Origin of the sequence: Ralstonia sp. 22111, assembly GCF_052045895.1 — a bacterium.
GTDB lineage: Bacteria > Pseudomonadota > Gammaproteobacteria > Burkholderiales > Burkholderiaceae > Ralstonia > Ralstonia wenshanensis.
Map to the genome: position 1 here is coordinate 230,077 of NZ_JBQEPR010000006.1, position 114,945 is coordinate 345,021.

The 114,945-nt window shown below is 61.6% G+C and carries 104 protein-coding genes and 1 pseudogene (2 of these 105 cut by a window edge); 38 read left to right on the forward strand and 67 right to left on the reverse strand.

Features of this window, described 5'->3' with window-relative positions:
* From ACTJK4_RS16990 to ACTJK4_RS17015, 6 genes are all read right to left on the reverse strand, one after another.
* Positions 1-1,327, reverse strand: partial view of an aldehyde dehydrogenase family protein gene (locus tag ACTJK4_RS16990; RefSeq protein WP_440818462.1) — the 5' portion only. 65 nt of this gene lie to the left of the window's left edge; 1,327 of the gene's 1,392 nt are visible here — the first part of the coding sequence; it begins with the start codon at positions 1,325-1,327; the stop codon falls past the left edge of the window.
* A gap of 78 nt (positions 1,328-1,405) precedes the next feature.
* Entirely contained in the window at positions 1,406-1,708 is a 303-nt protein-coding gene (locus tag ACTJK4_RS16995) for a putative quinol monooxygenase (RefSeq protein ID WP_440818463.1), read from the reverse strand.
* 16 nt (positions 1,709-1,724) lie between these two features.
* A complete protein-coding gene (locus ACTJK4_RS17000) occupies positions 1,725-2,780 on the reverse strand; it encodes an Ldh family oxidoreductase (protein ID WP_440818464.1) in 1,056 nt (351 codons plus the stop codon).
* Between the two features lie 14 nt (positions 2,781-2,794).
* On the reverse strand, positions 2,795-3,214 hold the full coding sequence (locus ACTJK4_RS17005) for a cupin domain-containing protein (RefSeq protein ID WP_440818465.1): 420 nt from the start codon (positions 3,212-3,214) through the stop codon (positions 2,795-2,797).
* 47 nt (positions 3,215-3,261) lie between these two features.
* Positions 3,262-4,551 (reverse strand): MFS transporter, encoded by a 1,290-nt coding sequence (locus ACTJK4_RS17010; RefSeq protein ID WP_440818466.1) that lies wholly within the window; start codon positions 4,549-4,551, stop codon positions 3,262-3,264.
* Positions 4,552-4,661: 110 nt separating this feature from the next.
* A complete protein-coding gene (locus ACTJK4_RS17015) occupies positions 4,662-5,597 on the reverse strand; it encodes a GntR family transcriptional regulator (RefSeq protein ID WP_440818467.1) in 936 nt (311 codons plus the stop codon).
* A 327-nt stretch (positions 5,598-5,924) separates the two neighbouring features.
* On the opposite strand from ACTJK4_RS17015, the gene ACTJK4_RS17020 reads away from it, so the two are divergent.
* Positions 5,925-7,091: a lactonase family protein gene (locus tag ACTJK4_RS17020; protein ID WP_221745000.1), complete on the forward strand. Its 1,167-nt coding sequence runs from the start codon at positions 5,925-5,927 to the stop codon at positions 7,089-7,091.
* Positions 7,092-7,229: 138 nt separating this feature from the next.
* Entirely contained in the window at positions 7,230-8,294 is a 1,065-nt protein-coding gene (locus ACTJK4_RS17025) for an ABC transporter substrate-binding protein (RefSeq protein ID WP_440818468.1), read from the forward strand.
* 510 nt (positions 8,295-8,804) lie between these two features.
* Here the strand turns inward: ACTJK4_RS17025 and ttdB are convergent.
* The 7 genes from ttdB to ACTJK4_RS17060 form a co-directional block, all read right to left on the reverse strand.
* Complete coding sequence (gene ttdB, locus ACTJK4_RS17030) at positions 8,805-9,413, reverse strand: L(+)-tartrate dehydratase subunit beta (protein WP_221745002.1); 609 nt, start codon at positions 9,411-9,413, stop codon at positions 8,805-8,807.
* Positions 9,410-10,309, reverse strand: coding sequence for a L(+)-tartrate dehydratase subunit alpha (gene ttdA, locus ACTJK4_RS17035; protein ID WP_440818469.1), 900 nt, complete (start codon positions 10,307-10,309; stop codon positions 9,410-9,412). Before ttdA ends, ttdB begins: the two co-directional genes overlap by 4 nt.
* Positions 10,310-10,355: 46 nt before the next feature.
* Positions 10,356-11,657: an MFS transporter gene (locus ACTJK4_RS17040; RefSeq protein WP_440818470.1), complete on the reverse strand. Its 1,302-nt coding sequence runs from the start codon at positions 11,655-11,657 to the stop codon at positions 10,356-10,358.
* A 166-nt stretch (positions 11,658-11,823) separates the two neighbouring features.
* The gene (gene eno, locus ACTJK4_RS17045; RefSeq protein WP_440818471.1) at positions 11,824-13,143 is read right to left on the reverse strand and encodes a phosphopyruvate hydratase; all 1,320 of its coding nucleotides are present in this window, start codon (positions 13,141-13,143) and stop codon (positions 11,824-11,826) included.
* Positions 13,144-13,153: 10 nt separating this feature from the next.
* Positions 13,154-14,572 (reverse strand): pyruvate kinase, encoded by a 1,419-nt coding sequence (pyk, locus tag ACTJK4_RS17050; protein ID WP_440818472.1) that lies wholly within the window; start codon positions 14,570-14,572, stop codon positions 13,154-13,156.
* A gap of 15 nt (positions 14,573-14,587) precedes the next feature.
* Positions 14,588-15,856, reverse strand: coding sequence for a glycerate kinase type-2 family protein (locus ACTJK4_RS17055; RefSeq protein WP_440818473.1), 1,269 nt, complete (start codon positions 15,854-15,856; stop codon positions 14,588-14,590).
* A gap of 267 nt (positions 15,857-16,123) precedes the next feature.
* Positions 16,124-17,212, reverse strand: coding sequence for a tartrate dehydrogenase (locus ACTJK4_RS17060; RefSeq protein ID WP_440818474.1), 1,089 nt, complete (start codon positions 17,210-17,212; stop codon positions 16,124-16,126).
* Positions 17,213-17,337: 125 nt separating this feature from the next.
* Here ACTJK4_RS17060 and ACTJK4_RS17065 point away from each other — a divergent pair, with 125 nt between their 5' ends.
* Positions 17,338-18,273, forward strand: coding sequence for a LysR family transcriptional regulator (locus ACTJK4_RS17065; RefSeq protein ID WP_440818475.1), 936 nt, complete (start codon positions 17,338-17,340; stop codon positions 18,271-18,273).
* Between the two features lie 217 nt (positions 18,274-18,490).
* Here ACTJK4_RS17065 and ACTJK4_RS17070 read toward each other — a convergent pair whose 3' ends face one another.
* The 3 genes from ACTJK4_RS17070 to ACTJK4_RS17080 all read right to left on the reverse strand — a co-directional run bounded on the left by ACTJK4_RS17070 (position 18,491) and on the right by ACTJK4_RS17080 (position 22,248).
* Positions 18,491-19,579: a porin gene (locus ACTJK4_RS17070; RefSeq protein WP_440818476.1), complete on the reverse strand. Its 1,089-nt coding sequence runs from the start codon at positions 19,577-19,579 to the stop codon at positions 18,491-18,493.
* Between the two features lie 108 nt (positions 19,580-19,687).
* Entirely contained in the window at positions 19,688-20,986 is a 1,299-nt protein-coding gene (locus tag ACTJK4_RS17075; RefSeq protein ID WP_440818571.1) for an MFS transporter, read from the reverse strand.
* 50 nt (positions 20,987-21,036) lie between these two features.
* Positions 21,037-22,248 (reverse strand): lactonase family protein, encoded by a 1,212-nt coding sequence (locus ACTJK4_RS17080; protein WP_440818477.1) that lies wholly within the window; start codon positions 22,246-22,248, stop codon positions 21,037-21,039.
* A 79-nt stretch (positions 22,249-22,327) separates the two neighbouring features.
* On the opposite strand from ACTJK4_RS17080, the gene acnA reads away from it, so the two are divergent.
* Genes acnA through ACTJK4_RS17095 form a run of 3 tightly spaced genes read left to right on the forward strand, consistent with a single transcriptional unit; the run spans position 22,328 to position 26,644 of the window.
* Positions 22,328-24,961, forward strand: coding sequence for an aconitate hydratase AcnA (gene acnA, locus ACTJK4_RS17085; protein ID WP_440818478.1), 2,634 nt, complete (start codon positions 22,328-22,330; stop codon positions 24,959-24,961).
* Positions 24,962-24,995: 34 nt separating this feature from the next.
* A complete protein-coding gene (locus tag ACTJK4_RS17090; RefSeq protein ID WP_440818572.1) occupies positions 24,996-25,892 on the forward strand; it encodes a GntR family transcriptional regulator in 897 nt (298 codons plus the stop codon).
* Positions 25,893-25,906: 14 nt separating this feature from the next.
* Positions 25,907-26,644 (forward strand): ABC transporter substrate-binding protein, encoded by a 738-nt coding sequence (locus tag ACTJK4_RS17095; RefSeq protein WP_440818479.1) that lies wholly within the window; start codon positions 25,907-25,909, stop codon positions 26,642-26,644.
* Between the two features lie 431 nt (positions 26,645-27,075).
* On the opposite strand, the gene ACTJK4_RS17100 is transcribed toward ACTJK4_RS17095, so the two are convergent.
* The 4 genes from ACTJK4_RS17100 to ACTJK4_RS17115 all read right to left on the reverse strand — a co-directional run bounded on the left by ACTJK4_RS17100 (position 27,076) and on the right by ACTJK4_RS17115 (position 30,422).
* Positions 27,076-27,360 carry a hypothetical protein gene (locus ACTJK4_RS17100; RefSeq protein ID WP_440818480.1) on the reverse strand — a complete coding sequence of 95 codons (285 nt, stop codon included), beginning with the start codon at positions 27,358-27,360 and terminating at the stop codon, positions 27,076-27,078.
* A 237-nt stretch (positions 27,361-27,597) separates the two neighbouring features.
* Complete coding sequence (locus tag ACTJK4_RS17105) at positions 27,598-28,380, reverse strand: class I SAM-dependent methyltransferase (RefSeq protein ID WP_440818481.1); 783 nt, start codon at positions 28,378-28,380, stop codon at positions 27,598-27,600.
* 12 nt (positions 28,381-28,392) lie between these two features.
* The gene (locus ACTJK4_RS17110) at positions 28,393-29,553 is read right to left on the reverse strand and encodes an acyl-CoA dehydrogenase family protein (RefSeq protein ID WP_440818482.1); all 1,161 of its coding nucleotides are present in this window, start codon (positions 29,551-29,553) and stop codon (positions 28,393-28,395) included.
* Between the two features lie 20 nt (positions 29,554-29,573).
* Complete coding sequence (locus tag ACTJK4_RS17115) at positions 29,574-30,422, reverse strand: FAS1-like dehydratase domain-containing protein (RefSeq protein ID WP_440818483.1); 849 nt, start codon at positions 30,420-30,422, stop codon at positions 29,574-29,576.
* Positions 30,423-30,629: 207 nt separating this feature from the next.
* Here ACTJK4_RS17115 and ACTJK4_RS17120 point away from each other — a divergent pair, with 207 nt between their 5' ends.
* A complete protein-coding gene (locus tag ACTJK4_RS17120) occupies positions 30,630-31,217 on the forward strand; it encodes a hypothetical protein (RefSeq protein ID WP_440818484.1) in 588 nt (195 codons plus the stop codon).
* Between the two features lie 120 nt (positions 31,218-31,337).
* Here ACTJK4_RS17120 and ACTJK4_RS17125 read toward each other — a convergent pair whose 3' ends face one another.
* A complete protein-coding gene (locus ACTJK4_RS17125) occupies positions 31,338-32,231 on the reverse strand; it encodes an HpcH/HpaI aldolase/citrate lyase family protein (RefSeq protein ID WP_440818485.1) in 894 nt (297 codons plus the stop codon).
* Entirely contained in the window at positions 32,200-33,378 is a 1,179-nt protein-coding gene (locus ACTJK4_RS17130) for a CaiB/BaiF CoA transferase family protein (RefSeq protein WP_440818486.1), read from the reverse strand. The genes ACTJK4_RS17125 and ACTJK4_RS17130 overlap by 32 nt, the downstream gene beginning before the upstream one ends.
* 201 nt (positions 33,379-33,579) lie before the next feature.
* Here ACTJK4_RS17130 and ACTJK4_RS17135 point away from each other — a divergent pair, with 201 nt between their 5' ends.
* Positions 33,580-34,518, forward strand: coding sequence for a LysR family transcriptional regulator (locus tag ACTJK4_RS17135; RefSeq protein WP_440818487.1), 939 nt, complete (start codon positions 33,580-33,582; stop codon positions 34,516-34,518).
* A 31-nt stretch (positions 34,519-34,549) separates the two neighbouring features.
* Here ACTJK4_RS17135 and ACTJK4_RS17140 read toward each other — a convergent pair whose 3' ends face one another.
* The 6 genes from ACTJK4_RS17140 to ACTJK4_RS17165 all read right to left on the reverse strand — a co-directional run bounded on the left by ACTJK4_RS17140 (position 34,550) and on the right by ACTJK4_RS17165 (position 40,360).
* Positions 34,550-35,443, reverse strand: a complete 894-nt coding sequence (locus ACTJK4_RS17140) for an HpcH/HpaI aldolase/citrate lyase family protein (protein WP_440818488.1) — start codon at positions 35,441-35,443, stop codon at positions 34,550-34,552.
* Positions 35,444-35,611: 168 nt separating this feature from the next.
* Positions 35,612-37,030 (reverse strand): MFS transporter, encoded by a 1,419-nt coding sequence (locus ACTJK4_RS17145; RefSeq protein ID WP_440818489.1) that lies wholly within the window; start codon positions 37,028-37,030, stop codon positions 35,612-35,614.
* 9 nt (positions 37,031-37,039) lie between these two features.
* Complete coding sequence (locus ACTJK4_RS17150) at positions 37,040-37,693, reverse strand: alpha/beta hydrolase (RefSeq protein WP_440818490.1); 654 nt, start codon at positions 37,691-37,693, stop codon at positions 37,040-37,042.
* Positions 37,694-37,724: 31 nt separating this feature from the next.
* Positions 37,725-39,194: an aldehyde dehydrogenase gene (locus ACTJK4_RS17155; RefSeq protein ID WP_440818491.1), complete on the reverse strand. Its 1,470-nt coding sequence runs from the start codon at positions 39,192-39,194 to the stop codon at positions 37,725-37,727.
* A gap of 30 nt (positions 39,195-39,224) precedes the next feature.
* Positions 39,225-39,821, reverse strand: a complete 597-nt coding sequence (locus ACTJK4_RS17160; RefSeq protein ID WP_440818492.1) for a thiamine pyrophosphate-dependent enzyme — start codon at positions 39,819-39,821, stop codon at positions 39,225-39,227.
* Positions 39,822-39,826: 5 nt separating this feature from the next.
* Complete coding sequence (locus tag ACTJK4_RS17165) at positions 39,827-40,360, reverse strand: phosphonopyruvate decarboxylase (RefSeq protein ID WP_440818493.1); 534 nt, start codon at positions 40,358-40,360, stop codon at positions 39,827-39,829.
* Between ACTJK4_RS17165 and ACTJK4_RS17170 the strand changes: the two genes are divergently transcribed.
* Positions 40,359-41,414, forward strand: coding sequence for a LysR family transcriptional regulator (locus tag ACTJK4_RS17170; protein WP_440818494.1), 1,056 nt, complete (start codon positions 40,359-40,361; stop codon positions 41,412-41,414). The two genes, ACTJK4_RS17165 and ACTJK4_RS17170, sit on opposite strands and share 2 nt — an antisense overlap.
* 37 nt (positions 41,415-41,451) lie before the next feature.
* On the opposite strand, the gene ACTJK4_RS17175 is transcribed toward ACTJK4_RS17170, so the two are convergent.
* The 4 genes and pseudogenes from ACTJK4_RS17175 to ACTJK4_RS17190 form a co-directional block, all read right to left on the reverse strand.
* Positions 41,452-42,810, reverse strand: a complete 1,359-nt coding sequence (locus tag ACTJK4_RS17175) for an MFS family transporter (protein WP_440818495.1) — start codon at positions 42,808-42,810, stop codon at positions 41,452-41,454.
* 192 nt (positions 42,811-43,002) lie between these two features.
* On the reverse strand, positions 43,003-43,899 hold the full coding sequence (locus ACTJK4_RS17180) for a glutamate/aspartate ABC transporter substrate-binding protein (RefSeq protein WP_440818496.1): 897 nt from the start codon (positions 43,897-43,899) through the stop codon (positions 43,003-43,005).
* A 317-nt stretch (positions 43,900-44,216) separates the two neighbouring features.
* A pseudogene (locus tag ACTJK4_RS17185) lies at positions 44,217-44,675 on the reverse strand (LysR substrate-binding domain-containing protein); the annotation flags it as partial.
* Positions 44,676-44,954: 279 nt separating this feature from the next.
* A complete protein-coding gene (locus tag ACTJK4_RS17190) occupies positions 44,955-45,863 on the reverse strand; it encodes a LysR family transcriptional regulator (RefSeq protein WP_440818497.1) in 909 nt (302 codons plus the stop codon).
* Positions 45,864-46,348: 485 nt separating this feature from the next.
* Here ACTJK4_RS17190 and ACTJK4_RS17195 point away from each other — a divergent pair, with 485 nt between their 5' ends.
* The 5 genes from ACTJK4_RS17195 (at position 46,349) to ACTJK4_RS17215 (ending at position 50,909) form a co-directional block, all read left to right on the forward strand.
* On the forward strand, positions 46,349-47,002 hold the full coding sequence (locus tag ACTJK4_RS17195) for a hypothetical protein (protein ID WP_440818498.1): 654 nt from the start codon (positions 46,349-46,351) through the stop codon (positions 47,000-47,002).
* The gene (locus ACTJK4_RS17200) at positions 46,999-48,342 is read left to right on the forward strand and encodes an MFS transporter (protein WP_440818499.1); all 1,344 of its coding nucleotides are present in this window, start codon (positions 46,999-47,001) and stop codon (positions 48,340-48,342) included. The genes ACTJK4_RS17195 and ACTJK4_RS17200 overlap by 4 nt, the downstream gene beginning before the upstream one ends.
* A 76-nt stretch (positions 48,343-48,418) precedes the next feature.
* Complete coding sequence (gene pxpB / locus ACTJK4_RS17205) at positions 48,419-49,126, forward strand: 5-oxoprolinase subunit PxpB (RefSeq protein ID WP_440818500.1); 708 nt, start codon at positions 48,419-48,421, stop codon at positions 49,124-49,126.
* Positions 49,123-50,091, forward strand: coding sequence for a biotin-dependent carboxyltransferase family protein (locus tag ACTJK4_RS17210; RefSeq protein ID WP_440818501.1), 969 nt, complete (start codon positions 49,123-49,125; stop codon positions 50,089-50,091). The genes pxpB and ACTJK4_RS17210 overlap by 4 nt, the downstream gene beginning before the upstream one ends.
* 44 nt (positions 50,092-50,135) lie before the next feature.
* Complete coding sequence (locus ACTJK4_RS17215; protein ID WP_440818502.1) at positions 50,136-50,909, forward strand: LamB/YcsF family protein; 774 nt, start codon at positions 50,136-50,138, stop codon at positions 50,907-50,909.
* A 460-nt stretch (positions 50,910-51,369) separates the two neighbouring features.
* Here the strand turns inward: ACTJK4_RS17215 and ACTJK4_RS17220 are convergent, their stop codons facing one another.
* Positions 51,370-51,537: a hypothetical protein gene (locus tag ACTJK4_RS17220; protein ID WP_440818503.1), complete on the reverse strand. Its 168-nt coding sequence runs from the start codon at positions 51,535-51,537 to the stop codon at positions 51,370-51,372.
* Positions 51,538-51,689: 152 nt separating this feature from the next.
* Here ACTJK4_RS17220 and ACTJK4_RS17225 point away from each other — a divergent pair, with 152 nt between their 5' ends.
* The gene (locus tag ACTJK4_RS17225) at positions 51,690-52,088 is read left to right on the forward strand and encodes a hypothetical protein (RefSeq protein ID WP_440818504.1); all 399 of its coding nucleotides are present in this window, start codon (positions 51,690-51,692) and stop codon (positions 52,086-52,088) included.
* A gap of 26 nt (positions 52,089-52,114) precedes the next feature.
* On the opposite strand, the gene ACTJK4_RS17230 is transcribed toward ACTJK4_RS17225, so the two are convergent.
* From ACTJK4_RS17230 to ACTJK4_RS17260, 7 genes are all read right to left on the reverse strand, one after another.
* A complete protein-coding gene (locus ACTJK4_RS17230; RefSeq protein WP_440818505.1) occupies positions 52,115-52,393 on the reverse strand; it encodes an antibiotic biosynthesis monooxygenase family protein in 279 nt (92 codons plus the stop codon).
* Positions 52,394-52,431: 38 nt separating this feature from the next.
* A complete protein-coding gene (locus tag ACTJK4_RS17235; protein ID WP_440818506.1) occupies positions 52,432-53,472 on the reverse strand; it encodes a porin in 1,041 nt (346 codons plus the stop codon).
* A 181-nt stretch (positions 53,473-53,653) separates the two neighbouring features.
* Complete coding sequence (locus ACTJK4_RS17240; RefSeq protein ID WP_440818507.1) at positions 53,654-54,967, reverse strand: MFS transporter; 1,314 nt, start codon at positions 54,965-54,967, stop codon at positions 53,654-53,656.
* Positions 54,968-55,227: 260 nt separating this feature from the next.
* Positions 55,228-56,292 carry an isocitrate/isopropylmalate dehydrogenase family protein gene (locus tag ACTJK4_RS17245; RefSeq protein WP_440818508.1) on the reverse strand — a complete coding sequence of 355 codons (1,065 nt, stop codon included), beginning with the start codon at positions 56,290-56,292 and terminating at the stop codon, positions 55,228-55,230.
* A gap of 19 nt (positions 56,293-56,311) precedes the next feature.
* Positions 56,312-56,737 carry a cupin domain-containing protein gene (locus tag ACTJK4_RS17250; RefSeq protein ID WP_440818509.1) on the reverse strand — a complete coding sequence of 142 codons (426 nt, stop codon included), beginning with the start codon at positions 56,735-56,737 and terminating at the stop codon, positions 56,312-56,314.
* Between the two features lie 33 nt (positions 56,738-56,770).
* A complete protein-coding gene (locus ACTJK4_RS17255; RefSeq protein WP_440818510.1) occupies positions 56,771-58,141 on the reverse strand; it encodes an NAD-dependent succinate-semialdehyde dehydrogenase in 1,371 nt (456 codons plus the stop codon).
* A 28-nt stretch (positions 58,142-58,169) separates the two neighbouring features.
* On the reverse strand, positions 58,170-59,090 hold the full coding sequence (locus ACTJK4_RS17260) for an amidohydrolase family protein (RefSeq protein ID WP_440818511.1): 921 nt from the start codon (positions 59,088-59,090) through the stop codon (positions 58,170-58,172).
* Positions 59,091-59,511: 421 nt separating this feature from the next.
* Between ACTJK4_RS17260 and ACTJK4_RS17265 the strand changes: the two genes are divergently transcribed.
* Positions 59,512-60,396, forward strand: coding sequence for a GntR family transcriptional regulator (locus ACTJK4_RS17265; protein WP_440818512.1), 885 nt, complete (start codon positions 59,512-59,514; stop codon positions 60,394-60,396).
* A 65-nt stretch (positions 60,397-60,461) separates the two neighbouring features.
* Here the strand turns inward: ACTJK4_RS17265 and ACTJK4_RS17270 are convergent, their stop codons facing one another.
* Both ACTJK4_RS17270 and gltP read right to left on the reverse strand, forming a co-directional pair.
* The gene (locus ACTJK4_RS17270) at positions 60,462-61,736 is read right to left on the reverse strand and encodes an aminotransferase class V-fold PLP-dependent enzyme (RefSeq protein WP_440818513.1); all 1,275 of its coding nucleotides are present in this window, start codon (positions 61,734-61,736) and stop codon (positions 60,462-60,464) included.
* Between the two features lie 62 nt (positions 61,737-61,798).
* The gene (gene gltP / locus ACTJK4_RS17275) at positions 61,799-63,124 is read right to left on the reverse strand and encodes a glutamate/aspartate:proton symporter GltP (RefSeq protein ID WP_440818514.1); all 1,326 of its coding nucleotides are present in this window, start codon (positions 63,122-63,124) and stop codon (positions 61,799-61,801) included.
* A gap of 136 nt (positions 63,125-63,260) precedes the next feature.
* On the opposite strand from gltP, the gene ACTJK4_RS17280 reads away from it, so the two are divergent.
* Positions 63,261-64,172 carry a LysR family transcriptional regulator gene (locus ACTJK4_RS17280; RefSeq protein ID WP_440818515.1) on the forward strand — a complete coding sequence of 304 codons (912 nt, stop codon included), beginning with the start codon at positions 63,261-63,263 and terminating at the stop codon, positions 64,170-64,172.
* A gap of 19 nt (positions 64,173-64,191) precedes the next feature.
* On the opposite strand, the gene ACTJK4_RS17285 is transcribed toward ACTJK4_RS17280, so the two are convergent.
* The 5 genes from ACTJK4_RS17285 to ACTJK4_RS17305 are packed head-to-tail and all read right to left on the reverse strand — an operon-like array spanning position 64,192 to position 68,269.
* The gene (locus tag ACTJK4_RS17285) at positions 64,192-64,998 is read right to left on the reverse strand and encodes an alpha/beta fold hydrolase (RefSeq protein ID WP_440818573.1); all 807 of its coding nucleotides are present in this window, start codon (positions 64,996-64,998) and stop codon (positions 64,192-64,194) included.
* A 23-nt stretch (positions 64,999-65,021) separates the two neighbouring features.
* Complete coding sequence (locus tag ACTJK4_RS17290; RefSeq protein ID WP_440818516.1) at positions 65,022-66,239, reverse strand: pyridoxal phosphate-dependent aminotransferase; 1,218 nt, start codon at positions 66,237-66,239, stop codon at positions 65,022-65,024.
* Positions 66,239-66,889 (reverse strand): RraA family protein, encoded by a 651-nt coding sequence (locus ACTJK4_RS17295; RefSeq protein ID WP_440818517.1) that lies wholly within the window; start codon positions 66,887-66,889, stop codon positions 66,239-66,241. The genes ACTJK4_RS17290 and ACTJK4_RS17295 overlap by 1 nt, the downstream gene beginning before the upstream one ends.
* Before the next feature lie 3 nt (positions 66,890-66,892).
* Positions 66,893-67,573, reverse strand: coding sequence for an RraA family protein (locus ACTJK4_RS17300; protein ID WP_440818518.1), 681 nt, complete (start codon positions 67,571-67,573; stop codon positions 66,893-66,895).
* A gap of 36 nt (positions 67,574-67,609) precedes the next feature.
* Positions 67,610-68,269 carry an RraA family protein gene (locus ACTJK4_RS17305; protein WP_440818519.1) on the reverse strand — a complete coding sequence of 220 codons (660 nt, stop codon included), beginning with the start codon at positions 68,267-68,269 and terminating at the stop codon, positions 67,610-67,612.
* A gap of 117 nt (positions 68,270-68,386) precedes the next feature.
* Here ACTJK4_RS17305 and ACTJK4_RS17310 point away from each other — a divergent pair, with 117 nt between their 5' ends.
* Entirely contained in the window at positions 68,387-69,295 is a 909-nt protein-coding gene (locus tag ACTJK4_RS17310) for a LysR substrate-binding domain-containing protein (protein ID WP_440818520.1), read from the forward strand.
* 50 nt (positions 69,296-69,345) lie between these two features.
* Here the strand turns inward: ACTJK4_RS17310 and ACTJK4_RS17315 are convergent, their stop codons facing one another.
* A complete protein-coding gene (locus ACTJK4_RS17315) occupies positions 69,346-70,077 on the reverse strand; it encodes a GntR family transcriptional regulator (RefSeq protein WP_440818521.1) in 732 nt (243 codons plus the stop codon).
* A gap of 378 nt (positions 70,078-70,455) precedes the next feature.
* On the opposite strand from ACTJK4_RS17315, the gene ACTJK4_RS17320 reads away from it, so the two are divergent.
* From ACTJK4_RS17320 to ACTJK4_RS17345, 6 genes are all read left to right on the forward strand, one after another.
* Positions 70,456-71,775 (forward strand): NAD(P)/FAD-dependent oxidoreductase, encoded by a 1,320-nt coding sequence (locus ACTJK4_RS17320; protein ID WP_440818522.1) that lies wholly within the window; start codon positions 70,456-70,458, stop codon positions 71,773-71,775.
* 111 nt (positions 71,776-71,886) lie between these two features.
* Entirely contained in the window at positions 71,887-73,215 is a 1,329-nt protein-coding gene (locus ACTJK4_RS17325) for an MFS transporter (protein WP_440818523.1), read from the forward strand.
* 59 nt (positions 73,216-73,274) lie between these two features.
* Entirely contained in the window at positions 73,275-74,186 is a 912-nt protein-coding gene (locus tag ACTJK4_RS17330) for a dihydrodipicolinate synthase family protein (protein WP_440818524.1), read from the forward strand.
* Positions 74,183-75,691 (forward strand): aldehyde dehydrogenase, encoded by a 1,509-nt coding sequence (locus tag ACTJK4_RS17335; protein WP_440818525.1) that lies wholly within the window; start codon positions 74,183-74,185, stop codon positions 75,689-75,691. Before ACTJK4_RS17330 ends, ACTJK4_RS17335 begins: the two co-directional genes overlap by 4 nt.
* 93 nt (positions 75,692-75,784) lie before the next feature.
* A complete protein-coding gene (yddG, locus tag ACTJK4_RS17340; protein ID WP_440818526.1) occupies positions 75,785-76,729 on the forward strand; it encodes an aromatic amino acid DMT transporter YddG in 945 nt (314 codons plus the stop codon).
* Between the two features lie 192 nt (positions 76,730-76,921).
* Complete coding sequence (locus tag ACTJK4_RS17345; RefSeq protein ID WP_440818527.1) at positions 76,922-78,067, forward strand: porin; 1,146 nt, start codon at positions 76,922-76,924, stop codon at positions 78,065-78,067.
* 432 nt (positions 78,068-78,499) lie between these two features.
* On the opposite strand, the gene ACTJK4_RS17350 is transcribed toward ACTJK4_RS17345, so the two are convergent.
* The 4 genes from ACTJK4_RS17350 to ACTJK4_RS17365 form a co-directional block, all read right to left on the reverse strand.
* A complete protein-coding gene (locus tag ACTJK4_RS17350) occupies positions 78,500-78,973 on the reverse strand; it encodes a hypothetical protein (RefSeq protein WP_440818528.1) in 474 nt (157 codons plus the stop codon).
* Between the two features lie 1,762 nt (positions 78,974-80,735).
* Positions 80,736-81,743, reverse strand: a complete 1,008-nt coding sequence (locus ACTJK4_RS17355; protein ID WP_440818529.1) for an ATP-binding protein — start codon at positions 81,741-81,743, stop codon at positions 80,736-80,738.
* 2 nt (positions 81,744-81,745) lie between these two features.
* Complete coding sequence (locus ACTJK4_RS17360) at positions 81,746-83,767, reverse strand: hypothetical protein (protein ID WP_440818530.1); 2,022 nt, start codon at positions 83,765-83,767, stop codon at positions 81,746-81,748.
* Entirely contained in the window at positions 83,736-84,389 is a 654-nt protein-coding gene (locus ACTJK4_RS17365) for a hypothetical protein (protein ID WP_440818531.1), read from the reverse strand. The genes ACTJK4_RS17360 and ACTJK4_RS17365 overlap by 32 nt, the downstream gene beginning before the upstream one ends.
* A 1,062-nt stretch (positions 84,390-85,451) precedes the next feature.
* On the opposite strand from ACTJK4_RS17365, the gene ACTJK4_RS17370 reads away from it, so the two are divergent.
* Complete coding sequence (locus ACTJK4_RS17370; RefSeq protein ID WP_440818532.1) at positions 85,452-86,093, forward strand: hypothetical protein; 642 nt, start codon at positions 85,452-85,454, stop codon at positions 86,091-86,093.
* A 920-nt stretch (positions 86,094-87,013) separates the two neighbouring features.
* Here the strand turns inward: ACTJK4_RS17370 and ACTJK4_RS17375 are convergent.
* Together ACTJK4_RS17375 and ACTJK4_RS17380 are read right to left on the reverse strand one after the other, a co-directional pair.
* Complete coding sequence (locus ACTJK4_RS17375) at positions 87,014-87,352, reverse strand: zinc ribbon domain-containing protein YjdM (RefSeq protein WP_440818533.1); 339 nt, start codon at positions 87,350-87,352, stop codon at positions 87,014-87,016.
* 191 nt (positions 87,353-87,543) lie between these two features.
* Positions 87,544-88,530, reverse strand: coding sequence for a hypothetical protein (locus tag ACTJK4_RS17380; protein WP_440075930.1), 987 nt, complete (start codon positions 88,528-88,530; stop codon positions 87,544-87,546).
* A 357-nt stretch (positions 88,531-88,887) separates the two neighbouring features.
* Between ACTJK4_RS17380 and ACTJK4_RS17385 the strand changes: the two genes are divergently transcribed.
* Both ACTJK4_RS17385 and ACTJK4_RS17390 read left to right on the forward strand, forming a co-directional pair.
* Positions 88,888-89,235, forward strand: coding sequence for a hypothetical protein (locus ACTJK4_RS17385; RefSeq protein WP_232042814.1), 348 nt, complete (start codon positions 88,888-88,890; stop codon positions 89,233-89,235).
* 7 nt (positions 89,236-89,242) lie between these two features.
* Positions 89,243-89,452: a DUF1653 domain-containing protein gene (locus ACTJK4_RS17390; RefSeq protein ID WP_232042813.1), complete on the forward strand. Its 210-nt coding sequence runs from the start codon at positions 89,243-89,245 to the stop codon at positions 89,450-89,452.
* Between the two features lie 42 nt (positions 89,453-89,494).
* Here ACTJK4_RS17390 and ACTJK4_RS17395 read toward each other — a convergent pair whose 3' ends face one another.
* The 5 genes from ACTJK4_RS17395 to bioA all read right to left on the reverse strand — a co-directional run bounded on the left by ACTJK4_RS17395 (position 89,495) and on the right by bioA (position 94,090).
* Positions 89,495-90,019, reverse strand: coding sequence for a hypothetical protein (locus tag ACTJK4_RS17395; RefSeq protein ID WP_440818534.1), 525 nt, complete (start codon positions 90,017-90,019; stop codon positions 89,495-89,497).
* 165 nt (positions 90,020-90,184) lie between these two features.
* A complete protein-coding gene (locus ACTJK4_RS17400; protein WP_232042811.1) occupies positions 90,185-90,703 on the reverse strand; it encodes a hypothetical protein in 519 nt (172 codons plus the stop codon).
* Between the two features lie 55 nt (positions 90,704-90,758).
* Positions 90,759-91,448: a dethiobiotin synthase gene (gene bioD / locus ACTJK4_RS17405; RefSeq protein WP_440818535.1), complete on the reverse strand. Its 690-nt coding sequence runs from the start codon at positions 91,446-91,448 to the stop codon at positions 90,759-90,761.
* A gap of 1 nt (position 91,449) precedes the next feature.
* Positions 91,450-92,697, reverse strand: coding sequence for an 8-amino-7-oxononanoate synthase (gene bioF / locus ACTJK4_RS17410; RefSeq protein WP_232042809.1), 1,248 nt, complete (start codon positions 92,695-92,697; stop codon positions 91,450-91,452).
* Entirely contained in the window at positions 92,684-94,090 is a 1,407-nt protein-coding gene (gene bioA / locus ACTJK4_RS17415) for an adenosylmethionine--8-amino-7-oxononanoate transaminase (RefSeq protein ID WP_260802484.1), read from the reverse strand. The genes bioF and bioA overlap by 14 nt, the downstream gene beginning before the upstream one ends.
* 392 nt (positions 94,091-94,482) lie before the next feature.
* Between bioA and ACTJK4_RS17420 the strand changes: the two genes are divergently transcribed.
* Positions 94,483-94,650, forward strand: coding sequence for a hypothetical protein (locus ACTJK4_RS17420; protein WP_440818536.1), 168 nt, complete (start codon positions 94,483-94,485; stop codon positions 94,648-94,650).
* Positions 94,651-94,743: 93 nt separating this feature from the next.
* Here the strand turns inward: ACTJK4_RS17420 and ACTJK4_RS17425 are convergent, their stop codons facing one another.
* The 7 genes from ACTJK4_RS17425 to ACTJK4_RS17455 are packed head-to-tail and all read right to left on the reverse strand — an operon-like array spanning position 94,744 to position 100,900.
* Positions 94,744-95,526 carry a 1,6-dihydroxycyclohexa-2,4-diene-1-carboxylate dehydrogenase gene (locus ACTJK4_RS17425; protein WP_260802485.1) on the reverse strand — a complete coding sequence of 261 codons (783 nt, stop codon included), beginning with the start codon at positions 95,524-95,526 and terminating at the stop codon, positions 94,744-94,746.
* Positions 95,523-96,551: a benzoate 1,2-dioxygenase electron transfer component BenC gene (gene benC, locus ACTJK4_RS17430; RefSeq protein ID WP_440818537.1), complete on the reverse strand. Its 1,029-nt coding sequence runs from the start codon at positions 96,549-96,551 to the stop codon at positions 95,523-95,525. The genes ACTJK4_RS17425 and benC overlap by 4 nt, the downstream gene beginning before the upstream one ends.
* A 47-nt stretch (positions 96,552-96,598) precedes the next feature.
* Complete coding sequence (benB, locus tag ACTJK4_RS17435; RefSeq protein WP_440818538.1) at positions 96,599-97,087, reverse strand: benzoate 1,2-dioxygenase small subunit; 489 nt, start codon at positions 97,085-97,087, stop codon at positions 96,599-96,601.
* The gene (locus tag ACTJK4_RS17440; protein WP_440818539.1) at positions 97,084-98,442 is read right to left on the reverse strand and encodes a Rieske 2Fe-2S domain-containing protein; all 1,359 of its coding nucleotides are present in this window, start codon (positions 98,440-98,442) and stop codon (positions 97,084-97,086) included. Before ACTJK4_RS17440 ends, benB begins: the two co-directional genes overlap by 4 nt.
* Before the next feature lie 28 nt (positions 98,443-98,470).
* The gene (catA, locus tag ACTJK4_RS17445; RefSeq protein WP_440075922.1) at positions 98,471-99,406 is read right to left on the reverse strand and encodes a catechol 1,2-dioxygenase; all 936 of its coding nucleotides are present in this window, start codon (positions 99,404-99,406) and stop codon (positions 98,471-98,473) included.
* 55 nt (positions 99,407-99,461) lie between these two features.
* Entirely contained in the window at positions 99,462-99,752 is a 291-nt protein-coding gene (catC, locus tag ACTJK4_RS17450) for a muconolactone Delta-isomerase (RefSeq protein WP_232042801.1), read from the reverse strand.
* 38 nt (positions 99,753-99,790) lie between these two features.
* A complete protein-coding gene (locus ACTJK4_RS17455) occupies positions 99,791-100,900 on the reverse strand; it encodes a muconate/chloromuconate family cycloisomerase (protein ID WP_440818540.1) in 1,110 nt (369 codons plus the stop codon).
* A gap of 111 nt (positions 100,901-101,011) precedes the next feature.
* Here ACTJK4_RS17455 and ACTJK4_RS17460 point away from each other — a divergent pair, with 111 nt between their 5' ends.
* Together ACTJK4_RS17460 and ACTJK4_RS17465 are read left to right on the forward strand one after the other, a co-directional pair.
* Positions 101,012-101,923 carry a LysR family transcriptional regulator gene (locus ACTJK4_RS17460; RefSeq protein WP_232042799.1) on the forward strand — a complete coding sequence of 304 codons (912 nt, stop codon included), beginning with the start codon at positions 101,012-101,014 and terminating at the stop codon, positions 101,921-101,923.
* A 103-nt stretch (positions 101,924-102,026) separates the two neighbouring features.
* The gene (locus ACTJK4_RS17465) at positions 102,027-105,062 is read left to right on the forward strand and encodes a transglycosylase domain-containing protein (protein ID WP_440818541.1); all 3,036 of its coding nucleotides are present in this window, start codon (positions 102,027-102,029) and stop codon (positions 105,060-105,062) included.
* Positions 105,063-105,333: 271 nt separating this feature from the next.
* Here ACTJK4_RS17465 and ACTJK4_RS17470 read toward each other — a convergent pair whose 3' ends face one another.
* On the reverse strand, positions 105,334-106,887 hold the full coding sequence (locus tag ACTJK4_RS17470; RefSeq protein ID WP_440818542.1) for an MFS transporter: 1,554 nt from the start codon (positions 106,885-106,887) through the stop codon (positions 105,334-105,336).
* A gap of 64 nt (positions 106,888-106,951) precedes the next feature.
* Between ACTJK4_RS17470 and ACTJK4_RS17475 the strand changes: the two genes are divergently transcribed.
* From ACTJK4_RS17475 to ACTJK4_RS17510, 8 genes are all read left to right on the forward strand, one after another.
* Positions 106,952-107,917, forward strand: a complete 966-nt coding sequence (locus ACTJK4_RS17475) for a LysR family transcriptional regulator (RefSeq protein WP_433867326.1) — start codon at positions 106,952-106,954, stop codon at positions 107,915-107,917.
* A 33-nt stretch (positions 107,918-107,950) separates the two neighbouring features.
* A complete protein-coding gene (locus ACTJK4_RS17480; RefSeq protein ID WP_440818543.1) occupies positions 107,951-108,430 on the forward strand; it encodes a CreA family protein in 480 nt (159 codons plus the stop codon).
* 181 nt (positions 108,431-108,611) lie between these two features.
* Positions 108,612-108,788: a hypothetical protein gene (locus ACTJK4_RS17485; RefSeq protein ID WP_009238172.1), complete on the forward strand. Its 177-nt coding sequence runs from the start codon at positions 108,612-108,614 to the stop codon at positions 108,786-108,788.
* Positions 108,789-109,157: 369 nt separating this feature from the next.
* Positions 109,158-109,685: a (2Fe-2S)-binding protein gene (locus ACTJK4_RS17490; protein ID WP_260802494.1), complete on the forward strand. Its 528-nt coding sequence runs from the start codon at positions 109,158-109,160 to the stop codon at positions 109,683-109,685.
* 19 nt (positions 109,686-109,704) lie between these two features.
* Positions 109,705-112,083 carry a xanthine dehydrogenase family protein molybdopterin-binding subunit gene (locus tag ACTJK4_RS17495; RefSeq protein WP_440818544.1) on the forward strand — a complete coding sequence of 793 codons (2,379 nt, stop codon included), beginning with the start codon at positions 109,705-109,707 and terminating at the stop codon, positions 112,081-112,083.
* Positions 112,084-112,097: 14 nt separating this feature from the next.
* Complete coding sequence (locus ACTJK4_RS17500; RefSeq protein ID WP_440818545.1) at positions 112,098-112,904, forward strand: FAD binding domain-containing protein; 807 nt, start codon at positions 112,098-112,100, stop codon at positions 112,902-112,904.
* 20 nt (positions 112,905-112,924) lie between these two features.
* Positions 112,925-113,821: an AAA family ATPase gene (locus ACTJK4_RS17505; RefSeq protein ID WP_440818546.1), complete on the forward strand. Its 897-nt coding sequence runs from the start codon at positions 112,925-112,927 to the stop codon at positions 113,819-113,821.
* Positions 113,822-113,824: 3 nt separating this feature from the next.
* Positions 113,825-114,945, forward strand: the 5' portion of a protein-coding gene (locus tag ACTJK4_RS17510; RefSeq protein ID WP_440818547.1) for a vWA domain-containing protein. The gene runs 112 nt beyond the window's last position; only the first 1,121 of its 1,233 coding nucleotides appear in the window; it begins with the start codon at positions 113,825-113,827; the stop codon falls past the right edge of the window.

Consider the following 114,945-nt stretch of genomic DNA (forward strand, 5'->3'; position numbering starts at 1 on the left):
GTTCCCGCCCATAGCCTGACTTCTTTGTGCCGCCGAAGGGAACACGTGCATCCGACGCCGTGATGGCATTGATGAAGGCGGCGCCGCTCGTCACGCCTTTCGCAACGGTAAGGGCTCGTTCTGTTGATGACGACCACACGCTCACCGAGAGCCCAAAAGGCGTCGCATTTGCCAGCCGGATAGCATCTGCGTCGTCCTTCGCGATCGCGATGGCAGCAAGCGGGCCGAACGTCTCCTCATCAAACACCGCCATACCGGGACCGGTATTGCCAAGAACAGTCGGCTCGTAGAAGTTCCCAGGGCCATCGACAGCCTGACCACCTGCCAGAAGCACAGCACCGGCCTCGAGCGAACGCCTGACTTGGCGATCCAGCGCGTCCCGAAGGTCGCCACGTGCGAGCGGCCCCATCTGTGTGCCAGCTTCGCTCGGATCACCAACGACGAGTGCGCGTGCGCCATTAACGAAGCGCTCGGTGAACTCCTTCGCGATGGCTTCGGAGACGATGAACCGCTTGGCACAGACGCAGCTCTGCCCCGCATTGTGGAAGCGCGCCTTCACTGCAGCCGCCGCCGCAGCCGGCACATCCGCATCATCGAGAACGATGAAGGCATCCGAACCACCGAGCTCAAGCACCGACTTCTTTGACGCGTGTCCAGCAGCGGCGCCCACTGCGGCCCCTGCGCGGTTCGACCCCGTCAACGTTACTGCAGCGATGCGATCGTCCTGGATCAGTTGATCGATGACTCTCGGCACATCCGGCTCTGCCACCACCATGGTCGTCACCACGCCCTTGGGCAGGCCAGCATCAACGAACAATTGCTCCAGCGCCAACGCGCAGCCCGTCACATTGGGCGAGTGCTTCAGCAGCACGCCATTGCCCGCGGTAATGGCGGGAATCGCAAACCGCATGACCTGCCAGACAGGGAAATTCCAAGGCATGACCGCCAGCACCAAGCCAATCGGCTCATAGCTCACCCATGCATCGACCCCGTCGATGCTGGCCTTCTCGTCGGCCAGAATTCGAGCTGCGTTGTCTGCGTAGTACGTTGCCGTGACGGCGGACTTCTCGAGCTCGCCGGCTGCTTCGGCCTTGACCTTCCCCATTTCGGTCGTGATCAGATCCGCAAACGCGGCGCTTTGACGGCGAAGCTCGTGTGCCAATCGACGGACGACTTCAACGCGCACGGACAGCGGTTGCTTTCCCCATGCCTTGGCTGCGGCGTAGCCATCGTCGACAGCTTGCTCGATCTGGTCGGCGGACCAGGATTCGTAGGTTTGCAGCGGTGTGCCGGTTGTCGGATTAAAGGTAGTGATGGATGTCGTCATGGCTCTGCGTCCTGCCAAGTCTTGGGGTGATGAAATGCTCGCGAGCTGCGCACCTGCAGCACGGAGAGCAATGAGTGGTCACGCGTGGTGAAAGAGCTGAGTGCAAAGCGTGTTGACCTGGCTGCCCTTCACAACGCATCGGTCCGCAGCTTCGCGCCACTTGGCGAAGTGCGGTGCGGCCCGATGGGCGTCGACAGCCGCCTGGTCCTCGTACAGCTCGTAGAACATGAAGTGCAGCGGGTTCTTGGTGTCCTGCGTCACGTCAAAATACGTGCAGCCCGGCTCGTCGTTGAACGTCCGCTCGGCGTTCTCCTTGATCGCCGCGAGGAACTCGTCCAGGCGTTCCGGATGGACGTCCAGCGAAACGATAAGCGCGATCATGTTGCGGTCCTCTGGGTTAAGCGGTTAGGAGTTCCGGCAGTGCCGTGCCGGTTTCGGTGCCGAGCTTGGCCAGGCTTCCCCACGTCGTGTCCGCGAGCGAGATGCCGGTCTCAAGTAGTCGAGACGTATTGCGATCCTCAAGCTCGCCTGGGAAGAAGATCTCGTCGATTCCCTGCGCCGTCGGAACAGCTTTCACTTCATCGATCAACGCTTCCATTCGCTGTTCGAACTCGGCAAGCGGCATCATCGATTTCACGTCGATGGTGATCAGAAGGTGACCACAGCCGCTGGTCTTCTTCGCCTCGTACGGGCCAGCGACATTCGAGCCGAAGTGGCTGCCCGTCAGGACGCCGGCGAGCACATCCATCATAAAAGAGATGACGTAGCCCTTATGTCCCGCCATGGGCAGAATCAGCCCGTGGATTGCATCCTTGGCGTTGGTCGTTGGAACGCCGTTCTCGTCCGCGGCCCAGGTATTCGGGATATCGACGCCGCGCTCGGCTGCGAGGTAAATCTTCCCGCGCGCCACAGCGGTGTTGGCGATGTCCATGACAGCCACACCGCCACGACCGCCTGGAGCTGCAATCGACCACGGATTCGTGCCGATGCTCTTGGCACGCCCGCCCCACGGCGCCATGGCAGGACTCGCATTGGTAGCGAGCAGCGCAACGCATCCTTCTTTCGCCGCCATGCGCGTGAAGTAGGCTGCCGTGCCGAAGTGGTTGGAGTTTCGAACGCCAACCGCACTGATACCGTGCTCACGTGCACGCTGGATGCCAAGGTCAACCGCCTTCGCCGTCAATACTTGGCCAATTCCGTGGTGGCCGTCTACGACTGTGATGGCTCCTCCGTCCATGACGACCTCCGGTTTGGAGACCGAGGTCATGACACCGCTGCGCAGGCGGTCGACATACCAGGGCAGACGAAGCATGCCGTGCGATGAATGGCCCCAGAGCTCCGCGACGACTAGGCTGTCCGCCAGCAGGTGCGCATCGGCGGAGGGCACGCCCAAGGACTCGAGAACAGCGGTTCCAAACTGGGTGAGCTGTTCCGCTTGAACGGTGTGTGGCATTTGAGTCTCCTAAGTCAGCTCTTGCCGTGCTCTGCCGCGACAGCATTGGTGACGCCCGTCTCAGTCAACGTACGCGTCGCGTCGACCGTCGCGTAGATCCACAGGATCTTCATGGGCTTGGCCTTCGAGAGGTTGCGGAAGCGGTGATTCACGTTCGGCGGAATGAACGTCACGTCGTGCGGCTTGAGTTCGTACTCCAGGCCGTCGATGTCCAGAATCGCCTCACCCTCCATCAGCACAACGCTTTCCTGACAGTTATGGCTGTGGAAAGGGATCTCCACGCTTGCGTCGAATGACGTGTAGCCGGTGATGAAGCTGGTCGTTCCCAGCTCACGCGAAACCAGAGGCGTGGTCCGCGCACCGCCACCACGCTCGTGCGTCGGCAGGGCTTCGGGCTTCAGCAGGACTGCGCCGGATGGGGTCTTGTTGGTCATGAGTAACTCCAATCAGAATTTGGGTGTACGGGGAGAACCAAGTCGCCTCAGGCGCTGGAAGCCGCCGTTTGGGGTGTCTGGACGTGAATCATTGGCCGACGCGTCATGGTCAACGTGATCGCTGCGCCAACAACGAGCAACATGCCCGCGATGCCGAAGGCCCAGTCGTAACTGCCGGTGGCCGCAATCACGTAGCCCGTGGCAATCGGCGCAATCAAGCCGAAGATGTTGCCGCCCACCACCACGAACGCCATGGCCTTGCCGACATCACGCGAGCTCGGAAGCAGGTCGTTCAGGAGGGCGAAGTTCAGCGACGTGGTGGACGCGATGCCCGTCAGCGTGATCGAGAAGACCACGAGCAGCGCGGTCAGGTTGGTCATGAACGGAACCGCAAGAATCACCGCGCCCGTCAACATAGCGAGCGCCACTGCGTTGCGGCGACGGCCAGTAGCAACGCCGCCACGCTTGACGTAGACGTCGCTCAGTCGGCCCGCCAGCACACACAGGATCACGGAAACCGCGTAGGGCACAGCGGCGAACATGCCCGTCTTGGAAATCGAAAGGTGCCGGGTCGCCTGCAGGTAGCTGGGCAGCCACGTCAGGAACAGGTACTGCGTGTAGACGTTGCAACCTTGCGTCAGCGCGAGGCCCCACAGGGTCGGCGTCTTCATCAACGCGCGAAGTCCATGTGCCTCCTGACCGGCCGGCACCGCAGATTTGACCTCGCGCTCACGCACGATCTTGTCGCGCTCTTCCTGGCTAAGCCAGGACGCCTTCTCCGGTGCATCAAAGAACATGAGCCAAGCAGCGAGCCATACGAAACCAATGCCACCCGCAATCAGGAAGGAAATGCGCCAGCCAAAGTGGGCGACAAGGTAGGCAAGCAAGACAGAGCAGATGGCTGGTCCCGCATACGAACCGCTGTTGAAGAGTGCCGTTACGACACCACGTTCACCAGCAGGAACCCATTGGCGAATGACCTTGGCGCCCACCGGATTGCTGCAGGACTCACCTCCGCCCATCACGAGGCGTGCCGCCAGCAACGCTCCGAAGCTCGTTGCCGCGCCAGTCAGTGCAGTTGCCGCGGACCACACGAAGATGCCGAAACCGGCAATCCGCTTCGTTCCAAAACGGTCCAGCAGTAACCCCATAGGCAGCAGGAACAGTGCATAGCTCCAGATGAACGACGAAAACAGATAGCCCATGCTGACCGTCGAGAGCTTGAACTCAGCGGCGATGGGCGCGGCCGCAATGGACAGTGCGATACGGTCCATGTAGTTGATCATGGCCAGCGTGAAAAGGAAGACGGCGATCCAGCCGCGGCGATAAGACATCATGGTCTCCTGTTGGGCATCTGAAAGTGCCTTAAAGTGTTTTGTGACTACAAAACGCAGTTAGGGTTAAAAAAAAGGCGACGGAGTCGCCGTGGCTTGGAACATCATCAACATCAGGTCGGTGCCGCTGCTGCCGCTGCTGCCTCAGCTGTGAATACGTTACCGGCGTGCACTTTCGACCGCCGGGCACCTTCGATGTGCTCGCGCAGCAGCGTTGCCGCCTTCAGCAGGTCTTGCTGGCCAATGGCGTCCAGAATGGCCAGGTGCTCCATGGACTGGATCTGCCGTGGCTTGCGTGCTCTGGCTTGCCGATATTCGACGAGTCGCCGCAGCCGGTCCATCCGCCGCACCGATTGGAGGATGAAGCGGTTGCCCGACCACTTTGCGATGGTCTCGTGCAACTCGCTGTTTGCCTCAAACAGTTCGACAGAGGTCATGGTCAGATAACCCCCGTCCACGATGACTTGTTGCCGCCGCCGCAACTCGGCCAACTCCACCGGATCGCAGCGGAACGACGGGGACAAAACGCCCGTCGGCTCAATCGCGGCGCGGAACAGATAGCTTTCCTCGTAGGCCTCGACCGAGTCGATCATGGGCAGAAACTGCCAACCTTGGCCCACCTGCCGTTCCAACCAACCTTCTTCCTGCATTACAGACAGGACCTTGCGCAGGACGCTGCGCGCCACGCCGTACTGGCGCATCAGGTCTGCCTCCGACACCACGTCGGGCAACCGACGAGCTAGGCGGTCTTCCGCGATCTGCAGATACAGCGGCTCATCCGGTTCTTCGAAGAATTGCGATGCAAGCTCGTTCAGCTCACGTGCGGCCTTCGCCATGAAGAAGCCACGGTTGTGGTCATAAAACACCGCACCAAGCTCCGCAAGGTGCCGCAACGCCACATTGACAGGCGTGCGAGACGTCCCGATTCGCTCCGCCAAAACGGACTCGGCGAGGCGTTCGCCTTCCGCCAGATCATCTCGTCTGGCCAAAGCAAGGATTTCTCGGGTGACTCGGATCTGAAGCGGCGTCAACGGCATGGAATGGGACAAGTGCAGAGGCTCGACATGAGGCATGGAGTCGAGCGCGCTGGCTGCAGCCGCGCGAGAACCCGCTCCTCCTGATGTCGATTGTGCCATTCCCACAGCCGTCTCCTTAATGTGCCGAAGCCTACGCATTGCAGCCCCGGGTTTACGCCGAGGTAATGCCTCTTTGCATATCGCGTTTTATGATCATAGAATGCATTTCGTCGGAACGCAAGACGGAACATCTGCAGCCAATGGACATGTCGTCCGCTCGATGGCCCGCCCTTGGTGCATGCCGGTGCACAGTGCGTGCGCAAGACGCCACCTCTTAAACGGAAACCAGGAGACAGGGGAATGAACCCAGGAAGACGCCAGGCGATTCAGAACCTGGCCGCGCTGACGACAGCGCTCTATCAACTACCAACCGTCAACGCTATGGGAATCGAACCAACCGCTATGTACGCCTACGTGGGCTGCCGCACGACTAAGGAGCGCAATGCTCGCGGTAAGGGCATCAACGTCTACCGTGTAGATGGAAAGACGGGAGATTGGAAGCATGTTCAACTGGTCGAAGGAACAGACAACCCCTCGTTCCTGACGTTGGACCGTAGCCAGAAATACCTCTATGCCGTTCATGGTGACCTAAGCCAGATCTCCGCCTATTCGGTGGACCGTGCAACCGGCAAGCTCACGCTCCTGAATCAACAGAGCACTGAGGGGAAGAACCCGGCGCATCTCGTTGTCGATCCCACCAATCAATTCGTAATTGTCGGCAACTATGCGACCGGCTCGGTCGTCAGTCTGCCAATCCAGGCAGACGGCAGCCTCGGACGCGTCAGCGACCTGGTGCAGCTTCCCGGCAAACCGGGGCCGCATCGTACGCAGCAAGCGAGCTCCCATCCTCACGACGTCCCATTTGACCGCAATGGTCGATTCTTCATCGTTCCGGACAAGGGTCTAGACCGCGTGTTCGCATTCCGACTCGATGGCGCTACCGGCAAGATTGCGCCCGCGAATCCGCCGTTCGTTCAAGCACGAGAAGGCGCGGGTCCGCGCCATGTCACATTCCATCCGGCCAAACCGCTGGCCTATGTGATGAACGAACTGGACTCGACCATCACGACCTACCGCTACGACGCTGAAACGGCAGCACTGACTCCCGTCCAGATCGTCCCGACGATTCCGGAGAGTTTCACAGGGGACAACACAGGCGCGGAGATTGAGATGGGTCGATCCGGCAAGTTCTTGTTCGGTTCCAACCGCGGGCACGACAGCATTGTCACGATGCGCGTGGACCCCGATACCGGCCTGCTCAAACCGGTCGGCTGGACGTCTACTCAAGGAAAGGGGCCGCGTTTCTTTACGTTGGATCCAGCGGGAAAGGCGCTCTACGCGGCGAACGAGAACAGCGACAGCGTGGTGGGATTCCGCATCGACGAAGCAAACGGACAACTGACACCGTCTGGACTGGTGCTTCAGACCGGCAGCCCCGTGTGCTTGGTTTTCGCGCGCGCACAGTAACGCGCATCCCGTGGTAACTCCGGGGCGGCCCGTCTTCCGGCGCAGCGGCTCGAAGCAAGATGCCAAGTCGCGGATTTTGCTTGAGCCCTGCGGCCGAAAACGAAACAGTTCATCGTGACAACTCGGCGATAACAAAACATGCGTGGTCTTCACGAGCATCGCGACATCACGGTCTCGACTCGACGAGTCGACCGCTGGCGGCTGCCGGTAGCTATCTTGATCCTCGCAGTCTTGTTCGGGCTCGCCAATGTTCCACTTCCAGCGATGACCTCCCGGCCGCACCTCGTCATCATGGTGAGCGGCACAGCCAAGATCATTTACCTACCGGCCATCCTGACACAACGCCTGGGCTACTTCCGTGACGAAGGGCTGGATGTGGAGCTCGTTTCCCGTCCCGCTGGTGTCGATGCGGAGAACGAGCTGCTTACCGGCTTTGCCCAGGGCGTCGTCGGCTTCTACGACCATACCGTCGATCTGCAAACCAAAGGACGTGAAGCACGTTCAATTGTTGTTCTCAGCAATGCTCCCGGGCAGTTGGAGCTTGTCTCGACACGTAAGCCGCTGGACGCTGAAGCGATTGAGGACCTTCGCGGCTATGCACTTGGCGTAACGGGGCTTGGATCGTCTTCCAGCTTCCTAACGCGCTACCTGATGAGTCAGCACGGGCAAAAGCCTGGCGACTACATGTTGGTCCCCGCCGGTGCCGAGGAAGGGTTCATTCGCGCTGTTAGCGATGGCCGCGTCAATGCGGGCATGACAACAGACCCGACCGCGTCTGTGCTAGTCGCAACCGGGCAGGCGCGCCCCATACTGGACCTGCGAACCATCGATGGGACTCGGAAGGCGCTGGGTGGCATCTACCCGGCTGCTTGCCTATATGTGCAGACGGAGTGGTTACAAGCGAATCCCGATTTGGTTCACAAGCTGGCCAGGGCGTTTGTTCGGACGCTGCGTTTCCTTCACAGCCATACGGCGGAGGAGATTGCAGAGCGCCTTCCACCCGAATATCTGGGGCCGAACCCACGTCTCTACCTCCAGGCATTGGAAATTGCACAGCCAGCTTTCAGCGTGGATGGTCGCATGCCGCCCGATGGGCCGGCGACTGTGCAACGAGTCCTCGCAGCAAGCAATGCGAAGGTTCGTGGTGGACACGTGGAGCTTGCCCGGACCTACACAGACGATTTTGTCGTAGGCATCCGCTGACCATCCCTATCCGGTGAGGCAATGATGAATTTGAGCCGGTGCTGGGCAAGCACTAATTCAGTCGCTGCTTAGGACATCTGCGGGCACGCAGCGAGCCTTAGTTTGTGAAAGACCGGGGAAAGGTAGGGCCGGCTATCCTGCGAAAAACAAAAGGGGGACTTCATGCAGTTTTGTACGGGCGCCCGCGGCGGTCATCGCGACGCTTCTCACCGCAAACACACTGGCAGCCAACCTCACACTGGACCGCGCTAGGCAAACCGGCACGGCTAAGTTGGCCTACCGATGAAGCTCGGCCCCATCTTCCCCATCTTGATGGCACCAGGAAGCCTTTCGGCTACTCGGTTGACCTCTGCATGCGGTAGGTCGATACCGTACCTCTCCCGTCATAGATGGCTCAGCTCCTTCATCAACTCCGACGAGCCAAGCAAGCAGCAGGGAATTGACGGTGGACTTGAGCGCGCAAAGGGACAGCTTTAGCGAACTGCAGCCGTCCCACCGCCAGACACAAAATCACTTGATGAAACTGAGCTGCTTGTTGATTCGGTCAAGCACCGGACGCTTCTTAGCGTTGAACTGCTCTTTGTTCCGCTGAATGAGGTTGTTGCCCTTGGTGTCGATCGAGATGATCAACGGGCCGAACTCCTTGACCCGATTTATCCACAGGGTTTCCGGCATCCCAAGATCCTGCCACTCGGCACCTTCGATCTCTTCAACCTGCGTTGCGGCCAGCACGGCACAGCCACCGGGAAAGATGGCGTGCACCGCCGTCCCTTCCTGGCAACCGGCGGCCGTCTCCGGCCCCATGCCGCCTTTGCCGACGATCAGCTTGACGCCAGTCTGCTTGATGAATTCGCGCTCGAATTTCTCCATGCGCATGCTGGTCGTCGGGCCGATGGAGACCATCTCGAATCCACCATCATCCTTCTTCCGGACGATCGGGCCCGCATGAAAAATCGCCCCACCTTCCAGGTCGACCGGAAGCTCGCGCCCTTGTTCGATCAAGCGCCGGTGCGCCACGTCACGGCAGGTCACCAGGCGACCGGTCAGGTAGACAACATCACCAACATTGAGGCTCAGCAGATCTTCGTCTTTGATCGGCGTCGTCAGAATCTTTTTCACAGGGTCACTCCTTCATGGGAAATGATGTCGTAGGACATGTCCGCATTGATCCGGATCTTGCCGCGTCGATGCGCCCAGCAACCGGTATTCACTGCGACGCCGATGGTGGATGGGTGTCGGGCAGACGACTCAATGTTCACTCCCATGACACTGTTGTTGCCGGTCAGACCCTGCGGACCGATGCCAACTTCGTTAAGCCCTTGCTCGAGCAGTTCTTCCATCAGTGCCGCACGCGGGTTCTCGCTCTTGGAATCCACGGGGCGCATGATCGCGAGCTTGGACAGACGCGCCGCGGTTTCCACGGAAGTGGACACACCCACCCCCACCAGAAGCGGCGGACAGGCATTGACGCCACGCTCGGTAATCACGTCCATGACGAACTCGGCAACGCCCTCGTAGCCCTGCCCCGGCATAAGAACCTTGGCGGCGCCCGGCAAGGTGCACCCGCCGCCCGCCATGTAGACATCGATGGTGCAGCTATCCAGCCCTGGCACGATGCGCCAGTCCAGCCAGGGAATCTGCGTGCCCGTGTTGGTACCAGTGTTCTTTTCGTCAAACGTCTCAACCGCGTTGTGGCGCAGCGGTCCGATGCGGGTGGCTTCAGCGGTGGCTTCTTTCAACACCTCTTCCAACTCGCCCAGCAGCGGGAAGTTGGCGCCCGCCTCCACGAAATACTGGATAACGCCCGTATCCTGGCAGCTGGGGCGATCCAGTTTGTCAGCCGCTTCCTGGTTGCCGGCCATCGAATCGTAGATGGACTTGGCCAGCGGATTCGTCTCCATCGTGCGAAGTTCGGCCAGCTTGTTCTTCACGTCCTTGGGTAGTCGCTTTCCGATGTAGGCCGTGAATTTGGCCATGGTGTCAGTCAATGACTGAACCGCAACTTCCTTATCCATATGGTGCTCCATTCAAATTTGGGGAGGAGTAGAGGCGAAGGCCTGTTTAGTGCGCTGCGGCCTCGGCCGCAGCCGCCTTCGATTTCTGCGTGCTGGACAACACCAGCGTAAGTACCGCCGAAAGCATGAGCAGGCCGGCGACAAAGTAGAGTCCGCCGGCGAAGCTACCGGTCCGGTCTTTGATCCAGCCGATCATCGCGGGGCCAAAGAAGCCGCCGAGATTGCCGATCGAGTTGATGGTCGCGATGCCGGTGGCGGCTGCCGCACCGGACAGGAACATCGTCGGCATGCTCCAGAGCGGTGGCTTGGCGCAGCTGATCCCCACGTTCACGAGCGTCAGCGCTGCAATGAGGCCAACCACACCATTGGCACTGCCCGCAACCACCAGTCCCACGGCAGCAGCCACACACGCAATCACGACGTGCCACGTGCGCTCGCCGGTCCGATCGGAATGGCGAGACCAGAAGACCATCGCGACCACCGAGACGATCGGTGGAATGGCATTGAGCAGACCGACTTTCATGGACGACATGCCCAACTGCTTGATGATCTGTGGCGCCCAGATGCCGAGCGTGTAGAGGCCGGCAGAAGTACCGAAATAGATTAGCGCCAATGCAATCACCCGCAGGTCGGCCAGACCACGCAGAATGCTGTGATTGCCGCTAGCTGCCTTGTTGCTGGATTCCTCCTGCATGGCCTTGACGAGCCAAGTGCGTTCGTCTTCTTTCAACCAAGAAGCCTGTTCCGGGCGATCCGTCATGTAGAAGAACACCACCACGCCGAGGATGAATGCAGGGATGGCCTCAAGAATGAACATCCACTGCCAGCCTGCCAGCCCCATCACTCCATGCATTTCCAGCAGTGCGGCAGAAATCGGAGAGCCGAGCGCAGTGGACAACGGCGCGGCAGCCATGAAGAACGCGGTGACGCCTGCCCGGTGACGCGCCGGAAACCAATAGCTGAGATACAGGATGATGCCGGGGAAGAAGCCCGCCTCTGCAGCCCCAAGGAGGAAGCGGATGATGTAGAAACTGGTCGTCCCTTGGACGAAAGCCATCGCCGCCGAGATAATCCCCCACGTAACCATGACGCGGGCAATCCAAAGGCGCGCCCCCACCTTGTGCAGCACGATATTGGAGGGCACTTCAAACAAGAAATAGCCCCAAAAGAAAATTCCCGCGCCAAAGCCAAGAATCGATGCCGTAAAGCCCAGGTCTGCCTTCATCGTCAGAGCCGCAAAACCAATGTTGACCCGGTCGATGTAGGCGACGAAGTACAGCAACATGATGAACGGCACGATGCGCCAACTGATCTTGCGCAGCGTGCGCTTTTCGATGTCTAGTTCCATTGTTGTCTCCTTGGTTCTTCAAACAATTTCATTCACAGCGTGGGCTCGTTCTCTACCGAGCTCTCATCGCAACTTGCAGGGCAAAAAGGCGACCGACTAATTGATGCGCATGGATAGTTGTGCGCCATAAGTCTGTCTCGTCACCGCGCCCTAAGTAGTCAGGCGTTCACGGTGTCAAGCAAGCCACCTCGCCAGCTGGCCGGCTGGGGACCGACAGTGCTGCGCGGCCAGCAAAAACGGCTGCACATCCAAGTTCCGCCTCGATGTACAGAAGCCTGTTGTACTTGGCCACACGGTCAGAACGCGATAGCGATCCCGTCTTGATCTGCGTGGCTGACGTGCACACACTCAAATCTGCAATGGTTGTGTCCTCGGTCTCGCCAGAGCGATGTGAGATCACACAGGCATAGCCAGCGCGCTCAGCAAGATCGATGGCCGCCAGCGTTTCTGTCAGCGTGCCTATCTGGTTGGGCTTGATCAGGATCGCGTTAGCGACGCCGCGTTGGATGCCCTCGGCGAGGATTGCGGTATTCGTGACGAACAGGTCGTCTCCCACAAGCTGGACCTGCTGGCCCAGACGCTCGGTCAGCAGCTTCCAACCCTGCCAGTCGCCTTCGGCCATGCCGTCCTCGATGGTGGCAATCGGGTAGTCTCTGACCCAACCGGCTAGCAGTTCGGCCAGTTGCGTTGCGTCGTAAGTGCGACTCTCAGATGCAAGGACATAGGCGCCATTGCGATAGAACTCCGAACTTGCCACGTCCAAGCCCAGGGCGATGTCAACGCCCGCGACGAAGCCGGCGTCGTGAATCGCATGCATGATTAGTTCGAGGGCGTGCTCGTTCGATTTCAGATCTGGGGCGAAACCGCCTTCGTCGCCGACCGCCGTCGAGAAGCCCTGTCGCTTCAGTCGCTCCTTCAGCGTGTGGAAAACCTCAGCGCCCCAGCGAACCGCTTCCGCAAAGGAAGGAGCACCGACGGGCAGGATCATGAACTCCTGCATATCGACGTTGTTGTCCGCGTGCGCTCCACCGTTGATGATATTCATCATCGGCATGGGCAATCGCAGTGCTCGATCGGAACCCGCTATCGCCCGATACAGCGGGAGATTGGCGGAGGCCGCCGCAGCACGGGCCGTGGCAAGTGATACCGCCAGCAGTGAGTTGGCACCCAGCCGAGACTTGTCGGCCGTGCCGTCCAATCTGATCAGACATTGATCCACCTCCGCCTGGTCAGCAGCGCGCATGCCGCTTAACGTGCGTGCGACCTCGGTGTTGATATTGGCTACCGCCTTGCGGACGCCCTTGCCGAAATATCGTTCTTGATTCCCATCGCGGAGTTCGACGGCCTCCCGCGCACCGATGGACGCACCGGATGGCACGGCCGCGTAACCTTCGTTGCCGTCGGCCAGGAGTACCCGCGCCGCCACCGTTGGGTTGCCGCGCGAATCGAGCATTTCGTAGCCACGCACTTCACGGATCACCGACATGCTGACCTCCTCACTGCACCTGCGCTATGCGCAGGAGGTTGGTCGTGCCGGCTACTGTGAATGGCAGCCCTGCAGAGATTACGATGGACTGGCCGCGCTCGCCGAACTGCTCCTTGAGCACGGTGCGGCTCGCCAGGTCTGTCATCTCGAGTACATCGATCACCTCGTGGCACAACACCGCGTGCACACCCCAGGCCAACGCCAGACGGCGCGCAGTCGCCATGCGAGGCGTCATAGCGAGGATCGGCACCTCCGGACGCTCCCGAGCCATGCGCAGCGCGGAGTATCCGGAGCTGGTGTAGGCCACAGTAGCCGGTACCTTGAGCAGCCCCGCCACATGGCGCACTGCATAGCCGATCGCATCTGCGGCGTCTGCCCGCGGGGGTGTATGGGAGGCCTCAATGGCGTCGTGATAATACGGATCGGATTCGGTCCGCCGGATGATGCTGTCCATCATCGTCACGGCTTCAAAGGGATAGCGACCCGATGCCGATTCCGCCGACAGCATGACCGCATCGGCGCCGTCGTAGACGGCAGTGGCCACGTCTGATGCCTCCGCGCGCGTGGGCACCGGCGCGGTGATCATCGATTCCAGCATCTGTGTGGCAACAATCACCGGCTTGCCGGCCTTGCGGCACGTACGCACGATTTGTTTCTGGATGGAGGGCACCTGTTCGGCAGGCATTTCCACGCCGAGATCACCACGAGCCACCATCACTGCATCCGCCTCTTCAATGATCGCTTCGAGGCTTTGAATGGCGGCCGGCTTTTCGAGCTTGGACACGATGCCAGCACGCCCCTGGACGATGGCCTTGATTTCACGGATGTCTTCAGGGCGCTGCACGAACGACAGCGCAATCCAGTCGATCCCGAGTGTTAGGCCGAAGTCGAGATCGCGTCGGTCCTTCTCGGTCAATGCAGACAGCGGCAACACAACACCCGGCACGTTCACACCCTTACGATCCGACAGCGTGCCGCCGTTGATAACGGTGGTGTCCGCAAAATCCGCACCGCATTCGTCCACGCGCAGTCGGAGCTTGCCGTCGTCGAGCAGCAGTTCGGTGCCCTTGTGCAGAGCGGCGAAGATTTCCGGGTGCGGGAGGCTGACGCGCTCGGGCGTGCCGGGTGCGTCTCGGTCGAGATCGAGTCGAAACGCCGCACCGGACGCCAGTTGGACGGGACCATCTACAAAGGTGCCGATACGCAGCTTCGGGCCTTGCAAGTCCAGCAAGACACCGATGGGGCGCCCACGTTCGCGCTCAACCGCACGGATCGTCTCCAAGCGCTGCCGATGGTCGTCATGCGTGCCATGGCTGAAATTCAGCCGAAAGACGTCGGCCCCTGCCTCGAAGAGGGCGTCGATGATTTCCGGGGTGCTGCTCGCCGGGCCGAGGGTGGCGACGATCTTCGCGTTGCGCAGGCGTCTCATGAGTATTACTCCAGATCAGGGCGCGACCAGAATCGCGCGAAAATCATTCACGTTGGTCATCGTGGGGCCGGTCACGACTGCGTCGCCCAGTGCCTCGAAGAAGCCGTGTCCGTCGTTGCAAGCAAGCGCGTCTTCCGCTCGGATGCCGAGATCCCAGGCGCGCTGCAATGTGTCCGGTGTGATCACGGCGCCGGCGATTTCTTCCAGCCCGTCGACGCCATCGGTATCGCCCGCAATGGCGTGAATGCCGGGTTGCCCGCGCAGTGCGAGCGCAAGTGACAAGAGGAATTCGACATTGCGTCCGCCCCGGCCGTTGCCGCGCACGGTGACGGTTGTTTCGCCACCCGAGAGCAGAACGCAAGGCACCGGGAAGGGCTCACCGTGACGCGCCACCTCCAGTGCAATGCCACCCAGGACCTTGCCGACGTCGCGCGCCTCGCCTTCGATTGCGTCGCCCAGCACATAGGCGGCGAGTCCAGCTTCGCGCGCCACGCGCGCCGCTGCCTGCAGCGCCATGCGCGGCGTGGCGATCATTCGAGTTTCGATGCGTGGCAGGCGTGCGTCATCGGGCTTGATGGTCTCCGCTGCTTGCGAGGCGAGCGCGTCACGCACTTCAGGGGGAACCGCAATGTCGTAGCGGCGGAGGATATCGAGCGCATCAGCCAGCGTGGTCGCATCGGGCACCGTGGGACCGGACGCGATGTCGACGGGATCGTCACCGGGCACGTCGGACAGCAGCAGATTGCAAACGCGCGCCGGATGGCACGCTACAGCTAGGCGTCCACCCTTGATGGCGGACAGGTGGCGTCGCACGCAGTTCATCTCGCTGATGGTTGCGCCGGAGGCCAATAGCGCGCGGTTCACGGCTTGCTTGTCGGCCAGCGAAATGCCTGGCAGCGGCAGTGGAAGAAGTGATGAGCCACCACCCGAAATCAGGCAGACCACCAAGTCGTCTTCAGTGAGCCCCGATACCAGTTCGAGCATCTCGCGTGCAGCCTGATGGCCGGCGGTGTCCGGCACGGGGTGCGCTGCCTCGACAATGCGGATCTGTTTGCAGGGGACGGCATATCCGTAACGCGTCACGACGAGTCCGCTCACTGGTGTTCCCCACGCCTGTTCGAAAGCTTGCGCCATCGCGGCCGACGCCTTGCCCGCCCCGATCACGATCGTGCGGCCCTTTGGGCGTTCAGGCAGGGCTGTAGGCAATGTCAGTGCAGGTTGCGCAGCGGCGATGGCGGCGTCGAACATATCGCGCAGCAGATTGCGAGCGGTGTCGTCGCGCATGTCTTTTTCCAACGGGTTAGTCAGCAATGCACGCTGGTGCAGAGGAGGCACAATGAGCGACCACGCCACTGCGCGGCGCGATGCAATCGCCCGTGCAGGTACAAAGCTCGCCGAACATGCGTCGAGTCATTGCTGTCTCCTATCTGCGCTGTGGACGGCACAGCCCTGGCAGCTCTTTGTCGTCTGCTTCAGTAACTACGCGCTGTGCCCTGAGGACTCGCGGCCTGAGGATCTGACAGGCCGGCTCAGTCCCGGCCGGCCCTGCTGTCAGGCGGCTTTGGCAGCTCGGTTCGTAGCGAGGTATTCGCAGACCGCTCGGGTCACCTGCACCGTGGTGGCCTTGCCACCCAGATCGCCCGTATGCAGCGCAGGATTGCCTGTCACCGCTTCAATGGCAGCCATGACCTGTCGCGCGGCCTCGATTTCACCGAGGTGTTCAAGCAGCATGACGACCGACCAGAACGTGCCCACGGGGTTGGCGAGACCCTTGCCCATGATGTCAAAAGCCGAACCGTGGATCGGCTCGAACATCGAGGGGTAACGGCGCTCCGGGTCAATGTTCCCCGTGGGCGCAATGCCCAGGCTGCCGGCCAATGCTGCGGCCAGGTCGCTCAGGATGTCGGCATGCAGGTTGGTGGCGACAATGGTGTCGAGCGTGGCCGGGCGGTTCACCATGCGGGCCGTGGCGGCGTCCACCAATTCCTTATCCCACTTCACGTCGGGGAATTCTTTGGCGATTTGGACGGCGATTTCGTCCCACATCACCATGGCGTGGCGCTGCGCATTGGACTTGGTGATGACGGTCAACAGCTTGCGCGGACGCGACTGCGCCAGTTTGAAGGCAAAGCGCATGATGCGTTCCACACCGGCACGAGTCATCATGGATACGTCGGTAGCAGCCTCGATCGGATGCCCCTGGTGCACACGTCCACCGACGCCCGAGTATTCGCCTTCGGAATTCTCACGCACGATGACCCAATTCAAATCTTCGGGGGCGCAACGCTTGAGCGGGGCATCGATGCCGGGAAGGATGCGCGTCGGGCGCACGTTGGCGTACTGGTCGAAGCCCTGGCAGATCTTCAGGCGCAGGCCCCACAGGGTGATGTGATCGGGGATCTGATTGTCACCGGCAGAACCGAACAGAATGGCGTCTTTGTCGCGCAAGGCGTCCAGACCGTCCTCCGGCATCATCACGCCGTGCTGGCGGTAGTAGTCGCCACCCCAGTCGAAATTCTCGAATTCGAAGCGGAAGCCGGCGCCTGCGGCAGCCAGCGCTTCCATGACTTCCCGACCTGCCGGCACAACTTCCTTGCCGATGCCATCACCGGGAATCGTTGCAATCTTGTATGTCTTCATCCTTCGTCTCCTGAACAGAATCATCGCTTGGTGGCGTGAGAAGGATTCTGGTCGGTAGACGCGGTTTTGGATCGGGGATAAAGTTAAACCGTTTTCAACCTGAAGTTAACAATGAGAGAAGTGCTGTGAGTACACAATCCGCCGGCGCTGGTGCCATACAGCCCTCCGAACTTGGCTTCTTTGTGTCACTGGCAATGGCGGGCAGCCTAAGTGCTGCCGCTCGTGATCTCGGCATCTCTACAGCAGCGGTTAGCAAGCGTCTGGCTCAGATGGAAGCGCGTATCGGTCTTCCTCTGATTGTCAGAACCACACGACGCATGAGCTTGACCCCTGAGGGCGAAGTGTTCGTTGAGCATGCGCGGCGCATCCTGGGAGAGGTTGATGATCTGCAGCAGTTGCTGACTAGTGCCAAAGGTACGCCAAGCGGTCTGTTGCGCGTGAACGCAACACTTGGATTTGGGCGTATGCACGTTGCGCCAGTGATCGCGGAATACAGTCGAACTTATCCAGATGTCGACGTGCAGCTACAGCTGTCAGCGGATCCACCTCCACTCTCGGACGACGCCTTCGACGTCTGCGTGCGCTTTGGTCAGCCACCGGATGCACGTATCGTTGCACGCCTGCTGGCCCCCAACCGCCGCCTACTGTGCACGTCGCCCAAGTATTTGCGTGAACATGGAATCCCGCAGACTCCCGCAGACTTGCAACGCCACAATTGCATTGGCATTCGGCAGGGAAGCGATGCTTACGGTGTGTGGCGATTAACTCCAATCAAGGGCGCCAAGGCCCGTACCGAAGCTGTGCACGTGCGAGGCAATCTGACGACCAACGACGGAGAAATCGCGGTGAGCTGGGCGCTCGATGGCCTTGGTATCGTGATGCGAGCGGAATGGGATGTTGAACGCTATTTGCGCAGTGGCCGTCTCGTTCAGGTGCTTCCGCAGTACGCAACACCAGAAGCCAGCATCTACGCGGTGTACCCTCATCGGCACCAGTTGTCGTCGAGGATTCGCTTGTTCGTTGACTTCCTCGCCGCGCAATTTGCAAAGCTTCAGCAGTAGAACAACGGCTAACAATGTTGTTGTGGCAACCGAGAATCATAGTAAACGGTGGCCAGTTGAGTTCAGCAACGAAATCGGCGGGACTGGGGAGTAGTTGTGCGGTTCACCGGCGAGTGGGACTGATCGCATGTCCAAATAGCCGGGCCGGAGATGCGTCTAATAGGATGAGGCGCCCCAACCCCGTTGGGTGCACCTTTCTGCTCCGGACGTCTATTCCCTAGAACTTGTGGCGCATGCCAATCAGTGCGCCCGTCTGGCCACTACCGGCCAGCACCGTGCCGCCGCTGCCCAGCGCGAGTGACGAGCCGTTCCGATTCAGCGCGCGGGCGGCAGTGAAGTACAGGTCGGTGCGCTTGGAGAGCGCGTAGTCGGCCTGGACGATGAAGAGCCACGGGTCTTGGTTGTTTACGCGGTTGTCCAGGTAGTAGGCCGAGCCGCTCACAGACCAGGCGGGTGTGAAGTTGTATGTGGCGCCGAGCCAGTACATGTTGGATCGCAGCGTCGTGGTCAGCGCCGTGCTGCCCGTTGACCCACCGTACTGCGAGCGTGCCCAGCGATACCCCGCGACGAACTTCAACGGCCCGAGCGCAGTCGCCGCACCGAAGGCAACGTTCTTGTTCGACAGGTCTTGGGAGGCCACGCTGGAGCCCTGCGTCTGGTCATATGCCAGCGCAAAGCTGGTCGCACCCAGGGCATAGGCGAGTTGCCCGCCGATCTGTCGGCCCGCCTTGCTGGCACCCGGGATTTCACCACCAAAGCCAGCGTCCCACCCTGTGCTGTAGTTGGCTTCGACTGTCAGCCCGCCGAAGATGCCGAGATACTTGATCGAGTTGTCGATGCGCTGGGCGAACACCGAGTCCATTGATGTGATGGAGTACCGCGCGCCGACACCCATCAGGTCGTACGTCTTGGCAAAGTCATAGATGGGCGCGTCCTGACGGCCGAGCGTGACGGTGCCGGCGCTGCCCTGCAGCCCGACATAGGCGCTGCGGCCGAACAGGCGCGAGGTGCTACCAGTGCCGTTGGCCAACGTGCCTGTGTCGAGATTGGAGCCGTTTTCCAGCTGGAAAAGCGCCTTCATGCCGCCGCCCAGGTCTTCCACGCCGCGCAGACCGAAGCGTGAGCCCGACTGGTTGCCTGGCTGCATGCGCACGACGGATGCACTGCCGCCCCCTGTTTTGGGCACGTTGTTAATGACCTCGATGCCGATGTCGGCCACGCCGTAGAGCGTGACGCTCGATTGCGCGTGCGCGAAGACAGCGGTCATGCCGGCGGCCAATGCGGCCAGTTGCAGATGACGTTTCATGATTCCTCCTAGGTTTATTTGTAGGTAAGCAGGCAGCACCCAGCCGCCGGGCGGCTCGATGCCCGGAAGCCGGAGACGAAGAACAAAAAGGACGGGGGCTCAGCCGCCTTACGAGGGCTGAGACGAAGCCGCCTCCGTCACGCGCACGCGTAGCGTCATGACAAAGGAGATGGCTAGCAGTGCTGACAGGAACAGCAGTCCCGTCGTGGTGCTATGCGTCTGGCCTTTCAGGTAGCCGATGGCGAACGGCCCGACAAAGCCGCCGAGGTTGCCGATAGAGTTGATGACCGCAATCGACACGGCTGCAGTGGAGCGCGTGAGGAACAGTGTCGGCAGCGCCCAGAACGGCGACTTGAACGCATACAGGCCCGCAAGGCTCAGGCAGATCATCGCCATCGCAATGACGGCGTTGCCGATGAAGCCAGCTCCGACGAAAGCCAGCGCCGCCACACCCAGCGGAATCGCCGAATGCAGCCGGCGTTCGGCATGTCTGTCAGAACGACGCGACCACCAGATCATCGCCGCCGTGGCAACCACATACGGCAGCATGGCGATCAGGCCAACTTGCGTGTGTGACAGCGTGGACGAGAAGCCCTTGATGATCTGGGGCATCCAGTACCCGATACCGAGACTGCCGCACTGGTAAACGAAGTAGATGAACGACAGGTACAGCACCTTCGGATTGGCCATCACCTTGAGCGTGCCAAGGTGCGCGGCCGCCGGGCGTGCCTTCTTGTCGCGCTCCAGTTCGGCAAGTAGCCAGTCGCGTTCGGCCTCAGATAGCCAGCGCGCATCCTTCGGGCGGTCGGCGAGGTAGAGGTAGCACAGGACACCACCAATCACAGCTGGCGCGCCTTCGAGCAACAGCATCCAGCGCCAGCCGCTCCATTGCAGCCAGTGGACGTTGTCCATGATCCACGTGGAAAGCGGCGCACCGATGATGTACGACACGGGAATCGCGGCAGTGAAGAGCGATACGGTGGTCGCCAGCTCGCGCGCACGGAACCAGTACGTCAGGTAGACGATGATGCCGGGGAAGAAGCCGGCCTCCGCCACGCCCAGCAGAAAGCGCAGCACGTACAACTGCGTCGCACTTTGCACAAACGCGGACGCCATCGCCACGATGCCCCACGTGACGAGGATGCGCGCGATCCAGCGTCTCGCGCCGAAGCGGTTCAGCATGACGTTGCTCGGGACCTCGAATAGGAAATAGCCGATGAAGAAGATGCCCGAGACGAAGCCGAAAGCCTCGCTGCTGAGCGCCAGTTCCTTATTCATCTGCAGCGCCGCATAGCCGATGTTGGCGCGATCGAGATACGAAATGATGTACAGCACGAACACGAACGGAATGATGCGCCAGGTGATCTTGCGCACGATTGCCTGTTCGTCCGGCAGTGCTGTGACCATCGTGTTGGCGTGTGTTGGGACAGTGGGATTGGACACGTTGTTCACCTTCTTCAAGCCGGATGCGAGAACACCATGCAGACGGGGCTGCCGCTCTGCACGCTGTGGCCGGTCGGGCGCAGGCGCCCGCTATGTGGGTCAATGCCGAAGGCAACGATGGTGTCGCTGTCTTCGTTCAGCGCGTACAGGAAGCGGCCGCCCGGCGCGATGGAGAAGAAGCGCGGCGTGCGGCCGCTCGTCTTGTCAGCGCCCACGAAATGCAACAGCCCTGTTGCGGCGTCGATGCGGAACACGGCGATGCTGTCGTCGCCGCGGTTGGATGCGTAGACAAAGCGGCCGGCCGCGTCGACCTCGATCTCGGATGCACGGCTGTTGCCGGTAAAGGTGTCCGGCAGGGATGACAGCACCTGCCGGGGCGTGAGGGTTGCCGTGGCTGCGTCATAGCCGTAAGTGGTGACGGTGGAATCCAACTCGTTGACGACGTAGGCAAAGTGGCCGTTCGGGTGGAACGCCACGTGGCGCGGGCCGGCGCCTTCGCGCGCTTCCACAAAGCTGGGCGCGGCAGGTGTGAGGCGGCCATCGGCAAACCGGAAGGCGAACGTGCGGTCCAGCCCCTTGTCCGGCACGATGACAAAGCCGCCTGTCGGGTCAAACGGGTTGAAGTGCGGCTTGGCCTGCTTCTGCTCGACGCGGTGTGGGCCGATGGGACCGTCGAGCTTGACCAGTTGTGTGACCTCCCCCAGCGCACCATCGCCGCCAATCGGCAGCACTGCCAAGCTCGCGCCAATGTGGTTGGTCACCACCATGAACTGGCCCGAGGGGTCGATCGCCAGGTGCACCGGGTTCTTGCCCTGCGTGCTTTGTTTGTTGATGAAGGTGAGCTTGCCGCTAGCGCGGTCGACGGCAAAGGCGCTGACGTCGCTCAGGTCGCCATGCACGGTGTAGAGGCGGTCGCCCGAGCGGTTAATGGCCAGGAACGACGGGTTCACCAGGTCTTTAACGATTTGCACGGGCTCAAGCGCCGCCGTGTGCGTGTTGACGCGGAACACGCTGATCCCGTCACCGCGGGCGTTGCGCTCGCGCGTGGTGCGCGAGCCAACATAGGCATACATAGTCATGGGTTTTGAAGTCGTTGAAGGGAGGTGCGTGGCGGCCGCTGCCATGACGGGCGCGCCCACGGATGCCAACGCTGCCGCCTGCAGCAGGCGCCGCCGCAAAAGGCTGGGCGCAGGAGCGTTGGAGGGGTCGGCAAGGGCCGGTTTCATGCGTGTCTCCGTGTGGTTTCTGATGGTTGGGGTTTCCACTTGATTGCATTTTTTCGTATACACGTGCAAAAATACAGTCATGGAAAACACCTACACCCCACCTGAAGCGTCGGTAAGTGTTGATGGCGCCACTTATCGCTATGTCGATCTGCCCACGATGTTCGGCAGCGTGCTCACGCGGCTGCCGGTAGTGCTGCGCCTGTTGCTCGAGAACGTCATCCGCAACACGCGAGGTGAAGAGCGCCAGCGCGCGGTGAACGGCGTGCTGCGCTGGCTGGACACCGGCACCAGCGAGGAAGAGATCTCCTTCCAGCCGAACCGCGTGCTAATGCACGACACGACGAGCACGCCCGCGCTGGTGGACATCGCAGCCATGCGCGACGCACTGGCCGAAGCTGGCGCCGACCCAGCCGCGCTCAACCCTGTGCTGCCTGTGGATGTGTCGGTCGACCACTCGCTGGCCGTCGAGGCCTACGCGCAACCCGATGCCGCCACGCGCAACCTGCAGATCGAAATGCGCCGCAACGCGGAGCGCTACCGCTTTCTGCGCTGGGCGTCGAACACGCTGCGCGGCGTGCGCATTCACCCGCCGGGCACGGGGATCATGCACACCATCAACCTGGAGCAGTTGGCCACGGTGGCCACTGTGCAGACCATCGACGGTGCGCAGTGGCTGGTGCCCGATACCCTGATCGGCACCGACAGCCACACGCCGATGATCAACGGCATCGGCGTGCTGGGCTGGGGCGTGGGCGGGCTGGAAGCGCAGACGGTGATGTTTGGCATGCCGGTCATGCAGCGTATTCCGGACGTGATTGGCGTCCGGCTGGACGGCGCGCTGCCGGCGGGCTCATCGGCCACCGATCTGGCGCTGACGGTGACGAAGGTACTGCGCGACATCGGCGTGTCGGGCGAGTTTGTGGAGTTCTTCGGACCGGGCGTGGCGACGCTCACGGCGGGCGAGCGTTCCGTCGTCGCCAACATGGCACCCGAGTACGGTGCGACCACAGGCTTCTTCCCTGTGGACGCAAAAACGCTGGCGTACCTGCGCGCGACCGGCCGATCGGAAGACGCCATTGCACAGGTCGAGGCGCTGCACCGCCGCGCCGGTCTGTGGTTCGACCCGGACAACACACCGCGCTACACCCGCGTGCTCGAAATCAACCTGAGCACCGTGCATCTGCACGTGGCGGGGCCGCGCCGGCCTCAGGACCTACTGCCTTATACGCAGACGGGGCCCGCGTTGTCCGCCGTCGCCGCGAACGCGCAACCGAGCGCAACGCTGCCCGCGCACCCTGTCGCCATTGCGGCCATCACGAGTTGCACCAACACGTCGGACCCTGCGCAGTTGATTGCGGCAGGACTGGTCGCACGCCGTGCACGTGAACGTGGATTGCGCGTGCCGGCGTGGGTAAAGACCTCGCTCGGGCCGGGTTCGCCTGCGGCTGCCGAGTATCTGCAGCGCGCTGGCTTGATTGAGGATTTGTCGGCGGTCGGCTTCGACATCGTCGGCTTTGGCTGCACGACCTGCATCGGCAATTCCGGCTCGCTCACGGCGCCCATCCAGCAGGTCATTGCACTTGGCGAGACCGCACCAGTTGCGGTGCTGTCGGGCAACCGCAACTTTCCGGGGCGCGTGCACCCGGATCTGAGCCTGGGCTTCATCATGTCGCCGCCGCTGGTGATTGCGTTTGCGCTGGCGGGCGATGCCGCGCTCGACCTGAACGAGCAGCCGTTGCAAACCACCGCAGACGGCACCCCTATCTACCTGCGCGACTTGTGGCCGACGCGCGAGGAAATCGACGCGCTGGTCCAACTTGGCACATCGCCAGCGGACTACCGCCGTGCTTTCGCCGTTGCAACCGGCAACCCGATGTGGGCCTCCATCGATGCCCCCACGACTGCACGCTACCCGTGGGATGCGCAGTCCACCGCGCTGCGCCGCCCGCCGTTCGCGGCGCTGGACGCGGGCAGCCAGCTCGGCGAGTTCGACGCCCACCCGCTGCTCGTACTGGGCGACGACATCACGACCGACCACATCTCGCCGGCCAGCGCGATTCCGAAGGACAGCTTCGTCGCCGATTTCCTTGTGGAGCGCGGGGACGATCGCAACGACCTGAACGTCTTCGCATCGCGCCGTGGCAACTGGGAGGTGATGGTGCGCGCCGCGTTTTACAACAAGACGCTGGTGAACTTGCTGGCACCTGGTGCACCTGTCGCCCACACCGTGCACGCACCCAGCGGCGATGTCATGCCGATCCACGAAGCCGCGCAGCGCTATCACGATGAAGGTGCTTCAGTTGTGCTCCTGGCGGGTGCGCGCTACGGCACCGGCTCGTCGCGCGACTGGGCGGCCAAGGGGCAGCGGCTGCTCGGTATCCGGGCGGTCATTGCGGTAAGCTTCGAGCGCATTCACCGTTCCAATTTGATTGGCATGGGCATCTTGCCGCTGCGGTTTCCGGTAGGGATGAATCCGCAGGCGCTGGCCATTCAGCCGGGCGATACGGTTCACATCTCTGCGCCGCCCGAGCGGATCGAACCGCGTTGCACTGTCCCGGTCCGCATTCATCGCGCCGACGGCCGTGTGGAAACGTTCGAAGCGACCGCCGCTGTGGAAACGCAGCTCGAAACCGCGCTGCTCCGTCGTGGCGGCGTGATCCCCTCTATCTTGGGGGACACGCCGGCGGAACAACACGCGACCGCCTCGGCGTAATCCGCAGATGCCCATGCCCCATGCCCCACACGCCATGAAGCACGACCGCCCCATCGCTACGCAAATCGTCGATCTGATCCAGGCCGAGGGCATGGAGGTCGGCTCGCACCTGCCCGCGCAGATGATTGCCGACCGGCTGCGCGTGTCGCGCTCGCCCGTGAACGAGGCGCTGGCGCTGCTACATGAAAAGGGCATCCTCGCGCGTGAGAAGAACCGCGGCTACTTTGTCGCCAAGCCGGTCACGGCGCCGGCTTCGGTGGTCGCCACCGAGCTGGGCCTGGATGAAGACGACGTGGTGACCCGCGCGTATTTCCAGATTGCCGACGACCGCCTCAAGGGTCTGCTGCCCGATGAGTTTGCCGAGCAGGCCATCCGCACGCGCTATGGGCTGACGACCACTCAGCTCAACAGCGTGCTCGGCCGCATCGCGCAGGAGGGGTGGGCCGAGCGCAAGCCGGGTTACGGCTGGCAGTTCTCAACCATGCTGACCACGCCCGACAGCCTGCTGCAGTCGTATCGCCTGCGCCTGGCACTTGAGCCGGCGGCATTGCTGGAGCCGACGTATCGGCTGGACGAACGCGTCATCGAACGGCTGCGTGCCGCAGAGAACCATCTGCTCGACGGCGGCATCGAAACCGACACCGCCGACCAACTCCACGACCGTGGCGTTCGCTTCCATGAATCGCTGGTGGAGGCTTCGGGCAACGCGTTCTTCATCGACACCATCCGTCGCGTCAATCGCGTGCGCCGCCTGTTGTCGTATCGTTCGATGCAGCATCGCGAGCGCTATCCCGAACACGCCAAGCAGCACCTTTACATCCTCGAACTGCTCGAACGCGAGCGCAACGAAGAAGCCTCGAACATGATGCGCGCGCACCTACGCCACACGCTCGACGCCATTTCCAAGATCTCGAACATCCTCACCCCTTAGCCAACGAACGCACCATGTCCATCGATTCGACGCTGCTTGCTGCACTTGCCCCAACGGGCGTCCTGCGCGCTTCTATTAACACCGGCAACCCAATCCTCGCCGGATTGGACGCCCGAGGACAGGCCGTTGGCGTGTCGGTTGATCTGGCGCGCGCGCTGGCAGACAAGCTGGGCATCGAATTGGAACTGGTCGTGGTCGATGCGGCTGGCAAGTCCGTCGACGTGGTGTCCCAGGAACAAGCCGACATCGGCTTCTTCGCTATCGACCCGCGCCGCGCGGCAAGCATCTCGTTCACCGAACCTTACGTGCTGATCGAGGGCTACTACCTTGTGCGTGACGATTCGCCCGTCCGCACCAACGCCGATGTGGACCGCGCGGGTAATCGCGTCGTCGTGGGCAAAGGCAGCGCATACGACCTGTTCCTCACGCGTGAGCTGCAGCACGCGGAGATCGTGCGCGCGCCGACGTCACCCACGGTGGTGAAGACCTTTCTGGAGACGCAATGCGAAGTGGCGGCAGGCGTGAAGCAACAGCTCGAAGCCGATGCGGCTAGCATGCCAGGGCTGCGCCTGCTGGACGAGCGCTTCATGGTGATCCGTCAGGCGATGGGCGTGCCGACGAGCCGTGGCGCGGAAGCCGCGTCGTTTGTCGTCGGCTTTGTTGAAGCGATGAAAGAGTCGGGCTTCGTTGCAGAGGCATTGCAGCGGCATGGAGTGACGGGTGTTTCCGTGGCCCCTCCCGGGGTTAAATGAGAATCGCTCGGCTCTCCATAATCGGACATGACGGCGATGTTGTTATCGTCGGAAAAATCGCGAAGCGCAGTGATTGACTCGCACACCCCACCCAGCAGGTAGCAGAAGTAGTGGTGAGCCCGGTTGTTCATGTCTTCCGCGTGGCGCCGCCATTCTCAATCGGGACCCTTGCGACCATACGCCTCAGATAGGTGCCGCTCATGTGAGTGAAGGCCGCTGTCGGCCGCGAGACGGATCGCGCCGAAAAGCAGTTCTCCAGGATGTCCCATGAGTCATGGCGTACCGGGTACCCGCGAAAGTTCAGAGTTCGTGACCCAAACGCGGATAGTTCAAAGTTAGGCGAACCACGAGTTCAAAGTTGGCCGAGCAACTTCGCGCGGAGGGCCCGTAGAACCTGGAGCACCGGTTCAGCGTTGAGTGAATCTCGACAACTAGCTTGCGTTATCTGCACTCCACAGAAACGCGGGCGCAAGGCTGGGCACCAAGCGATGTAGTTCGTTGATCGTGGTCGAGTCGATGCTCGCCTGCTCGCAAGGGAGCGCAAGTGCACCAATCGTGCGACGGCACACGACCACCGGGATGTTCACCAGTGTGTGAGTTCCCAGTGACGCCAGCAGCGCGTGATCCGGGAAGTAGCGCTTCAACTGCGCCTCACCCGACGCCACCAGAACCCGCTGTCCCTGGAGGACGTGCGCAGCCCAATCGCTGCCCGTCAAGTGCTTCCATCCGCCGACCGGGTAGGAAGCAGGCTCTTCATTACTCTCTTCATCACCGCGTCCTCCATGGAATGTCGCTACCGCCATTGGTGCGACTTTTGTCGTGTGCGGCCACCGGCCAGCGTAGCCAGTCTAGGCATGGCCTCGCAGTGGGCCTACCGGCGCCTAGGAGGAAAAGAAAGACTCCCTTTGAGATGTTTCAGCTGTAGCTCACGACCTGAAAATGCGGTAACCGCCTCAAACGCAGCGTAGAGAGGTGCGCGCGCCGATGGAAGCAGCGACCAGTAAGCCGCCAGAATCCGCCTTACAAAACAGATTGGCTCGCATTGGCCGCGCAAAGCGCGCCCCTTCGTGACTCATGTGTCGCTCGAATGCCTCCCGCACACGACGAATCAGGGCGTCGGTCAACCCGAAATCGCTGTGCGTGACCCGGATGACCTTGCGCTCAAAATCAGCAAAGTCGCGAAACTGCACCGGCACCATATAGTGAATCTCGCTCGTCTGCGCCCATCGGCCGTCGGCACTGGCTCGCACAAGGGCGTCAAACGCTGCGCGACGCACCCCCTCCTCGTCATGGAACAACCGGATAATCTCGTTCAGCTCCCCTGCGAACACCGGTTCGGCAAACCAGGCGACACCACCGGGACGTAGTACCCGATAGACCTCGTCGAGGGCTTGATTGAGCAGATCGATCGGAACATGGTGCAACGACTTGAACATCATTACTGCGTCGCACGATTCTGACTCGCAGGGAATGATCTGCGCAGGCCCGGCTTCGTAACTGATATTGGTGTGACGGTTACGGGCCTGGTTGCGCGCCAGCTGGATGCGGTCGACCTCCAGGGCGCGAATTTGTACCGTCGGCCATGCGTCGGCAATCTTGCGCGTCATGTCGCCTGTTCCGCAGCCGATCTCGAGGATGTCCCGCAGCGGAATGCGCAAGGTGGACGGCTGCAACGCCTCGCGCAGCACGTCCATTTCTTCGCGGATGGTGTCGCATCCGGGATCGTGGAGTTGCATCGCAGGCATGCGTCAGAACGACCGTGGCATGCCTAGAATGTGCTCACCCACGTACGACAGGATCAGGTTGGTCGAGATGGGCGCGACCTGGTACAAGCGCGTCTCGCGGAACTTGCGCTCGACATCGTATTCCGCCGCAAAGCCAAAGCCGCCGTGGTACTGCAGACACGCGTTGGCGGCCTCCCACGAAGCATCCGCTGCCAGCAGCTTGGCCATATTGGCCTCGGCGCCGCAGGGCTTGTGCGCATCGAACAGGCCCGCCGCCTTGAAGCGCATCAGGCTCGCTGCCTCAATGTTGACGAACGCCTTGGCGATCGGGAATTGCACGCCCTGGTTCTGGCCAATCGGGCGGCCGAACACGACCCGCTCGTTGACGTACTTGGTCACCTTGTCGATAAACCAATAGCCGTCGCCAATGCACTCAGCCGCAATCAGGGTGCGCTCTGCGTTCAGGCCGTCGAGAATGTACTTGAAGCCCTTGCCCTCCTCGCCAATCAGGTTCTCGGCAGGAATCTCCAGATTGTCGAAGAAAAGTTCGTTGGTCTCGTGGTTGACCATGTTCAGGATGGGCTGGACCGACAGGCCGTTGCCGATCGCTTGACGCAGGTCGACCAAGAAGATCGACATCCCTTCAGACTTCTTCTTGCACTCGGAAATGGGAGTGGTGCGAGCGAGCAGAATCATCAGATCCGAATGCTGCACGCGCGAGATCCACACCTTCTGGCCGTTCACCACGTAACGATCGCCTTTCTTAACCGCCACGGTTTTGATTCGCGTTGTGTCCGTACCGGTGGTCGGCTCGGTCACGGCCATCGACTGCAGGCGCAATTCGCCGCTGGCGATCTTCGGCAGGTACTCGCGCTTCTGCGCTTCGGAGCCGTGGCGCAGTAGCGTGCCCATGTTGTACATCTGGCCGTGGCACGCACCGGAATTACCACCGGCACGATTGATCTCTTCCATGATGACCGAGGCCTGCGTCAGGCCGAGGCCAGAACCACCGTATTCCTCGGGAATCAACGCTGCCAGCCATCCGGCGGCCGTCAGCGCATTGACGAAGTCCTCCGGGTATCCGCGCTGCTCGTCGATCTTGCGGAAATACTCCGCGGGAAATTGGCTGCACAGATCGCGGATGGCTTCGCGGATGTCTTGATAGTCTTCGACGCGGTTGAGCACGGTGGTCTCCAAATGTATTCTTAATGAATTTCGGCGGTGGCGGTCATCGCCAGCGCCCCATCTTCCTGGCGTACCCAGAGCGAGATCTGGGTGCCAGTCTTATCGCGCTTGCCGCACACTTGGAAGCGCTGGCCTGAAAACGTCGGGCGCACGCCCTTGAATGTGAAACTGCGCACCAGCGCTGTGGGCAGTTCGCGGTGTACCAAATCCAGCAGCAACGTTGCCAACAGCGGCCCATGCACGATCAGCCCCGGATAGTGTTCAACGTCGCGGCAATAGTCCGGGTCGTAGTGGATGCGGTGTCCGTTGAACGTGAGCGCCGAGTAGCGGTACAGCAGCACCGGGTCGGCTTCGATCTGCCGGGACCACTCCTCGTCGGTCGGCGCCAATACCGCCGGAGGTTGCGCTGCGTCACGTGCCGCTGCTTCGCGGTAGACGATGTCGTGCTGTTCGGTGATCGCGAGTCCACGAGCGCTCGCATATTGATGCTCCACCGTCACGAACGCGAGCGAGCCACTCCGACCGGTCTTGGCTGTCACGTCCAGGATGCGCGAATGCCGTGAAGCCGCTTCGCCCACGCGCAGCGGCTGATGGAATTGGAGTCGTCCGCCCGCCCACATGCGGCGTGGCAACGGCACGGGCGGGAGAAATCCACCGCGTTTCGGGTGGCCATCCTCGCCGATTTCCGACTGCGGAGCGGGCTGGAGGAAGTACAGCCAATGCCAGAGCGGACGCACGGCATCGCCGCGCACAACCGGCGGCAGGCCGAGGTCAAGCGTCGCACCTAGAGCGCGCACCGGGAAAGCGGTAATCTCATCTTCGAAGGATTCCGTACGGCCAATCCATTGGCGCAGCGTATCGATGTCCATGGCAGTTTCGAGAGTGAATTGCGTCGGACTCGACTATGCGCTTGACTCGCCTACCGTCAAATTCCGAAGTTCGGAACACGCACTTCGTTTGCGCCGAACGCGAGCGGTTTCGCGTAGCGCTGAACGGGGCGTTCGGAACTTCAGGATGGTCGCGCCATCAAGGCTCTGCGACGATAGGGCCATCTGTTTCATCCGTGTTGATTCGGCATGCACGTCCAGCTCCAATGCCGCACGCCCCTCCTGCTGCAGCGGCTTGTACCAGCATTCCCGGTAACGCTCACAGCGTCGAATACCGGACATAGCATTCGCCAGCGTGGTTACCGGCGGTTGCTGCCGGTGGGCCACCCTGTGCGCGTACCCGCATTCGAACCCTTCGACCTCCAACTGACCGGCGACACATTCAATGCAACCGGCTGCTCAATCGAGCTCGACGAAGAAGAAGCCACCTCGCTTCACTCCGCTGCGCAGGAGAAGGCATTGCCAGTGCTCGTATCAAGGCTGATCTTCCGTGAACCGGATACGCCATGGAATGCGAAGTCGGCCGCCACTACGCTGGGGATGGAGCCTGAGCGCCTGCGGGCGCTCTTGTTTGCGCGCGGGGCGGCGCTTAGCCAGCTCTGCAGAACACAGCGCCTCATGCGCGCATTATTTGAATCGGCGCAGACGGAGATGCCAGTTGGACATCTGAAGCGTCGCATCGGCTGGCCGGAGGCGCGCGACCTCGAAGTCACCTTCTATGAGTGGTTCGGTGTTTCGCTGCAAACCGTCGCGCGATTGCGGGAAGGTGGTCTCTGAAGACAACAACGGGCGACCATGATGGTTCGCCCGTCCCAAAAAACGCCGGATGCAGATCACCCACACTACGCGGATTGTCTTCATGCTGCACGTACGTAGGATAGGAATCCCGCTCGGCGTTCAACGCGCCGATTCACCCGACTGCCGCAACAGCTTTTCCGCACGCTGAATCACTGGGGCGTCAACCATCTTTCCGTCAAGTTGGAACGCACCGGGGCTGGACTTGGCCTGTTCAATCACACGTCGCGCCCACTCGATCTCGGCGGGGTTCGGGCTGAAAGCCTGGTTGGCCGTACTGACTTGGCTGGGATGAATGCAAAGCTTGGCGCCGAACCCGAGCCGTCGACTTCGAACGCAGGCAGCGCGCAGCACGTCTTCATTGCCAATTTCGAGCGTCACGCCATCAACCGGTGACTGAATCCCTGCCAGAGCCGATGCCAATACAAGCAGCGACCGGAACGTCAACAGCTCCGCATCGTCGCCATCAATGCCAAGTTCCGTGCGGAAATCGACGGTACCGAACACGAGCCGGTCCACACCTCGCCCTGCAGCAATCGCGTTGGCATTGGCCATACCGCGCGCCGTTTCGATCAGGGGCAACAACGGCACCGAACAGAGTCGCGCACGTACCGCTGCAACGTCATCTTCTGTACTGGTTTTAGGCACGATCACGGCCTGCACCCCCGGCAGCGAACACAGTCTCAAGTCGTCATCGCACCAGGGTGTTTCGAGACTGTTGATGCGAACGATGCCGGTCCCTCCGCCTGCCAGGTAGTCGGCTAGATGGTGCCGGGCCGCATCCTTGGCTTCCATCGACACCGCATCCTCCAAGTCCAGGATGACCGCATCCGCCCCCGCGGCCTGCGCCTTGGCAAAGCGCTCGGGGCGGTTGGCTGGAACGAAGAGGTAGGACCGGGCTGAGCGTTGATCAGTCATTGCGAGTGATTTCCAGGATGAACGGTGGTGCCGCGAGCAAACGGCGTCAGATCGCGCCAGCTTCCGCGAGTCGATCAATCTCGGTCTTGTCGTAGCCGAGCTCAGCCAGGATGGTCCGGCTATGCTGCCCAAGCGCCGGCACACCATCCATGCGTGGCGCAAATGCGTCAGGCATGCCGGGCGGGTACAGGGCTGGGATCTCACCGACGGGGGACGGCACGCTCGTCCACCGCCCACGCGCCTTGAGCTGGGGGTGGTTCCAGACGTCCTGCATATCATTCATGCGTGCGTTGGCGATCTGTGCCCGCTCAAGCCGTTCGACCACGGCCTCGGCCGTCAGAGAAGCAAACGCCTCATGGATGAGGGCCGTCAGTGCCTCGCGGTTCTTGGCTCTCAGCGAATTCGCCGAGAAGCGCTCGTCAGTAGCCAACGCCGGCTGTTCAAGCACTACGCGGCAGAACACCTCCCATTCGCGCTCGTTCTGCAAGCCAAGGATGACAGTCTTGCCATCGCCGGCCCGGAACGGGCCATAGGGAAAAATGGTGGCGTGGGAGGCGCCGGCACGGGGCGGAGGTGCCGCACCCTCGTAGGCGTAGTACAGCGGATAAGTCATCCACTCGACCATGCTCTCCAACATCGAGATGTCGATGTGCGCGCCTCGGTTGGTCTGATTGCGCTGCAGAAGCGCGCCCAGGATATTCGTGTAGGCGTACATGCCAGCTGCGATGTCGGCAATCGAGCACCCCGCCTTGGAGGGCTGCTCCGCCGTACCGGTGATCGACACAAATCCGGACTCTGCCTGGATTAGCAGGTCATAGGCTTTCTTGTCGCGGTAGGGCCCATCGTTGCCATAGCCAGAGATGTCACAAACGATCAGGCGCGGGCGAATCTTGGACTGCGTCTCGTAGGACAACCCTAGGCGCTCTGCAGCGCCGGGCGCCAGGTTCTGCACCAGCACATCGGCCTTATTTAGCAGCGAATCCAAAATGGTCTGCGCCTGGGGATGCTTCAAATCCAGCGCAAGGCTTTCCTTCGAGCGATTGGTCCAGGCAAAGTGGGACGACAGGCCGTCCACCCGCTCGTCGTAGCCGCGCGCAAAGTCACCTACCTTGGGCCGCTCAACCTTAATGACGCGAGCGCCAAGATCAGCCAACTGGCGCGTACAAAATGGCGCAGCGATTGCATGTTCGAGCGAGACTACAGTGATGCCATCAAGAGGACGCATAGCGAGTATGAAGAGTCGAGCAAAGTCTGCGCGGCTGCGCAAGGCTAGTCTCGGTTCATCGCTCGCGCTCGTAAATCTCGAAATTGCGAACCGCGCATTCAGCTCTATCGAACATCAGATGGTGCAAACAGTCCGCACTCTGGTCATTGCCAATTGCGAGCCGTTTCGCAGCTTGCTACAGTGGCGCGCCGAGGAACCCATATGCACTTCGATTTCGCCGACTTACGACTGTTTTCACGTATCGCCGAGGAGCAGAACCTCTCGCGGGGCGCTCGACGCGCGTTCCTCTCGCCGGCGGCAGCCAGCGCACGCCTGAAAGCGCTGGAAGAACAACTCGGCACACGACTTTTCTATCGCGACAACAAGGGCCTTTCGCTCACGCCCGCCGGGGAAAAGCTACTGCGGCACGCCCGCGTGATCGAGCGCCAGTTCGAGCATGTACGTAGCGACTTCGAAGAGTTCTCCAAGGACGAGGTCGGGCATATCCGCATCTTTGCCAACACCACGGCGGTCACCGAATTCATGCCGGAGGTACTGGCCACGTTCATGGCCGAGCGGCCCGCCGTGACGGTTGACCTACAGGAGCGACTGACTCGCGACATTATCCGCGGCGTGCTGGATGGCAGCGCAGACCTTGGCATCATCTCGGGCCCAGTCCAATCCGACGGGCTTGAAGTGGTGCATTTCAGCACTGACAAGCTCGTGCTCTGTACACCGATCGGGCACCCTCTGGCCACAGCCGATCGCGGCGTCGGATTTGCCGACACGCTGGACTACCCGCATGTGGGCCTCCACGAAGGCAGCACGCTACATGCGTTTCTCACAGAACTCGTGCGTGACCAGCGGCGCAAGCTGCAGATCCGTATTCAGGTCCGCAGCTTCGAGGCGATGTGCCGCATGATCGAAACCGGTGTGGGGATCGGTGTGGTGCCGCTATCCGCTGCGCGGCGGCACCGCAAGACCATGCAACTTGAGCTTGTCGAACTCGCCGACGCCTGGGCCGTCCGAGAGCGTGCGGTCATCGCGCGCGATCTCGAGGGGCTTCCGGGTTGTGCGCGTGCGCTGATCGATGAGTTGATCAAGGTGGCGCAGGCAGCCGGTGGCAGCGCTTCCATACCGTCGGACACCAGTCCGGACTGACACTAGTCAGCGCATCAACGAATGCGCAGCGTTAGTCCGCGCCGTCCACCTGGCACAGAATGCGATGGGCCAGGCGCAAGTGAGGTTGATCGATCATCCTGTCGCCCAATCGAGCCACGCCAGAGGCCCCACCACTTGAAAACGCCGCCACCACGCTGCGGGCCCACCTAATCTCCTCGTCCTGCGGCAAGAACGCACGATTGATGGCCTCGATATGGGAGGGATGCGCCGCTGCCTTGGCGGTGAAACCGTCGCGCTTCGCCTGAGCGGCTTCCTGCTGGATCTGCTGGGGCGTGGATAGACTCGTACTGACAGCATCGATGGCTTCGATACCTGCCTGTGCCGCCGCCAACAGGCACATGGTTCGTTCCACGGAAAATGGTGCGGCGAGTCCGCGCCCCGTCTGCGATGAGAATGCCCCTAAATCTGCAGCCAGATCGTCAACGCACCACATCAGAGCCCGTAAGCGCAAAGACGCGTTTCTGTAAGACGACAGACCAAACACGCCTTCCGACGACTCCGTGGCCATCGCAATAATGCTTGTCTGCCACTCGCCATTCAACACGGCGCACTCGAAGGCGGCCAGAAAGTCGCTGAGACGATGGACGTCCTCGACGTTCCTGCATTTCGGTAGAACAATAGCGTTCGGGCGGTAAGGCATCACTGCGTTCAGGTCTTCCAGCAGGTGCCCGGAAGCCAGTCCGTTCACACGTACCAGAAGCGCCGCATGCATTGAGGTTCCGTGCGCGTCCAGGAACGTGGTCAGCTTGTGCCGGGCCTCGTCCTTTCCCCTTTCCGGCACCGAGTCCTCAAGATCGAATATCAGCCCGTCCGCTGGGGACTTCAGAGACGCGGCAAGCTTTCTCTCGCTGTCTGCAGGAACGAATAGCAGCGAGCGAAGGCGGGGTAATGTGTCTGAGTACATGTCGCTTGTCTCCGGAACTGTCAACGCGGGGCACCTAGTTTCGGGCGGGCGCGCGTTCCGGTAAATCTCAAATTTCCGATATAGACGTTCACCGGAGCCAAATACGCTGGAGGCTGCTCTGCTGTGGAAGAACGCGCTTAAGGTGGCGTAGGCGGCCACCCAACCGTCTCACCTACCCTCATTTGTTTGCTCCGGCTTGCCAATACGCAGCACACTGAACAGGCTTGAGCATGCCGCAATAGCCGTGGCCATCCACAGTACGCCATGCATGACGGCATCCCCGTCCAGTCCCAGGCGCTGCGCGGATATAGCCATTGTTGCCATCATGACGGCGACAATGGCCGCCCCCAACGACTGCCCCAGCACCCGCGCGGTGGATAGGATGCCCGATGCTGTCCCGCTCAACGACTTGGGTACGCTGCTTAGCATCTCCCGGTTATTGGGCGCCTGAAACAGCCCGAAGCCGAGCCCGCAGAGGGCGAGCCGCCACAAAATATCGTAGGTGGCCGGCTGCGCACCGAGGAGCGCCGTGGCTGCCAGTCCGACGGCGAAGATCGCTGTGCCGATGCTCGATACGACAGTGCCGTCGAATCTGTCAGCTAGCCGCCCTGCCAGCGGCGCAGCAAACACCACCGTGAGCGGCCACGGCGTAAACAGCAGCGCCGATGCAATTGCACTGCGCCCATACGTCGCCTGGAACAGGAACGGCAGCGCGACAAACGCGAGCCCTTGCGCCGTGAACGATGCCAGCGAAGTCACGGCAGCCAACGAGAAACGACTAGATGCGAAGATGGCCAATGGCAGTAAGGGTGCGGATGCCGCCCGCTGCGACCGGTAGAAGAGCACCCCCGTCAGCAAACTCACCGCAGCCAGCAAACCGACGACCTGACCAGGCCAGCGCCCCGCTTGGTCGACTGCCGTGACGAGAGCAACCAAGGCGATGGTCGACAGCACTGCGCCCCTTGCGTCGAACACGCCGCCAGTCTCATGGTCGGGCGGCAGGTTGCGCCAAGCCAAGCCGATCGCCAACATGCCAAGGGGAAGATTGACGAGGAAGAGCCAGGACCAACCCAGCCCCGTCACGATCACACCACCCACCGTCGGCCCGGCCACCGTACCCACCGCCACCACGAGCGCATTGATACCAAGAATCGACCCAAGTAGATGCGTGGGATAGATTCTTCGATACATACCGATACCGATGCTCACAATCGCCGCATAGCAGAGGCCCTGCGCGGCACGAAACGCTACCAGCCACGCCAGCGATCCGGACATGGCGCAACCCAATGACGTAACGGTGAACACAGCCAGACCCGCTACATAGACCCTCTTGCGGCCGACTACGCCGCCAAAAGCGGCGAAGCTCATCATGGTTGCCGCGCCCGCAATATGGTACGCATTGGCCACCCAGATCACGGCGGACGCCGACACCTCCAGATCGTGGGCGATGGTCGGCAGCGCCACGTTGACGATGGATGTGTCCAGCGCCCCCATGAAGACCCCCGCCAGAATCGCCAACGCGGCGAACACCCGCTGCGGGACGGGAAGGCCATCGAGGGCTGCATCATGGGCCAGAGGGTTGCGCATGGTTGGCACTTAGATGGCCGCCGGGGCGGCGCACTTATTGTGGACGTAGTCACTCACCAAGCGTCCAAGAACGCCAAGCTTGCCCGTGAAGAAATGATTAGCGCCTGGCACCACGACCACGGGCATCCCCTGCGGCCGCGCCCAGTCGAATACGGCGGTAAGCGGCACACGCTCATCCTGCTCGCCGTGGATCACCAACGTGTCGGCGGGAACGGGCGGCGTTTCGTAAGTGCGCTGGCCATCAACTGTGCCCCACGGCGTGCCGGCCAGTATCACACCGTCCTGCGCGACGCTTTCGCGCGTCAAGGCAGTCGCCGCGTGGGCCATCACGAAGGCGCCAAAGGAAAACCCCGCCAACAGGAGTTGGCCCACGTACGCCTGCCGGCAGTGCCGGATGACTTCAAGTAGGTCTCCAACCTCGCCCAGCCCGCCGTCGTGCACACCTTCGGACCGGCCGACGCCCCTGAAGTTGGGGCGGGCCGCCACGTATCCGCATGCAACCAGCGCTTTGGCCATCTGATGCGGCACCTTGTGGCTAGCCGACCCGCCCTGCAACGGGTGCGGGTGGGCCACCACCGCCACACCCAGCGGCATACCCACTGGAGCATCGATCAGTACTTCAATGCATCCAGCCAACCCCGCCAGCAAGATGGTTTCAGTCATGTATTGAGCTCCGATGCTTGCGCACCGTAGCTTATCGGATCGTGAACGGATTGCCGGTCGCAGCTCCGATGTTCACCCACACGCTCTTCGTTTGTAGATAACTCTGGATAGCGGCCATGCCGTTCTCGCGCCCGAGACCCGAATCCTTGTAGCCGCCGAACGGCGACATGAAGCTCACGGCTCGATACGTGTTCACCCAGACGGTGCCCGCCTCGATGCGCTGAGGCACGCGGAATGCGCGGCCAATGTCGGATGTCCACACGCCAGCACCAAGTCCATAGCAACTGTCGTTGGCTATGGCGACAGCTTCATCCTCATCCGTGAAACGCAGAATGGACAGCACGGGGCCGAATACCTCTTCCTGTGCAATGCGCATCTTGGGCGTGACGCCGGTGAAGATGGTCGGCTCGACGAACCATTTTCCGCTTTCCGGTGCAGGACGGCCACCGCAGACGAGTTGTGCACCCTCGCCCTGCGCGATGTCGATGTAGGACAGGACCTTTTCATACTGCGCGGGCGTGGTGACGGGGCCAACCTGCGTGTCGGGCAGCATCGGATCGCCGCGCTTGGCGGTCTTCGCGAGCGCCAGCAATCGCTCGATGAAGTCATCATGAATCTCGTCCTGCAGCAGCAGCCGCGATCCGGCGATGCAGGTTTGCCCAGTGGCCGCAAAGATTCCTGATACTGCGCCGTTGACAGCATCATCCAGATTGGCATCGCTGAAAACGATGTTCGGCGACTTGCCGCCCAGCTCGAGGCTGACGTGCTTGAACTGTGCTGCGCACTGCTGATTGATCATGCGGCCGGTAGCGTCAGATCCGGTGAACGTGACCTTCTTAACCTTTGGGTGGGTTACCAGGGCAGCACCGATGTCTGCTCCAAAACCCGTTACTACGTTGAAGACGCCCGGCGGAAAGCCTGCTTCTTCGAACAGCTTGGCAAACTCCAGCGTTGACGCCGACGTGAATTCGGACGGCTTGGCGACAACCGTGCACCCGGCCGCCAGCGCTGGGGCGATCTTCCAAGCCAACAGCATCAGCGGCGAGTTCCACGGCGTAATGGCCGCAACCACACCGAGCGGCTCTGCGCGGGTGTAGTTGAAATAGCCCTTCTTGTCGAGCGGGATGACGGCGCCTTCAATCTTGTCCGCCAGGCCGCCGAAGTAGTAGAACCACTGCGACAGATAGTTCACTTGCGCGCGCATTTCGGCAAGCAGCTTGCCGTTGTCGCGCACTTCGGTTTGTGCGAGGCGTTCAGCATCGCGCGTGATCAGGTCGCCCAGCTTGCGCAGGAGCGCACCGCGTTGCGTGCAGGTCAACTCCGCCCACGGACCCGAGCGGAACGCGCGGTCTGCGGCCTCCACAGCGCGCTCGACATCTGCAGGCGTGGCGCGGGCCACCATCGCCCAGGGCTCGCCCGTGTAGGGGTTGTGGGTTTCAAACCAGCGCCCATCGCTCGCGGGAGCATGGGCGCCATCGATGAGCATGGGGTACTGCTGCATGGCGGCGCGGTCCAAAAAACGATGAACGATTTACAGCGGGGCAAAGCCCAGGTGTTGACGGAAACGGTTCTTCACGAACACGCCGTCGCGCGGCGGCAGTGCACGCTGGCATTCCTCTGACGAGATGTACACCTGCGCGAGCGTCATCCCTTGGCGACGCTTGATGAGTTCTACCAGTTCACCAACCTGCTCCGCGGACGAAATCTCCAGCGTGTTGGGCACACCGAATGCCTTGGCGGCGGCAGCCAGGTTCGTACCCAGGCTCGTGTGGCTCTGCTGCATGCCGGTCTCGCCAAAATGGCCGTTATCCAGCACGACCACGGCCAGGTTGTCAGGACGCTGAGCAGCTGCGGTGGCGATGCTTCCCACGCCCATCAGTTGCTCGCCGTCGCCAGTGATAGCGATGACCTGTTTGTCCGGCTGGGCAACGGCCAAGCCCAGAGCCACCGAAGTCGATCCGCCCATGGCGCCCCACAGGTAGAAATTGCTGGGGCGGTCGCCAGCGGCGAACACGTCGTAGGACGGTGAGCCGAGACCGGTCACAACCAGGGCATCGGGAAACTGCTTGAGCAGTGCCGCCACAAAGGCGCGGCGGTCGATCGTACGTTGTTGAGTCGAGGTCGTCATGATGTTCAGCGAATCCACTTTTTACGGCCAATGAGGCTTTGGGAGAGCAGCACGGCCACACGCTGGCCCGCGTCGAAGGCGGACACCAAGCCCGCATCAATGATCTCCGCTGCGTCTTCTGGTCGGTCAACGCGATAGACGGTGATACCCATCAGTTCGAGCGCGCGCTGCGTTGCGAGCCCCATGGGCGCTTGCCACGGATTGAACTCGGCGTACTCGCCGCGCATGGTCACGATGGTCATAAGCGGAAAGCGGCAGCTATCGAGCAGCGAGAACATGTTCACGCAATTGCCCACCCCGCTGCTCTGCATCAACAGCACAGCGCGCTGACCGCCGAGCCATGCGCCGCTCACAACGCCCACGCCCTCCTCTTCGGTCGTCAGGACAATGTCTCGAATGTCAGGGTCGGCGATCGCACGCTTGATGACGTGGGAATGGCCGGCGTCGGGCACATAGGCGACTTGCTCGACGTCGCGCTGCTTCAGTACCTGGAAGATGTCTTCATGCCAGGTCAGATGATCGGATGTGGGGTGATTCATGGCGGTTCAGTGGGTTGATGAAACTGCGGAAAGAATCATAGAATTGACTGGCAAGCTTTATGAAATACAATTATTTGATGGCTCAATCACCGCTTGCAATAGGCCATCAAGAGGCACACCCAGCATGGACATCAGGCAATTGCGCGCGCTTTTAGCCGTAGCGGAAACGGGCAGCGCCACCAAGGCTGCAGAGATGCTGCGCATCGTCCAGCCTGCGGTATCACGGCATATCCGGTTGCTGGAAGAAGAATTCGGTGTCGAACTGTTCGGTCGCGAGCGGCACGGCATGGTGCTGACCGAGGCCGGCAAGACGCTGGCGGAATATGGGCGGCGCGCGCTGCAGGAACTCGATCGCGCCCGTGCTGAGATCAAGCCATCCAGCGGCGCGATCACCGGCACTGCGTCGCTGGGCTTGCTGCCAAGCACGTGCGAGTTGCTGGCACCGGAACTGGTGGCTGCGATCAAGAACAAGCATCCAGCGCTGGTCGTGCGCCTCACTGCCGGATATGCCGGCAACCTGGTGCAATGGTTGGAGGCGGGCGATGTGGACGTTGCATTGCTCTACGATGTGAAATCCAGTGCGGGCCTGCAATTGGAGCCCTTGCTGGATGAACGCCTCTATTTAGTTGGGCCGCCGGGCAGCGTAGCGTTGGACGATGTGCATGACGTCGCAGCGCTGCAAGACCTGCCGCTGATCCTGCCAAACGCGCCACATGGCCTGCGAACGGTTGTGGAGCACGCCTGCGCCGTGGCCGGCGTCACGCCAACAGTCGCGGTCGAGACCAACTCGCTAAATCTGCAGAAGTCCCTCGTAGCTGCTGGCTTTGGCTACACCGTCCTACCCACATCTGCCGTATCAGAGGAAATCGCCCGTGGCGCGCTCGCTGCGGCACCGCTGGACTCGCCGGACCTTTCGCGCCGTATCGTCTTGGCAAAGCTCATGACGCGGCGGGTGTCGCCGGCGGCCAACGTCGCCTCGCTGGAGCTTGTCGCGCTCGCGCGGCGACTCGTACTAAGCGGAACTTGGCCGGGCGCGAGCTGGGTCGGTACCTAACCCATCGCGCCGAACAAGCCACTCGTTCGATAGTCGGTCAAAACAGCCTGAAGCGGGTATTCCCTTCAACCTCGCCAGACCCATCCAGATAGCCATGCCGGCCAAGATCAGGCAGTGCCAGAGAGGCAAGGAACCCGATTGCAGCAAGGGCCGCGACATATACAAAAAAGTCCGACTCGATGTGAGCGGAGCGCAGCGCTAGCGCAACGTACTCCGCGGTGCCACCGAACGCGGCGTTGGCCAAGGCATAGGGCAAGCCGACACCCAGAGCGCGCACCGAGGGCGGAAACAAATCGGCCTTCACCAGGCCGGCAATCGGCGTATAGAAGCACGAGATGAGCAAGCCTCCCGTGACCAAGGCAAACGCTACGTAGGGGTTGGAGACCGACTTGAGGGCAAACAAGATGGGCGCTACCAGCACGGATGCCAGGCCAGTAAACAATAGCATGTGTGCCCGAATACCAAGACGGTCCGCCAACCTGCCGAACAGTGGCTGGCAGAGCATGAAACAGACCAGCGATGCGGTCATCACCACGCTGACGGTCTCGGCGCTCATGCCTGTCGACACCACCAGAAACTTCTGCATGTAGGTTGTGAACGTGTAGAAGTACAGAGAACCGCCGCCCGTGAACGCAAGCACCAGCAGAACTGCCCGCTTGTGCTTGAGCAAACCGCGAATGGAGCCCGCCTCCTTGCTTTTCATGCCGGTCTTGGAGGCCGTCTCGATCATGGAGCGACGCAGATAGACCACGACCACCGAACTGATAGCCCCCATGAAGAACGGGATACGCCAGCCCCACGCCTTCAACTCCGCGATACTCAGCGTGTGCTGGAGCGTCACGACAGTCAGCAACGCCAGCAGTTGGCCAGCGATGATCGTGAAGTATTGGAATGAGCCGAAAAAGCCACGGTTCCCCTTCGAGGAGGCCTCGCTCAAGTAGGTTGCTCCCGCTCCATACTCCGCGCCAACCGACAACCCCTGAATGAGGCGCGCCACAACCAGCAAGATGGGCGCAAGCGTGCCAATTGACTGATACGTCGGGAGCACCGCGATCATCATGGATCCGCCGCACATCATGAAGACGGCAATGATCATCGATATCTTGCGGCCACGCGTGTCAGCAATCCAGCCGAACAGCCAGCCGCCAAGCGGCCGCATGAAGAAGCCGGCAGCGAACACACCCGCCGTGGAAAGCAACTGACTCAGTTGATCACCGCTTGGAAAAAACGCGGACGCGAAATAGATTGCGGTGTAGGCGTAGACGAAAAAGTCGAACCATTCCACCAAGTTGCCTGAGCAGGCTCCGATGATTCCTCGAACACGCTGGGATCTTTGGGTGGCGGCTGGGCGAGCAGACGCGCCATCGGCGGTAACGCCGATGTCTTCATGCAACATCACTGTCTCCTGGCTTTTTTGTAGTGGATGCCAGTCTCGGGCTATCGCCCTCGCCGGACAATCTCGAAAATTCGAACCGCGCGTTCGGCATTGCCGAACGTGGTATGGACAGCGCCAATTGCGATCCCGGCGCAGCTTGCTACAGCGATGGCTGAGGTTGCCGAGCGGCAACCTCTTCGCCAGACGCGCTGACTAGTCGAGTGCCCTGTCGTTCGGGTTCTTCAACAGCGCCCTCATGTCTTCAGACATGGGAAAGTCCAGGCTGAGCCCTTTCGGCGGAACGGGTTGGGCGAACCACTTCGTATACATCGCCGCGATCGTGCCATCCTTCATCAACCCTGCGATAACGTCGTCCGCCAGCTTTTTGAACTGCGGATCGTTCTGACGAAGCATGCAGCCGTAGGCTTCGCGGGATTGCGGCTTGCCCACCACCACCCAGTCTGATGGGGTCTTAGCCTTGGCACGCTCGCCATAAACCAGCGCATCGTCGTTCATGAATGCGACCGCTCGGCCAGTTTCCAGCGTCAGGAATGATTGCGCCTGGTCTTTGCTGCTGATGACGTTCATGCCGAGCTTGCGATCATCGTTCATCTTGCGCAGCAGTCGTTCGGATGTACTGCCCGCGTTGACAACCACATTCTTGCCTTGCAGGTCGGACCAATCCTTGATGCCGCTGTCTTTTCTTGTGAGCAGCCGCGTGCCAATCACGAAGATCGTGTTGCTGAACGCCACCTGCTTCTGTCGCTCGAGGTTGTTGGTCGTGACACTGCACTCCAGGTCGATGGTGCCGTTCAGCAACAACGGGATGCGGTTCTGCGCGGTGAGCGGGACCTCTTTCACTTGAAGGTCAGGCAACTTCAATTGCGTCTTGATCGCCTCGACGATCTTGAGGCTGATATCGTGCGAGTAACCAACCTGCCGAATGCCACCCAGGTTGTAGCTGAAAGGAACGGAGCCCTCGCGTACGCCGAGCGCAATCACGCCGGTGTCCTTGATTTTCTGTAGCGATGGACCAAGTTCGACTGCGATGGCCTGATGCGATACCCAGTGCGCTGCAAGTGCGACACAGGTCAGAATGACCTTCTTCATGCTCCCCTCCTCTTGTGGTCTGCCTTAAGGCATCGGTATGCATGCACTGGCGTTAGCACGGTTGGGCATGTGCCGCGCTACGTGTTGACGCCCGATGCCCCTTGGCGAGCCATCGTATATGGGGGAAGCCGTGGACATGAAATACCATTTTTTGATGCGTCCATCTTGAAGTTTGATGGGCGCCAACGTTGCCGCGCCACTCCGGGCGGCAACGTTTGAAAAATGGTCTGAAGAACAATTGCACCGCCGCGTGCGGCGTTGTCGGGAGGTTCTGGTCTGAACGGCCACGTGATACCCGAACCGGGCAGATCGCGAAATCAAGCGTCCCCAGCGGCCTCCTGTCCGGCGCCCTGGGTTACGCCCAAGAGCCAATCTTTGAACTGGACGAAAGGTGGGTACGACTCGCGGCCGCTTGGAACCACCAGGTAATAGCCGTTTCCACTTGCAGTGCGTACGCCGTTGACTGCGATAACAAGCGTGCCCGCCTTGAGTTCTTCCTCCACGAGGAATTTAGGTACCAGGCCGATCCCCATGCCGGCCGATACCGCCTGGATGAGATGCGACGTCAGCTCATATTGCGGCCCCAACTTAAGACCACCACCGGTGTAGCCATGCTTTGCGAACCAGTCGCGCCACGCCGTCGGGCGTGAGACCACACGTAGCAGTGGATACTGCAGCAACTGATCGATCATCTTGATCGGCCCCTTGCGGGCTTGATCAGCGCTCATGACCGGGACGATCTCTTCAGCAAGCAGCGGATACGTCACGACCCCAAGCCACTTGCCGTCGCCGACCGTACCTGATCGGCTATATCAAGACCTGGACCCACACTGCAACATCAGGGTTGATGGCCTTCTCTGGCCTGTTCGTGATTTCGTTCCTGATGACGCTATTCTTCCGCTCGGCACGGCACGAAACACCGGCCTTTGCACAGGCACCCAGTGAGCATCGCGGGTCACGGGTGCAATAGCCCTTCTGAAGGCACCGGAGCCAACCATGGCACAAGCGCGACCGAGCGCTTGTGCCATGGCTACCGCCATGCCCGGGCCGCTGCTTCAGATAGGTGCGTACGGCGCGGGCATCGAACGCATGTATCGGTCCGCTTCCTGGCAGGCAAGCTCGGCCACAAATCGAATGGCATCGGACGCTCGACTCTGGAGATAGCTCACGACGAGTCCTTGCGGTGGCAGTGACAGCTCTGTCGTAATCACCCGAAGTTCACCGCGCTCAACCTCGTCCCTCACCGGTGGTAACGGGACGAGCGCATTCCCAAAGCCACACTTCACCAAGCGCACGAGCGCGGCGATCGAGTTCACGCAGTGGACCTTTCCCATCGGAAGGCCCACTCTCCGATAGACGTCCTTCAGAACGAGGTAAGGCTGCGAGCCGCGGCTCATGGTGACGACGGGCTGAGACAACAGTGCGCGCATATCCATGGGGGGCGCGGGCGTTTCCGGACGACCAATCCAGCCCATCGCCATCGGCAGACACGCGGTGCTGACGATGCCGTCCCCCGCCAACTGGTCGGTCTGCAGCGCAATGTCGACCTCGCCGTCACGCAGGCTCTTGTGCAATCGCTCGGTCGATTCCGAGCTGAGTTGTACCTCAATGCCTGGGTGTGACGACTGAAGATGCTCGATGAAGCCCACCAGCCAGGTGTGGACGACGGTATCGATGGCGCCAATGCGGACATTGCCAAGGATCGCCTGATCGGTCTTGCCAAGCTGCATGATGTAATCCTGCAGCTCGAGCATGCGCTCGCCAAAACCGATCAGCCGCAGCCCTACTGGCGTCAACCTGAGATCTCGCGCATCACGAACAAAAACACGCGCACCGATTTCTTCTTCGAGAGAGGCAATTCGATTGGAAATGGCGGCCTGGGTGATATGCAACCGCTCAGCTGCTGCACGAAAGCTGCCGAGCTGCACCACCATGATGAAGCTCTCGAGAAAGCGCGTGTTCATTTGTCTGGTTCCGAATTCACGTTCATAGATCGCAGCGTTTGGCGTGAGCCCAAGTCTGGCCCACCAATCAGCCGCCGACTTAGCTCCGAATTGAATGGCGCGCAACGCTGTAGTTACCAAGCTTCCTAGTGTGCTTGTCGCAAGCGAGCCGAACAACCCGTTGTTGCACGAGTCCAGCCGGCACCGATGTCGCGGGCACTCCGTTGATCGGGATTTCCCTAATCCGATGCATGTAATGGGCATATAGCAGTCCGCAAACACGCCCCAAAAACGCGAATCCGTATTAACCCGAGGGCCACGCTCGAACGTCGCGCCGCGGCGCCATTTCCAGCACCAAGTTGACCTGCTCACACTCGAAAATGGTGCGTAACCCATCGCTTATACAAAAGAAAAATCTATCAACTAGCCACATAAAAACCCGTTTGAGCCGATTGATCGCGCTACGTAGCATCAGTCCATCTCCCACCGAACGCGAGGCGACAACGATGGCTCTGCTCCAACCCGGCATGCTCTTCGTGGCATCCGACATTGATCCGAGCGATGAAGACGACTTCAACGCCTGGTATGACCGTGAACATATCGAGGAACGCGTCCGGATGGATGGCGTGATCTCCGCTGCCCGCTACGTTTCTGTCGAAAGCCGGCCGAAGTATCTGAGCCTGTACTGGGCGGAATCGCTGTCCACCTTTGCCTCGAAAGCCTACACATACGCGTTTCAAAATCAGACGCCATGGTCCACTGCCGTTCTGAAGAAGATGCGCGCGCCTACGCGCCGCATCGGCGAAGTCCGCGCAAACGTGGGGCAAGGCAGTGGCGGGTGGGTTGCGATCCTGCCGCTCAATGTGCTGATCGCTTCGGAAGAGCTGATCGAACAGTGCAAAGACCTGGGCGAACGCCTGTCCAAGTCGTCCGGTTTTGTCCATTCGTATCTGCTGACACCGAGCGATGAACTGAGCCGGCCACTTCCGCTGGAAGACCTCTCAGCCCGACGAATGCTGCCGATCCTCATCATCGAAAGCAGCAGCGATGCGTCGAATCGATCGTCTCTTCATACGGCGATGTCGGAGCTGCCGTGCGCGCGGGAAGCTGCAGCACGCTACTCGCTAACCTGGAAGCTTGCGGCAGAGGAGTTGGCATGATCGAGAACACCACGGCACTCCCAGGCGACGTGTCCGCGCCCTCGGAGGCGGGACGCCCTTCACACTCCCACCGCCCCAAGATGGGCCGGCTGGCTGCAGCGAGTTCAATCGGCACCACCCTGGAGTGGTACGACTTCACCGTCTACAACCTGATGGCGGCGCTGGTTTTCAATGCCATCTTCTTCCCGTCGTTCGATCCACTGTCGGGCACCATCCTGGCATTCTCGACATACGCGGTGGGCTATCTGTCGCGCCCGTTCGGCGGCATCGTGTTCGGTCATCTCGGCGACAAGCTTGGGCGGCGCTTTGTGCTGGTGGCAACGCTCATTCTGATGGGTGTCTCCACGGGCCTCATGGGGATGTTGCCGACGTATCAGGCTTGGGGCATCTGGAGCCCGATCCTGCTTGTCCTGCTGCGCTTCCTGCAAGGTGTGTCCATTGGCGGTGAGTGGGCAGGCGCGGTGCTTCTGTCCATGGAGCACGGCAAGCAAAATCAGCGCGGCCGCAACGCTTCGTTCGCGCAAGTCGGCCCTGCGTGCGGAACGTTGCTCGGCGCTGGGTTCATCACCCTGTTCACCTATCTGTTGCCGGCTGAAGCCTTCCAGTCGTGGGGCTGGCGCATTCCGTTCCTGTCGAGTGTCATCCTGGTCGCTTTCGGGCTTTGGTTGCGCCGGGGCGTCGAGGAAACGCCGATGTTCGTTGCGCTCGAACATCACCATCACAAGGCAGAAATGCCGCTCAAGGAAGTGGTCGCCGGCCATTGGAGGCGACTGCTGATCGCGGGCAGTGTCCGGATCGGGTCAGACATCGTGTACGGGCTGTTGGTGATCTTCACGCTGACCTACGTCACGAGCATCCTAAAGTTACCGCGCTCTATTGCCTTGACGGCAACCATGCTCGGCTCGGTGGTTCACGCGTTCGCCGTCCCCCTGTTCGGGGCGCTGTGCGACAAACTGGGGCGCCGGACCGTTTATGGCGCGGGCGCGGTGTTCTCCATCCTGTGGGCCTTCGCCTACTTCGCGCTGATGGAAACCCTGCAGCCCTGGCTGATCTGCGTGGCACTCGTGGTGGGGATGTTGTTCCAAGCCATGATGTACGGTCCACAGGCCTCATTTGTCACCGAGCAATTCCCGACACGTGTCCGGTATGCAGGTGCATCACTCGCGGCGACGTTTGGCGGGATCATCGGCGGTGGGTTCGCTCCCCTCGTCTTCGCTTCTCTGTATAAAGCCTATGCGTCTACCACACCGCTGGCGCTATACACGAGCGCAGGGCTGGTTGTCACCTTGGTTGCACTCTTCGCTGCTAAGGAAACCGCGCACAAGCCGCTTGACGAGTAGCGCGTGTAGCCACCGACGCAGAGCAACTTTTGACCTGTACAAGGCCGGCGAGCCATCGCTCCGGCTACGCTCCAGTATGACGCTCACACTAGAAGTACCTGCGCCCGAGTTGGCGCCGGAGGCCGCTGTCCGAGTACATGCGGCGGGCTCAGGCGCCATCTTGTTCGATCCGTCCACCGGTGCATTTGAGCTTGAGATTCAACAACGCCTGATTGGGCTTGCTGATCGTCTACGGGCTGAACTCGAAGCCGACCAGAACGGCGAGCTCGTGCTTGGCGTGAACAACCTCTTGTTCCTCTTCAATCCTCTTGTGTTGCACCCTGCCGAGGCGGAAGCCTGGATTCGCCGGCTGTGGAGCACCACCGCCCCCCTCGCCAACGCCGGCCGTGAGATTGAAATTCCGGTCACCTACGGGGGCACGGCGGTCGAAGACCTGCACGACCTTGCCGCGGGCGCATCGATGTCCATCGAAGACTATGTGCATCGCCATAGTTCAGCGATCTACACCGTCGCCTGTGTTGGGTCGATGCCGGGCTTTGCCTATATGGCCGGCCTGCCCTCCGAACTCGCGGTGCCACGGCGCAAGGTGCCGCGCATGAGCGTAGCGGCCGGCTCGGTCATCGTTGGTGGCAGCCAAGCTGGGGTGATGCCCTGCACTGCGCCATCGGGCTGGCACTTGGTTGGGACGACAGATCTGGAGATGTTCAATCCCCGGCGGCAGCCCGCATGTTTCCTCGCCCCTGGCGACCGCGTGCGCTTCTTGGTGAGAGGGGTCGAGCTTTGATCGAAATTCTCTCCAACGGCGCCCCCAACGTTGTTCAGGATCTCGGCCGCCCTGGGCACATGGCGCTGGGCGTGAGCCGCGGCGGAGCAATGGACCCTGTGGCCTTGTCGCTTGCCAACGCGCTGCTCGGCAACGCTGCGGATGCAGCGGCCGTCGAAATCTGCCTGTTTCCCTTTCGGGCAAAGTTTTGCGTCGACACCGACTTTGCCGTGACAGGCGCAGACTGTACTGTCCGGCTAGACAGCAGCGTGATTCCGCCCTGGTGGGGACGCTCGGCGCAGGCCGGTCAGACGCTCGTCATCGAACGGCCGAAGCATGGTGCACGTGCGTATCTTGCGCTTCGCGGCGGAATCGATGCAGCACCCGTGCTGGGCTCCAAATCTACCGATCTGAAAGGGCGATTTGGCGGCCTCGAAGGCCGTGGGTTGCGTCGGGGCGATACGCTGCCCCTGTGTCCGCGCCCCGGCTACGGCGAGCGGGCTCTAGATCTCGGCATTGTCCCCAAGGCGCTTCCCGCGTTCTGGCAAGAACTGGCTTCCGGCTGCGTCAACGTGCACGCGCTTCCTGCAGCCGAGTACGGGCTCTTTACGTCAGACGCACGTGAGGCGTTCGAGCAATCGACGTATGAAGTGACCCCCGACGCTAATCGGGTCGGGTATCGCCTTGCAGGCGCCAGTCTCTCACTTGTGGCACCTGTGGAGTTGCTCTCGCACGGCATCGTCCCTGGCACGGTACAGGTACCACCCTCGGGTCAACCGATTGTCCAGCTTGCGGATGCCAACACCTGTGGCGGCTACCCGAAGATTGCGACCGTGATCGAGGCCGATTTGTGGAAGCTCGCGCAAGCCCCTATCGGCTGCCGCATCCGATTTTCCATCACCGACATCGACACCGCGGTATCCGCACTGCGTCAGCAACACGATGAACAAACCACCCTTCGTCAACGGCTCGCGCTCGTTACATGAAGCGCGTAGACGAAGCCAAACATCAACATCCAGGAGAACTCCATATGAATGCCCCCCAATCCATCGCGGTTGACCTGAATTCCGATATGGGAGAGGGTTTTGGCGCGTACCGCATGGGCGATGACGAGGCGATTCTCAACATCGTCACGTCCGCCAATATCGCGTGCGGATTGCATGCCGGCGACCCGGAAATCATGGCCAAGACGTTCAAACTCGCCAAAGCACGCGGCGTTGCGGTCGGCGCCCACCCTGGCTTTCCAGATCTGTGGGGTTTCGGGCGCCGGATCATCCCCTACACGCCCGGCGAAATCGAGCGATTGGTGGCGTATCAGATTGGCGCTGCAGAGGCACTTGCGCGATATGCGGGGCACCGTATCACCTACGTGAAACCCCACGGCGCGCTCGGTAACCTGACCCAGACAGACGCCGACGTCGCAACAGCCATCGCGCGCGCTATCAAGGCCGTCAACCCCGAACTGATCTGCATGACCTTCGCCGGCGCAATCATGGCCCGCATCTGTAGCGAGATGGGCTTGCAGGTACGCAACGAAGTGTTTGCCGATCGCGCCTATGACGAAGAAGGCCACCTCGTGCATCGCAAGGTCCCGGGGGCCGTCTTGCATGATCCGGACCAGGTTGCCGAGCGCATGTTGCGGATGGTCCAGGCTGGCGCAATTGAAACGGTCTCCGGGCGCATGCTGCCCGTTCAGATCGACACGATCTGCGTGCACAGCGACACCCCGGGGGCCATCGACATGGCTGCGAAGGTTCGGCGCACGCTTGAACACGCCGGCATCGCCGTGAAGTCGCTTAGCTAACGAACCCGCGCCGCCATGAATGCCCGGGACATTCAATGCCTCGTCGAGACACTGGATTCAGCACAGATTCGCGAGTTCGAGTACACGTGCGGCTCCGACCGGCTGCACGTGAGCTTCTTTGAGACCGCCGTGTGCACAACACACGCGATCCCTATGGCGGAGAATTCCGGGGAGCCCGCAAGCGTCCCATCTCCCGCGGTAGCGCCAAAACAATCGGTGAGTGTTCGATCGCAGCGCGTCGGCATCTTCTGTCGCACACATCCGCTTGTTGGCATGCCACCGCCTAAGGTTGGGGACACCGTGACAGCAGCTCGGAGCATCGGCTACATCCGCATCGGGCAGGTGTTTTGGGCCGTTCCCGCTCCGCACGATGGGACGCTATCGAGACTCGTCGCGCAGGACGAGAGTGTTGCGGGATACGGTGATGTACTCTTCGAGATCCAGCCCAACGATTGAATGACTATCCTGCCTCGGACTCCGTATAAGCCCAAGCCTCCAAGAACGCGGCCACCAACTTGTTCTCCTCGTGTTTGCGCGTGATCGCCACCACCGTGGCGCTCTCGTCGATGTCGCGCACGGGCACGAATGCAACGTCGGCACGGTTGCTTTCTGCGATGGATTGACCCACCAGCGTTCCGCCCAAACCACCTCGCGCGGTTTGAGGCAAGATGCACAGATTGACAAGTGAAAACGCCGTCAAGCGTGCTCAGCACTGGGTTACCACGCATTTCAAAGGAACCTCAGCGCCGCAGTCGCTTGCAGTGTCAAGACCCTATCGAGATGAACGATCTGCCTTACCTGGATTTCCAGCAACTCGAAAACCTGGCATCACGCTCCGACAGCGTGAAAACACCCTGCGAGTGTTCCAAGACGTCACTGGCAGGCTGGTCTAGCCTCCCCGTGTCTTTCCCTGAAGAACAGTTGCAGCGTATCGGCACGCTTGTCCAGGGCAATGTCGACGAAGCCACCTTTGCAGAGTTCCACCCCGGTGGCACGGGCTATTGGTCTGATGATGCACCGATCGCCCCTCACTATCTTCCGTACAACCGGAGCGACGTCTGGGAATGCAAGGCATGCCGCCGCGTCTTCCTTCGGTACACAGAAGGCGGCGGCTATTTTGTCGATCAGCGCGTTCGAGCGCTGACTGGCTCCTTATTGGTGGATGCGGCACTGTCCTAGTTCAACGAAGCGCGAACGCTACAGCGCTACAACACCAACTCCGTGTGAACGACCTCAGGCGCTTTGGCAAAGAACGGCCCCACCAGCTTGCGCCACTCCTGGAAGTCATCAGACTGTCGGAAGTTCACCATGTGGTCTTCTACCGTGTTCCAGCGCACCAACAACACGTAGCTGGTGTCCCGTTCCACGATGTGATGCAACGCTGCGCCATGGCAGCCCTTGGCCCGTGCAAACAACGGCAGGGCTTGCTGGACAGCGGCTTCAAACTCGCGCTGCTTGCCGGCGAGAATTTCGATGTGGGCCATTTCAAATACCACGTTGCACTCCGGTGGATTGGATTGAGTTAGAAGCGATGCCGGAAACCAACGCCCCCGCCTAGCTTGTTGCCTTTGACACCCATGAACGTAGGCACGGTATACCCGCCTGTGATCCGGTTAAAGTCGACTTCGGCATAGACGTCGGTCCGCTTGGACAAGTTGTAGTCGGCGATGGTCGTCACCATGAGTCGGCTGCCATCGGGATTGCTTTGGCGATCGTAGTGCGATGCCAGCGAGACCGTGAGCGCTGAAGTGACGTCAATGGCAAATCCACCCGTGAATACGTTATTGCGGGCTGTACTCACGCTGTAGCGGTTGTTCAGGTAACCGAAAGCCAGCTTCACAATGCCGATCCGGTAGTTGCCACCCACGCCCCAGACCTGGCGTGCTTCTGGAGTGGTCAACGCATTGGCCTGCTGCCAGAAAGTACCCACGTCCAACGGCCCCGCGGTATAGCCGAACGAGAGGCCGTAGCTGGAACTGCGCTTGGTCTGGCCGGGCACCTCGCCAAAGGTGTAGTGCGCGCCAGCGGAGAAGGCACCCCATTGGCCGAAGTACTTGGCCATGTTGTCTTGGCGCGGACCGGTGTAGCTGTTGACGATGGTGACTGGGTCGAGGTTCGGGTGCCCGTTCGGCTGGAAGCGCGCGGAGGCGTCATACGCGGTCGTGAACTGACGCCCCAATGTCAAGGAGCCGATGCCGTCGCGGCTGAGACCCACGTAAGCCAGCCGGCCGAACAAGCGCCCCTGCGTGCCGGTGCTAGTCTGGCCGTAGTTGGCGGTTGGCGTGCCTTGTGCGGAGACGCCGGTACTTGGGTCGAAGCCGCTCTCCAGCGTGAAGAGCGCAGACCAGCCGCTGCCGAGGTTTTCGTTGCCGCGCATGCCCCAGCGCGATCCACTGAAGTAGCCATCGGTCAGCTCGGCGAGGTGCTTGTCACCTGCGTTGTTGTTGGAATAGCGCAGCGTCGTGTCGATGATGCCGTACAGCGTGATGCCAGGGGCCAATTGTGCGTGTGCGGCGCCCGCGCAGGCGGTCATGGCCAGTCCTGCGATCAGCGTTTTCTTCATGGGTTCTCCTCCGGTTCTCTTGTTGTGGTGGTGCGGATCGCCCGCGTCCCTGCGTCCCTAGCTCGTGGGAGACGAAGTGCGTTGCCTTTTGTGGTAATGACCCGCGTGGGTGAAAGCAGCCCCTCCGGCGCGAGGCCGGAGAGCGTTGCCTGATGCGAGATGCTCGAGATGCGTGCGGGTGTCAGTCCTTCTTGACCAGCAACGTGAGCGACGCGGTCAGCACGGCAGAGACCACGAGGATGGCCGCCATCGCCCAGATGCCCGCTGAGAACGTCCCCGTGGACTGCTTGAGTGCACCGACCATGGCGGGGCCTACCCAGCCACCCAGCGTCCCGATCGAGTTGATGAATGCCAGCCCACCCGCGGCGGCCACGCCGGTCAGGAACCTGGTCGGGATCGTCCAGAAGATGGCCCGTGCCGAGCTCACGGCAACCACGGCCAGGCTGATGCCCAGCAACTCCATGGCAAAGCCGTCGGCCACGGCGGAAAGCCCCAGCCCGGCCGCGCCCAGCAGGCACGCACTCATCAGGTTGACGATCTTCTTGCCGCTGCGGTCAACCACCTTTGCCCACAGCAGCATGCCAACGATCGCCGCGAGGTACGGAATGGTGGACAGGAACCCCACTGTGACGGTGGTGAAACCACGTCCCTTGAGAATCAGCGGCAACCAAATACCGATCCCGTAGGACCCGAGCACGAACCCGAACTGGATGGCGGCAAGCAACAGCACGCGGCCATCCTTCAATGCGGAGAACAGCGCTTTCTTGGGCTTCTCGCGCGGTTCCTCATGCAGCATCTGGATGAGCTCGCTGCGTTCGTCCGCGGTGAGCCAGTACGCATCCTTCGGATCGTCGCGCAGGTAGGCAAGGACTGCGAAGCCGATCAGCACCGCCGGCAGGCCCTGCACCAGGAACATCCACTGCCAGCCATGTAGGCCAAGGAGTCCGTTGAGCTCCAGCAGATACGTCGACATTGGCCCGCCGATCACGGACGAGATCGGCACGCCCAGCATGAAGAACGCCAGCACGCGCACACGGTACTCGGCCGGAAACCAGCACGCCAGGAAGAACGTCACGCCAGGGAAAAACCCGGCCTCGGCAATACCGAGCAGGAGTCGCAGGATGTAGAAGCTCGTCGGCCCTTGTACGAGTGCGGTGGCGGCGGCAGCAAGACCCCACGTGATCATGATCCGCGCTAGCCAGCGGCGCGCGCCGTACTTGTAGAGCGCCAGGTTGCTCGGGATCTCGAACAGGCAATACCCCGCGAACAGCACGCCGGCGCCCCAGCCGAACTGCATAGGCGAGAGACCGAGGTCCTTGTTCATCGTCAGCGCGGCAAAGCCGACGCTGGTGCGGTCGATGTAGTTGAAGATGAAGGCCAGCGTCAGCAGCGGAAGCAACCGCCAGGCGTTCTTGCGCATGGCACTGCTGCGCAGCTCGCGTTTGCGGTCTGGCGCTACGGGAACGGTGTCCATTGCAATCGGTTCGGAATGCATCTCAAATCCTTCGATGAAGGTGCGCACGTTCCCCTGACGGTGTGCATGTCAGGACATGCCATCATCCATGGAGCGTGCAGGTGCCAATGCGTGCCGGTCAGGGCACGCGTGTCAGGTGCGTTGGGTGGGCGAGAACGTGGGTTCGCCTAAAGGAGATGGCGCCGCGATTCCAATGGCGTCGGTGCCGGCATGGTTTGTCTCCTATCTGTTGTTGTCGTCTTGTGGCGCAGGGCGGTGTGACTGGCCCCGCGACCTGCTGATTAAGCCGCTTGAACGGCTTCGGCCACCTGCTTGCCGAAGGCGCGGCAGCCCATCGAGCCGCCAAGGTCTGCTGTACGGGATTGCGGGCTCGCCAACACAGCGTCAACGGCAACGTCGATCGCATCTGCGGCGGCAACAAAGTTCGCTTGCTCATGGTGCTCACCCAGCCAGCGCAGCAACATTCCGACCGAGAGGATCATCGACGTCGGGTTGGCCTTGTCCTGGTTCTGGATGTCGGGTGCCGAGCCGTGCTGTGCCTGTGCGCAGCAGAGCGTGTCGCCGGCCATGATCGAGCCGCCCAGGCCCAGGCTGCCCGACAGCTCGCTCGCCAAGTCGGAGAGGATGTCGCCGTAGAAGTTGGTGGCGACGATCACGTCAAAGCGCGACGGGTCTCGCACCATGTAGGCCGTCGATGCATCGACCAGCAGATCGTCGAACCGCACTTCCGGAAACTCCTGAGCCACCTTGCGCACTTCGCGCAGGAACAGCCCGTCGGTCATGTGAAAGCTGTTCGCCTTGTGGATGGCGGTGACGTGCTTCGTGCGCTTCATGGCCAGCTCGAACGAACGGCGGGCGATGCGCTCCGAGCAGTGCGCGGTGATCTTGCGCACGGAGATCGCCATGTCCTTGGAGGGCATCATCTCGCCCCAGCCCTCGTACATGTTGCGATCTGGATAGAAGCCTTCGGTGGCCTCGCGCATGATCACGAGGTCCATGTTGCGCACGCCTTTGCCCAGGAATTCGCGCGAGCGCGATGGGCGGACGTTGGCATACAGGTCCAGGTCGCAGCGGAAGGCGGCGGAGATGTTGCGTCCGCCTTTGTCCGGTGCCGGATAGTCAGCATGCGACTGCGTGCCGAGGATGATGCCGTCGTAGGTGGTCGCCTTGTCGAGCACCTCTTGGCGCAGCGTGGTGCCGTGTTTCTCGAGGCTGGTGAAACCGACGTCTTCGTAATCGAACTGCAGGCCGAGGCCGAAGGCCTTGTCGGCTTGCGAGAGAACGTCGATGGATGCGGCAACGATTTCAGGGCCGATGCCGTCGCCCGGGAGTACAAGAATGCGCATGATGGTGTCGCTCAGAAAGTCAGTGTTTGGGGGTCTGGTGCTCGGCCGAGACAGGGCGTGTTTCCCCGCTGTCGGCCAGCGTGCGGGTGGCGTCGAGCACGGCGTAGATCCACAGGATCTTCATCGGCGCCGTCTTCGAAAGATTGCGGAAGCGATGTGGCACGTTGGGCGGAATGAACGTGGCATCGAGTGGCTTGAGCGGGTACTCCAGGCCGTCGATGTCGAGGATGGCTTCGCCTTCCACCAGGACCACGCTTTCCTGGCAGTTGTGGCTGTGGAACGGAATCTCCACGCCCGGAGCGAACGAGGTGTAGCCGGTGATGAAGCTGTCGGACCCGATGCCGTGGCCGACGAGTGGCGTGGTACTGGCACCGCCGCCACGGTCGTAGGTCGGCAGTTCATCCGGCTTGAGCAGGGCGGCGCCCGAGGGTGTCTTGATTGTCATGGTTGGCTCCAATGCGTTGGGGGCAGCACTGCGTCAGCGGGCGGGCCCGACCCACACAGTCTTGATGTTGGTGAATTCGCGAATGCCGACTTCGCCGAGCTCGCGGCCGTAGCCCGATTGCTTCACGCCGCCGAAGGGCAGGCGCGCGTCGGAGGCCACCAGCCCGTTGATGAACACGGCGCCCGCTTCGATACGCCGCGCGAGCTGCTTTGCCTGTTCGGTATCGGCCGTCCAGATGGCGGCACCCAGGCCGAACTCAGTCGCATTGGCCAGTTCAATGGCCTCGTCCGCGCTCTTCACGCGCAGGATGGCGGCGACGGGGCCGAACGTCTCTTCGCGCGCAGCGGGCATGTCCGGCGTGACGTGATCGAAGACGGTCGGCGCATAGAAGAAGCCAGCGCCCGGCAGCGGCGCACCGCCAGCCTTGAGCGTGGCACCAGCTTCGATGGTGCGTTCCACCTGGCGGTGCAGTTCGTCCCGCAGGTTGGAGCGCGCCATGGGGCCGACGGTGGTGTCGCGCTGTGTCGGGTCGCCCACCTTCAGCTTCTCCACTTCCTGGCAGAAGCGCTCGACAAAGCGATCCGCTACAACATCCGCCACGATGAAGCGCTTGGATGAGATGCAGCTTTGGCCGGCGTTGGAGAAGCGCGCCTTAACGGCAGCCTTGGCAGCCGCATCGACATCGGCATCAGCCAGTACGACAAACGGGTCCGAGCCGCCCAGCTCAAGCACCTGCTTCTTCATCGCACGACCTGCCTGCGAGGCGACCAGCTTGCCCACAGCGGTGGAGCCGGTGAGTGTGACGGCCGCGATGCGCGGGTCATCAATAAGTGCGGCAACACCCTCCGGTTCGATCAGCAGCGAAGCCACCAGACCCGCAGGCACATCCGCTTCCAGGAACACGGACTCCAACACCTGCGCACACTGCGGCACATTCGCCGCATGCTTGAGGATCGCGCCGTTGCCGGCGCACAGCGCCGGCGCCGCAAAGCGGATGAACTGCCATACTGGGTAGTTCCACGGCATGATCGCCAGCACGACGCCCAGTGGGTCATAGACGACCAGGCTTTCGCTGGCGTTGCTTTGCACGGTCTGGTCGCCGAGGTACTTGGCGGCGTGCTTTGCATAGAAGTGGCAGGTCCAGGCGGACTTCTCGATTTCCGCTTCTGCCTCGGCGATGGGCTTGCCCATCTCCAGCGTGATCAGCGCGGCCAGCTCGGCCTTGCGGCGCAGGAGCACATCGCCCACGCGCCCGACTGTAGCCGTGCGGGTGGCCAATGGCGTATTCGCCCATGCCTTCTGGGCAGTCGCAGCCGCGTTGAGGGCTTGCTCGACGCGTTGCTGCGGGTCGGCATCAAAAGTGGCCACGACTTGCTCGGTGGCGGGGTTCAGAGTTCGAAACATCGGAATGCCTTGTTGGGGAGAGGAAGTCTTAGCTCGTGGACTTGGCGAAGTCATATAGACGCGCTGGGTTGTCAACGAGAATGCGTTTCTGCATCTCGGGTGTCTTGGCCCAGCCCATGAGTTGGTTGAGCGCGCGGCCGGCGTCTTCGCTGCGGAATGGCTCGATCTGTTCGAGGTCGCCGCTGCGGTTGCCCGAGCTGCCGGTGTGCGGCCAATCGGACGCCCACACCAGCCGATCGGGGCGGGCGTCGATCAGTGCGGCTGCAAACTCGCTCACATCGTCGAAACCGGGGGCATTCTTCGAGGCGCGATACGGGGCAGAAAGCTTGATGTAGACGTCGCTCGCCTTGACCAGTGACACGACATTCGCAAACGCAGCCTTCTGTTCTTCCTTGCGATACGTCTTGATGCCGGCAAAGTGATCCAGCACCACTGGAACCTTCAGTTCGGCGATGCCCGGGGCGATTTCCGCAATGACATCCACGTCGGCGTAGACCTGGACTGCCCAGCCCAGCGGCCCCACCACATCTTGTGCGCTCTTAAGTTGCGCGAGCGCGAAATCACGGTTGCGTTGGCCGCTCACCTCGAGATTCAGCCGAATGCCGCGCACCCCCACGCTGTGCATCGACTCCAACTCCGCATGCGTGGCGCGCTGGAGATCGATCACGGCAACGCCACGCGCCTGGGCCGGCCCCAGCCGCCCGAGTGCGTCGAGCATGGCAGCGTTGTCCGTGCCGTAGACACTCGGCTGCACCAGCACCACGCGGCTCATGCCAATGCGCTGCTCGAACACCAGCAGATCCTCGACGCGCGCCACGCCCGGTGTGTAGGAGCGCTTGGCAGCGAACGGGAAGCGCGCGGCATCAAAGATATGCACGTGGCAATCGCAACTGCCGGAGGGCGGCGGGACGGTTGGCACGCTCACGTTGCGCACGAGGTCGGGGTTCACGCCGGCTCCTTGCCCATTGGCAGGCCCGATGGCCGCAAAACCTGACGGAAGGGCGAGGCTGCCGACAGCAGCAAGGCCAGCCTCAAGAAGATGCCTACGTTGCACATGAGTCTCCTGGTTCTTCAGATTTGCAAAGGGGGTGCGCGGGAAGCGATTGATTGGTATTTTATTTAATCAAAAGACCATGTAAAGGGTTTTTTGAGAAGACAAAATGCCGAGGTGACAGAGCGACATGGACAAGCGGCTATGCTGTACGGCTTTGTGGGAAATACTCGTGGTTTACCCGTGGGCGTCGTTTTTTCGACCCGGAATGCCCATCGGGCTGCTGATGCAACACTTTTCGGATGGTCCTTTGAGGACGCAAAGTTCCGGATTCGAGCTGTGTTAACATCGCCCCACCGCCCCAGTCATCCATTGCCCCATGGCTCGCCAACTCGCCGACACGCTCGCGGCCAACATCCACCAGTACATCGCCAGCGCCGGCATGACGCCCGGTACGCGGCTGCCCGAGCGGGCGTTGGCGGAGCAGTTCCGTGTGTCGCGGTCTCCAGTGCGCGAAGCCTTGAAGCGACTGGCCAGCCAATCGATCGTGATTGCGCATCCTGAGGGCGGTTACGCGGTCGCGGAGGCCGACGCCGCCCAGCCGACCGGCGCGATTGAGTCCGAGACGGCCGGCGCTGACGAAACCGAAGAGACCTATCTGCGCATTGCCGAAGAACGCCTGCGCGGAGAACTCCCCGACCGCTTTACAGAGAACGAGCTGATGCGCAGGTATGGCGTCACGCGCGGGCAGTTGAATGCCATCCTTCGGCGCATGGCCCAGGAGGGCTGGGTGGAACGGCTCCCGGGGCACGGGTGGATGTTTTTGCCGGTGCTCACATCGGCGGAAACGTATTCGCAGGGCTACCGATACCGGCTGCTGATCGAGGCCGCCGGTATCCTGGAGCCGACCTTTAAGCTGGATCGCGAGGCGCTGCTGCGGTGTCGTGCTGAACAGGAAGCGCTGGCCAATGGGGGCGTTAGGACGGCATCGCCTGCCAGCCTTTTCGACGCGAACAGCCGGTTGCACGAAACCATTGCAGCCTGTTCGGGCAACGCATTCATCCTGGACGGATTGCGCCGTCTGGATCGGCTCCGTCGATTGATGGAGTACCGCAAGGCGGTCGACCGTGACCAGGCCGAGCGACGCTGCCGCGAACATCTGACGTTGATCGATCTGCTACTGGGCGGGCAACAGGAAGCCGCAGCAGATTTCCTGCGGTTGCACTTGCGCAATGCCGCGCGGGAAAAGACCTCGGGTGAATAGTGGGTTGCCCCACGCCACCAGTACAAAACAAAGCGAAACGGCCCGGACGATCCGGGCCGTTTTCTTTAGAGCGCTGCCAGTTCTTCTGTGATGGCGAGGAAGCGCACGATATCGTGCGGCGTATGGCAATGCAGCGGCGACACCCGCACCGCGCCGGAGAGATTGAACGACTTCAACATCCGGCCCGAGTACAGGCTGGACGCAACGCGCTCGTAGACGATAACGCCGCGCTTCTCATACTCGCGCACTGCTTGGGTAGGCTCTAGGTTCTGAAAGCCCACGCCAACGATCAGGTCGCGCTGCGTGAGATCTGGGTGATCCCAGTGCACCTCGATGCCACGCATCGGACGCAGACCGCCCTGCCCGCCATAGCCGTCCAGCAACGCCGTAAGCAGCGCTCGTTCATGCTGCTCAATCCGACGCATGCCTTCAACGAAGAGCTCGCGCCGTTCGGTCTGATCACTGAAATACCGGCCGATCCACGTCACGTAATCGACAATTGCGCTGACTACCGCGAATTGCGCCGGCGCCGGGCTGCCCAACTCCCACTCCCCCGGTTGTTTTGCGGTCAGCCGATGGTGCGGAAGTTCAGAGGCGCGCGGCGACAGCCATGACATGCCGGAACCACGGCAACCAAAGAATTTGTACGGCGCGAAGTTGATGCCATCGACGGGCGTCTTCTTCAGATCAATCACACCGTGGGGGGCGTGCTGTACCGCGTCCACAACGATGAACAGTCCCGGCTTCTTCGCCCGTGCGCGCTCCACAATGGTGGCGATATCGAGCTTCGCGCCGGAAATGTTCGAGGCGTAGATCACGCTCAACAGTGCCGTGCCTTCGTCTACGAGTGATAGGATCTCGTCCGCATCCACGCCACCTGTTTCGGGGTTGCTCCGAGCAACGCGCAGCGTCTTGCCGGTTCGCTCTGCGTAGAACGCCATCGCGTCGTATGAAGACGGGTGCTCCAGCACCGTGGTCACCGCGTTGGTGCCCGGCACGTTTTCCATGATTGCCCGCACCATGTCGAACATCGCACCCGATGCGGTGAGCGAGGCATAGATGCTGCCGCCTTCTGCGTTGAGGATGGTTCGGATGTCGCTCTCGCCGCGCGCCTGCACGTCCTGAAGATAGCGCGCGCGCTCGTGAATACGTTCGGGGCAATCCGGCAGCGCATCGATACCCACATACGCCTCCAGGGCAGCCTTGAGTCGGAACGAACCGCCGGCGTTGTCAAAGAACAGGCGTTCTCGACCATCCATGTCGCGCTCGACATGGTGAAATCGCGCGACGATCTCTTGCATCAACGCTTCGGAAAAAAATTCGCCTTTGCTGGCATCCATCTGAATGACTCCAATGTCTGACTAATTTCTGATCGTCGCTCGGCAGCGTGCGATCTGGGTGTTCATGCGTCGAGCGAAGCGAGATAGGCCTCGCCCTTCTTGGCGTCGTACTGACCTTCCCATTTGGCGATTACCAGGGGAGCCAGTGCATTGCCAACAACGTTGAGGGCCGTGCGCCCCATGTCCATGATGCGGTCCACACCCGCGATAAACGCGAGCCCTTCCAGCGGCAGACCGGCGCTGGCCAGCGTGGCGAGCAGGATCACGAACATGAAGCCGGGCACACCCGCCGCGCCTTTCGAGGTGACCACCATCGTGAGCGTCAGGACAAGCTGCTCCTGCCAGCCAAGGTGGGTGCCATACAGCTGCGCGACAAACAGCGTGCCAATGCCAAGATAGATCGATGCGCCATCCAGGTTGAACGTGTAGCCGGTGGGCACAACGAACGCCGTCACGCTCTTCGGCACGCCGTAGTCCTCCATCTTCTTCATGAGTTGCGGCAGCACTGTGGCCGAGCTGCATGTGGAGAACGCGATGATCAGCTCGTCCTTGATAACGCGCAGCAACGTCAGAATGCGGAAGCCGAATAGACGTGCAGTCACGCCCAGCACCGCAATGACGAACACCGCAATCGCGAGATAGGTCACGGCAACAAGCTTGAGCAGAGGCAGCAGCGACGCAAAGCCGAAGTTGGCCACCGTCACGGCAATCAGGGCGCAGACCCCGATGGGGGCATAGCGCATCACGATGCCCGTCACCTTGAACATCGCCTCGGCAATACCTTTGAGCGTGGCGACCACCGGCTTGCGAAACTCGTCCGGCACGGACTGCAACCCCAGCCCGAACAGTACAGAGAAGAAGATCACAGGCAGCAGATCCCCCTTGGCCATCGAGGCCAGAATATTGTCCGGAACGATGCTCAACACCAGTGCCATGAACCCGTGGTGGCCCTGCACTTGCTGCGTCACCTGCTGGTAGCGCGAGATGTCGGTGTGCGCCAGTTGCGACATGTCGGTGCCAGCACCAGGCTGGAACACGTTCCCGATGACGAGGCCCAGCACGATCGCAATGGTGGTGATGACTTCGAAATACACCAGCGTCTTCAGGCCGATCCGCCCCAGCGTCTTGCCGTCACCCACACCAGCGATACCGATCACCATGCTTGTGAAGACGATCGGCACCACGATCATCCGAATCAGCTTGATGAACATGTCGCCGGCCGGCTGGAGTAGCCCGGCAACCGCGCCGTCCCGCATCTGCGGGAAGTGATTCAGGGCGAGCCCGACAGCAATGCCGACGGCCAAGCCAATGACGATCTGCCAAGCCAGACCAATGCGAGGCTTCGGGGACACGCCCTGCAGGGGCGGACTTTCGATTGCGGATTCCATGGTTGTCTCCTCTTGTAGTCATCTGCGCCTGCTTAAATCAGACGGCTGGGCACAACCATAAGCACCTTGAATTAGAACAAAAAGCGATTTTTTTGTATGATGAAAAATCGCTTTTTTTCATATGTAGGAACTGACGATGCTGACGTTCAAGCAACTGGAGGCGCTGTACTGGATCGTTCAGTTGGGCTCGTTCGAAGCCGCTGCCAGTCGGCTCAATGCCACGCAGTCGGCGGTCTCCAAGCGCGTGCAGGAGCTCGAACGCATCTTCGACATTGAGGTGTTCGACCGCACGCATCGCAGCGCACGGCTCACCGAGAAAGGCTCGGAGATCTTCGAATATGCAAAGGAATTGCTGGAGCGCCGCGATCAGATTGTCGAGCGGATCAGCTCAAAGGATGTGCTGGTCAAGCAGGTGCGAATCGGTGTGACCGAACTGACGGCGCTCACCTGGCTTCCTCGCCTGATCGCCGCGATACAGGCCGAATATCCGAAAGCCAAGGTGGAAGCCGAGGTGGATCTGACAGCGACACTCCGTGAGCGCCTGGCAGCCGATACCATCGATCTCATCGTTGTTCCGCAGACCCACGGCACCGAACCGTTCACCATGACTCAGGTTGGTGAGGTGGAGAACGCCTGGATGTGTTCACCGGCGCTTGGACGCAAGAAGGCGAGCATCGCACTGGCGGAGATCACGCAGTTTCCGTTGATCTTGCAGGGCACGCAATCTGGAACCGGATACCTGTACATGCGCTTTCTTCAGGAACAAGGTGTCGGTACGCCGCGCATCCTGGCAAGCAACAGCTTGATCGCACAATTGGGCCTGACGCTCTCAGGCCTTGGCGTCAGTTATCTTCCGAAGGCGTGTCTGGGCCATATGGTTGCACGCGGCGCGCTTTCGATCATTCGTACGCAGCCTGCCCTGCCCCCGGTTCGGTACGTCGCCCTGCACCGGCCCAGCACGCCGCAATCATTGGTTGCCGTGATTGCACGGCTGGCGGCGCAGACATGCGATTTCAGCTCGAACCTTCTCGATCCAGGCAGCGCCTAAAAGGCTCTTCCGGAAGGTTTCAACGCGTACCCGCGTGAAACTCGGCGATCGCCTTCCACATCAGCACCGGATTCGAATACATCGGAAAGTGTCCGCACTCCGGAATTTCAGCCAATACGACGCCCTGCTCGCGGATGTGGCTCAGGTACGAAAGCGAAGCGTTCTGCGCCCCATACATGAACATGCGCGGGAATGGCAGGCTGAGAAACTTGCGCATCAGATCGCCGTTGTCCGACAGGTCGACCATCGAGCGGAAGATGCCGCCCACTGCCCCGGCCCGGACCTTGTGACGTAGGCTCGCGGCGTATAGCGCGCTTGCATAGGCCGGTGCATGCCGGGTGCGCTCGATGAAATCGTCGAAAAACCGGTCGGCGTCTTCCCGCGGGTGGTCGACGATCTGCCGGCTGAGAAAACAATCCTCGGGCGCGATGTTGCCCTCAATATCAACAAAGCTGAGCACCCGCTCGGGATGCTGGTGCGCGAGCATCAACGCGGTCAGGCCGCCCATCGAGTGTCCGATCAGATGAAAGCGCTCGAAGCCGATGCGCTGCAGTACGGCCAGCGCCGTGTCGACCAGGAACGGGATGCTGGTCTTCGACAGATCGGCGCAGCGGCTTTCACCGCAGCCCGGTGCGTCATAGGCGACGAACGGGTGGCCGGCAAACTCCGCCTGGCGAACGATATCGGCGTAGTCCTCTTTGGTGGAGCCGAAGCCGTGCAGAAACACGATCGGCGCCTTGCCGCCATCGCGATGGATGGCGGCGATGTCCACCGCCGCACCATCTATGGTGAAGGAGAACCGCGATTGGATGAACGCTTGAGACATAGAATTCACGGTCCCGAGTGCACTCATGCAGTGAGCGCGCAACAGAAATCCTGGATGGCCGTGCACGCCTTCCGCAAGGACGCATCATCGAGCGCATAGGCAATGCGAATGTACGGCCCGAGTCCGAACGCACTCCCATGCACGGTGGCCACACCCGCCTCGTCGAGCAATGCGTTGACCACAGCCTCGTCGCTGTCCAGGCGCGTACCGGCCAACGTCGTCTTACCAATCAGGTCTTTGCACGAGGCGAAGGCATAGAACGCGCCTTGAGGCACGGCGCAGCGTAAGCCCGGCGCCTGATTCAGTAACTCGACCACCATGTCGCGTCGGCGCTGGAACACCGCGCGGGACTGCTGGATGAAGTCCTGCGGCCCCGTCAACGCAGCTAGAGCAGCATGCTGGGAGATCGAGCAGGCGCCGGACGTCTGCTGCCCCTGCAGTTTCTCCATGGCTTCGATCAGCCAGTTGGGGCCAGTGCCAAAGCCGATGCGCCAACCCGTCATCGCGTAGGCCTTGGAGACACCGTTCATGGTCAAGACGCGCTCACGCAGCCGGGGTTCGACTTGGGCGATGGTGAAGAACGGCAGATCGTCGCAGATCAGATGCTCGTAGATGTCGTCGGACAAGACGAGCACCTCAGGGTGGTCAAGCAAAACACCCGCCAGCGCGAGCAGCTCCTCGCGCGTGTATACCGCCCCGGTCGGGTTGGAAGGCGAGTTCAGGATCAGCCAACGCGTTTTGGGCGTCAGTGCCTGTTGCAGCGCCTGCGGGGTCAGCTTGAAACCTGTCTCTGCGCCGCACTCGACGACGATCGGGCGCGCGCCGCAGAGCTGAACGATCTCGGGGTAGCTCACCCAATACGGCGCCGGGACGATGACTTCGTCCCCTTCGTTGAGCGTGGCCGCCAGCGCGTTGAAAATTACCTGCTTGCCACCGCTGCACACGAGCGTGTTGCGCCAGTCCACGTCCAGGCCATTCTCGCGCTGGAACTTGGCGGCAATCGCCTCACGCAGCGCACGCAATCCCGCCACCTGCGTATAGCGCGTATGGCCGGCACGGATGGCGGCAATGCCTGCCTCACGCACGTGCTCAGGCGTATCGAAATCCGGTTCCCCTGCACTCAACGAGATGACAGTGGCACCGCTGGCGCGTCGCGCGGCCACGCGATCCATCACTCGGTAGGTGGCGGACGGCCGCGCGGCGGCCAGAAAGCGGTTCAGTCCGTGGGCGGTATCGGTCATTACGCGTCCCTCCAGCTCGTGAGGCCCATCAGCTCCAGCGTGCTCTTGCCCTGCTGCAGGGCATCCATCATCTTCGCTTCCTTGTCCGCACGCGCTTGGCCTTGCGCTAGCGTGTGTTGCACCTGTACTGCGGGAATGACGAGCACACCATCGTCGTCTGCCACCACCAAGTCACCAGCGGCGACGGGCGTACCCGCAAAGCTGATCGGCTGGCCGACCGACGGCGCACTGGCCTTGATTGTGCCGCGCATGCAAATGCCCCGCGTGAACACCGGGAAGCGACGTGCCGTCATCGCAGCAATGTCGCGCACGCCACCGTCGATGACCAGGCCCGCCACGCCGGCCGCCTCAGCCGCAACCGTGAGCACCTCGCCCCAGTAACCGGCAACGAACCCACCAGTCGAAATCACCAACACACTGCCGCGCGGCACCCGTTCCATTGCGATGTGGATGGAAAGGTTGTCCCCCGGTGAACATTCCAACGGATATGCGGGCCCAGCAACCGATGCACCGGGCCATACCGTATGGATTGCGGGATCGACGGCACTGGTGGACAGACCAGACGCCTCGAACAGCGTCGAGGTGCCGAGCTTGCACGCCTGCGCCAGCAGCGCCCCGTCGTAGGCGGCGTAATTCGTGATCGTGCTCATGGTTCAGGCCTTGGTTTGCAGCGTGTGATAACCCAGCGCGGCGCGAGCCTCGCCTAGCGCCTTGCCCTGCGCGATCTGCTCGCGGATGCGCGACTCCACTTCCTCGATCTGGCGGGCGATCTGGGCAACTTCGCGGGCGCGCCCACGCGGTACGATGACAACGCCATTCGCGTCCGCAACCACGATGTCGCGCGAGGCGACCCGCACGGTACCGATGCCGACCGTCGTGTTGACGGATTCGACCTGCACGCGGTCCTTGCCGGTCCGCATGAAGCGGCCCGCAGTGAACAGCGGATAGTTGTCACCCAGCGCCTTGTTCACATCGCGGCACACGCCGTCGATCACGGTGCCAGCGATGCCGCGCAGTCCCGCGTACTGGGTCATGATGTCGCCCCAGACGGTGCAGTCGGTGCGGCCATCGTTGTCGAGCACCACCACATCACCCTCGGCCACGTCGTCGATGAAATCGCCAACGGTCCCCGCCGGCACGCTGGCTGGCACGTACTTGACCGTGAAGGCCGGCCCCACCACGACCTTGGTGTAGTCGGCCAGCGGCATGATGCCCAGGGCCTGGCCATGCAGGCCCAGCTTGTCCATGGCGTCCGAGACGCCGGGTGTATCGAGGCCCGCGAACAGGGCAACCAGTTCCTGGTCTTCAGCGCTGGCCTTACGTGGATTCGTCATGTGCAGAACTCCAATCGAAAAATGTCTGTTGGCGGATCAGCGAACCGCGATGGCCTCGAATTCCTTGTCGTGCATCACCTCGGCCACGGAGCGGCCGGCGCGCACGGCGGCCACCATGCCGTCCTGGCGGCGGGCGATGCGCTCACCGAGGTCGAGCACCTCTTCAATGCGATCAGCAGGCACGAACACCGTGCCGCAGCGGTCTGCGATGACGTAGTCGTCTTCGTGCACAGTGACGCCCGCCATCTGAACGGGCTTGCCGGAGTCGATCTGGATCACCCGGTTGCGGGCGCTGATCATCGTGATGCCGCGACCGTAGACCGGGTAGCCAATGGATTCGCTGCCCTCGATATCGCGGCTCAGGCCGTCGATGACCGAGCCGCGAACCCTCTTGGCGGTTGCAGCGTTGGCCAGGATGTCGCCCCAGCACGAGATGCCCTCCGCGCCGCCTGCGATCACCAGCACACGGTCATCCGTCGAAATGGCCTCAACAACGGGCGTAATCAGATGCACGGTGGGCTTGGCGTCCGTCTTGGGGCCGAGCTGGATGGTGCTCGCGCGGCCGACGATCTTCGGGCAGTCCCACAAAGGGCGCAGGCCAAAAGTGGCGCCAGGCAGGCCGAGAAAGTCGAGCGCATCGGACACCGTGTTGGTATCAAGCGATGCGAGGCGTTCAAGGTAGGAAGGCTGGGTCATCACGCTGGTCTCCGTTTGCAAGTGAGACCATCGTCGTACCCGCAGCCTGATATGTAAATTTCCAATTTCGTATCTGTCTGATACGATTTTAGGAAGAGAAAAAGCACCGCTCAGAGCATGAACAACACCATTGATTTCCGGCTGATACGCCAGTTGTGGATGTTCCTAACCGTCGCTGAAGAGCAGCACTTCGGGCGGGCGGCAAAACGCCTGAACATGTCCCAGCCGCCTCTGACCGAACAGATCAAGGTGCTGGAGCAGTCGCTCAAGCTGCAACTATTTCATCGCTCACGGCGCGGCACCCAACTCAGTCCTGCGGGCGCGGCCATCCTGCCTGCCGTTCGCCAGTTCGCCACCCAGGTCGAACGCCTGGAGCGCGTCGTACGGGAAGTCGCCGCTGGCCAGTCCGGCGTGCTGCATGTCGGAGCCATCACTTCGGCCATGCTGGAAACGGTGCCGCCCTTGCTGAATGCACTCAAACGCGCGCATCCGAACCTGACAGTATTCGTCCGGGAAATCGATAGCGTCGAAGCCATTCCGGCGTTGGAAGCAGGCGAACTCGACCTCGCCTTCGTTCGCCTGGATGGCGAGGTCGGCAGCGGCATCGCAACGATGCCGCTGGCCGAAGACCGTTTGGCAGTGGCACTGCCGAGGGAACATGCGCTGGCCGCGCTGCCAAGGGTGCGGTTGCAGTCGCTTGCCGATGAACAGTTGGTGATGTCTTCCCGGCAGGTCAGCCCGGTCTACTTCGATATGCTGACCTCCGTCTGCCGCACGCATGGTTTGACGCCGCGAGTGATGCACGAAGTGCGTTCAGTAACCTCACAGATCGCTTATGTCGGCTGCGGCCAGGGCGTGGCGCTGGTTCCGGCGTCCATGCGTAAGCTGGCGCCGGAGAATGTCGTGATCCGGCCGCTGAAGGAGAAGGTGATGGTGGTGACGGCCGCCGCAGTCTGGAATACAAATCGCCACCATCCGATGGTGGACGAAGCGGTTTCGTGGCTGACGCGGCAGGCTAAGCACTAACCAGGGCTGACGACGATCGCCGCGCCAACATTCATCACGACGGCCGGGGGTTAGTACACCAACGGTACATCAACCGCCGCAGGCGCCACGTACTCTGTCATCCGGCGGCGAGACAGATCCATGTGGGCCCGCACGATCTCTGCCGCTGCGTCGGCATCATGGCGCTCGATGGCCTCGATGATCTGATCATGCTGGCTGGCAGCCTTGCCGAGATCCGCGTTCATGTCGGTGGTGGTCGGATGCCGGTAGAAGATTTTGCCGAGTCGAGCGTGGTCGATCAGGATACGCTGCAGGCTTGGCATCAGATAAGCGTTGTGCGCCATCTTGCCGATCTGCAGGTGGAACTGGTCGTTATATAGGACGCGATTCTCGACATCGTTCTGATCGATCGCCTCGCGAAATCGCTCCTGAATCTGCTTGAGTTCGTCGATCTCGTTGGGGGCAGCGTTGACCGCCGCCAATTGCGTGGTCGCGATGTAGATGAGCGGCGCGGCCAGGAAGAAATTGCGCAGCGACTGGTGGTTCATCGAGGAAACGCGCGCGGCCCGATTGGCCTCCAGTTCGATGTAACCCTCGGCTGCCATTTGCCGCATGATTTCGCGCACCGGTGGTCGGGACAGCCCGAACTCTTCGCTCAACGCCAGTTCGTCCACCACTGAGCCGGGCGGCATCTCCATGCTGACGATCCGCCTGCGCAGCGCCTCGCCCAGCAGGGCCTTCCGGTCAACGGAGAGGTCTGCCGCCTGCGTGTCGTCGTTTGCTGCCGCCTTTGCCTTCGCCATGGTCGTTCTCGTGTCTATCAATCGTAGACAGTTTATCGCATGAGGCGGCAACCATCGGGGTCGCGTGCATGTCCGCATTTCCGGCGCGCTGGAGCCCGCTTCGCTCCCAAACCTTTACCGATAAACGATCTCCGGCCCGTCGCCCCAGCGCTCTGAATCGCCTTTCTCGACAACCTCCTTGCCCATAAAGTGATTTATGAGGCATCAATCAATACTCTCGTAAACCCGGATAGAAGCATGTCTACCTCACGCCTATTCTGTGTCTACCAATTGTAGACATGCGAAAACGCATCGCCAAACGTCCTCCGAAACGCCTGTTCGTCAGCGTGATTTCCTGAGTAGGTCGATGCCCGAGCGTTGCAAAAAGTGAGTTTGGAGATGACACGCGTAACTTCCCTTCCCGCCGACGATTCGGCTTGCGGCTGGTATCACCTGAGTCAGCGCCGTCAGCCAAAACCCTCACATTCGGGGATAACACATGCGCGCTGGGTGGTCATTGGCGCCGGCTTTACCGGGCTCGCGGCCGCGCGACAACTGGCACTGAATTTCCCTGATGACGAAGTGGCACTGGTCGATGCCCAGGAGGTGGGCTTTGGCACCTCGGGCCGCAACGCCGGATTCGCGATCGATCTGCCGCACGACATCGGCGCAGACGACTACATCGGCGACATCGACGTTGCCAAGAGCACTCTCAAGCTCAATCGGCTGGGGCAGGGGATTCTGCGATCGCAGGTCGAGGCGCACGGGATCGACTGCCATATGCGCCCGAGCGGCAAATACCAGGCCGCCGTCGAGAACCGTGGCATTGCCGTGCTGGACGCATATCGGCGCGGGCTCGACAAGCTGGGCGAGCCTTATGAGGTGATCGCCGGCAAGGACTTGCCGGGCCATATCGGGACCTCGTTCTACCGTCAGGCGCTGTTTACACCGGGCACCGTGCTGCTGCAGCCGTCGGCGCTCGTTAAAGGTCTGGCCGACAGCCTGCCGTCCAACGTGACGCTGTACGAAAACACGGCCATCACCGACGTGGAATATGGCGACAAGGTGGTGCTCTCGCATCGCCAAGGCCGCATCGTCGCGGACAAGCTCGTGCTGGCGAACAACGCATTTGGCGCGCGGTTCGGTTTTCTCCAGCGCACCGTATTGCCGATGTTCCTCTACGCGAGCCTGACCCGGCCGCTCACGCAAGCCGAGCAGGCGAAGTTGGGTGGCCAGCCGTTCTGGGGGGTGATCCCTGCCGATCCGTACGGCAGCACGGTGCGCCGTACGCACGACAACCGGATCCTGATCCGCAACAGCTTCAGCTTCAATCCCGATCAACAGCCCAAGGCGCATTGCTTGGAGCGTTTTGTCCGCAACCACCGTCAGTCGTTCGAGCGGCGCTTTCCGATGCTGCCGGATGCCGATTTCGACTACACGTGGAGCGGATCACTCGCGCTGACCCAGAACCACAAGGGCTTCTTCGGCCAACTCGCGCCGAACGTCTATGGCGCGCTGTTCTGCAATGGGCTGGGCATTACCCGCGGCACGGTCACCGGCACGCTACTGGCGGACATGATTGCCGGCAAGCGCCACGAGTTGATCGATTTCCTGCTGTCCACCTCCGGCCCCAACCGCCTGCCACCGGAGCCGTTCCTGTCCATTGGCGTGAACGCCAATCTTTGGCTCGGACAGCACCGTGCCGGCGCGGAGGTCTGACGATCCGGTCATCCCGTCAAGCAAAGCAGCGCTTCCCGATTTCATCCATTAGACCCGGCCACTGAAACCCATTTCGGCGTTTCTTGCGACCGGGCATCAGGAGACAACAACGTGGCAAACAACATTTCCATCGAAGACGTGCCTCTGAACGGCTTCCACCAATTACTCACCATTCGATCCGGCGGCGGCTGGCTGATGGATGGCTATGTGCTGAGCATCATCGGCGTGGCGATGGTGCAGTTCTCCGCTGCGCTCAAGCTGACCAGCTTCTGGGAGGGCATGATCGCCGCGTCTGCGCTGATCGGCATCTTTTTCGGTGGCTTCCTGGGCGGCTGGCTGACCGATCGGATCGGCCGCCAGAAACCGTACTTCCTGGGTCCGACGATCTTTCTTGTCTGTTCGATCGCGCAGTTCTGGGCGCAATCCGGCGACGCGCTCTTCTGGTTGCGCTTCCTCATTGGGATTGGTGTTGGCATCGAGTACCCGGTGGCCGGTTCGCTGCTGGTGGAGTTCATGCCGCGCAAGTACCGTGGCCCACGCCTGGCAGCGCTGACCATCATCTGGTTCTTGGGCGCGGCGCTGGCTTACATCGTCGGCAACATCCTGCTCAGTCAGGCCGGCCCAGATGCGTGGCGCTGGGTGCTCGCCAGCCCGGCTGTCATCGGTGCCTTCCTGCTGTTGGTGCGTGTCGGCACGCCGGAGTCGCCGCGCTGGCTGCTCAGCAAGGGCCGCCGCGCAGAAGCCGAGGCTGTCATCAAGCAGGTCTACGGCCCGTCGTTCTCGCTGCGCAACCTGCCGGAAGAACAGGCGGAGAAGAAACTCTCGCTCGCCGCACTGCTGCACTCGGGCTATGGTAAACGCATGTTGTTCGTGTCGGTGTTCTGGAGCTGCTCGGTCATTCCCGTCTTTGCGGTGTATTCGTTCGCACCGCGCGTGCTGCAGGCGCTGCACCTCACGGGCGATTGGGAATCGTATGGCTCGGTGGCGATCACGCTGCTGTTCGTCGTCGGTTGCGTCATCGCCACGCGCATCATCAACGTGCTTGGCCGCCGTGCGATGGTGGTTCACAGCTTCCTCTGGTCCGGTCTGGCGCTGCTGGCGCTGGGCGCATGCTCGAATGGCTCGGAGTGGGTGATCCTCATGCTGTTCGGCCTGTATGCCGTGCTCGTTGGCGGAACGCAAGTGCTGCAACTGGTCTATCCGAACGAAATTTTCCCGACCGACATCCGCGCCTTTGCAGTCGGCATGGGTGCATCGCTGTCGCGCATTGGTGCGGCAATCGGAACGTGGGCCGTGCCCATCGCACTGGAAACCATCGGCATCGGCAACACGATGTATGCCGCGGCGGCGGTGTCGCTCGTTGGCTTCGTCATCTCCATTGCGCTGGCGCCGGAAACGCGCTCGCTCAGCCTGCAGGAAGCGGCATCGCTGAGTCACTGACACTGGTCTTCTCTGCCGCTCCGATGGAGCGGTGTTCTCTCATCAACGGATAACCCATCATGAAATTCGAAGGCATCTACACGCCCGCCATCACGCCCCTGACCGCAGATGGCCAGATCGACAACACCGCCTTTGCCGAAGTGCTGGAATCGCTGATTGCCGCCAAGGTGCATGGCATCATCATCGGCGGATCGACCGGCGAGTACTACGCGCACACGGCGCAGGAGCGCTTCGATCTGGCAGCACTGGCCAAGGACGTGATCGGCACGCGTGTGCCGATGGTGATCGGCACCGGCGCCGTGCGCACGGAAGATTCGGTCGAATACGCCAAGGCTGCCAAGGCCATCAAGGCAGACGCCATTCTCGTCGGCTCGCCGCCGTATGCACTGCCGACGGAGCAGGAAAACGCCCTTCACGCGCTTGCCATCGACAAGGCGGCAGACCTGCCGATCATGCTCTACAACTATCCGGGGCGGATGAGCGTGTCGATGGGCCGCAAGTTCTTCAATACCGTGTCGGCAGCGTCGAAGAACTTTCTCGCCATCAAGGAAAGTTCGGGCCAGACGGGCCAGCTGCACATGCTGGTGACCGAGTTCCCGAACATCGACGTCTCGTGCGGCTGGGACGACCAGGCGCTGGAGTTCTTCGCGTGGGGCGCACGCAGTTGGGTGTGCGCGGGTTCGAACTTCATCCCGCGCGAGCACGTTGCGCTGTACGAAGCCTGCGTGGTTGAAAAGAACTTCGACAAGGGCCGCCGCATCATGGCTGCGCTGCTGCCGCTGATGGATTTCCTGGAGGGCGGCAAGTTCGTGCAATCCATCAAGCATGGCTGCGAAGTGGTTGGCCTGCGTGCGGGTGGTGTGCGGGCACCGCTGCAGCCGCTCAATGACGCAGAGAAGCAGAAGCTGCAAGGCATCATCACCAAGCTCAAGGCCGACGTGGCTGCCGTGGTGGAGGGTCGTGCGCAATGAGCGGGCTTCTGACGGCATCCCAGTACGCGGCGCTCGCCAAGGACATAACGCTTCCGACGCAGGCGTTCATTGATGGCGCGTTTGTTCCGTCCGTATCGGGCAAGACATTCCAGACAACGAATCCCGCCACCGGCAAGGTCCTGGCCGAGATCACGGCGTGTGATGCACGCGATGTGGAAATCGCCGTGGCCAAGGCCAAGGCCGCGTTCGAGGATGGGCGCTGGCATCGTCAAGCGCCGTCGGCGCGCAAGGCAACGCTGCTGCGCTTCGCCGATCTGCTCGAGGCGCACGCGCACGAGCTGGCCGTCATGGAAAGCCTCGACAGCGGCAAGCCGATCCGCGAATGCCAGCTGACCGATGTGCCGGAGACCATCCACACCATCCGCTGGCACGCCGAACTGATCGACAAGATTTACGACAGCACGGCACCGGTGGGGTCGAATGCGCTGTCGCTGGTGGTGCGCGAGCCGATTGGCGTGGTGGGACTGGTCCTGCCGTGGAACTTCCCGCTGCTGATGCTGGCGTGGAAGATCGGCCCCTCACTGGCGGCGGGCTGTTCGATCATCGTCAAGCCGGCCAAGGAGACCACGCTGACCGCATTGCGCGTGGCGGAGCTGGCGCACCAGGCCGGAGTGCCTGCCGGTGTGTTCAACGTGCTGCCAGGCGGCGGTAAGGACGTCGGCGAGCCGCTAGGCAAGCACATGGACGTGACAATGGTGAGCTTTACCGGCTCGACGGACACCGGCCGCCTGTTCCTGCGCTATGCCGCTGATTCCAACCTGAAGCGCATCGTGCTCGAATGCGGCGGCAAGAATCCGGCGGTGGTGATGAGCGACGTCGAGGACATCGATGCCGTGGCCCAGCACATCGTCAACGGTGCGTTCTGGAACATGGGCGAGAACTGCTCGGCGTCGTCGCGGCTGATCGTGCATGCCGACGTGAAGGATGCGCTGTTGCAGCGCATCGGCGTGCACATGCGCGAGTGGAAGATGGGCGATCCACTCGATCCCGCGCATCGGATCGGCTCGCTGGTGAGCGAAGCGCATTTCCGCAAGGTGCGTTCCTACATCGAGCAGGCCCACGCCGAGGAACTCCGCGTGGCGTTTGGCGGCCGTACGGAAGGCGGAGCCTTTGTCGAGCCGACGGTGGTCGATGGCGTGGGCCGGGACAGCCGGCTCTTCCGCGAGGAAATCTTCGGCCCCGTTCTTTCGGTTACGACCTTCACCAGCACGGAAGAAGCCATCGCACTCGCGAACGATTCGGTCTATGGGCTGGCAGCGTCCGTCTATACGAGCAACCTGAACCAAGCGATTCGGCTGTCGCGCGAGATTCGTGCGGGCGTTGTCACCGTCAACTGCTTTGGAGAGGGCGACATCACCACACCGTTCGGCGGGTACAAGGAGTCGGGTTTTGGCGGGCGCGACAAGTCGATCTGGGCGCACGACCAGTACACCGAGATCAAGACCGTCTGGATCGACGTGCCGGATTACGCCGCGGCGAACTAGGCGAAAGGCCAACCACGCTCGGCAGCAGTCGAGCGTGGCGCCTCCGGCAAGACTGCCCTCCCCGTCAGACCGACATATCAGTGCACGCGCATTATGCAAAGCAAAAACAAGGCAACCCTCATCGGGCTCATCGCTGTTCTATTGTGGGCCTCGATCGTCGGACTGATCCGTGGCGTTAGTCAAAGCCTTGGGGCCGTGGGGGGCGCCGCCATGATGTACAGCGTGGCCTCCGTGCTGCTTCTGTTCTCGGTCGGCTTCATCCGGTTGAGAGACTTTCCGCGCCGGTATCTCATCTGGGGAAGCCTGCTGTTCGTCGCCTATGAGCTGTGCCTCTCGCTGTCCATCGGCTATGCCAACACCAGTCGACAAGCCATCGAGGTCGGAATGGTGAACTACCTGTGGCCGTCGCTCACGATGCTGTGTGCCATTGTGTTCAATAAGCAGAAGTCGAATCTCCTGATCGTTCCCGGTTTTCTGGTGGCCATTCTCGGCATCTGCCTCGTGCTGGGCGGCGACCAGGGGCTTGATATCGCCGGCATGGCAGCGAACGTTCAGGACAATCCGCTTAGCTATGGGCTCGCGTTTTCGGGCGCGTTGATCTGGGCTGCGTATTGCACCGTCACAACGCGGATTGCTGAAGGTAAAAACGGCATCACGCTGTTCTTCGCACTCACCGCCCTGACACTGTGGATCAAATACCTCGCAGCCGGCGGTGGCACGATGCATTTCAGCTACGAGGCGATTGTTTACCTCGCGCTAGCTGCGTCGGCAATGGGCTTTGGTTATGCGGCGTGGAACGTCGGCATCCTACACGGCAACGTGACGGTACTCGCAGGCGCGTCGTACTTCATCCCAGTTCTTTCTGCGGCCTTGGCGGCAACGCTACTGCACACGCCACTGTCGTTCGCCTTCTGGAAAGGCGCGTCCATGGTCTGCGCGGGGTCGATCCTGTGCTGGCTGGCTACACGGGGGCAACGTGCACAGAAATCCTCCGCATTGAAGCGACCCCAACCGCAGGAACGCGCTCATGGACAGTGAGCCCTGAACCGGCGCCCCTTGCTCTAAGAACCGGCCCTCCCCCATCGATCCACTTCACACGTGCGGCAATCATCGACTGGGACGACCTGTTCGCCCCCCCTCACGTTGACATCGCCGAGCGATCAGCGTGGGCGATGTTGTACCCAAGCATCATCCAACCACTAGGACAAGGATATGTCCGAGGAGACAAATATGAAGACACGCTTGTTTGTGGCATTGGCTTCGTGCGCGGTCACCGCGCCAGCATTCGCACAAAGTTCAGTGACCCTGTATGGTGTGCTCGACGAAGGGCTCAACTACACGAATAACGTCGGCGGTCACAGCCAGGTTGCAATGGCCAGCGGGTTCCCGCACGGTAGCCGTTGGGGGCTCAAAGGGTCGGAAGAACTCGGCGGCGGTGTCAAAACGATCTTTCAACTCGAAAACGGTTTTGACGTGGACACCGGTCGGGCTTTTCAGGGCGGATTGCTGTTTGGGCGTCAGGCGTACGTGGGCTTCTCGAGCAGCAATGCAGGCACGCTCACAGTCGGGCGGCAGTATGACTCCGTGGTGGATTACCTCGCGCAGACCTCTGCCGGCGGCACCTGGGGCGGCTACATGTTCGCCCACCCGGTCGACAATGACAATCTCATCAACTCGTTCCGAACAAACAACACGGTCAAGTACACCAGCCCGACCCTGGACGGTGTGAAGTTCGGTGCCACGTACAGCTTCAGCAACGATACGGGCTTCTCGAACAATCGACTGGTGAGCGTGGGCGGTCAGTATACGGTTGGTGGCTTGCTGCTGACGGCCGCATATCTGCAAGCCGACAGCCCGTCCGCTACGTCGTACGGCGCAATCAATAACAGCGGAGACCAGAACCTGCTTGGCACCAAGCTGAAGATCTTTGGTGCCGGGGTGACGTACACCTTCGGCAAAGCCACCCTGGGGCTGTCCTATTCCAACACGAACGTCGCTGACCCGCAAAGCTCCGGCTATGTCGGGCCGATTACGGCGCCGGTCGGGCAACTGTCGTCATTGCGCTTCCAGAATCTTGAGATCAACGCCAAATATCAGTTTGGCCCGTCGTATTGGCTGGGTGCGATGTACACCTACACGCGTGCCAACTTCAATGCAACGTCCGGAACGCTGCATCCCACCTACCATTCGATCGGTCTGATGGCGGATTACGCAATGTCGAAGCGCACCGATGTCTACTTGCAAGGCGTGTACCAACATGTCAGCGGTGATACGACTGGTTCTGTGCTCGACGTAGCGTATGTGGCAGGTGCGGCGAATGTTTCGTCCAACCGGAATCAGTCACTGCTCCGCGTGGGGATTCGCCATTTCTTCTAAGTGCTCTGTCGGACGACTTTCTGCGTCCGATGCAGTCAAGCGCTTATCCTCGCGATTTTCCTTGACCGTGCAGTCCACCAAGCACTAGCTTCGGTGGGCTCCACAAATGCTGAATGTTCTGAGCGCGGCTGTGACAAGGGATACGCTCTCCCCATGGAGCTCAAGACGACCGCGCTCCAGGCGCTCGCGGAACCTCTTAGCAGTATCCTGATCGCCTACAGAAAAGAGCCTACGGCGCGCTCGAGCCGAGGCAGAACAGCGTCGTCCCCGCCGACACACCACTCTCGCAAGACCTTGGCAAGATAGGGGCAAAGTGCAACAGAAAGAGTCACCACTAGGCGCTCAGGTCCGTCGTGTTTCGAGATCAAAACTTGCTCCATGACGTGGCTCACCCACGCGAACCGTAATGGCACTCCCGGTCTGTTGTCCCGCTCAGCTTGGCGTGCCAATAACCTGGCTCTGAATGGTTAATCCAGGATTGAACGCAGCATTCTCTACGACTCGCCCCTTTGGCGCATAGCCTCTTGGGTTGCAGACAACTCGACATGCCCCTACGGTGTAGTCAAAGCTGTCATGCATATGGCCATGGATCCATAGATCGACCAGTTCGACCACATCGTCCAGGTGGCTAGCATATGCCGGCGTGAGTAGATCGCCTTGATACTGCATGGACACACTTTGCTTAGAAGGCGCATGGTGCGTGACAACCACGCGTTTGCGCTGCGTCGGAACCATCAGTTCATTGGCCAGCCATTGACGAGCAGCGATGTGCATCTGAATCGTATCCCGTGGTTGGAGCTTTCTGAACACACCGAATCCCACCGCCGCAGATAACACGGACATAATCACCAGAACAATGTAGACCGGGCTTGCAATGCCGTGAGGTACGCCTTCAATGTGAAGCATGACCGATCATCATTGCCAAGGTTTGTGTTGCGTTAACTTAGTCGGTGGTAAGAGTTCGCTTGCCAGCCAACACCGGGCCTGCTACTTGTGGTTCCACTATTGAGTGCCGAGCAAGCGCCTGCGCCTTCGTCAACTCTGCGAACAAAGCCAAACGAGCGGCCAACTGATCCGGCGTCTCTGTTGGGCGTGGCTTGCGTGGAGCATTGCGTGTTCTTGGCTTCATGATTACCCCTTTGAGCGATGCGGCCGCCCTCCTTCGCGGGAACAACCGACGTAATTGATCTTACTGCGTTTTCGCCGATCGTCAGTAAGCGTGCAGCGCTCCTGCATGCCCTTCGCTTCGCGTATGCGGCAGCCAGCCTTGCGAAGCTGCGTCCACCGCTAACAACTCACCGTGACCCCAATCACGCCCTATCTGAATGGCCTATTACCCAGTGCTACTCATGTAGTTCTCTATCTGCGTATCGCTCAATCATCCATGTCACAAGCGACCAGGTCGCGCGTGGCCGTATCTGTAATACCCTCTCCGTTGGCAGCCAGCGCCACGCTGGGCAAAACTGATCGAAGGATGGGCAATCGCCCCAGTCGATCAACACGGTCCTGTCCAGTAAAACCAAGCTACTAAGAACCATGCAAAACAGGCCTAGAACCTCACACTCTGCGAGTATCTGGTTCATCGCAACAGGCCCAGGTATTAAGCGGCTTCGAACAGGCAGAAACTGCGTTTGAAACCAAATTCCTGAGAGCGCCGGGTTGCACGTGCGGCTTGGTACGCCCACTGCCGGCGGAACGCCGTAGAGAATTGCGGTCTTACAGTACGCCGCAACCACTGCTTTCATTGCCGCTTGAATTCGCAGGCCGCTTCCACGCACGTCCAGTATCGAGACAGCGTGCGGTATTTGACTCTGATCGGTCACGCTAAGCGCCCTCAGTCTGGCCAAGGTATCCAGAATGGTGCTTGTCATGCCATTCTGAATTGATCGCCACGGCGCTGGAGGCGAAGCTTCTAGCGATGTCACACTCACTTCAGACTTGAGGCTCTGGCGGCCCTCCTCGCTGCCACGCCACTGAAGATGCCGTCGCAAGTATCGACGTGTTCTCGCTTCATTCTGGAACCACGCAGACGTGAATGGATTTAACGTTGCGGGCGGCTGCGGAAGCGAAGTCTCGTCACCACACTCTTTTAGAGCAGTGCGGCTTTCCCCAATCACGGATTCCACACGTTGAATCTTCTCCCCTCGATCAACCCTGGTCGTGGTTTTGATCAGCAATGCTGAGCAGTGCGGACACGCGTACGGAAATCGGGCTGCTTGCTCCCAGGTCGGGGCCAACGGTAATCCGCAAGAGGTGCAAGTCAGCTCAAGCCTACAATGATGCAGAGGGCATTCACATGTCAGGAGATGCTGGAACAGCGTCGCATGGAATCCGTGTGCAAGACAGTGCGGGCAATAGCGAAGATACGCCGACGCACTGAGCGCATGTGGATCACGTCCAAATATGTCTACTCCCGACGCATGCCAAAAGTCGTCGTTGCTCGCAGTCAATGCCGCTATAACAGTCTCGTAGCGCGCCGGCCGTTTCGAATAATCCGATGCGGCGTCCAGAATCTTGTTGATCCCCGAGAGCGTCCCAAGCATCTGGCGCACTTCCCTTGAGTCAGGACAAAACGTCAAGCAGAACCGGGACCACCGCTCATATAACGAGGATTCTCCAGATGCGCAACTCGTCGGCTCCAGGGAGTTGGGCCGCTCCCATGTGACCATCAGATGTCCCATGGGCCCTCCTCAGTGTTTCCGCTCGAGCTTGGCGTCTCTGAGTAGTAGCCGATAACCCCCAGAAAACCCGCGTCACGAAGACACTTCATCACCAAGGCGGCTGACGCGGCATGAGGGTCTATCCTTTGCTCCAACACTCTCGATAGGAAAGCAAGGACAGTGGAACGCAGATACTGCATCGGGATCAGTATCTCTTCGGACAGGTTGTGCTGCCTCGATACCGCGGCCAAGGCCTCCCCGAATAGGGGAGCTAGCATATGCAGGCGCCAGCCTTCTGCGTATGCTCCAGCAAGAATCGACGCTGGCACACTGGGTCGACCTGGCATCGTTGGTTGGTCGAACTGCTCCAGCACCTCCGATATATCGGACACGGCAACGCCCTTGAAGGCAAACTGATGGACGTAGAAGCGCCCGACGATCTGGTGCAACTGGTTCTCGGACCAATAGTGGGCAATATCTTTCAGTTCCGGCTGGCCAACCAAGAGGAAGAACGGACGTAACTGCCGCTGCACCAACTCGTCGAAGCAATGCACTAGATAGCTATAGTGATCATGCGCTAGCTGCTGGGCATCATCAACGATGATGATCGTGCGTTTCGCACAACCCTCGGCAGCTAGACGAGCGATGTGGTCGTAAAGGCGGGTGCGTAGAACAGCAATGTCCCGATGCATGACAGCAGCACACCCTGACTGCTGTAGCCGCTCCTGGACAAAGTCTCTTTCCCTAGGCAATGCGTCGCCCTGGATCCTCCAGATAACCACGATCACCTGGCAGCCAATGATCGTTTGCAACGTCGCTGCCAGATAGCTGCATGCTGCGCTTTTTCCCGTTCTTGGCTTGCCATATACGATCCCACCGGGGGAGTCCATGCGGACCCACCACCCCACCTGCTTTCCCAGACGTTCAATTGCGGGAGTCCATACGATGACGTCATCTAGTGCATCGGGCTTCGCGGGCCCGTGCGACGATTCGGTGAAGAATTCCTCCGGGCACATGGTCACCTCCTCACAATGGTTCGCGGGACCCCGTTTGTGCCAATTGCCTCACGCTCATGTTCTTTAGGGCGTGGGAGTGCCTGAGCTACGGGCCATGGTGGATGCGGTTGATGTAGAGAGCCCGTGGTTTTTTGCTCCGGATCAATGATTGGGAGCACTTCTGTCTCAGTCACATCAGGCAGTGCTATTGCGCTATCACTTGCCTTCAGGTAGTGAAGCAAATATGCAAGCTGAAGCGCTGCATTCCTGTTCCTGTCAGCCCTGCTATTGAGATAGTTGAACAAGCATCGCAGTGGATCGTCGTCTGGGCGCGGCTCCAACTCGCCCTCACGTTTAAGTCGAGCGAACAGTTTACGAATGCGCACATCATGTGGAAATTGCCCCCATTTCCCAAGCGCGTTGACAGATCCGAATTCCCGGCCTGAATCGTCAAATAGCACTATCGTCCGCAAGTCATGAAAATCCGGCCGAGCCCACATCGTTTTGCCTTTCAGGCCAATATTGCGCTGTAGGTGCTTGCTGCTGTAGCGTACATAGAGATAATTGATATAGGGTCGGCGCCCCAAACGCAGGTCGACCTTTACCGTTACCTTGCAAGGCTTGTTAAAATAGTGCGGTCGCCGCCGGTCAGCGCGTAGATACGTTGGAGACAGCGCACCGCTAGCGAGGCTACGCCGCAGGCGCTCCAACGGTGCGATATAGTGCGATGCCGCTGCAGCTAAGACGTTCGCATTTGCGCAATAGCAATCGATGGCAGCGGCGAGAGCTTCCACCGGAACACGTGGTCCTGCTCGACCCTTCACCGGATCCTTGTGCCCGGATCCTGTAGTTCCAGGTAGCTGGTGAACTAAGCGTCGTGCCATAGCAGAAAAATCTGCCTCGATGTGCGGCCGTTCCTGCGGCGTACCAGGTCTGCCGAACCCTGCCTCCGCCCCCCACAGATGGCTCACAACATGCCGAACGTGGTTTGAGAGATGTGCGAGGGCATTGTCAAGGTAGACGATCCGGGGAACTGCAAAACGCAGCTCACTGATCTCCGCAGCTGGAAATCCGGCCCCTTCCAGCGCCCCCGCATTGCGGGCCTCCTCGCTAAGAACGACACCGGAGATTGCCTCCCACAAAAGCATCGAGACGTCCTCCGCCGAGACTTGAGACGCCAGCACTAGGCGATTCGCCAGTTTCGCCCCCGTCGCCACATCGATAACGCGGATAACGAAGGGACGGCGCAACCGAACTTCCTCCCAGTCCCCGCTCGCATTTGGGAGCTCGTAGCACGCATCGTGATCGATGGTGACCTCATCGAGTTCCCATGCCTCATATGGCGCCGGCAGTGGCTTGGATGTTCCGTCGCCGAGCTGGAACGCGTATGCCTGTGCAGCGGCGTCCCCATGCTCGTACTTGACCCATCTCTCGCCGTCATGTGGAATCAATTCGTCACGTATCCATTTCCGGAGCCCCCAGGCTCCTTTGCTTGTTTGGCTCAGCGGATACACGTTTTCTGCGACCCCTGTCTCCCGGCAGATGCGTTTGAACTCCTTATGCGCTTCGCGGAAATTGAGGCGGTTTGGTTTCGCCCCTTTGGTTACGCGTCGAACCAATGCATTTCGCAGCTTGGTTTCGATTTCAGGATGATCGACAAGGAACTTGCGGAATGCGCCTTGAAATCCTGCGCGTGGCTCAGGATGTGCGGTGATTTCCTTTCTGCGTTGCGGTGACTGAATTCTTGCTCTGTACACGCATGCTCTTAATCCCCAGATCCTTCCATCCGGCGCTACTTCCAAACACCGATCTATGATGGTAAGAAAACGACGTGAAGACAGGCACGTTGCCTCCTCGATTTCTGCCAACGGTCTTGATTGAAGGTACAACTCAATGCCAGCGCAAAGCCGCCGATACCTTTGGCGATTTGCTTGCCCCTTCAGCAGGGACTCGTCCACCGAGGGCCACGATTCAATTGCCCGATAGCATTCCGGGATACGGTTCCGTCCCCTCTTAAGGCAGTCGGATAACAGTTCGTTCGCCATAGCGTTCTCCTGAAAGTTCGAGAATCAATTTTCCGGCTGCATGCAGTCGGACCAGCGTTGCATCAAGCAAGGTGTCCGGCACATCTCGAGCGACGAGTAGACGAAGCTCCCGTCGAGTCGTCAAAGGCTGGGAATGCAGGCTTGCCAGGACAACGCGGCGGACCTGCCGCGCAGGCTCATCGGCGTACAACGTTGCGCACTGCCGCAATCGGTCTAGGTTGGTCAATGTGACTGGATCGGTACGAATCTCGCGTTTTGTCCGCAGAGACCAGGAGAAGCCATGGGCTTCCGCGACAAAGGCCAGCCGGCGAGCGAGCGATTCGGCTGCTGAACCGAGGCGAGATGTCACCAGTTGAATTTCAACGTTCTCTCGTTCGATCACCAGGTCCGGCGACAAGCTCATGCGAGTGCCGCGACACATACATTGCAGTCGCGCCGGTTCAGTGGTGAGTTGCCGGACCTCAGGCTTCGCCCAATAAAGAAGCCAGTTTTCGAAGTGCAGCTCGGTCGCGAAAGCTACCGGTTTGTGTCGGAGCGGATCGACGCAACACAGCACCCCTCCCCTGAAATCGACGTACCGGCGCTGCAAGCCGCCATAGCTGTGCTCATGGATTGACCACATGGTTCTCGCTCCCGACGGCTATCGCCGTCTCTCCAGAACTGGATGCAACGTGGAGGACCCGCGGCTAGGTACTGAGATAGTCACCTCATTGGTTGTGCGATGAGCAGATCAATGCTCATAAGCATGAGGGGCTCTCTGAAACCAGTTGCGGACGTTGAATGCGACTGGGGAAGGGATGCGCGCAAGAGGACATGCCAGCTTGACAGCTGGCATAAAGAGGTCGACACTGAATCGGAGTTCGCCGGTTCCGCCTGACGAGCGATGCAGCATCAAAACGCCTCAGTGTTCCAGACTGGGGCGTTTTCATTCCTACCGCTATCCCTTGACTCAACCTGGCGGCATGAAACCCTCTCCTTCAGAGTCCGCGGACACCTCCTCCTGAGGTTCGGGGGAAGCCAGTCTCGTAAGCCAATCAGCAACGTCGAGCGTTTTGGCGAACCGACCCTTTCTTCTGTCCAGCGTAAAAGTTCTAACCGGCACCAATCCATTCCGAATCGCCCGCCGAAAGGCCTGCGCTGAAACGTACCCCAATGCAAGCCATAGGCTGCGCCCATGCATGAGCGGTCCGTGCTGCTGCAACAAGTACGAGGCAACACGTGTATCAGCGTGAGATTCTGGATCGGACATAGAGACGCCCCACAAACGCATAGGCTCCCGTGTAACTGCTCTTGATAGCAAACGTGCTTCACCGTGAGCAGTTGCGCAAGGTACGATGCTGACCAGGAAATGTCCCTAGACGTGTGGAGAAGGAAGGTGTACGCATTCCGGCCGGTTCGATGCGACCCACTTTTGGGATGTTATGTGGAGCTATCACGCGAGCCACTGCATGGATTTCAATTTGCGCCTCGCGGAAATTGGCACCTGCCTCAGGTCCAAAGCCGATTGGTGTTTGATCTCGCCTGCGAAGCGCTTCACGTAGACACTGGCTATGCAATAGAAAAGGCGTTATTAGGAAGTTCATTCCTAGGCGACGCCCCTAGTCGTTGGTGGGAGAGGCTTGCGCAGAATCGATTGAATTTGCCAGGGGCGCTTGCTCGCGGCGACCCCTCGGCGAAGCGGTGGATGTCTTTGCTGTCGGCGCATACCGACACCGCAGATCGCGCCCTTGCGATGCCGCTTTGGGCGCTGTCCATGGTGGGACGCGCCGACCTAAGATCTGTGATGTCCTGGAGACACGCAATTGAAAAAGTGGGGGCTTATATCCCACCTCGTCCGACGCGGGCACAAAGCAGTATTAGGAAGTACGTCAACGCTCTACGCAGACCTCCACGCCCATTCGATGCATCGTTCTGGGCGGCCCTGAACGTCATGCTATTCTGCCTGCGTCTTGCAGAGGCAAAAGGCGATCTCAGCCACTACGTGCTGACATACGAGACCCTCATGGCGGATGAGTGGGGGCCCCCGTTTTTCATTGGGGACATGGCGTCGCGTGATGCATGGTGCAACTTGAGGCGCTTCTACGACGAGTGGTTTTCCACGCTAAAAATCTCTGTAAGAACCCAAGCCGATTGGCGAGGATTACTTCACGAACTGGAGGCACATGGCTTGCACTACGAAGTGATGGCCACCACCCGAGCATGCGACGAACGTTACGCGCTCGCCAACTCTCTAGTCCCTGCTATTGAGCCGGGCGAAAGCGACGAGTTGCAGATCATCTTGGTTCGAAGAAACAATCAGCCAAACGAACAGGTCAACACGGCGTAGCTTCTACCCCAGCACCTTTGCATGGTGAGCATCAACGCTGATCCCTGCACCGCCGGCGGAACTCTGACTGGATCCCGCGTAGCCTCACATGACTAAAGCCGGTAGGCTGGACGCATCAACCCAACTCGACAAGCGTCGGATATATAGGAAAGAATCAACGTTGACGTCTACGCAGCCACCCAGCAAGGAGCGCGCTTCCAACAGCTAGCTCCCGGCGAAGCCCTTGGGAATCAAATGTGTGCCAGCCCTTCTATCTCACTAGCCGAAGCAGCCTTTTTGGTCAGCGCCACCGAACGAGATGTGCATCGACTCATCGCCACTCAGATCTTGCCACCTTCTCTGACACTGAGCGGGGAGCCACCTCGGCTAATACCGTTTGCCGCCCCGCTTGCGAGCTTTTGTTTCGGCACACGTGGCAAATTGACTCGGTTGGCACAGGAAAGAGTCATCCGGACAATCATCGAACGCATGCGTGCACGCCCTGACTACGATCAGTTGATGGGGCTTCGAGAATACTCCGCGGTGGTTGCTTTCGATTGGACTGTGAAGTGGTCCTGCCTCTCGGTGAATGTCTGGCCATTCGCGGCACCTGTGTTGAAGCACTGGGCTCCGATCGCAGATGCCAGGAGCGCCATCCTGTCACAGGCTGACGTGATAGGCCGATCCCAGTAATCTGAGGCAAACGCTTACCCATCTGGTCACCAACTGATCAAGTTCTTTCAGGCAGTGGCGAAGGGCTGTCTATCTGTGCTTCGCTTGGTTGTCAGCACATCAAGATTGCTTGGCTTGGTTACCTATTGCTGTCTTATGCTTCTCCACGCATCGACAAGCAATAGTGATCATCGCCAAAAATATTCTTTTAGAATCAATGACTTGTGAAGCGATCACGTTGATCAACTTTGCTTCCGTCGTACACTCCACTAAGCCTTCTTCAAAAACTCCGGCTTCAGCAGATAGCTCACACCGTCGATCTTGCAGTCGATCGGATGGTCGCCCGCCACGAGCCGGATGTTCTTGATCTTGGTCCCCGCCTTGAGCGTGCCCGACCCGCCCTTGAGCTTCAGGTCCTTCACCAGCGTCGCAGAGTCGCCGGCATTCAGTTGATTGCCGTTGGCGTCCTTAATAACCGCCTCCGGCTCATCCTCGTCGTCCTGTGCCGATGGATTCCATTCGTGCGCGCAATCCGGGCAGATCATCATTTCGCCGTCCTGATAGGTATTCTCAGAGGCACATTGAGGACAGGCGGGAATCGTGGACATGTCGGGTGGCATGAAGCGGGTGAATTGGGGCCCGCACTATACCAGCCGGAACCTCCTGGATGGCTTGACCATTGTCACGCCGATATCGATATGCTCCGCGCCAGCAAGAAAACGGGCCCCGTCGCCAACCGGGGCCCGTTTCCATCTCGCTTTTGAGGTCGTCCGTTACGACGCCCTCAAGGCTGCCCTGCTCAGTTGCCGAACAGGCTCTCCAGCGCGCTGATCGTCGTTGAAAGGGTCGCGGAAACCGTACCCGTTTTCCCTGCGTCGATCGCAAGCGCCACATCACCCGTGGAGGCAAAGGATGCGCTCGCCTGATCCTGTGTGGTGGCAAACGCCACGGAACCGGCGCTCGGTACGCCCGAGGCGCCCACGACCAGCGGCGACGTCGTGGTCAGCAAAAGGTTTTCGTTGCCCGAGGCCGTTGTGAAATTCAGGTTGCCGGAAAGCTTCACCTCATCGGTAAAGGTCAGCAGCGAAAGCGCATCATCCAGACGCCAGCCTGCCAGCATGATGGAATCCTGGACGCCATTGATGTTGCGGTTCACGGTTACGTCATTGGACGTCGCAATGTATTTCAGCGTGCTGTCGGGCTGCGGAATCGATTTGGAAATCGTCATGGTTCCATTGAATGTCATTGAGGCGGTACCTGCCTGCGCACTCAGATTATTTGCGGTGACAGCTGCGACAAACGAAAAATCCTGCAGGTTTGCCGTCGGGCCCGACGCCGCGTTGATGACAAATGACATTCCGCCATTAAGCGTCGTCAATAACGTTGCGCCGGCAAGTTCAACGTTCTCCTGGCAATTCGCGAACGTCATGCTGGCGGTATCGCCTGCCGAGATGCTGCCCGACCCATCTCGATCGTCGAATGTAATCGATGCGGTGCCTCCGCCTGTGCAGTTGGACGAGAAGTTCCCAGGGCCCGCCTGGCTGCCCGCTGCGATGACGGAGAAGAGGCTGATCGCGTAGAGGCTGTACGTATCGCGGGAACCAAAGTACGTATAGGCAGCAGCAGTCCGCGCGTTCAGGTAACCGTTGGCGGGGTCCGCCAGCCGGATGGAGGAAGGTTGCTGCGGCACAGGGGGAACGACACCGCCTTCGTCATCCCCGCCCCCGCACGCGGCCAAAGCCGCTGCCATTGCAGTGATCAGCGTTGTCTGCAGCAATGTCTTCATGGCGAACTCCTTATTCTTTTAACGAAGATTCAACAATCCATGCTGGAGACATCAGCTTATGCATCGTGGATTTCATTGCACTTGATGATTAAAACTTCATTGATCCACCGCAACACAAAATTCCCCTGAAAATAATCTGCCAAAGCAGAATTTGCTTATACCTTCAATTCAATCCATTCATTGAATATCCGCCTTTCTTTCGCTTGGCCGCCCTCGCCTCGGCGCGTCATTGCCACCGCCTCTTCGCGGACATCCCCGCCTGTTCAATTGGTGTGCAATCCGTCAAGTGCGCGACAGGCACCGGTCTTCGATCTATGATCCAGCCTTCAACGACCGTTGCTGAACAGGAGAACCACCATGGGCGAAGCCAAACGACGCGGCACGCAAGCCGAACGCATGTCCCAGGCGCGGAGCCGACTGGAAGCCTTGCGCCCTGAAAAACTCGTCTGCGGCGCCTGCCAGACCGCCTTTACCGAATTCGAAGGGATGGAGCCGCGCGACATGCCCGGCATCCACGCGATCTTCGGCGGCGAATGCCCGAACTGCGGCGAAAGCGTGATTTCCTTCAACGGCGAACCCGAAGCCGTGGCCGCCGCCATGCTGGCCTACCAGGACGCCATGGAAGACGCCAAGCTCGGCGCGCAGACGCAAGAGGGCAAGCACGTGCCCTACGTCGACGAAGAAGACAAGCCCACGCAACACTGAAGCCGCCATGCAGAACATGCCAACGCGCCGCTACCGCCACTACAAGGGCGGCGAATACGAATGGCTGTGCGAGGCCACGTACGAACCCGATCCCGCCATCAAGATGACGGTCTATCGCGCCGCGAACGGCACGATCTGGACACGCCCATCGACGATGTTCCATGAGATGGTTGAAGTCGACGGCCGGCAGGTGCCGCGCTTTGCGCTGATCGACTGAATGCGGATCTGACCATCATGAGCTACGTGATGGTCACGCTGGTCAACCCGCCGCGGCCCGTTTCTGACGCTTGAACCAGGCATGCTCGCCAGGCGCCCGGTCGCGTAGTTCGAAGGTGATGTGCACGCGGCGCGAGGCCTGCAGATAGACGCCGCACGTCAGCGTCAGTGCCACAGCAACCGCCACGCCGTCGATAAAGGTCGAGCGTGCCCCTGGAACGCCGCCCGCCATGAGCATCAGACCAATCAGCGGCGGTAGCAGCGCCATGTGCACGAGCATGGCCGGCCGGAATGCGCTGTCGTGCGTGGTGGCCAGCACCAGCACCGTCACGCTGGAAATCAGATACAGCAGTGTGGTGAGGTTGATGGCCCCGCTGCCCGGCGCGTTGGCGTCGAACAGGTCGGCGCCGGCCAGTTGCAGCGCATCCATCGAAAGCCCCTGCCAGAACACCCACGTCGGCCCTGCGATGGCAATGGCAAGCACCCACGGCAGCCATCCGGCAATGCCGTACAGCGGATGTTGACCCGCTGCGATCGGGTCGATGTCGACCCAGCGATGCGTCCGCATGATGCACCCCCAACAATGCGCGTCCGTTCTGATGACGGCTGCTTTCGGCAAGCGCCGGCGGCGTCTGCCTCCCCTGCTCTGTAGCTTAGGTCGCTGCACAACGCGCGCAATGCGGGAGGAACCCTGAGCGCACAATCGGATTGCGCTACCTCAACTGCCGGCGAGCTATCGGCGGAACAGTCGCGGGCGGTCCGGATCGTAGAGCGGGTCGGGCGTGATCTGCGTGAGCTGCAATACGCCGGCGGGGTCGAAGTAGAAATGCATCAGCGACGGCCAGACATCGTCCGCCTTGAAGCGGTACGACCAGACTAGGCGGTCCATGCGCGGAAAATACGCCGTCTCCACTGGCTGGCCAAAATGTCGCAGCACGTCGTCCCGAGTCCAGACGCCGATCCTGGCCTGGGCAAACTCAAGGCTGCTCAAGACCTGCTTGAAGGCGACGAGCTTGCCGCTGGCATCGAAGTCCGCCGCGTAGGTGAACTGGCCGTACGGTTTGGTCGGATAGAGCCAGCGGGTGCCGCCATCGAGCGGATAGGTTTCGCGCGGCGGCCCAAACTGCGCCTGCACAGCGGGCTCGTCCGCGCCCACCAAGCGTTGGCCCTTGGTGACGGGGGATTCCAATGCAGCACATCCCGCCGTTGCCGCAACCACAATCGCTACCGCCGCCCACCGCATTGCGCGCATGACGCCCGTCCTCGCCAAACTGAGTGAAGCCGGTAGTTTACCGCCGCGCGTCAGCTCAACGTGCGAGTAGCGGCGCGATATCGAGGTGCGTTGCGGCAAGGGGCGCATTGGCGCGCGGCAATCGCGGAATCGTGCCCAGATGCGGTGCGTTGATCCACCGACGCAAGGTAGTGACGTTGTCGTCAAGGCCTGCCATGGCCGGGTCGACCACGTTACCGACCCAGCCGGCCAGATGCAGGCCACGCGCGGCAATCGCCTCGGCGGTGAGCGCGGCGTGATTCAGGCAACCCAGGCGCAACCCGACAACCAGCACGACGGGCAAGCCCAGCGCCACGGCCATCTCGGCCGTATCAAAGTCGTCTGACAACGGCACGCGGAAACCACCGACGCCCTCCACCACGACGGCATCCGCCAGCGATCTGGCGTGCGCAAACGCGTCGAGAATCGGTGGCAGCGTAATGGTCACGCCTTCGCGCGCTGCTGCCAAATGCGGAGACATTGGCGCGTCGAGCAACCAGGAGCAAACGGTATCGAGCGGCAGATCGAGCGACGCAGCGGCACGCAGTTGCTCGACATCTTCGTTGGTGCGCGTGGGCGCGCCCGCCAGCGTGCCAGCAGCAATCGGCTTGAGGCCTGCGGCGCGGTAGCCGGCATCAGCCAGCTTGGTCAGCAATGTCGCGCTGACCAGCGTCTTGCCGATCTCCGTATCCGTGCCGGTGACAAAGCAATCGAAGCGTGCGCGCATATCAGGCTGCCTTGGCTGGCTGAAGCGATTGGCCGGCCGCTTCCAGCGCCTGCGCGAGGCGCTCGATGTCTGCATCGGTATGTGCCGCCGACAGCGTGATCCGCAGACGGGCCGTTCCGGCCGGCACCGTCGGCGGGCGGATGGCGGCGATGCGGATGCCTTCGCGTTCCAGTGCAGCGGCCAACTCCAATGCCGGTGCGTTCTCACCGATCACGATCGGCTGGATGGCCGTGGGCGATGGCATCCACTGCCAACCGAAACGCGCAGCCAGACGCTGTGCATGCGCACTCCACACGGCGATATGCCGATCGAGGCGCGCGCGGCGTTCAGCGCCCTCCTCGCCTGCGATCAGATCCAAAGCGGCTTCCACCGCACACGCAATGCCCGGCGGCGTGGCTGTTGTGAAGATGTACGTGCGGGCGCGCTGGACCAGCCAGTCGATCACCAGTCGATGCGCAACGATGGCGGCGCCTGATCCGCCGGCAGCCTTGCCGAAGGTGCCAACATAGACGAGGCGCTTCGAGCGCAGCCCGAAATGCGACAGCACGCCCGCGCCCTTCTCACCGAGCACGCCCAGGCCATGCGCGTCGTCCACGATCAGCCAGGCGTCGTAGCGTTCGGCCAGCGCAAGCAGTTCAGGCAGCGGCGCGATGTCGCCGTCCATGCTGAACACGCCATCCGTGACGATCAGCTTATTGCGACTCGTGCTCGCCGCCAGCAGCGCTTCCAGCGCAGCAAGGTCGACGTGCGGATAGACCTTGATGGGCGCGCGCGACAACCTCGCACCGTCGATCAGCGAGGCGTGGTTCAGCGCGTCGGAAAAGATCGTGCATTCGTCAGCCGGGCGGATGCCGCCAGCCTGCGCCATGGCGCTCACCACGGCCAGGTTGGCCATGTAGCCCGTGCAGAAGAACAGCGCATCCGCATCAGGAATGTGTTCGCCTTGCAGTGCAGCCATGCGTGCTTCCAGCCGCGCGTGCGCGATCGAATGGCCGCTCACCAGATGCGATGCGCCGCTGCCGAAACCATATTGCTGCGTGCCCTGCGTCACCGCCTCGGCCAAGGCGGGGTGCGCTGCCAGGCCGAGATAATCGTTACCGCAAAAGCCCAGAATGTCGCGCGGCTCTTCGCCAGGCACGCTGATGCGCTGGCTGCGGTCGGTCGGGCTGTACGCGGTACGGCGCACGCGGCGCAGGTGCGCGGCGTCGATGGCGTCAAGGCCCGCCTGCAGGTCGTCAAGCAATCGCATAGGTGTGTCCTTCTGTTTCGCCCGTAGCTTGGGCCAGCGTGTCTTCAAGCGTCTGCAGCGTGCGTTCGACCAGCGTGTCGGTCTCTTCGTCGCTCAGCACATAAGGCGGCAGCAAATAAACGGTGTTGCCGATGGGGCGCAGCAGCAGCCCGTGCGTGCGTGCCGTCAGCGCAAAGCGTTCGGCAAAGCGCGCACCGGCCACGTCGGGGTGCACGTCGAACGCGGTGATCATCCCCGTCTGCCGCAGATGGGCAAACCGCGCATCGTGCGACAGCGGCGCCAGGCCCTGGGCGATGCGCGCCGCGGTCACGCGATTGCGCGCAAAGACGTCTTCTTCAGCAAACAGATCGAGCGTGGCGAGTGCCGCGCGGCATGCCAGCGGGTTGCCCGTGTATGAGTGCGAATGCAGGAAGCTGCGCACCGGCGCATCGTCGTTGAAGGCGTCATAGATGGCATTGCGCGACAGCACGATCGACAGCGGCAGATAGCCTCCGCTGATGCCCTTCGACAGGCACAGCAAGTCCGGCCACACGCCGGCCTGCTCGCATGCGAAGAACGTACCGGTGCGACCGCAGCCGACGGCAATTTCATCGGCAATCCAATGCACATCAAACTCATCGCACAGCGCACGCACGCCGCGCAAATAGCTCACGTCGTGCATCGCCATGCCGGCGGCACACTGCACCAGCGGCTCGATGATGACGGCAGCGATGGTGCCGGCGTGGGTGCTCAGGCAATCCCGCAGCGCGGCCAGCGCACGCTCGGCTACGTCGACGGCGGTCTCGCCCGGGCCGGCCAGGCGCGCGTCAGGCGATGGCACCCGGTGCGATTGCAGGATCAGCGGGTCATAGGCATCCCGGAAGATCGCGACATCCGTCACCCCCAGCGCGCCCAGCGTTTCACCGTGGTAGCCGTGTTCCAGGCAGACGAAGCGGCTGCGTGCGCCCTGCCCTGCATTGCGATGGGCGTGGAAGCTCATCTTGAGCGCGATCTCCACGGCAGAAGCGCCGTCGGAGCCGAAGAAGCTGTGGCCCAGCACGCCGCCTGTCAGGTCGATCAGGCGCTCAGCCAGCTCCACTGCCGGCCGATGCGTGGCCCCCGCCAGCATGACGTGCTCCAGCGAATCGAGCTGCGTCTTCAACGCCGCATTGATGTGCGGATTCGCATGGCCGAAAAGGTTGACCCACCACGAGCTGGTGCCGTCCAGGTAGCGCTTGCCGTCAAAGTCGATCAGCCACGGCCCCTGGCCGCGTGCGATCGGCAGCGGCGGCATGGCATCAAGCCGTGCATTTTGGGTGCACGGATGCCAGACGGCCGCGCGGCTGCGCGCCTGCCACGCCGTGTTGGCGCTGGGCGCGCCGTCGACCGGCACCGGGATTGGGGGATACGCCATACGAGGCCTCCTCGAAGCATAAGCGGGGGATTCGGCGGCGTATGGTAGAGGTCATGTGGATCAAACAACAAGCCCGCACGTTGGATGAAATTGCGCGCTCATACGCCGAAAAAGAAAGAAGAAGCGCACTTCTTCGGCGGATTCCCAACGTCCTGCGCGGATCATGTCGCTAAAAAATCTTTGTGCCAGGGCTCAAATGAGTGCCAAAAGGCACTTCGAAGAACCCGACGCTTACGCCTATCGGTATTGCGCTAGGGTGGCGCAGCTTTGGCCGACTATTTACCTGGAGTGATATTCAGAATGGACCGCAGGTTTGCTTTGCATCATTGCTCAGGCCTAGGGATAACCCTATACTCGGGAAAACCCTAGATAACACACTGAGAGAAAACATCATGGTCCAGCAAGCCTATTTCACCCCCAAGTTCGCCGGCAACATCCAAGTTCAGGCCACCAACCGTACGTCGCTGCTGCGCGCGGTCATCAATTTTTTCCGCAACGGGTGGGATGACAACCTGGTGTACGCAGAAGTGGTTGGCAAGTCCGGTTCGTACCTGGGCTGAATGCCGCGGCCGAATGTTCGGCCATGCCGCAAAGACACGTAAAAAGAACGGCGCATCGGCGCCGTTTTTGTTTTGGGGCGTTCGACGGTGCGCCTAGCCCAGATCTCCACCGCCCACCGGCAACACCGTCCCGGTGATGTAAGAAGCCTCGTCCGACGCCAAAAACAGGATCGCTCGCACCTGCTCGTCGATCGTTCCATAGCGGTGCATCAGGCTGCTGGCGATGGTCTGGTCAACGATGCCCTGGTACCAAGTGGCTTCCTGCTCCGACATGGGCGCCGTGTTGCGCGGGATTTTGCGTGGCGGCGCTTCGGTGCCGCCCGTGGCGACGGCGTTGACGCGGATGTTGTCCTGCGCGTGCTCCAACGCCAGGCTGGCCGTCAGCGCATTCACGCCGCCCTTGGCCGCAGAATACGGAATCCGATAGATACCGCGTGTGGCAATCGACGACACGTTGACGATCACGCCCCGCTGGCGCTCCACCATGTGCGGCAGCACGGCGCGGCAGCACCACAGCGTGGGGAACAGCGAGCGGCGGATTTCCGCCTCGATCTGCGCTTCTTCATAGTGCTGATACGGCTTCGCCCAGATCGTGCCGCCGACGTTGTTGATGAGCACGTCGATGCCGCCGAACGCATCGAGCGCGGCCTGCACGGCGTGTTGCGCGCCGGTGTAGGTCTCCAGATCGGCGGTGGTGGCGAGGGCTCGGCCGCCCGCTGCGGCAATCTCGGCCTGTACTTCGTAGACCAGCTCCGCCCGGTCCACCAGCAGCACCTGGGCGCCCTCTTCGGCCACCGCCAATGCCACGCCGCGCCCGATACCTTGGGCCGCGCCCGTCACGACGACGGTCTTGCCTGAGAATCGTTGCATGCTCATGCCGCCTTCGCCTCCGGTACTGCATTGGGCGTGAATTTCTCGTAGTAGAAGCTGTTGGGCTTCACGCCCTCGTCGTCAAAGTACTTGCGCACGGCATCGACCATTGGCGGCGGCCCGCACAGATAGACATCCACGTCGCCATCGTTCAGGGCATCGGCCGGCACGTGCTGCGTCACCCAACCCTTGCGCGGATGATTCGACGCGGCGTCAGCAACGACGGTGGCGTAGCTGAAGTTCGGCAACCGCGCTGCATAGGCTTCAAGCGCGTCGACCTGCACCAGGTCGAGGTCACGGGTGACGCCATAAATCAGGTGCACCTTCTGCTGTGAATTGGCGCGCGCCAGCACCTCGAGCATCGACAGGAACGGAGCGAGCCCCGTGCCCCCAGCAAGGAACAACAGCGGCCGCTGCACATTGCGCAGATAGAAGCTGCCCAGCGGCCCGTGCAGATCGAGCTTGTCGCCCGGCTGCGCGGTTTCCAGCCAACGGCTCATCACGCCGCCGGGAATCTTCTTGATGAGGAAGCTGATCTTCGATTCTCCGGGGGCGGATGAGAACGAATACGAGCGGTGCTGGCCGGTGCCCGGTACGCCGATGTTGACGTACTGGCCAGGAAGAAACACCGGCGCAGTGGCATCCACGTCCAGTTCCAGCACGACGGCTGCGTCGTTGTGCAACTGGACTTTCGACACCGTTGTCCCGAAGCTGCTCTGACCAGTCTTGCAGCTGGTCGACGTGGTCGGCACCGCGATCACGCAATCGCTTTGCGGCACCATCTGGCACGTCAGGACGAGGCCCGTGTTCTTCTCGTCTTCGGTCAGGGCGTCGTCAATGTAATCGTCGCCGAGGTCGTAGCTTCCGCTCTCGGCGCGGCACTTGCAGGTTCCGCACACACCATCGGAGCAATCCATGGGCAGGTTGATCTTCGCGCGGAAGGCGGCATCGAGCACCTTCTCGCCCGCTTTGCAATCGATGAAACGGGTCACGCCGTCCTCGAAGTTCAATGCGACTGTGAAACTGGACATGGAATACCTCCGCTGCCTCTTGTGCGTGTCCTATACGTGGGTGCAAATCAGACGTGATAAACGTCGAGCACCTGACGGATGTAGTCGTTCTTCAGCACGATCTTCTTGGATGCGATCAGGAAGCCATCGCCCGCGCGGCGCAGGGTGACGAACATCGTGCCGAAGAAGTGATCGGTGGTTTTGTACCGATGGCTGAGCGTGTGAAAGTTGTAGCGCACGTCGACTTCATCGCCGCGTTCGGCCACAACTTCAACATTGGCGACCGTGTGGCTGGTTCTCGGCTCCGGCGTGGAAGCCCCGCTGCGCTCGGTCTTGATGCGGAAGACGCGATCCTCCAGCCCGCAGCGATTGGCGTAGTACATCAACGAGATCTGGCTCTGCGGGTCGTCGGTCAACTGGTCGTCGTCGTCCCATGCGGGCATCCAGTAGGTGACGTCTTCTGCGTAGCAGTCGAGCCACGCATCCCACTGCCGGTCGTCCAGCAGGCGCGCTTCGCGGTACAGGGCGGCGCAGATCGTTTGGTAATCAGCGCTCATGCCGGCACCCCTTCGCATTCCTGCTTGAGCGCCTCGCGCATGACGCGCACCCAATATTCGTGCTGGCAGACGAACAAGCCTTCGTCTTCACTGCGCTCACCCGAGATGAGCGGCTTCAATCCCATCTTCGTTGCGTTCTCGTCGGGGCCGTGAATCCACAGCGGCGCCCCGCGCGACAGGTCGTTCCACAGCGCGGTGGTGCCGGCGTAGCCGTTCTGGCAGGCACGGAATTCTTCCAGGTCATCGGCGGTACCCATGCCGGTAACGTTGAAGAAGTCCTCGTACTGGCGGATGCGCGTTGCGCGGTCCGTTGCGCTTTCGCCCTTCGGCGCGAAACAGAAGATGGAGACCTCGGTCTTGTCGACGCCGATCGGCCGTACCACGCGAATCTGCGTGCTGAACTGGTCCATCAGGAACACGTTCGGATACAGGCACAGATTGCGGGTCTGGTTGACGATGAAGTCCGTTTGGGTTTCACCCACGCGTGCCTTGATTTCTTCGCGGTGCGCATAGACGGGGCGCACCTCCGGGTTCATCGTCTGCGTCCACAGCAGGATGTGGCCGTGCTCGAACCCGTAGACGCCCGCCACCGACTTGCTCCAGCTGTTCGCATCCACCGCCTGGGTGCCACCTTCCTTGCGCCGACCCATCGTTGCGGCGTAGTTCCAGTGCACGGTGCTGACGTGGTAGCCGTCGCAGCCGTTCTCCATCTGCATCTTCCAGTTGCCGTCATACACGTAGGAAGAATTGCCGCGCAGCACTTCCAGGCCGTCGGGCGACTGATCGACGATCTGGTCGATGATCACCCGCGCCTCGCCAAGGTAGGCCTCGAGCGGCTGTACGTCGGCATTGAGACTGCCGAACAGGAAGCCACGATAGTTCTCGAACCGAGCGACCTTCTTCAAATCGTGCGAGGCGTGCGTGTTGAACTGCACCGGATACTCGGTGGTCTTTTCGTCCTTCACCTTCAGCAGCTTGCCGGTGTTGGAGAACGTCCAGCCATGGAACGGGCACGTGAAGCTGCCCTTGTTGCCATGCTTGCGGCGACACAGCATCGCGCCCTTGTGCGCACATGCGTTGATGACCGCATGCAGCTCCCCGGTCTTGTCGCGGGTGATGACGATCGGCTGGCGGCCGATCCACGTGGTGTAGTAATCGTTGTTGTTCGGAATCTGGCTTTCGTGCGCCAGATACACCCAGTTGTTCTCGAAGATGTGCTTCATCTCCAGCTCGAACAAATCGGGGTTGGTGAAGATGTCGCGGCGGCAGCGGAAAATGCCGGCCTCTTCGTCATCCACCACAGCGGTTGACAGCAGTTGGTCCAGTTCGCTGGCTTTATCAATCAAGGCGGACATGGTCGTCTCCACGGTGAGGCACAGGGCCTCAAGCCTCTGCCGAAGCGCGCAGGCGGTTCACGCGCTGGTTGTCCTTGCCCTGAACCAGCGGCGTCAGGACGACATTGAATTCGATGTCCTTGTACGTATCGCCTTTCAGGCCCAGCGCCGCACCGCCCGTTTTCTCCACCACATGCGGAATCAGCTCTTCGCGGGTGGCGTAGGCGAAGTCGTCCCAGATCAGCGGATCGCCTTCGATGTTGAATTGCGTCGTCAGCTTGCGGTGGCCATTGCTCGTGACGAAGAAGTGCACATGCGCCGGCCGGTTGCCGTGGCGGGCAAGCCCGTTCAGCAGTTGCTGCGTAGCACCTTGCGGCGGGCAGCCGTAGCCCACTGGCATGAGCGTGCGGAATTCATATTTGCCATCGGCACCGGTCCTGACCGCGCCGCGCAGGTTGAACGGGCTTTGCGCACCGGTCGGATCGAAATGCGAATAGAAGCCGTTCGAGTTTGCGTGCCAGCACTCGACCACGGCGCCGGCCACCGGCTTGCCCTCCGGCCCCGTCACCGTGCCGTGAATGACGAGCGGGCCTGCCGCCGGGTCCGGATCGATGTCGATCCTGGACACGCCGTCGCGCACCGTCGTGCCGGCAACGTACAGCGGGCCCTCGATCGTGCGCGGCGTACCGCCGTTGATGCCTAGCGCCTCGTCCGCAGCGTCCATACGGATATCGAGATACTTCTCCAGGCCCACGCCGGCCGCCAGCAATGCGGCTTCGCCGTCCTGGCCGAGCTTGTTCAGGTAATTGATGCCCGCCCAGACTTCATCTGGCGTGATGTCGAGGTCGTCGATGGCCTTGAACAGGTCGGCCAGCAAACGGTGGGTGATCTGCTTCAGGCGGGCGTTGCCCTCTTTGCCGTCCAGGTTGGTGGCGGCCTTCAGCAGGTCCTGCACTTCTTTCGTTTCGAATACGCGCGCGTTCATGATGGGTGTCTCCTCGTGGCTTTCTGGGGGAATGTGGAATGTGTCAGGCGCGATCTCAATCGTCCTTGCTGTGCACTGACGACGGGTGGCGGCACATCGGTGTCACCGAAATCTCCATGTACGGAAACAGCGGGAGCGCCGTCAGGATGTCGTGCAGTTCTGCATTGCTCTGCACGTCGAAGACGCTGACGTTCGCGTACTCGCCAACCAGGCGCCAGATGTGGCGCCACTTGCCGCTGCGCTGCAGGTCCTGCGAATAGGCCTTCTCGCGCGCCTTGATCTCGTTGGCGACATCGGCGGGCATGTCGGCCGGCAGGCGGACATCCATGCGGACGTGGAACAGCATCGTGGTCTCCTTGGTGGGGTGTCTTGGTCTGGTTGTTCTCATTGGCGGCGCAGGCGCGCCAGCTTGTCGCGATCGATCTGGATGCCCAGGCCGGGGCCGGTTGGCACCTGCAACATGAAATCGCGGTATTGCAGCGGCTCGGTCAGCAGTTCTTGCGTCAGCAACAAGGGGCCGAACAGCTCGGTGCCGAACTGCAGCTCGCCAAAGGTGGAAAACACGTGGGCTGACGCCGCCGTGCCAACCGCCCCTTCGAGCATCGTTCCGCCGTACAGGCCGATGCCCGCAAGCTGCGCGATGGCGGCGACCTGCATCGCCGGCACGAGACCACCGGATTGCGCGATCTTCACGGCGAAGACGTCGGCGCTGGCAGAACAGGCCAACTCAAATGCATCCAGCGGACCATGCAGCGCTTCGTCGGCCATCATCGGCACCGCGAACTGGCGGGCGAGGCGTTCGAGCGCGGCGCGGCTTTCTGCGCGCACCGGTTGCTCGATCAGGTCGATGCCGCCGGCTTGCAATGCGGCGATGCCGTTGGCGGCGTCAAGCTCGCTCCAGGCCTGGTTGACGTCCACGCGCACGCTCACGGCGTCGCCCAGTGCACGCTTGATGGCCAGCACGTGCGCCACATCGTCAGCCACCGCGCGCAGGCCGATCTTCAGCTTGAAGATGCGGTGACGGCGCTCGGCAAGCATCGCTTCTGCCTCGGCAATGTCTTTCTTGGTGTCGCCGCTGGCGAGCGTCCAGGCCACCGGCAGCGCATCTCGCAGCCGGCCGCCCAGCAGCTCAGACAGCGGCACGCCAAGCCGGCGGGCCTGCGCATCGAGCAACGCCGTTTCCAACGCGCACTTGGCAAAGCGGTTGCCCTGGATGGTCTTGCGCACCTTGGCCATGGCGGCCGCCACGTTGCGCGCCTCCATGCCGATCAGCAGCGGCGCAATGTGCGTGTCGATGTTGACCTTGATGCTCTCGGGGCTCTCTTCGCCGTAGTTGAGACCGCCAATGGTGGTGGCCTCGCCCCAGCCTTCGATGCCGTCTTCACAGCACACATGCACGAGGACGAGCGTCTGCGTGTGCATGGTGGCGACGGACAGTTTGTGCGGACGGATGGTGGGCACATCCACTAGAATGGCCTCGATCGAGCGAATCATGTTTTCCAGGTATCAGAAGAACTGCTATCAACGTGGAAACCAGATTACGCAGCGCAAATTGTCACGTCCAACACCGATTTAGTATCGGCTTCATACCTGACGGGTATAAAAATGGAGCTACGCCATCTTCGCTATTTCGTCGCGGTTGCTGAAGAGCTGAACTTCACGCGTGCCGCTGAACGGCTGCACATCGCGCAGCCCCCGCTGTCGCGGCAGATTCAGCAACTGGAAGAGGAAGTCGGCGTGCTGCTGTTCGAGCGCGGCAGCCGCCCGCTCAAGCTGACCGAAGCCGGCCGCTTTTTCCACGCGCACGCGCGGCAGTTGCTCGCACAGACGGCGGAACTTGCCTCGATGACGCAACGCGTCGGCCAGATCGAGCGGCGCATGTCCGTCGGCTTCGTGGCTTCAACGCTGTACGGGATGCTGCCAAAGGTCATCCGGCGCTTTCGGGCGGAGTACCCCATGGTCGATCTGACCATGCACGAGATGACGACCATGGACCAGATCCAGGCGCTCAAGGACGGCCGCATCGACGTCGGCTTCGGCCGCATCCGTTACGAAGACCCGAACGTGCGGCGCATCCTCCTGCGCGATGAGCGATTGATCGTCGCGCTGCCATCAGGCCATGCCCTGCTGGACGGCAGAACGACGGTATCCCTGCGCGACCTTGTCGGCGACACGCTCATCATCTACCCGCGCGCGCCGCGTCCGAGCTATGCGGACCAAGTGCTCGCCCTCTTCCACGATCGCGCGCTCGAACCCAGCAAGATTTACGAGGCACGGGAATTGCAAATTGCCCTGGGACTGGTCGCCGCGGGCGAAGGTGTGTCGGTGGTGCCGCGCAGTGTGGCGGGCTTGCGGCGGGAAGATGTCTGCTACATGGAACTCGACGATCCGCAATTGGTCTCGCCCATTATCTTCAGCACGCGCCTGCTCGACGAGTCTGAAGACATCCAGGCTATGCTGGCGCTGACGTATCGGTTGTATGACGAGCAGAAGATCCCGTATTACGCGCCCTCGTAAGGCTTGCAATGGTGGCACCAAAGTTACAAGCCGCTGGACACGACGGCCGCATGGGCTAGATTGAAGCAAGGCGCACGTTCGCCTGCGATTGGAGCGCAAGCGAGTGAAAAGAATACGCCGCCCCATCATCATCAAGTTGGCCCTCGTCGTGGCGCTGCTGCTTGCGATGGGCGCCTTGCTTGTCGCTCACGAATTCCGCACCTCTGCCTGGCAGGCCCGCTATTTCGCGCATCTGGCGCAATCGCAAACCTTTCCCGTCAAGCCGGGGCCAAACACGTCGGCCCGCTACCCGAGCTCCGGCCCCTACGACGAGCGGCTCGGTTATCACGACCTTCCAACCTTTCTAGACCGCCTGCGCTCGCGCGGCTACATCGTTGCCCAGCAGGCTGTGCCATCCAAAGAGATGGTCGCCCGCATGGACAGCGGCATGAACCCGCCCTATCGCGAGAAAGACCAGGCCGGACTGGAATTGCTGGACGATGATGGCCGACCGATCTACCGCGTGCGCCACCCCGAACGTGTGTATGACAGTTTCGCGTCGGTACCGCCGCTGCTCGTCAACTCGCTGCTCGCGATTGAAAACCGCACCCTGCTGCAGACGGAATACCCCAAGCGCAACCCGGCCGTGGAGTGGTCACGCCTGGCACGCGCCGTGTGGGACCGCGCCCTGCACGTCGTCAACCCGGCGCATGAATCGCCCGGCGGCAGCACGCTCGCCACGCAAATCGAGAAGTACCGCCACTCGCCCGAAGGCCGCACCGATTCCCCCAGCGAAAAACTGCGTCAGATGTTCTCGGCATCCGCGCGCGCTTACCTGAACGGAGAAGACACCACCGCCACACGCCACCAGCTCGCGGTCGATTACCTGAACACCGTGCCGCTGGGCGCGCGCGCCGGGTTTGGCGAAATCCAAGGGATTGGCGATGCGCTATGGGTCTGGTACGGACGCGACTTCGCCCAGGTGAATGCGTTGCTCTCGGCCCAATCGACCGCCCCGCTCGCAGACCGCGCGCTTGCGTACAAGGAGGCGTTGAGCCTGCTCGTATCGCAGCGGCGGCCGTCGTATTACCTTGAGAACCTCGATGAACTCGAAACCTTGACCAACGCCTACCTGCGCGTGCTGGCCGTATCCGGCGTGATTCCGCCAGCGCTGCGCGATGCGGCGATCGCACAATCGCTCAAGCAGCAGGCACTGAACACGCGCGTACCGCCTCCGCCCATCGAGCACAAAGGCACAAACGCCGTACGCGTCAATCTGGCGAGCATGCTCGGCATCTCGCGCATGTATGCGCTCGACCGGCTCGACCTGACCGCCAGCAGCACGCTTGATGCGCCGTTGCAGCGCGATATCTCAACTGAGCTGCGCAAGCTGCGCGACCCCGCGCACGCCAAGGCCGCCGGCCTCGTCGGCGACATGATGCTGGAGCGCGGCGACCCGCGCGGCGTGACGTACAGCTTCACGCTCTACGAACGCGCGCCGGGCGGCAACCGGGTGCTGGTGCAGGCCGACACGTTCGACAAGCCGTTCGACATCAACGAAGGCGTCAAGCTGGATCTGGGCTCAACAGCCAAGCTGCGCACGCTGGTGACGTATCTCCAGATCGTGGCGGAGCTGCATAAGCGCTATGCCGACCAGCCTGCTGCGGCGCTGCGCAAGGTCAACATTCCCGTGCAGAACCCGATCGAGCGCTGGGCCGTCGATTACCTCGCCCACACGCAAGACCGGTCGCTCGCGGCGATGCTCGATGCATCGATGGAGCGCAAGTACTCCGGCAACGCTGGCGAATGGTTTGCCACCGGCGGCGGCATGCAGAGCTTCGAAAACTTCGAGAAATGGGAAGGCACCCAGAACTTCACGGTGCGCGAGGGGCTCAAGCACTCCGTCAACCTTGTCTTCGTCCGGATCATGCGCGACATCTCGCGCTACTTTCAGCACCAGTTGCCCAATGCCGGCGCCGAGGCGTTGACCAACCCGGATTCCCCACAGCGGCAGGTCTACCTGCGACGCTTTGCCGACCGCGAAGGCAAGCTCTTCATGGGCCGGTTCTACGCCAAATACAAAGGCAAGACCGACAAGGAGCGCGAAGCCATCCTGGTGCAAAGCACGCGCGCCACGCCGGTGCGGCTGGCCACGATCTACCGCAGCATCGACCCGGAGGCCGGGCCAGGAAAACTCGCTGCGTTCATCCGCAGCTACCTGCCAGGCGCAAAGCTGGATGAGGCCGAACTCACCAACCTGTATGAGAAATATTCCGTCCAGCGTTTCGACCTGGCCGACCGCGGCTACATCGCCAAGCTGCATCCGCTGGAGCTGTGGCTGGTGGCGTATCTGCGCACCCACCCACAAGCCACCCTCACGCAGGTGAACGACGCAAGCGCCGATGAGCGCTTGTCCGTCTACAAATGGCTGCTGCAATCGCACCGCAAGGCCGCGCAAGACAAGCGCATCAAGCAGATGCTGGAAATTGAAGCGTTCCAGCAGATTCACGCCATGTGGAAGCGGCTGGGGTATCCGTTCGAGTCGCTGGTGCCGTCATACGGCACGGCCATCGGTGCATCGGCAGACCGGCCGGCATCGCTGGCGGAGCTGATGGGCATCATCGAAAACGACGGCATCCGCCTGCCCAGCGTACGCATCGATCGCCTGCGCTTTGCCGCCAACACGCCTTACGAAGTCATGCTCTGCCGCGACCCCAACGCCGGAGAGCGCGTGCTGCCGCCGGAAATTCCGCCCCTGGTCAAATCCGCGCTGGCCGGCGTCGTCGAAGGCGGCACCGCCAAGCGCATCTCCGGCACCTTCGTCCAGAAGGACGGCAAACCCATCGCCATCGGCGGTAAAACCGGCACCGGCGACAACCGCTTCAAAACGTTCAGCCGCGGCGGCGGCCTCATCTCCGAACGGGTCGTCAGCCGCTCCGGCGCCTTCGTCTTCTACCTGGGAGACCGCTACTTCGGCACCGTCGTCGCGTACGTGGCCGGGGCCGATGCCGCCAAGTACAAGTTCACCAGCGCACTGACGGTGCAAGTGCTGAAAGTCCTAGCGCCCACGCTGATGAACCATCTGGACCTGCAAGACGAAGCGCCAGCCTTCAACTGCAAGGTGCCGCAGGCCACAGCGCCGGAACAGAAGCTGGATTGAGACAAGCCACGAGACCATCGCGGAGGCATGTGCCGCACGATGGTGTGGCCGTACCTTGCCCTATGCGGCGCCTTGGATTTTTGTTGCGGGGAGGGAAAAGAAGGGAGGCTGTCTGAGCGCAGCGAGTTTGCCTCCCTTCCCTCCCCGCGACAGAAATCCAAGGAGGAAGTCGCCGCATCGGGCGCGCCTTTCTTTGCTTACCTTTCTTTGGCAAGACAAAGAAAGTAAGTCGGCCCCGCCAGGGGACGAAACACCCGGCCCGCAGCACCCCTCACCGCAACGACCGCTGCAACCAGATCGCCCCCGCACACCCCAACGCCACCACCGCGCCCCAGGCAAACAAATCGCCCACAGCCAACAACGTCGCCTGCCGATCAATCTCGGCCGAGATGCGAATCAACTCCGCCCCCTGCAACGGATGCGGCCATTGCCAGGCCGGCGTCAGCGCACTCACATGTCCCACGAGGTCGGTGCGGTGCTGAGCCTGCCCGCGCTGCAGCAACAGCGTCGCCCCCATCGTCCCAAACGCCTGCGCCCAGGCCCGCATGATTCCCTTGAACTGGTAGGCATGGCCGAAATCCTTAGCCGGCAAATCCACGTAAGACAGTCCCGCCACCTGGATCACCACAAACATTCCCACCATGCCTTCGATCATGAACCCGGGCACCACCGCCGCCACCGAGGCACCCGGCATGGCTACATGCGACATCCACAGCAGCGCGGTCGCCATCAGCACAAAGCCGATGGAGATCAGCACGCGCTTGGTCGGCAGCACGTTCGTCAACTGAAAGTTCAGGATGCCGAGCACCACCGTCACCAGGCCGCCCAGGCTCATCAACTGCGCCGTGGTCTCGTAGCGGAAGCCCAGACCGTTCTGCAGCAGGCTCGACGAAAGGAAACCCCAGGCGCTCGCAAACATGTAATAGATGGCGTAGAACACCATGCCCATCAGGAAGCGCCGCTGCAGCGTGGCTCGTAAATCAACCCACGGCAGCGGATGGCCCGTCTGGCGAATGCCGACCCAGATGATGAGCGCCACCACCGCAATGATCGGCACCACCTGCGCAGGCGAGCCGTCGGGGTGAATGAAGCGGGCCTGCTGAAAGCCGTGCAGCGCAATCAGCGCCGCCAGCCCAAACGCGATGGCAGAGGGCCAGTCGAGCGAGGCGAAATCGCCCTTGCGTTCGTGCAGTTTCGGGTGCGGATAGAACGCTGCCACCAGCCCGCACACCACCACCGCCACCAGCAACTGCGCGACGAAGATGGCGCGCCAGCCAAATTGCTCCGTAAGCGCCGCCGACAGCATCGGTGACACGCAACTCAGCCCGAAGATGCCGTAGATCATGCCCTTCATCATCGTGCGGCGTTCCTGCGCTGGGCTGTGCTGCACAAAGATGCGCGAGGTGGACAGCATCGGGCCGCCGCCAAACCCCTGCACCGCGCGGCCGACGATCAGCATCGTGCCGCCCTCGGCCGCCGCGCACATCAGCGTGCCGACAATGAACACCAGCAGCGACAGCAGCGTGTGCTTCCGGTATGTCATGTGATCGGCCAGCCGACCCATCACCAGAATCGCCAGGCTGGCTGCTGCCGCGTACGCCGTCACGGCCCAGAGATAGACATCCTGTGACGCCAGCACCCCACCTTCGATATGCGGTCCGGCAATCGAGAACATCAGGTTGGACATGTAGTCCACGCCCGTCGCCAGGCCGATCACCATGCCCACCATGCGCAGTTCCATCCGGCTGCCGACGGTCGATTCGGCGGCCGGTTTGCGCGGCGCGGGCGGTGAAGAAACCGTGTGGTCTGTGCTTGGCGTGTTCATGCAGGGATGGTAATTTGCCTCGAAACCGGCGGAAATCGCCTGCCAACAAATTCATTGTTCAAATATGCGAACGACGGACTGGAACGACTGGGACACTTTCTGCACGGTGGCAACGCTCGGCAGCTTCACGCGCGCAGCCGATCGGCTCGGGCTGCCCAAGTCGTCGGTCAGCACGGCGGTGTCGCGCCTGGAAGGCAAGATGGGCGTCCGCCTTTTCGAGCGCAGTACGCGCCGCCTGCGCCTGACCGACGCCGGTGAAGCCCTGCTGCGCGACGCCGGCCCATTGTTCCAGCGACTGCGCGAAGTGTCGGAAGATGCCGCAGCGACGTTCCAGTCACCCGCCGGCACCTTGCGCATTGCCATGCCATATGAATTTGCCGCCAAGCAGCTCGCCGAGGTGGTGCTCGAAGTCATGCGCGAGCACACCGCCCTGCGCATTGAGGTGGACGTGGCGCCGCGCCAGATCGACCCGCTCGCCCAGGGCTACGACATCATGCTGACCGTGCCGCGCGGGCCGTTGCCCGATTCCGGCCTCGTCGCCCAGCGCGTCTTTGATTTGCGGCGCGCCGTGGTCGTCGCCCCGCAATTGCTGGAGCGCTTGGGGCCGCTCACCCACCCAGACCAGCTCGCCGATTGGCCTTGCCTCGGCACCTCGAACGAAGCCGAATGGCAGTTCCGCACGCCCGGCGGCGAGACGATCAACCTGCCGCTCGACTTCCGCATGCGCACCTCCAACAGTGAATTGCGCATGCAGGCCGCCATTGCTGGCTTGGGTGTCGCTCGCATCACCTCCGTGTTTGCTACCGACCTGATCGCTTCGGGCGCGCTGCAGGAAGTGCTGACGGATTTCCAATCCCCGCCGATGCGCGTGTATGCCGTATTTCCAGGGCGCCGCCTGATGCCCGCCAAGGTCAAGGTCTTCATGGACGCCCTGCACCGCCGCATAGAGCATTCCCGCCAACACACTGATATGCGGCCCACCTTCGTAGACGAGGCAGCCGCATCTTGGCCGCCCGAATCGCTGCTCTGACTGACAACCCTCTTTTTTTACCTACGCAAAGCCATGCGCCCGTTCACCAAACTCCCCGTTTTGATTGCCGCGCTCGCCCTGAGCACCGTTGGATGCTCCCGCGCGGAAGACATCGGCAGCGTCAGCACCAATTTCCGCATCACGGGCTCTGACAAGATCGTCATCGAAGCCTTTGACGACCCGCTCGTGCAGGGCGTGACCTGCTATGTCTCGCGGGCCCGCACCGGCGGCATCAAGGGGACGCTGGGCGTGGCCGAAGACGTGAGCGAAGCCGCCGTGGCCTGCCGCCAAGTCGGCGACATCAACTTCGTCAAGCCGCTGCCGCAGCAGGACGACATGTTCACGCAGCGCCTGTCGCTCGTCTTCAAAACACTGCACGTGGTGCGCACGGTGGATCGCAAGCGCAATGTGCTCGTCTACCTGACGTATTCGGACAAGGTCATTTCGGGCAGCCCGAAGAACAGCGTGACGGCGGTACCGATTCCGGCCAGCCAACCCATTCCGGTCAAGTGAGGCACAAGAGGTAAAGAAAGCGGTGGCCGCACCACATTGGTGCGGCGCAACGCAAGCGTGGTGGCGGAGCAACGGGAGACGGCGCAAAAGGGGTGCATACGTAAGCCTACGTATGGTGCATTGCATCATCTGGTGTATAGTCAGGGTATTCCCTAACCGGGATTTCCCTAAGAGGCCAATCATGCAAAACACGAACGACCTGAAGCTGACCGATCAACTTGAACGCGAACTGATCGAGCGCGAAATGTCCGAAGGTATCTACTACTATCGCCGTCCGAGCGGCCAATCGTTCTCGTTCGCCCAATTCTTCTCGGCAATCGCGAACCTGTTCGGCACGCACCGCACCGCCAAGGCCTAACCCGCCACGCTATTGTTGATGGGCGTGTGCCCAAGCTAGCAGTCAGCAGTACTCGCAGTCTCAGTAGCATCGTGCGCCGGCCGTGTGTCATCACACCCGCCGCCACACCCGCCAGGTCATGACCGCCTGGTGCCAATCGAGGGCCGGATTCCGGCCCTTTGTCATTTCTGCGGCATTTGTTTGGTTTGTCTGCGTGCCGCAGCATCGCCCTTTTTCCTGCGACCAGCGCACCGCACTGCGGTTGTCTTCTGGTTCGCCTGTGCTTTACTGAGTAGAGCCGCGACCACCGATATCGAGACCACGCGCGCATCTTCGCAGCAACGAAGGCGCGCAGCATGGCACCGGCGCCCATTCCCCAAGGAGACTCCCATGGCGATCAGCCTCAAGCTGTCGGTCAACGGTGCGCCTGTCACCGTCAGTGTCGAACCCCATACCTTGCTAGTCCAATTGCTGCGCGAGCAACTGCGCCTGACCGGTACGCACGTCGGCTGCGATACCGCGCAATGCGGCGCCTGCACCGTGCATATGAATGGGCGCGCGGTGAAGTCCTGCAACATCCTGGCTGTGCAGGCTGACGGCGCCGAGGTGACCACCATCGAAGGCTTGTCGAAGGACGGCACGCTGCACCCGATGCAGGAAGCCTTTCGCCAATGCCACGGCCTGCAATGCGGTTTCTGTACGCCGGGTATGGTGATGGCGGCGACGGCGCTGGTTGCGCAGCACCCGCATCCCGATGAACACACGGTGCGCGAGCAGCTCGACGGCAACCTGTGCCGCTGCACGGGTTATCACAACATCGTGCGCGCCGTGATGCACGGGGCTGAAGCCATGGCAGAAGCCCAGGGCGAGGATGCCTCGCTGCAAAGCCTGGCCGCGGCGCGCGCCCACGCCGCCTGACCCCAGCGAGGAGACCACCATGAACGCTCCCGCAGAACCCAACAATCACCTGATCGGCGCGGCCGTCAAGCGCAAGGAAGACTTCCGCTTCCTGACAGGCGTCGGGCAGTACACGGACGATGTCGTGCAGGCCCACCAGTCCTACGCGGTGTTCCTGCGCTCGCCGTATGCGCATGCGCGCATCAAACACATCAATGCGGATGTCGCACGCAAGCATCCGGGCGTGCTGGCCGTGCTCACGGGCGACGACCTGGCTGCCGACAAGGTGAACGGCCTGCCGTGCGGCTGGCTCATCCACAGCATTGACGGCACGCCGATGAAGGAGCCGCCCCACCCCGTGCTCGCGCAAGGCAAGGTGCGCCACGTGGGCGACCAGGTCGCGCTGGTGGTGGCTGAATCGGTGAAGATCGCCAAGGACGCCGTCGAGATGATCGACGTGGAATACGACGAACTGCCCGCCGTGGTGGACACCGCCACCGCAGATACCGCCGGCACCGCCGTCCACGACGACGTGCCGAACAACACCTGCTACACCTGGGGCCACGGCGACAAAGCCGCCACGGATGCCGCCTTCGCCAAGGCCGCGCACGTGACGCAACTCGACATCGTCAACAACCGGCTGATCCCGAACGCGATCGAGCCACGCGCCGTCAATGCGAGCTATTCGCGTCAGGACGACAGCTACACGCTCTACGTCGCCAACCAGAACCCGCACGTCGAACGCCTGCTGATGTCGGCGTTCGTGCTGGGCCTGACCGAAGCCAAGGTGCGCGTGATTGCGCCGGACGTGGGCGGCGGGTTCGGCTCGAAGATCTTCCTGTACCCGGAAGACGTGGCGCTCACCTGGGCATCGAAAAAGGTGGGCCGACCAATCAAGTGGACGGCCGAGCGCTCCGAGTCCTTCCTGACCGATGCGCATGGCCGGGACCACGTCACGCATGCGGAACTGGCGCTCGATGCGCAGGGCAACTTCCTTGCCATGCGCGTGCACACCACGGCCAACATGGGCGCGTATCTGTCGACGTTTGCCAGTAGCGTGCCGACCATCCTGTATGCGACGTTGCTGGCGGGCCAGTACAAGACGCCTGCCATCTATGCCGAAGTGAAAGCGGTGTTCACGAACACGGCGCCCGTCGACGCCTATCGCGGTGCCGGCCGGCCCGAGGCAACGTATGTGGTCGAACGCCTTGTGGAGACGGCTGCGCGCGAACTGCAGGTCGACCCGGCTGAGCTGCGCCGCCGCAACTTCATCCGCACGTTCCCGTATGCCACACCGGTCGGCCTGACGTATGACACGGGCGACTACGAGCCGTGCCTGGACCGCGCCATCGAATTGGCGGACGTAAAAGGATTTGCGGCCCGACGCGATGCCTCCCGCGCAAAGGGCCGGCTGCGCGGCATGGGCTATTCCTGCTACATCGAAGCGTGCGGATTGGCGCCGTCGAACATCGCCGGGGCATTGGGCGCACGGGCTGGCCTGTTCGAAGCCGGCGAAATTCGCGTGCACCCAACGGGCTCCGTCACGGTCTTCACCGGCTCGCACAGCCACGGCCAGGGCCACGAGACGACGTTCGCGCAAGTGGTGGCCGATCGGCTGGGCGTGCCCATCGACAACATCGAGATCGTACACGGCGACACCGGCCGCATCCCGTTCGGCATGGGCACGTACGGCTCGCGGTCGATTGCCGTGGGCGGCTCGGCCATCATGAAGGCGCTCGACAAGATCGAGGCCAAGGCCAAGAAGATCGCCGCGCATCTGCTGGAGGCATCGGCGGAAGACATCGAGTTCAAGGATGGCGTCTTCCGCGTGGCCGGCACCGACCGCACCAAGACGTTTGGCGAAGTCGCGCTCACGGCCTACGTGCCGCACAACTACCCGCTCGACAAGCTCGAACCTGGGCTGGACGAAAACGCCTTCTACGATCCGACCAACTTCACGTATCCGGCCGGCGCGTACATCTGCGAGGTGGAAGTCGATCCCGACACCGGCGAAACCCACATCGACCGCTTCGTTGCCGTGGACGATTTCGGCAACATCATCAACCCGATGATTGTCGAGGGACAGGTGCACGGCGGGCTTGGCCAGGGGATCGGCCAGGCGCTGATGGAGGCCTGCGTCTACGACGAGAACGGCCAGTTGCTGACCGGCTCGTACATGGACTACGCCATGCCTCGCGCAGACAACCTGCCCAGCTTTACGGTGGAAACCGCCAAGGGCACGCCGTGCACGCACAACCCGCTCGGCGTCAAAGGCTGTGGCGAAGCCGGCGCGATCGGCTCGCCGCCGGCGCTGATCAACGCCATCGTCGACGCGCTTGCGCCGCTGGGCGTGAAGGACATCCAGATGCCCGCCACGCCGCACCGCGTCTGGCAAACCATTCAAGCGGCCAAGGCCTAGGCAAGGAGCCCACCATGTACGACTTCGAGTACCAGAAAGCCACCGACGCCCAGACCGCCGTCACCGCACTGAAGACGCACACCGATGCCAAATACCTCGGCGGCGGCCAGAGCCTGCTTGCGGCGATGAAGTTGCGGTTGGCGCAGCCTTCGACGCTGGTGGATGTCACGCGCATTCCGGGCATGTCCGGCATTCGCACACAGCCCGGTGTGATTACGGTGGGCGCAGCCACACGCCATGCCGATGTGGCGGACAACGCGGACATCGCCCGCATGCTGCCCGCGCTAGGTGAACTGGCCGGCGGCATCGGCGACCGCCAGGTGCGCGCCATGGGCACGCTGGGCGGGTCGCTCGCCAACAACGACCCGGCCGCGTGCTACCCGGCGGCTGTGCTCGGCCTGAACGCCACCGTTGTCACCGAGCGGCGCAACATCGCGGCGGACGATTTCTTCCTGGGCATGTATGAGACCGCGCTGGCTGCGGACGAACTCATCACCGAGGTGCAGTTTCCCGTGCCGGATCAGGCGGCCTACGTGAAATTCCGCAACCCCGCGTCGCGCTTTGCGCTGGTGGGCGTATTCGTCAGCCGCAAGGGCAACAACGTACGGGTGGCGGTCACGGGCGCGGCGCCGTGCGTGTTCCGTTGCACGCCGCTGGAGCAAGCGCTGGCGGCCAGCTTTACATCGGAAGCCGCGCGCAAGGTGGTGGTGCCTGCCGACGATTTGGTGGGCGATCTGCATGCCTCGCCGGAATATCGGGCGCACCTCATTCCGGTATTGACGGCGCGCGCGGTCGAACAGGCACTGGCGCACCATCATTGAGCGAACGCCCAAGGAACGGCATGCCGGTCGATTCCATCGACAGCTGCATCGCGCAACTGCAAGGTCAGGGCTATTTCGCCAGCCGCGAGCTGGCCACGGCCCTGTTTCTTGCGTTGCGCATGCAGCGGCCGCTGTTTCTGGAAGGCGAGCCCGGCGTCGGCAAGACCGAGCTGGCGAAGGCCGCGGCCGGGCTGCTCGGCACGTCGCTGCTGCGTCTGCAGTGTTACGAAGGGCTCGACACCGCCAGCGCGCTCTATGAGTGGGACTACCCGCGCCAGATCATGGCGCTGCGCCTGGCCGAGGCCGCCGGCGAAAAACCTAGCGCCGACACCCTCTACCGCGACGAATTCCTCCTCAAGCGCCCGCTGCTGCAAGCGCTGCTGCCCGACCCACGCCATCCCGACACACCGCGCGTTCTGCTGATCGACGAGATCGACCGCGCTGATGAACCCTTCGAGGCGTTTCTGCTCGAGCTGCTATCCGACTTCCAGGTGTCGATTCCGGAATTCGGTACGGTGCGCGCGCAGGTGATACCGCTGGTCATCATGACGTCCAACCGCACGCGCGAGGTGCATGACGCGCTCAAGCGTCGCTGCCTGTATCAATGGATTGGCTACCCGGATAAGGCGCGGGAGTTGCAGATCGTCGCGCAGCGCGCGCCCGAGACTGCCGCCCGCCTGCAGCATCGTGCGGTTGATTTTGTGCACCGCTTGCGCGGCATCGACCTGTTCAAGGCGCCGGGTATTGCCGAAGCCATCGACTGGTGCCGCGCATTGTCGGCGCTGAACGTGACGGAGCTGGATCCGCAATCCGTGCAGGACACGCTGGGCGTGCTGCTCAAGTACCAGGACGACCTGGCGCGCGTCGATATGCCGACCATCGAACAATTGCTGGCCGCCCCCGCGCTGCCGGAGTAAGGCATGCAAGCGACCGTGCCGATGCAGCTCCCGATGCTGGCGCGCAACGTGACGCATTTCGTGCGGTTGCTGCGCAATGCCGGCATGCCGCTTGCGCCCTCGCGCGCGGTCGATGCCATCGAAGCCCTGAGCCATATCGACATCGGCCGCCGCGACGACGTGAAGGCTGCGCTGTCCGCCCTGCTTGTCTCTCACCCCGACGAGCGCACGCTGTTCGATGCGGCCTTCAACGTGTTCTGGCGCGATCCGGATTGGGAAGGCAAGCTGCGTGCGCTGTTGCTGCCCAAAGTCCGCGGCGGCATTCCCGCGGCGCGCAGCAACCGCCTGGCCGATGCCCTGCGCGCTCAGCCGTCGACCAACCTGCCGCCCGCCCCCGAGCCCGATGGCGAACGCCATGACATCGTGGCGCCGCTGGCGTTTTCCGCCAACGAGGCCTTGCGCACGCGTGACTTCGACACGCTCAACGCGGCCGAATGGCGCACGCTGCAACACATGATCCGCCGCCGTCGCGTGCATCTCGCCCAGGAGCGGACGCGCCGGTTGAAGGCCGCTTCGCGCGGGCGCCATCCGGATCTGCGCGCCACCGCTCGCCAGGCCGTACGCGCCGGCGGCGAATGGACCGGCTGGAAATACCGCCAACCCGTCGACCGCACGCCGCCGCTGGTGCTGCTGCTCGACATCTCGGGATCGATGAGCCGCTATTCGCGCGCCGTGCTGTATTACTGCCACGCGCTGGTGCAGTCGCGTGAGCGTATCCAGGCTTTCCTGTTCGGCACGCGGCTGACGAACGTCTCGCGGCAACTGCGCGAGCGCGATCCGGATGTCGCCGTGCAAGCCATCGCCGAGCTTGTGCCCGACTGGTCCGGCGGCACGCGCATCGGCGCGGCGCTGGCGGAGTTCAATCGCCAATGGGCGCGCCGCACGCTATCCGGCCGCGCCACCGTCCTGCTCGTGACGGACGGGCTCGACCATGAGCACATCGAGCTGCTCGATACCGAGATGGCGTGCCTGGCGCGCTTTGCCCATCGCATCGTCTGGCTCAATCCGCTGCTGCGCTTTGCCGGCTTCGAGCCGCGGGCACGTGGCGTGCGGGCCATCCTGCCGCATGTCGATGTGATGGTGCC

Bases quoted from the DNA above. Each gene is read 5' to 3' on its own strand.
- ACTJK4_RS17080 (WP_440818477.1), bottom strand. From the start codon at position 22,248: ATGAAACCGGCCCTTGCCGACCCCTCCAACGCTCCTGCGCCCAGCCTT.
- ACTJK4_RS17455 (WP_440818540.1), bottom strand. From the start codon at position 100,900: ATGATTCGCTCGATCGAGGCCATTCTAGTGGATGTGCCCACCATCCGT.
- benC (WP_440818537.1), bottom strand. From the start codon at position 96,551: ATGTCCAGTTTCACAGTCGCATTGAACTTCGAGGACGGCGTGACCCGT.
- ACTJK4_RS17170 (WP_440818494.1), top strand. From the start codon at position 40,359: ATGGCGGTTCAGTGGGTTGATGAAACTGCGGAAAGAATCATAGAATTG.
- ACTJK4_RS17305 (WP_440818519.1), bottom strand. From the start codon at position 68,269: ATGACCCAGCCTTCCTACCTTGAACGCCTCGCATCGCTTGATACCAAC.
- ACTJK4_RS17365 (WP_440818531.1), bottom strand. From the start codon at position 84,389: ATGTGGTCAATCCATGAGCACAGCTATGGCGGCTTGCAGCGCCGGTAC.
- ACTJK4_RS17010 (WP_440818466.1), bottom strand. From the start codon at position 4,551: ATGATGTCTTATCGCCGCGGCTGGATCGCCGTCTTCCTTTTCACGCTG.
- ACTJK4_RS17270 (WP_440818513.1), bottom strand. From the start codon at position 61,736: ATGGATGCCAGCAAAGGCGAATTTTTTTCCGAAGCGTTGATGCAAGAG.
- ACTJK4_RS17145 (WP_440818489.1), bottom strand. From the start codon at position 37,030: ATGCGCAACCCTCTGGCCCATGATGCAGCCCTCGATGGCCTTCCCGTC.
- ACTJK4_RS17420 (WP_440818536.1), top strand. From the start codon at position 94,483: ATGGTCCAGCAAGCCTATTTCACCCCCAAGTTCGCCGGCAACATCCAA.
- ACTJK4_RS17180 (WP_440818496.1), bottom strand. From the start codon at position 43,899: ATGAAGAAGGTCATTCTGACCTGTGTCGCACTTGCAGCGCACTGGGTA.
- ACTJK4_RS17200 (WP_440818499.1), top strand. From the start codon at position 46,999: ATGATCGAGAACACCACGGCACTCCCAGGCGACGTGTCCGCGCCCTCG.
- ACTJK4_RS17070 (WP_440818476.1), bottom strand. From the start codon at position 19,579: ATGAAACGTCATCTGCAACTGGCCGCATTGGCCGCCGGCATGACCGCT.
- bioD (WP_440818535.1), bottom strand. From the start codon at position 91,448: ATGCGCGCACGCTTCGATTGCTTTGTCACCGGCACGGATACGGAGATC.
- ACTJK4_RS17245 (WP_440818508.1), bottom strand. From the start codon at position 56,292: ATGCGCATTCTTGTACTCCCGGGCGACGGCATCGGCCCTGAAATCGTT.
- ACTJK4_RS17290 (WP_440818516.1), bottom strand. From the start codon at position 66,239: ATGACCGATACCGCCCACGGACTGAACCGCTTTCTGGCCGCCGCGCGG.
- ACTJK4_RS17475 (WP_433867326.1), top strand. From the start codon at position 106,952: ATGCGAACGACGGACTGGAACGACTGGGACACTTTCTGCACGGTGGCA.
- pxpB (WP_440818500.1), top strand. From the start codon at position 48,419: ATGACGCTCACACTAGAAGTACCTGCGCCCGAGTTGGCGCCGGAGGCC.
- ACTJK4_RS17265 (WP_440818512.1), top strand. From the start codon at position 59,512: ATGGCTCGCCAACTCGCCGACACGCTCGCGGCCAACATCCACCAGTAC.
- ACTJK4_RS17505 (WP_440818546.1), top strand. From the start codon at position 112,925: ATGCCGGTCGATTCCATCGACAGCTGCATCGCGCAACTGCAAGGTCAG.
- ACTJK4_RS17310 (WP_440818520.1), top strand. From the start codon at position 68,387: ATGAACAACACCATTGATTTCCGGCTGATACGCCAGTTGTGGATGTTC.
- ACTJK4_RS17390 (WP_232042813.1), top strand. From the start codon at position 89,243: ATGCAGAACATGCCAACGCGCCGCTACCGCCACTACAAGGGCGGCGAA.
- ACTJK4_RS17370 (WP_440818532.1), top strand. From the start codon at position 85,452: ATGTCTTTGCTGTCGGCGCATACCGACACCGCAGATCGCGCCCTTGCG.
- ACTJK4_RS17105 (WP_440818481.1), bottom strand. From the start codon at position 28,380: ATGCAACTCCACGATCCCGGATGCGACACCATCCGCGAAGAAATGGAC.
- ACTJK4_RS17120 (WP_440818484.1), top strand. From the start codon at position 30,630: ATGCACGTCCAGCTCCAATGCCGCACGCCCCTCCTGCTGCAGCGGCTT.
- eno (WP_440818471.1), bottom strand. From the start codon at position 13,143: ATGTCGGTGATCCGTGAAGTGCGTGGCTACGAAATGCTCGATTCGCGC.
- ACTJK4_RS17240 (WP_440818507.1), bottom strand. From the start codon at position 54,967: ATGCATTCCGAACCGATTGCAATGGACACCGTTCCCGTAGCGCCAGAC.
- ACTJK4_RS17335 (WP_440818525.1), top strand. From the start codon at position 74,183: ATGAGCGGGCTTCTGACGGCATCCCAGTACGCGGCGCTCGCCAAGGAC.
- ACTJK4_RS17075 (WP_440818571.1), bottom strand. From the start codon at position 20,986: ATGGTCACAGCACTGCCGGACGAACAGGCAATCGTGCGCAAGATCACC.
- ACTJK4_RS17000 (WP_440818464.1), bottom strand. From the start codon at position 2,780: ATGCCACACACCGTTCAAGCGGAACAGCTCACCCAGTTTGGAACCGCT.
- ACTJK4_RS17460 (WP_232042799.1), top strand. From the start codon at position 101,012: ATGGAGCTACGCCATCTTCGCTATTTCGTCGCGGTTGCTGAAGAGCTG.
- ACTJK4_RS17020 (WP_221745000.1), top strand. From the start codon at position 5,925: ATGAACCCAGGAAGACGCCAGGCGATTCAGAACCTGGCCGCGCTGACG.
- ACTJK4_RS17330 (WP_440818524.1), top strand. From the start codon at position 73,275: ATGAAATTCGAAGGCATCTACACGCCCGCCATCACGCCCCTGACCGCA.
- ACTJK4_RS17255 (WP_440818510.1), bottom strand. From the start codon at position 58,141: ATGTTTCGAACTCTGAACCCCGCCACCGAGCAAGTCGTGGCCACTTTT.
- ACTJK4_RS17025 (WP_440818468.1), top strand. From the start codon at position 7,230: ATGCGTGGTCTTCACGAGCATCGCGACATCACGGTCTCGACTCGACGA.
- yddG (WP_440818526.1), top strand. From the start codon at position 75,785: ATGCAAAGCAAAAACAAGGCAACCCTCATCGGGCTCATCGCTGTTCTA.
- gltP (WP_440818514.1), bottom strand. From the start codon at position 63,124: ATGGAATCCGCAATCGAAAGTCCGCCCCTGCAGGGCGTGTCCCCGAAG.
- ttdA (WP_440818469.1), bottom strand. From the start codon at position 10,309: ATGGATAAGGAAGTTGCGGTTCAGTCATTGACTGACACCATGGCCAAA.
- ACTJK4_RS17230 (WP_440818505.1), bottom strand. From the start codon at position 52,393: ATGGCCCACATCGAAATTCTCGCCGGCAAGCAGCGCGAGTTTGAAGCC.
- ACTJK4_RS17395 (WP_440818534.1), bottom strand. From the start codon at position 90,019: ATGCGGACGCATCGCTGGGTCGACATCGACCCGATCGCAGCGGGTCAA.
- ACTJK4_RS17360 (WP_440818530.1), bottom strand. From the start codon at position 83,767: ATGGCGAACGAACTGTTATCCGACTGCCTTAAGAGGGGACGGAACCGT.
- ACTJK4_RS17160 (WP_440818492.1), bottom strand. From the start codon at position 39,821: ATGACGACCTCGACTCAACAACGTACGATCGACCGCCGCGCCTTTGTG.
- ACTJK4_RS17300 (WP_440818518.1), bottom strand. From the start codon at position 67,573: ATGACGAATCCACGTAAGGCCAGCGCTGAAGACCAGGAACTGGTTGCC.
- ACTJK4_RS17375 (WP_440818533.1), bottom strand. From the start codon at position 87,352: ATGTCCACGATTCCCGCCTGTCCTCAATGTGCCTCTGAGAATACCTAT.
- ACTJK4_RS17055 (WP_440818473.1), bottom strand. From the start codon at position 15,856: ATGCGCGACGACACCGCTCGCAATCTGCTGCGCGATATGTTCGACGCC.
- benB (WP_440818538.1), bottom strand. From the start codon at position 97,087: ATGAGCGCTGATTACCAAACGATCTGCGCCGCCCTGTACCGCGAAGCG.
- pyk (WP_440818472.1), bottom strand. From the start codon at position 14,572: ATGAGACGCCTGCGCAACGCGAAGATCGTCGCCACCCTCGGCCCGGCG.
- ACTJK4_RS17250 (WP_440818509.1), bottom strand. From the start codon at position 56,737: ATGACAATCAAGACACCCTCGGGCGCCGCCCTGCTCAAGCCGGATGAA.
- ACTJK4_RS17440 (WP_440818539.1), bottom strand. From the start codon at position 98,442: ATGTCCGCCTTGATTGATAAAGCCAGCGAACTGGACCAACTGCTGTCA.
- ACTJK4_RS17345 (WP_440818527.1), top strand. From the start codon at position 76,922: ATGAAGACACGCTTGTTTGTGGCATTGGCTTCGTGCGCGGTCACCGCG.
- ACTJK4_RS17280 (WP_440818515.1), top strand. From the start codon at position 63,261: ATGCTGACGTTCAAGCAACTGGAGGCGCTGTACTGGATCGTTCAGTTG.
- ACTJK4_RS17155 (WP_440818491.1), bottom strand. From the start codon at position 39,194: ATGCAGCAGTACCCCATGCTCATCGATGGCGCCCATGCTCCCGCGAGC.
- ACTJK4_RS17095 (WP_440818479.1), top strand. From the start codon at position 25,907: ATGTCCATCGATTCGACGCTGCTTGCTGCACTTGCCCCAACGGGCGTC.
- ACTJK4_RS17190 (WP_440818497.1), bottom strand. From the start codon at position 45,863: ATGAACACGCGCTTTCTCGAGAGCTTCATCATGGTGGTGCAGCTCGGC.
- ACTJK4_RS17320 (WP_440818522.1), top strand. From the start codon at position 70,456: ATGACACGCGTAACTTCCCTTCCCGCCGACGATTCGGCTTGCGGCTGG.
- bioA (WP_260802484.1), bottom strand. From the start codon at position 94,090: ATGGCGTATCCCCCAATCCCGGTGCCGGTCGACGGCGCGCCCAGCGCC.
- ACTJK4_RS17315 (WP_440818521.1), bottom strand. From the start codon at position 70,077: ATGGCGAAGGCAAAGGCGGCAGCAAACGACGACACGCAGGCGGCAGAC.
- ACTJK4_RS16995 (WP_440818463.1), bottom strand. From the start codon at position 1,708: ATGATCGCGCTTATCGTTTCGCTGGACGTCCATCCGGAACGCCTGGAC.
- catA (WP_440075922.1), bottom strand. From the start codon at position 99,406: ATGAACGCGCGCGTATTCGAAACGAAAGAAGTGCAGGACCTGCTGAAG.
- ACTJK4_RS17115 (WP_440818483.1), bottom strand. From the start codon at position 30,422: ATGGACATCGATACGCTGCGCCAATGGATTGGCCGTACGGAATCCTTC.
- ACTJK4_RS17470 (WP_440818542.1), bottom strand. From the start codon at position 106,887: ATGAACACGCCAAGCACAGACCACACGGTTTCTTCACCGCCCGCGCCG.
- ACTJK4_RS17195 (WP_440818498.1), top strand. From the start codon at position 46,349: ATGGCTCTGCTCCAACCCGGCATGCTCTTCGTGGCATCCGACATTGAT.
- ACTJK4_RS17040 (WP_440818470.1), bottom strand. From the start codon at position 11,657: ATGGAACTAGACATCGAAAAGCGCACGCTGCGCAAGATCAGTTGGCGC.
- ACTJK4_RS17175 (WP_440818495.1), bottom strand. From the start codon at position 42,810: ATGTTGCATGAAGACATCGGCGTTACCGCCGATGGCGCGTCTGCTCGC.
- ACTJK4_RS17495 (WP_440818544.1), top strand. From the start codon at position 109,705: ATGAACGCTCCCGCAGAACCCAACAATCACCTGATCGGCGCGGCCGTC.
- ACTJK4_RS17135 (WP_440818487.1), top strand. From the start codon at position 33,580: ATGCACTTCGATTTCGCCGACTTACGACTGTTTTCACGTATCGCCGAG.
- ACTJK4_RS17090 (WP_440818572.1), top strand. From the start codon at position 24,996: ATGAAGCACGACCGCCCCATCGCTACGCAAATCGTCGATCTGATCCAG.
- ACTJK4_RS17350 (WP_440818528.1), bottom strand. From the start codon at position 78,973: ATGCTTCACATTGAAGGCGTACCTCACGGCATTGCAAGCCCGGTCTAC.
- ACTJK4_RS17130 (WP_440818486.1), bottom strand. From the start codon at position 33,378: ATGCGTCCTCTTGATGGCATCACTGTAGTCTCGCTCGAACATGCAATC.
- ACTJK4_RS17480 (WP_440818543.1), top strand. From the start codon at position 107,951: ATGCGCCCGTTCACCAAACTCCCCGTTTTGATTGCCGCGCTCGCCCTG.
- ACTJK4_RS17165 (WP_440818493.1), bottom strand. From the start codon at position 40,360: ATGAATCACCCCACATCCGATCATCTGACCTGGCATGAAGACATCTTC.
- ACTJK4_RS17355 (WP_440818529.1), bottom strand. From the start codon at position 81,743: ATGTGCCCGGAGGAATTCTTCACCGAATCGTCGCACGGGCCCGCGAAG.
- ACTJK4_RS17235 (WP_440818506.1), bottom strand. From the start codon at position 53,472: ATGAAGAAAACGCTGATCGCAGGACTGGCCATGACCGCCTGCGCGGGC.
- ACTJK4_RS17500 (WP_440818545.1), top strand. From the start codon at position 112,098: ATGTACGACTTCGAGTACCAGAAAGCCACCGACGCCCAGACCGCCGTC.
- ACTJK4_RS17425 (WP_260802485.1), bottom strand. From the start codon at position 95,526: ATGAGCATGCAACGATTCTCAGGCAAGACCGTCGTCGTGACGGGCGCG.
- ACTJK4_RS17285 (WP_440818573.1), bottom strand. From the start codon at position 64,998: ATGTCTCAAGCGTTCATCCAATCGCGGTTCTCCTTCACCATAGATGGT.
- ACTJK4_RS17150 (WP_440818490.1), bottom strand. From the start codon at position 37,693: ATGACTGAAACCATCTTGCTGGCGGGGTTGGCTGGATGCATTGAAGTA.
- ACTJK4_RS17380 (WP_440075930.1), bottom strand. From the start codon at position 88,530: ATGAAGACATTGCTGCAGACAACGCTGATCACTGCAATGGCAGCGGCT.
- ACTJK4_RS17060 (WP_440818474.1), bottom strand. From the start codon at position 17,212: ATGAAGACATACAAGATTGCAACGATTCCCGGTGATGGCATCGGCAAG.
- acnA (WP_440818478.1), top strand. From the start codon at position 22,328: ATGGAAAACACCTACACCCCACCTGAAGCGTCGGTAAGTGTTGATGGC.
- bioF (WP_232042809.1), bottom strand. From the start codon at position 92,697: ATGCGATTGCTTGACGACCTGCAGGCGGGCCTTGACGCCATCGACGCC.
- ACTJK4_RS17295 (WP_440818517.1), bottom strand. From the start codon at position 66,889: ATGAGCACGATCACGAATTACGCCGCCTACGACGGGGCGCTGCTGGCG.
- ACTJK4_RS17005 (WP_440818465.1), bottom strand. From the start codon at position 3,214: ATGACCAACAAGACCCCATCCGGCGCAGTCCTGCTGAAGCCCGAAGCC.
- ACTJK4_RS17140 (WP_440818488.1), bottom strand. From the start codon at position 35,443: ATGTACTCAGACACATTACCCCGCCTTCGCTCGCTGCTATTCGTTCCT.
- ACTJK4_RS17485 (WP_009238172.1), top strand. From the start codon at position 108,612: ATGCAAAACACGAACGACCTGAAGCTGACCGATCAACTTGAACGCGAA.
- catC (WP_232042801.1), bottom strand. From the start codon at position 99,752: ATGCTGTTCCACGTCCGCATGGATGTCCGCCTGCCGGCCGACATGCCC.
- ACTJK4_RS17225 (WP_440818504.1), top strand. From the start codon at position 51,690: ATGAACGATCTGCCTTACCTGGATTTCCAGCAACTCGAAAACCTGGCA.
- ACTJK4_RS17385 (WP_232042814.1), top strand. From the start codon at position 88,888: ATGGGCGAAGCCAAACGACGCGGCACGCAAGCCGAACGCATGTCCCAG.
- ACTJK4_RS17215 (WP_440818502.1), top strand. From the start codon at position 50,136: ATGAATGCCCCCCAATCCATCGCGGTTGACCTGAATTCCGATATGGGA.
- ACTJK4_RS17490 (WP_260802494.1), top strand. From the start codon at position 109,158: ATGGCGATCAGCCTCAAGCTGTCGGTCAACGGTGCGCCTGTCACCGTC.
- ACTJK4_RS17400 (WP_232042811.1), bottom strand. From the start codon at position 90,703: ATGCGCGCAATGCGGTGGGCGGCGGTAGCGATTGTGGTTGCGGCAACG.